This window comes from Microbispora sp. CSR-4, from assembly GCF_008033685.1.
Classification (GTDB): Bacteria; Actinomycetota; Actinomycetes; order Streptosporangiales; family Streptosporangiaceae; genus Microbispora.
In genome coordinates this window covers 1-114,916 of sequence record NZ_VJVX01000003.1, presented here as the reverse complement: position 1 = coordinate 114,916, position 114,916 = coordinate 1, and the positions used below count along the sequence as shown (strand labels likewise).

The following is a 114,916-nucleotide window of genomic DNA, read 5'->3' as shown; positions in this document are numbered from 1 at the left end:
CTCTCGGTGAGCCGCTGGCCGATGTTGTCCCAGTCGTCGTGGAAGGTCAGCCCCTCGGAGCCGGAGGGGACGATGGCGAAGACGTGCTTGTCCGTCCCCTCCAGCACGCCCTCCAGCACGGTGACGTCGGAGACCTTGCTGCCGGTGGAGAAGGTCTTGCGCCCGTCGAAGGTGAGCGTGTCACCCTCGTCGCGTACGACGATGTCGCGGTCACGGGGGTTGACGGCCCCGCCGAAGAACCAGCGGTGGCGGGCGGCCTCGGCCTCGATCCGCTCCCACTGCTCGCGGGTGCCCACCAGGCGGGCCGCCCAGTTCCAGAGGTAGTGGTAGCCGAGAAGCTGGCCGATGGAGCCGTCGGCCGCGGCCACCTCGCGGACGACGCGATAGGCGGTGGGCCAGTCCTGTGCCGCGCCGCCGTGCGCCGTGGGTCCGAGCAGCGTTACCAGGCCGGAGTCCTTGAGCAGCCCGATCTCCGCGTACGGGGTCTTCGCGGCCCTGTCGCGCTCCGCGGCGTCGGCCGCGAGAGCGGCCGCCACTTCTCCGGCGCGCGCGATCCACTCGTCCGGAGTGCGCGGTGCCGGGCCGTCCGTCCAGTCCGTACGACCGGCGTGAGCGATGGTCACGTGTCGTCTCCTCTCGTGTGCGGCGCGTCGCGCCTGCCGTCGCCCACCAGGTTAGGCAACATTCTCTACTTGTTAAGTGGACAAATTGCCGAACGGCCGGTAGGGTCGCCCTTGAACACCGGCGAACCCCTTGGACGAGGTGGACGACGATGCGCATCGAGCAGCTCGAATACATCCGCGCGGTGACCCGTCTCGGCTCGCTGCGCCGGGCGGCCGACCACCTGCACCTGTCCCAGCCGGCGCTGAGCGAGACCGTGCGCAACCTGGAGCGGGAGCTCGGCGTCGACCTCCTCGAGCGGCGCAGGTCCGGCGCCACGATCAGCGACAAGGGCCGCGAGCTGCTGCCGTACATCAACGGCGTGATCGAGGCGGTGGACCGGCTGCGCAGCGCGGCCGACGAGCAGCACCGCATGGCCCGCATGGTCAGGCTGGGCACGGTCAACGCGGCCACGGTCCCGCTGCTGATCCCCGCCGTACGCGCGTTCCGGGAGGCGCATCCGGCGACCCAGGTCGAGGTCGTCGGCGCGCAGCAGGCGGAGATCCACCGGCGCATCCGGGAGGGGAGCTTCGATCTCGGGCTGGTGAACTACCTGACCGGCGACGATCTGCCGCCCGACCTCGCCACGACCGAGTTGCTGCGCGGCCGACCGGTCGTGTGCGTGCGGCCGGACAGCCCGCTGGCCGCGCTGGCCGCGGTCGAGGTCGCCGACCTGCTCCGCGAGCCCCTGATCGTGATGCGCTCCGGCTACGTCATGCACCGCCTGGTGCACCGCCTGCTCGACGGGCGGGCGCCGTCGTTCTCGTATTCGACCGACGGCGCCGAGATGGGCAAGCTCATGGTCGCCGAGGGGCTCGGCGCCACGGTGCTGCCCGAGTTCAGCGTGGCCGGCGACCCCCTCCTGCGCAGCGGCGCGATCACCTACCGGCCGCTGGCGCACCGCGTGGCGGAGGTCCTCCTGGTGATCCAGTCGCAGCGATCCACCTCCGGCCCCCGGGTGGCCCGCGACCTGCACCGGTTCCTCGTGGACCGGGCACGGGAGTGCCGCACCGACGCCCGGGCGCGCGCCACCGGGTGACAGCACACGACGACAGCGACACGACGACAAGCGAGACAACGACAGCGACACAACGGCCGGGGGCAGGGTGACAGGGCGGCCCTATCACTCCCCCGCCGATCGCGTGTGGAACTCCCGGACACGCCCGACGTACGATCCCGATTGTTCAAGTAGGAAATGACTGAAAGGGGTCCTTCGTGTCCGCGAACGTCAGTCCCGAGCCGCTGCGGTTCGCCTACTGGGTGCCCAACGTCAGCGGCGGGCTCGTCACCAGCACGATCGAGCAGCGCACCGACTGGAGCTACGACTACAACCGGAAGCTGGCGGTGCTCGCGGAGAACAACGGCTTCGAGTACGCGCTGTCCCAGGTGCGCTACATGGCCAGCTACGGCGCCGCCTACCAGCAGGAGTCGACGAGCTTCAGCCTGGCGCTGCTGCTCGCCACCCAGCGGCTGAAGGTGATCGCCGCCGTGCACCCGGGCCTGTGGCACCCGGCGGTGCTGGCCAAGCTGCTCAGCACCGCCGACCACCTCTCGGGCGGCCGGGCCGCCGTCAACGTGGTGAGCGGCTGGTTCAAGGGCGAGTTCACCGCTCTGGGCGAGCCGTGGCTGGAACACGACGAGCGCTACCGCCGGGCGGAGGAGTTCATCCGCGTCCTGCGGGCGAGCTGGACCGAGGACAGCGCGCATTTCCAGGGCGACTTCTACCGCCTGCACGGATACGACCTGCAGCCCAAGCCGCTCTCCGGGCCGGACCGCCCGCACCCCGAGATCTTCCAGGGCGGCAACTCCACCGCGGCGCGCGCCATGGCGGGCCGGGTCTCCGACTGGTACTTCAGCAACGGCAAGGACTTCGACGGCGTCACCGAGCAGATCGAGGAGGTCGGCGCGGCCGCGCGGGCCCACGGCCGCCGGGTGCGCTTCGGCCTGAACGGCTTCCTCATCGCCAGGGACACCGAGGCGGAGGCACGCGAGACGCTGCGCGAGATCGTGGCCAAGGCCGACGTCGAGGCGGTCCACGGGTTCCGCGACGCGGTACGCCAGGCCGGCCGGTCCACGCAGGACGGACGGGGCATGTGGGCCGACTCCTCGTTCGAGGACCTGGTGCAGTACAACGACGGCTTCCGCACCCGGCTCATCGGCACGCCGGAGCAGATCGCGCACCGGGCGATCGAGTACAAGAAGCGCGGTGTCGACCTGCTCCTGCTCGGCTTCCTGCACTACCACGAGGAGGTCGAGTATTTCGGCCGCCACGTGCTGCCCATCATCCGCGAGCTGGAAGGCGAGCTCGATGCGAAGGGCGCGTTCCCCGTGGAACCGGCCCGGGCGTGATCCATGACCGATCTCACTCGCACGCCTGCCCAGGCATCGCCGCGCACACCGGGGACCGCTCATGTCGTCACCGGCGACGAGGAGGCCCTCGCGGTCGCCGCCGAGCTCGCCGGGCGGTTCGCGAAGGGCGCCGCCGGACGTGACGCCCGCCGCGAGCTCCCGCACGCCGAGCTGGCCGAGCTGTCGGCCAGCGGCCTGCTCGGCATCACCGTCCCCCGTGAGCACGGCGGCGCCGACGTACGCAGCGCCACGCTGGCGGAGGTCGTCCGCCTGCTCGCCGCCGCCGACCCCAACATCGCCCAGATCCCGCAGAGCCACTTCGTGTACGTCAACGTGCTGCGGCAGCAGGGGTCCGCGGCGCAGCGGGAGTTCTTCTTCGCCGAGGTCCTCGCGGGCAGGCGGTTCGGCAACGCCCAGTCGGAGGCGGGCACCCGGCACGTGCAGGACTACCGCACCCGGCTGCGTCCCGACGAGGAGGGCGGCTACGTCCTCGACGGCGTGAAGCACTACTCGACCGGGGCCCTGTTCGCCGACTGGATCACCGTGCTGGCGAAGGACCCCGCCGACCGGCTCGTCGTCGCGTACGTGCCGGCGGGCGCGCCGGGCCTCACGGTCGTGGACGACTGGGAGGGCATGGGCCAGCGCACCACCGCCAGCGGCACGGTCCGGCTGGAGGGCGTGCGGGTGCCGGCCGACCGCGTGGTCCCCCACCACCTGACCTTCACCGGGCCGCAACTGCACGGCGCCCACGCGCAGCTGCTGCACGCCGCGATCGACGTCGGCATCGCCCGCGCCGCGCTCACCGAGGCCGCCGAGTTCGTCCGCACCCGCAGCAGGCCCTGGTTCGAGAGCGGTCTCGACCACGCCGCCGACGACCCCCTGACGATCCAGCGCTTCGGAGAGCTGGAGGTCTCCGTACGCGCCGCCGAGGCGCTGCTGGGCGAGGCGGGGCGGGCGGTCGACCGGGCGCGCGAACACCTCGACGACGAGACCGCGGCGGCGGCCTCCATCGCCGTCGCCACGGCGAAGGCGTTCGCCGACCCGGCCGCCGTGCAGGTCACCGACGCACTCTTCGAGGTGTCGGGCACCAGGTCGGCGCTCGACTCGCTGAACCTGCACCGGCACTGGCGCAACGCCCGCACCCACACCCTGCACGACCCGGTGCGCTGGAAGATCCAGCACATCGGCCGCTACGCGCTGAACCGCACCCCTCCCCCGCGTCACGGCCTCATCTGATCCCGGAATCCGTCCCATCCCGAACCCGGTCCCCTCTGACGGAGGTTCCGCCATGTCCACCATCGTCGTGCTGTCGGGCAGCCCTTCGGCCGTCTCGCGCACCGCGGCCCTGAGCGCCCACCTCGCCGAGCGGCTGCGCCTCGGCGGCCACGAGGTCCGCACCGTGCACGTACGCGACCTGCCGGCGGAGGCGCTCCTGTCCGCCGACACGGGCCACCCCCGGATCGCCGAGGTCGTCGGCCTCGTCGGCGAGGCGGACGGCGTCCTGGTCGCCTCACCCGTGTACAAGGCCGCCTACAGCGGGCTGCTGAAGACGTTGCTCGACCTGCTGCCGCAGTTCGCGTTCGCGGGCAAGGTCGTGCTGCCGATCGTCACCGGCGGCAGCCCCGCCCACGTGCTGGCCATCGACTACGCGCTGCGCCCGGTCCTGACCTCGCTCGGGGCCGACCACGTCGTGCCGGGATGGTTCGTCCTCGACCGGCACATCACGATCCGCGGCGACGAGGCCGGCCTCGACCCGGATCACGCCGCCCCGCTCTACCGCGTGGTCGACGCCTTCGCGGCGGCCGTGGCCGCACGCCGCCCGCTGCTGGCCGCGTCCTGAGGAGACCATCGATGACACTGACGTTCCACTGGTTCCTGCCCACGTACGGCGACAGCCGCCACCTCGTCGGCGGCGGGCACGGCACGGACATCACCACGGCCGGAGGAGACCGGCCGGCGTCCCTGGCGTACCTGGGGCAGATCGTGCGCGCCGCCGAGCAGCTCGGCTTCGAGGGCGCGCTCACCCCCGCCGGGGCCTGGTGCGAGGACGCCTGGCTGACCACCGCGATGCTGGTCGCGGGCTCCGAGCGGCTGAAGTTCCTGGTCGCCTTCCGTCCGGGGCTGCTGTCGCCGACGCTCGCCGCGCAGATGGCCGCCACGTTCCAGCGCCACTCGGCCGGACGCCTGCTGGTCAACGTCGTCACCGGCGGCGAGGACCACGAGCAGCGCGCCTATGGCGACCACCTCACCAAGGACGAGCGCTACGAGCGCACCGACGAGTTCCTCACGGTCGTACGCGCCCTGTGGCGCGGGGAACGGGTCACCCTGGAGGGCAGGCACATCAGCGTTGTGGACGCCGCGCTGAGCCGGGTGCCGTCCCCGGTGCCCACCGTGTATTTCGGCGGGTCGTCCCCGGCCGCGGGCAAAGTGGCGGCGCGGCACAGCGACGTCTACCTGACCTGGGGCGAACCGCCCGCGCAGGTCGCCGGGAAGCTCGCCTGGATCCGCAGGGAGGCCGCCGCGGCCGGCCGCGAGGTGCGCTTCGGCATCCGGCTGCACGTCATCAGCCGGGACACCTCGGCGCAGGCGTGGGCGGAGGCCGAGCGGCTGCTGTCCGCGCTCGACCCGGCGGTCATCGCGTCGGTGCAGGCCGGTCTCGCGCGCAGCGGATCGGAGGGGCAGCGGCGGATGCGGGCGCTGCACGGGGGCCGCACGGACGCGCTGGAGGTCTCCCCGAACCTGTGGGCGGGTGTGGGGCTCGTCCGCGGCGGCGCGGGCACGGCCCTCGTCGGCAGCCACGTCGAGGTGGCCGAGCGGATCGAGGAGTATCACGCTCTTGGCATCGACGAGTTCGTGCTGTCCGGTCACCCGCACCTGGAGGAGGCCTACTGGTTCGGCGAGGGCGTCCTGCCCCTGCTGCACCGCAGGGGGCTGTGGCGGCACCCGGTGGACGCGCCCGGCGACCAGGTCCCGGCCGCCATCCCCTTCGCCGGCGCCGCGTCCCGGTGACGGGCGACGCGGGCTCCCGGGCACCGCCTGCGCGCCCCGGCACCGCCCGGGAGCGGGCGCCCACGGCGCCGGGCCGAGCGGGCCTCGCTCGGGATCGGCGCGTAACGAGGAAGGCGGACGCGAGGCCGCGAGATCGGCGCCCACGGTGCCGGGCCGAGCGGGCCTCGTTCGGGATCGGCGCGTAACGAGCGGGCAATCGGCCATGCGGGATCGGCGCGCGGCGAGGAAGGCGGACGCGAGGCCGCGAGATCGGCGCGCACCGGCCCGGTGAGCGGCTCCGTGCGGGATCAGCGCGCGCAGCGGGTCTTCGCGTGGGGGCCCTCTCCCTGCTCGCTGACCACCCATCCCTCCACCCACACGCATCCCCGTGCGAGGGAGAGCATGTCGCCGTAGGCGCCCGGCGGGGTGTTGTTCGCCCATCGGGAGCGCACCTGGGCGTTGTCCGCAGGACGATGCGCGGCCAGCCACACGGTGTAGAGACGGGGATTGTCGAAGTACGCCGACGCCCACGCCGTGTCGCACTCGGGACCACGCCGCAGCCGTAGCGTCCCGAACCGGGTGCCGTCGGGCAGGTTCAGCGGAACGGCGTCGAGCGTCTCGATCGTCTCGAGGACGTCCGCGCATCCACGGGCCCGGGGGTCGTCGCCGTCCATGTTCTCGGCCCGGCTCACGTCCCCCGCATGGTCGGTGACGTGCTGGTTGCGCGCGATCCAGCCGGGCGCGAGCCGCACGCCGCCCCCGGCGGCGCCCAGCGCCACCACACCGGCGACCACCAGGACGCCGGCAAGCGCGAGCAGCCGCCCGCGCCGCCGCGCGCATCCTGCGAGGCCACCGCGCCCGGCCTCCGGCCCGGCATCGGGGCCGCCGTCGTGCGCGCTGCCGTGCCCGCCGGCATGACCGTCACCCTGCCCGCCGCCATGACCGGCACCACCGGCACCACCGGCACGAGCGACGCCGCTGACGCCGTCGGCCTCGGGCGGCGAGACGACCTCTACCACGCCGGGAGCCGGGCCATCCCCGGCTGCCGGGGCAGGTGCCGGGCGTTCCGCCCTCCGCCCCGAGATCTCCGCGCCGACCTCGTGCCAGCGCCGCGCCCACGCGTCCTCGTCACCCCCGCAGGCGCGTACGAACGCGAGGGTGACCTCAAGGCTCGGGAAGACCCGGCCGCCCGCGGCCCGCGACAGCACGGTGGGCGAATAGTGCGCCCTCTCCGCGAGGGCCCGGTAGGTGGGCGACCCGGCCTCCTCGCGCAGCCGCCGTAACGCGACGGCGAACGCCTGCACGGGCCCTTCCCCGGGATCGAGATCGCGCTCCGGTCGTCCCATGGTCCCCACCGAGTTCGACGGCCACGTCGCCGCGGGCGACGCCGTCCGGGGCGTACGGGGACGGGGAGGCCCGGGCACCACGCTCGCGTCTGACGGCTCCTGCTCACCGCGGAGAACCGTGAGCGTCAGACACGCCCAGATGCTAAGCGCAGGGACGGGCCGCGGCAAGATTCGCCTGCCGCGGCCCGTACGCCCGCCTGACGATGAAGGCGGGATGTCGCGAGAGGGGGTGCCGTCAGGCGCCCATCGCGTGCACGCCGCCGTCGACGTGGACGATCTCGCCGGTGGTGGCGGGGAACCAGTCGGACATCAGCGCGACGCACGCCTTGGCGGCGGGGGCGGTGTCGGCCAGGTCCCAGCCGAGCGGCGCGCGCTCCGGCCAGGAGTCCTCGAACTCCTTGAACCCGGGGATGCTCTTGGCCGCCATCGTGCGCAGCGGACCGGCGGCGACGAGGTTGACCCGGATGCCGTGCTTGCCCAGGTCACGGGCGAGATAGCGGGAGCACGACTCCAGCCCGGCCTTGGCCACGCCCATCCAGTCGTAGACCGGCCACGCCTTGGTGGCGTCGAAGTCGAGGCCGACGATCGCGCCGCCCTCCTTCATCAGCGGCAGGCACGCGACGGCGAGCGACTTGAACGAGTACGTCGAGACGTGGACCGCCGTGGCGACGTCCTCCCAGGAGGTGTTGAGGAAGTTGCCGCCCAGGCAGGTCTGCGGGGCGAACCCGATCGAGTGGACGACCCCGTCCAGCCCGTCGAGGTGCGCGCCGACGCGGTCGGCGAGCGTGTCGAGGTGCTCGTTGTTCTGGACGTCCAGCTCGATCACCGGCGGCGGCTCGGGCAGCCGCTTGGCGATGCGCTCGACCAGGCTGAGGCGGCCGAAGCCGGTCAGCACGACCTGGGCGCCCTCCTCCTGGGCCAGCTTGGCCACGTTGAAGGCGATCGACGCGTCGGTGAGGACGCCGGTGACCAGCAGTCGCTTCCCGTCCAGCAAACCCATGTCCAGCTCCAGTCAGTCGGGTGTCGGGCTCAGTGGCCCATGCCGAGGCCGCCGTCGACGGGGATGACCGCCCCGGTGATGTAGGAGGCGTCGTCGCTCGCCAGGAACCTGACGACCCGGGCGATCTCCTCGGCCTGCGCCTGCCGCCCGAGCGGGATGCTCTTGCGGATCTGCTCCTGCTGCGCCTCGTCGAGCACCGCGGTCATGTCGGTCTGCACGAACCCGGGCGCGACCACGTTGACCGTGATGCCGCGCGAGCCGAGCTCGCGGGCCAGCGACCGGCCGAAGCCGACCAGGCCGGCCTTGGAGGCGGCGTAGTTGGTCTGGCCGGCCGAGCCGGACAGGCCGACGACGGAGGAGATCAGGATGATGCGCCCGCGCCGCATGCGCAGCATGGGCCGCACGGCGCGCTTGGCGACGCGGTAGGCGCCGGTCAGGTTCGTGTCGATGACGTCGGTGAAGGTCTCCTCCTTCATCATCGGCAGCAGCGTGTCCTTGGTGATCCCCGCGTTGGCGACGACGACCTCGACGGGGCCGTGCTCGGCCTCGGCCTTCTCGAAGGCGGCGTCGACGTCGGCGGAGCTCGTCACATCGCAGCGAACTCCGAACAGCCCCTCCGGGGGCTCGCCGGAACGGTAGGTGACGGCGACGGCGTCTCCCGCGGCGGACAGCTCACGGGCGATCGCGAGGCCGATGCCGCGATTTCCGCCGGTGACGAGAACAGAGCGAACCATGCGACCGACCGTATCGGCTACTTGGGGGTAGTCCACTTGTCCGCAGGGCACAAGATCACAGGGTTAGGATCGTGGACATGCGCCAGATCGACCCCGACTTTCTCGCCCTGCCGCTGCGGCGGCTGGCGGACGCGGCCCTGCAGCGCGCCCGTGACCTGGGAGCCGAGCACGCCTCGTTCCGGCTCGAACGCGTACGCGCCGAGACGCTGCGCCTGTTCGACGCCCGGCTCGAAGGCTCCTCGGACGCCGACGACCTCGGCTTCGCCGTACGGGTGATCAAGGATGGCACATGGGGCTTCGCGTCCGGGATCGAGCTGACCCCGGAGGCGGCGGCCCGGGCCGCCGAGGAGGCCGTGCGGGTGGCGGCGGTCAGCGCGCCCATCAACCGTGAGCCGGTGGAACTCGCCCCCGAGCCGGTGTACGACGACGTGACCTGGGTGTCGTCCTACGAGATCGACCCGTTCGACGTGCCGTTGCCGGACAAGGCGGCGCTGCTGGCCGAGTGGTCGTCCGGCCTGCTCGGCAGGGTCGACCACGTCTCGGCCTCGCTCATGCAGGTCAAGGAGCAGAAGTTCTACGCCGACACGGCCGGCACGGTCACCACGCAGCAGCGCGTGCGGCTGCACCCGGTCCTGACGGCGATGCGGGCCGACGGCGAGCGCTTCGACGACATGCGCACGCTCGCTCCCCCGGCCGGCCGGGGGTACGAATACCTGACCGGCACCGGCTGGGACTTCCCCGCCGAGCTGGCCGAGATCCCCGACCTGCTGGACGAGAAGCTCAAGGCGCCCTCGGTCGAGGCCGGCACGTACGACCTGGTGATCGACCCGTCGAACCTGTGGCTGACCATCCACGAGTCGATCGGCCACGCGACCGAGCTCGACCGGGCGCTCGGCTACGAGGCGGCCTACGCGGGCACCTCCTTCGCCACCTTCGACCAGCTCGGCAGCCTCCACTACGGCTCGCCGGTGATGAACGTCACGGGCGACCGCACGGTCGAGCACGGCCTGGCCACCGTGGGCTGGGACGACGAGGGCGTGGCCGGTCAGTCGTTCGACATCGTCCGCGAGGGCACGCTGGTGGGCTACCAGCTCGACCGGCGGATGGCACTGCTGAAGGGCCTCGGGAGGTCGAACGGCTGCGCGTTCGCCGACTCCCCCGGGCATGTGCCGATCCAGCGGATGGCCAACGTGTCGCTCCAGCCCGCCGCGGACGGCCCGTCCACCGACGAGCTGATCTCCCGGGTCGCGCGCGGGATCTACATCGTCGGCGACAAGAGCTGGTCGATCGACATGCAGCGCTACAATTTTCAATTCACCGGGCAGCGCTTCTACAAGATCGAGAACGGCCGCCTCGCCGGGCAGCTGCGCGACGTGGCCTACCAGGCGACCACGACCGACTTCTGGCGCTCCATGGAGGCAGTCGGCGGCCCGGAGACGTACGTGCTCGGCGGCGCCTTCAACTGCGGCAAGGGCCAGCCTGGCCAGGTCGCGCCGGTCAGCCACGGCGCCCCCGCGGCCCTGTTCCGCGGCGTACGGATCCTCAACACCGTCCAGGAGGGTGGCAGCAAGTGAGCGACCGGGTGACCACACCGCAGGAGACGGTGGAGCGGGCGCTCGCGCTGAGCGAGGCCGACGCCTGCGTCGTCATCGTGGACGAGGGCTCCACCGCCAACCTGCGCTTCGCCGGCAACACGCTGACGACCAACGGGGTCGCGCGCTCGTCCCGGCTCACCGTGATCTCCGTCGTGGGCGCCGGGGTGGGGGTCGTCTCGCGCTCCGCCGTACGGGCCGACCAGCTCGCGGACGTGGTGGCCGCGGCGGACCGCGCCGCGCGGGAGGCCCAGCCGTCCGAGGACGCCCGGCCCCTCGTGGAGGGCGTCGCCGGAGAGGGCTGGGAGCGCCCGGTGGAGCCGACCTCCATCGACGTTTTCGGGGGGTTCGCCCCCGCGCTCGGCGAGGCGTTCGCCGCCGCCGACGCCTCCGGACGCAGGCTGTACGGCTTCGCCGAGCACAGCATGACCTCGACGTTCGTGGGCTCGTCCACCGGCCTGCGGCTGCGTCACGACCAGCCCACCGGGCGGCTCGAACTGAACGCCAAGTCCGCGGACATGACGCGCTCGGCGTGGACGGGCGTGGCCACCCGCGACTTCTCCGACGTGGACGTGGCCGCCCTCGACGAGACGCTCACCCGGCGGCTCGACTGGGCCAAGCGGCGGATCAGTCTGGAGCCGGGCCGCTACGAGACGCTCCTGCCGCCGACGGCGGTCTCCGACCTGATGATCTACCTGTACTGGTCGGCCGGCGCACGCGACGCCGCCGACGGCCGCACGGTGTTCTCCAAGCCCGGCGGCGGCACCCGCGTGGGCGAGCGGCTCTCGACGCTGCCGGTGTCGCTGTACAGCGATCCGGCGCGGGCCGGCGTCGAGTGCGCACCTTTCGTCGTCGCGCACTCCTCAGGCCGGGAGCAGTCGGTGTTCGACAACGGCCTGCCCCTGGGCCGCACGGAGTGGATCAGCGACGGCACGCTGGCCAACCTCGTGCAGACCCGGCACTCCGCCGAGCTGACCGGGCTCGCCGCCACCCCGCAGATCGACAACCTGATCATGACGGGACCGGAGGACGGGCGCTCGCTGGAGCAGATGATCGCCTCGACCGAGCGGGGCCTGCTGCTGACCTGCCTGTGGTACATCCGCGAGGTCGATCCGCAGTCGCTGCTGCTGACCGGCCTGACCAGGGACGGCGTCTACCTGGTCGAGAACGGCGAGGTCGTGGGCGAGGTCAACAACTTCCGCTTCAACGAGTCGCCGGTCGACCTGCTCGGCCGCCTCAGCGAGGTGGGCCCGAGCGAGCAGACGCTGCCGCGCGAGTGGAACGACTGGTTCACCCGCGCCGTCATGCCACCGGTCCGGGTGCCCGACTTCAACATGTCGACGGTCAGCCAGGCCAGCTAGGGCGGCGGCCGGCCGTACCTTTCGAAGGCGCTCGGGCCCTGTACGCTCGCCGAACGACAGGCGGCCCTGCGAGAACGTACGAGAGAGAACCCGCCGAAGTGCCGATCGGCAGGGCCGCGGCAGCGCCCTGCCGACGGTGATCCGCGGCGTCGTCCGAGGCGCACGAGTGGGGGCGGTGGTCGGGCGCGGGGGTGGTGCTCGGGATGGCGGCCGCGGCGGGCGCCCCGTTGCTCGGCCGCCGATGGCGCAGAGGATGGCGCGGGGATCACTCGCCGGAGACGGCCTGTTCCCGCTTGCGGGCTCGGTAGGCGCGCAGGTTCGCGGCGTTGCCGCAGACCCGTACGTCGTGCCAGACGCCGCTGTTGTTGCGTGAACGGTCGTAGAACGCACAATCGCAGCGCTCGTTGCGGCATACCTTCAGCCGCCGCCACTGGTCGGTCTGCTGGGCCTGGAAGCATTCGATCAGCACGAGCGATGCGACCCTCCGCCATCCGGTGCCCGAAGGTTCCGCGACGACGGTGCCGTGCTCGTCGACCTGCATCGAGACGGACAAGGTGGGAAGAGCGGCCAGGACCTGCGCGGACACGGCCTCGGCGCCGTCGCCCTGATCGGAGAGAAGCCTGCGCAGAGCCCATCGCAGATCCCGCAGCGCCTCGCAGTCACGATCGGCTAGGTCCACGGCAGGAGCGGGCCGGCCGGTAGCGGTGCTCCACTGGGCGAGCGCCTCGCTCAACCACGTCCGCGCGGTGGCGGGGTCGTCGAGCCAGTCGGCATGGCGCGGTCTGCCGGCGGGCGAGGTGTTGAGCAGGTCCTGGACGAACGCGAGACCGCCGGGAGCAGGTTCCAAGGCGTAGCGCTCGGTGGCCGGCCACGTCATGGCGTCGTCCTTTCTCCGGGGACCGGACATCCCCTGGCGTCACGTAGCACCGACATGGTGTGTCCGCGGATCTTAACGAACGTGTCCGCACTACCGGCGGGCCCGTCAGGTCCTCCCTTGGTGCTGTGGCATACGACCCCGTGCCACCCTGTCACGGCCTCGCCCTGGCGCGACCTCACCCTGGCGCGACCTCACCCTGGTGCGGCCTCACCCTGGTGCGGCGTCGCCCCGGCACGGCCTCGCCCTGGTGCGGCGCGCTGGGTCACAAAGCGAGCAGGATGCGGCCGAAGGGGCCGCTCTCGGCGAGGAGGCGCTGCGCCTCGGCGGCCTTCTCCAGCGGGAGGACCTGCGCCACCTTCGGGTGGAGCTCGCCCTGCGCGACCAGGTCGAGCAGGGCCGCGTTGGCGGCGTTGACCTGCTCGGGGGTGAACAGGGCGAAGCGGAATCCGTGGATGTGGGCGTTCTTCCAGATCAGGCCGGTCACGTTGATCTCGGCACGCATTCCGGCCGCGTAACCGATGCTGACGAGGGTGCCGCCCACGGCCAACGAGCCGAGTGCCTCCCCGGTGACCGAACCTCCGACGCCGTCCAGCACGACGTCCACGCCCTTGCCGTCGGTCAGCCGCGCGACCCCTTCGCGCAGCGACTCGCGGGTGAGGTCGATGACCTCATCCCCGCGGCCAGTCCCGAGGCGCCGGGGTCTTCGACCCGTCCCACGCCGAAGCCGCCCGGCCGGATCGGCAGCGGCTTGTGCAGGGCGGGTGCGAGTTTTCCCGCACGCACCGTCTCGTCCAGCGGGTTGACCCCGGCCACCGACATCCTGACGAGCACCTGCCCCCCGGCAGGCACCGGCAGGGGCCTTTCCCGGAGCTCCAGTACGTCGTAGCCCCCGAACCGGTCGTACTCAATCGCGCGCATGGCTTGTTCCTCACCTCGGCCCTCCGATCGGCCGGATGACCGACGGCTCATGATACGAAAGAAGCTTAATAAGTTTGTCTATGTCTGTCTATTGGCAGAGTCGAGCCCTGCCATCACGTCGGCGTCGCCGTACGTCCAGGATGGACAGCCCAGCAGGGCTTCGAGTGCGACCGAGATCAACATATGTGACATATTGACGGCTATGTCTCGCCGGGAGCCGGCCGCGAGCCGGGACGCCGCCGCGCCCGGGGCGGGACGCGCCGGACACGGGCCACTTCGACCAGGCTCGCTTCGGCCTTGAGCACGGGGCGTTCGCCGGGCGCACGCCGACCCGGTACGCCGAAATCCGGCGGCGATCGTGGCCGTGGTGTCACACCGGTCGATGCCCGAAGACCCCGAGGCGCTCCCACTTCATCGACGGCGTCGAGGCGGCCGTGGCCGGGTGCAGGAGCTTGCGGGTGACCGCATGGTCGATGTCGCCGCCGGCCACATCGGTGGCCAGTGCTTGCCGCGATCCTGATCGACGATGCGCGCATGGACGCCGCATCCGTCATGTTCGGGTCCGGCAGGCGCCGGCGGCGTCCCACTCCCGGCACGCGAAGGGAACGTCATCGTCCGCGCCGGCAAGGGCGAGACCTCCGGCGAGATCCCGCTCCCGGACGGCACCGCGCGGACCCCTCCCCCTCAGCAGGGGGCCGAGCATGGACGCCGGTCTTGCCCGGCGTCCTCGGGCCCTTATTCGGCGTCCTCCAGGCGGAAGCCGACCTTCATGCCGACCTGGAAATGGGCCACCTCGCCGTCCACGATATGCCCGCGCACTTCGGTCACCTCGAACCAGTCAAGATGCCGAAGCGTCTGGGCGGCCCGCCTGACGCCGTTGCGGATGGCCTGCTCGACGCTCTCGGCCGAGGTGCCCACTATCTCGGTCACCCGATAGGTGCGGTCCGACATCACGTCCTCCTGGCTGTGCGTCTCACATGATCGTATCGCCGTGCGGGCGTCGCCCCCGCCCCCCTCGGGGTCTACCGTGGAAATCGTGAATCCATGGCGCAGGTTGCGAAAAGACCGCCCGGTCGTTCACCAGGTGACGGACGCCCAGCCGTCGCTGACCGACGACGTGCGCAAGCGGGAAATCAGCTACCTCATCAAGATGGGCATCCGCCTCGTGTGCCTCATTCTGGCCGTGGCGGTACCCGCCCCCTGGCCCGTCAAGGCCCTGTTCGTCGCGGGGGCCGTTCTTTTGCCATACCTTGCCGTTATCGGGGCCAATCAGAGAGGTCACGAGCCTCCTCCGCCCCCTGACTTGACCTCGTCTAACCAAAACGAGATACCACGCCATCGACGCGAGATCGGGTCGTGACAAAGTCTTGACGCAACCCATGGGTTGGAGGTGTACAGTTTAGCCAAGCGCTCTGGTCCCCCGTCGGAGCGCTGGTGCCGGCGTTCCGGGCCCCCGTCGGAACGCCGATGAAGCGACGCCGGGTGGTTTGCCCCCGTAACCACCCGGCGTCGCCCTTTTCCGAAGAATTCGTACGGGCCTCACGGACCGGCCGTCGCGGTCGTCCCCGGCGGGGACGGCCCTTCCGCCGAACGGCCCCCGGCGCCCGCCCTTCCCCTCCACGCGGCGCGCCGGGGCCGTGGAAGCCGGCGTCAGGAGCCGGGGGTGTCGGTGGTCTCCTTCCGCTCCGCGTTCGCGTCCGCCCAGTCCTTCGCCATCCGGGACAGCCGCTCCACCACATCCGGCGGCGCGGAGCCCGCCCCCTGCGCCAGCCCCATCAGGTAGGCGGTCAGCGGGGCGGCGGGCCGCGCCACTCCGTGCGCCACATCCCTGGTCAGGTCGAGCACCGCGGTCCGGTCCACCCGCGCGGGATCGATGCCCAGCTCACGGCAGACCAGGGCCGTCCATTCCTCCAGCACGTTCACGCGCACTCCCCTCACCCGCGCTCTCCGGCCCGCTCGCGGGCGGCGCGCAGATCGTCGTCGGTGTCGCAATCGAACCACGGCGGGATCTCCCCGGGCGCCACCGGCGGGCGCACGGGCACCCGCCCCAGCGGGCCGAGCACCCCGCGCAGCGACCGCCCCGCGTACACGCCGAGCGCGTCCCGCAGAGCGGCCGTCCGCCACGCGCCGGTGAGCCACTGCTCACGCCCCTCGTCGTCCACGAGCACCGCGCCCGCGCCGTCGCCGGGCACGGCCGCGAGGAGCGCCCCGACGTGCCCGGCGACGACGAACGGCAGGTCGGCGGCGAGCAGCACGACCAGCGGGGACGTCACCACGGCGAGCCCGGCGCGCAGCGCCGGCACCGGCCCGCCGCCCGGCGGGTCCTCACGGGTGAACAGCACACCCGGCATGTCCCTGGTCGGGCCCACCACGACCACCGCGCGGGCGTCGCGGACCGCCGCGGCCACCCGTTCGACGAGGGGCAGCCCGCCGACGAGCGCGCCCGGCTTGTCCGCCCCGCCGAGCCGCTCGGCCCGGCCGCCCGCCAGGATCACGGCGTCGTACGGCGGCGGGCAGGCGGCCTCGCCGTCGCCGGTTCCGGAACGGGGACGCACGGGTGCTCTCTTGCCGGCCCGTCAGCCGCCGATGGCCGACATCGGGCGGGCCGGCTGGAGGAACGCGGGGTCGTCGATGCCGTGCCCGGCCCGCTTCCCCCGCACCGCCGCGACCCACCGCGCCGCCAGTTCCTCGTCCGTGGCGCCCGAGCGCAGGGCCGTACGCAGGTCTGATTCCTCGGTGGCGAACAGGCAGTTGCGGACCTGGCCGTCGGCGGTGATCCGGACGCGGTCGCAGGCGCCGCAGAACGGCCGGGTGACCGAGCCGATCACGCCCACCCGGTGCGGGCCGCCGTTCACCAGGAACAGCTCGGCGGGCGCGCTGCCCCGCTCGCGCGGGTCGTCTTCGGTGAGGTCGAAGGAGTCCTTCAGCAGCCCGAGGATCTCGTCGGCCGTGATCATGTCGTCGCGGCGCCAGCCGTGCTGGGCGTCGAGCGGCATCTGCTCGATGAAGCGCAGTTCATATCCCTGGTCGATGCAGTAGCGCAGCAGCGGAGCGGCCTCGTGCTCGTTGACGCCGCGCATCAGCACCGCGTTGACCTTGACCGGCGTGAGTCCCGCCGCCGTGGCCGCGGCGAGCCCGTCCAGCACGTCGCGGAGCCGGTCCCGGTGCGCCAGCCGTACGAACACGTCGCGGTCCAGCGTGTCCAGCGAGACGTTGACGCGGTCGAGACCGGCCTGGGCGAGCGGCTCCGCCAGGCGGGCCAGGCCGATGCCGTTGGTCGTCAGCGACACCTGGGGACGCGGGCGCAGCGCGGCGGTCGCGGCCACGATCTCGGGCAGCTCCCGCCGCAGCAGCGGCTCGCCACCGGTGAAGCGGACCTCCCGGATGCCGAGCCGCTCCACGCCGATCGTCACCAGGCGGACGATCTCCTCGCCGGTGAGCAGCTCGGGCTTGGGCAGCCAGTCGAGGCCCTCGGGCGGCATGCAATAGGAGCATCGCAGGTTGCACCGGTCGGTCAGCGACACCCTCAGATCGGTCGCGACCCGGCCGAACGAGTCAACCAGCACGTGAGGACCTCCAACCCCAGAGAGCCTCAAGCCTAAGCCCTGCCGTCATGATGGCGACAACCTCGGCCGCCCCGCCGTGATTCCCCCACTCCGGGACGGAACGGATCCCTCGCGATCAGCGGTCGCGACGGCGCTCGATCCGCTTGCTCCGGGCCACCTCGCGGCGGTGCTCGGCCAGCGCGCGCTCCCGCTCACGCCGGTTCACCCGCGCCGCTCCCTTGGCGTTCTCCATTTCGAGCCGCAGCGCCTCCTGGGCCGCCGTGCCACGCCGCGTGACCCGGGCCGCCGCACGGGCGGCGAGCTTGGCCGCCCGCTTGGGATTGACCCGCCGGTCCCCGCGCTCCTCCACGGGTACGGCGGGGGCCGCCTCGGCGCGTTCGAGCAGGGCGACTCCGTGCCGCATGAGGAACGCGTACAGCTCGGGGTCGGTGGGCTCGGAGCCGAGCACGAACCGGGTCGCGCGAAGCTCGCCACCTTCGACGATCTCCAGGACGCCCACCCAGAACGGGTTCTCGAAGTAGACGGACAGGGACACCACGATGCCTCCACAGGTATGCCGACAGGCGGCTTGGCGAAGCCGCTTTCCGGCACACCGGACATCCTCCGAGGCGCCCCGAGGGGGACACGAGAGGCGGATACAAGACCGCCGGCACCGGTCGGAACCGAGAGCGGCGGGTGCCCGGGCTACCGACCGGGACCGCGTTTTCGTGTGCGAAACCCAGCTTAACGACCATGTCTCCGGCACGGCCATCACCTTTCCGGAGCGGCGGGCGGAACGCGGGGCAGACTGATGGGCATGGAGCCGATCTCTCTCGACGCCCGTGCCGGGGAACTCCTCGATCGCGCCGTCACGGCGTCCAGCGGGCGCGCGGCCGACACCGTTTATGGCGGCCACGAGCACGCGCTGCGCCAGACACTGCTCGCCCTGACGGCCGGGACCGGCCTCGCCGAGCACGAGAGCCCGGGTGAGGCGACCCTTCTGGTGCTGCGTGGTCATGTACGGCTGAGCAGCGGCGACGCCTCCTGGGAAGGACGCTCCGGCGACCTGCTGACCATCCCGGACGCCCGGCACGCGCTCGACGCCGTGGAGGACAGCGCGGTCCTGCTCACCGTCGTCAAACGCCCCTGAGCACGCCCGCGGCGCGCCCCTCACCAGGCTGCGGTCCGGGGCTAGGCGGCCTGGAGGAGGCAGCCGAGGGCGAGCAGCGACACGACCTTCACGACCTCCAGGGCCACGTAGTAGAGGTGCGCTCTCGACCTGTGCCGCGCCGGGTCCTCTCCGGACAGGACGCGGTCGGACCTGCGGTTGAGCGGCGGGCGGACGACGGCGATCTGGATCGCCAGGACGACGGCGGCGACCACCGTGAGCGCGACCACGACGGGGCCCGGCGATCCGGTGGCGACCGCCACGATCACGACGATGGCCAGCATGGCCTCGGCGGCGTTGAGCGCCCGGAACACGAGCCGGCCGATGCCGAGCCCGATCGGGATCGTCACCCCCGGCGCGCGGAACTTCAACGGCGCCTCGATGAAGGAGATCGCCAGCACCATCCCGAGCCAGACGAAGGTGGCCGCACCGCCCACGGCGGCCGAGACGGAGTTCATCGCCGCGCTCCTCTCGCACATGTGAAACCGGCGGGGGGCGGGGCCGGGACCCGGTGAGCCGTCCCACCGGTCATGACGTCCGCCGCCCTCGCCCAGGGTTCCACGCGCGCCCGCCGGTCCCCGATCCAGGGTCACGTGCGGGCGGAGATCACGCACCCCGTCGCTCACCACGACCTCGACGCCCCGTACGCCCAGTGCCTCAGATGCACAGTGCCTCAGATCCCCCGCGCCTCAGATCCCCCGCGCCTCAGATCCCCCGCGCCTCAGATCCCCCGCGCCTCGGGACCTCCGATGCCCTCGGATCCCCAGCGCCTCGGACGCCCAGCGCCATAGACCCCGGCGCCATAGACCCCGGCGCCTCACACTCCCGATGCCTCGGATCCCCATGCCCTCATGCCCCTCGGGCGCCGGCCGGCCGGGCCGGGCGCTCCGTCCGATCACGGCGGTTCGATCACGGGGGGGGCGCGGGCGTCATCTCCAGCCGGTCCGTTGCCGCAGCCAGGCCAGGGCCTGCCGGCCCTGGGCGAGCTGGAACGCGCGGAGCGTGGGCAGGCCCGGCGGCGGGGGAAGGCTTCCCCTCTGCAGGAAGTAGCCGGTCTGGGCGGCGAGAACCGCGGTGACCGCGTCGGGGTCCGCCTTCGCCGCGACCGGGTGGCCGTCGAAGACCTCGGCCGGCGGCGGCCCGCCCTGCATGGCCACGCTCGGGAGCATCCCGAGGAGGTCGAACCACGGGGCCGCCAGGCACGCCCAGGGCCAGTCCACCACGTAGACGCGCCCGTCGGCGGTGAGCAGCAGGTTGTCGGCCCGGAGGTCGGCGTGGGCCATCGTGTCGCCCTCCACCGCCCGGTCCCAGCCCGCCTCCAGCTCCGCCAGCCGGTCCAGACGCCGCCGGGCCCACGCCACGTCGGATCCGTCCTCGCCGGGACGCAGGGAGCCCGGCCCGCCCGAACCCAGGCCGCGCGAGCCCGGGCCACCCGAGCCCGGGCCGTCCGCGCCGAGGCCGTCCGCGCCGAGGCTGCCCGAGCCGGCAGCCAGGCGCCGCCATCCCTGGTATTCCTCCGCGAGCCGCTCGCCGGCCGACGGCACGGCCACGGGCGCGGGGGTGAGCGTCTCGGCCAGATCGGCCACCGCGCCGAGCACGAGGCCGAGCTCCGCCACCGTCCAGGGCTGGGCGGGGGTGCGGCCCTCGACGTCCTCGAACAGCAGGACCACCCAGCCGTCCTCGTCGAAGGAGGCGAGCAGCCGGGGCGCGGGCGCCGTGGCCGGCAGCGCGGCGGCCACCCGGGCCTCCGCTCGGTGGATGCCGGGGCTGATCGGGTTCGGCTCGGGCCCGACCGCCTTGACGAAGGCCCTGCCCCCACCGGCGAGCCGCAGGCGGGCCGCCACGCCCGGGGAGAACCCGCCGGGCTGGGTGACGGCCTCGGCCACGTGATCTCCGAGGTGCCGCTCGACGGCCAGCCGCAGGTGCGAGGGCACCGCGGTCCACGGCAGTCGTACGCCGCCGGCGGGCGGGGGCGGGCCGTCACCGGTACGGCGACGCCGCTGCTCCTCGTCCAGGCCGGCGCGGTCCCGGGAATCGTCGCTCATCCCGGCATGATGGGCGACGGGCGGGTAGGGCGGCAAACGACTTTCGCCTCGATATTCGGTTGGGATTCCCGCCGGTGCCCGGCACAGTGGATCTCGACCCAAGAAGGAGTTCCAACCATGCCGAAGCACATCGCCCCGAAGGTGCTGTCCTGGGCGAGCGAGATCGACGACGGGACGATCGACCAGGCCGCCCGGGCGGCGCGCCTGCCGTTCGTGCCCGGTCATGTCGCGCTCATGCCCGACGCACACGTCGGGATCGGGGCGACGGTCGGCTCCGTCATCCCGACGGAGGGCGCGATCATCCCGTCCGCCGTCGGCGTGGACATCGGCTGCGGCATGGTCGCGACCGAGACCACGCTCACGGCCGCCGACCTGCCCGACTCGCTCGACCCGCTGATGCGGCTGGTGGAGCGGCGCATTCCGGCGGGAGTGGGCAAGGGGCACGACGACCGGGCGGTGGACCGGGCGCTCGGCGACCTCGGCCGGCCGCACACCGGCCTGACGCCCAAGCAGGAGAACACCGTGGCCTGCCAGTTCGGGACCCTCGGCTCGGGCAACCACTTCGTGGAGGTCTGCCTCGACGAGCGCGACCGGGTGTGGACCGTGCTGCACTCCGGCTCGCGCGGGATCGGCAACCAGCTCGCCACCGCGCACATCAACGGCGCGAAGCGGCTCATGCGCAGCCTCGGGATCGGGATGGAGGACTACGACCTCGCCTACTTCACCCAGGGCACCCCGGAGTTCACCGCGTACATCGAGGACATGCTGTGGGCGCAGCGCTACGCGATGGCGTCGCGGGCGCGGATGGACAAGGTGCTGAGCGATGCGCTGTTCCGCGTCGTCGGCTCCGGCGCCCGGGTCCGCACGATCAACTGCCACCACAACTTCACGCAGCTGGAGGTCCATGACGGCAAGGAGCTGTGGATCACCCGCAAGGGCGCGATCAAGGCGGACACCGGGGACGAGGGCGTGATCCCGGGCTCGATGGGCACCCGCTCCTACATCGTGCGCGGGCGGGGCAACCCGCTGTCGTACAACTCCTGCTCGCACGGCGCGGGGCGCAGGATGTCGCGGAGCCGGGCGAAGCGCGAGCTGTCGGCGGCGTCGCTCAAGGAGGCGATGCGCGGGCGGACCTGGAACGCCGACCGTGCCGCCGCGCTGGTCGACGAGCACCCGGAGGCGTACAAGCCGATCGACCAGGTGATGGCGGACCAGAAGGACCTCGTGGAGGTCCGGCACACGCTGCGCCAGGTGTTCAACTACAAGGGATGAACCGCCGGGCGCGGCCGTTTCGCCCCCGCCGTCTCGGGGGGCGCGGCCGCCCCGGCCGGCCGCAGGACGAAGCCGCTCGCCACCCGGGCAGGGATCCGGTAGGGCGAGATGGTGAGGTCCTGCTCCGGCACGGTGTAGTCCAGCTTCGCCAGTCGAGGAGCGAGGGCCTTCAGCAGGCCCACGGCGACCGGCTCTCCCGGGCACCGGTGGCCGGTCACCGGGTCGCCCCCGCCCTGCGGGATCAGGTCGTACGGGCCGATCCCTCGGCCGATGAAGCGCTGCGGGTCGAAGGTATACGGGTGCGGCCAGAGCGCCGGATCGTGGTTCTGGCCCCAGATGTCGAGCAGCACGAGCCAGTCGGCCAGGATCTGCTCGCCCTTCCAGGTGAGGTCCTTGACGGCCGTTCCCGCCACGAACGGCGCGAACGGGTAGAAGCGCCGCACCTCATGGGCGAACGCCTCGGCGTACGTGCCGTCGGTGTCCTCGGTCAGGCGGACCCGGGTGACCTGCCAGTGGTGCAGCGCGTGCGCGGCGAACGTGACGAACCAGCTCACCGCGACCGTGGGACGCACCAGGTTGAGCAGCTCGACCGCGGCGATCCGGGGTGCGAGCCGCTCCCCGTCGGGCTCCAGGTGGCGGGCGACCACGGCGAGCGCCGAGGTGTCCGGCACCCGCAGGGCGCCGCGGCGCACCTCCCCGACCAGTCCCGCCAGCCACGCCTCGCGGCGCTTTCGGGCGGCGCGGGCCCGCCAGTGCCGCGGGCCCGGTGACCCGAAGCCGTCGACCAGCGCGACGAGGTCGCCGGCGAGGGGCCCGGTTTCCTCCTCGGCGAGCGGGATGCCCGCCCACCGGCACGCACCCCGGGTGAGGACGCGGGCGGCCTCGTCGAAGAGCACGACGTCTCCCCTGCCGTGCCACGTCGCCACCGCCGCGTACCACGCCGCGGTGGCCTCGCCCACCAGGGAGGCGACGCTTTCCGGCGTCATCAGGGACATGAACATGCCCTTGCGCGCCCGGTGCGCGGCCTGGTCGAGCGTGTGCACCGCGCCGTGGCCGAACAACGTGCTCTTGATCGGCTCGGGCAGCGCGGGTGCCCGCTGGACGTGGTTGTCGTCGTAGAAGAACCTGACGGCGTCCGGCCCGCGCAGCACGACGGCGTCCCGGCCCATCAGCCGGGTGCGGGCCATCGCTGCCTGGCCCATCTCTGTCTGGGCACTCTCTCCGTGGCCCATCTTTCCCTGGGCGATCACTCCCTGGGCCTCCCGCCAACGGGCCGGCAGCCAGGCGTAGCCCTCGAGCAGCAGGAGCAGCGTGGTGTCGAGCAGCGGCATACGTCCTGACTGCCCCCGCCTGTCCGCCGGAAACGGACACCGCCCGCCCGGCCGGAGCGGACGGGCGGGGCAGGACGGGCGGGGCAGGACGGGCGGGGCAGGACGGGCGGGGCAGGATGGACGGCGGTCAGCCTTGGATACAGGTGCCGCCGTTCAGCCGGAAGCCGGTGGGATCGGGGTTGGCACCGGTGTGGCTGCCGTTGAACCCGATCTGCAGGGACCCGCCGCCCTGGATCACCGAGTTCCACGGCATGGCCACGGCGGTGACGTCCTTTCCGGACTGGGACCAGGTGGCCGACCAGCCGCTGGTGACCTTCTGCCCGGCGTCCGGGAGGACGAAGCGCAGCGTCCAGTTGTCGATCGGCGTCTGGCCCAGGTTGATGATCGTCACGCTTGCCGAGAAGCCGCCGCTCCACGACCACGCCGTGTATTCGATCTTGCAGTTGACCGGCGGCGGCGTGTAGGTGGGATAGCCGCCGGACGCCGTGGCGATCACCACGTCGGACGGCGGGCTGACGTTGCCGGCGGCGTCCTTGGCCGCGACGAAGTAGGAGTACGACTGGCCGGTGACGAGGTTGCCCTCGGTGAAGTACGTGCCGATGGACGTGCCCACCCGCGTCCAGCCGGTGGCGGTGCGCCGGTAGACGTCATAGCCGACGACCCGGACGTCGTCGGTGGACCCCGTCCAGCACAGCGACGTCCCCTTGAAGTCGGGAATGCAGTTGGGCCGCAGTCCGGCAGGCCTGGTCGGCGGCGTGGTGTCGTCAGGGGCGGGGGTCGGCGTCGGTCCCGCGCCGAGCGCCGGGGCGCTGACCAGCGCGCTGGGCGGGCTCACGTTGCCCGCGGCGTCCTTGGCGACGACGTAGAACGTGTAGGTCCGGTCCCCGCCGCCCAGCCCGGTGACGACGGCCGTCGTACGGGAGGTGGAGGCCACCGAGACGAAACCGTCGGCGGTGAGGAGGAACACCTCATATTCGGTGACCCCGGTGGCGTCGGAGGACGCGGTCCAGCACAGGCCGACCGAACCCTGGAAGCTCCCGCTCGGCGGCGGGGGCGGCGGGCACGCCTGGAGATCGCCCGGAGCGGTGGGCGGCGTGACGTCCGCCCCAGGGGCGGGCGACGTGGGCGGCGGGGCCGTGTCGGCCGCGCGGACGGCGCGCATTTCGGCGGCGCCGCCCGCGAGCACGGGCGGAGCGGTGATGTTGGCCGCCAATAGCGCGGCGGCGACGGCGCCCGCCGCAACCCATCCGGCAGGCCATGACAGTCTGGGCACAGCTCCCACCTTCCGGAGACGAAGTCCGCCAACGATGTAGCCCGGATGATCGGTCGGCCGAGGGAACCGGTCAAAGGACCGGCCGCGTCCCCGCCGGTCGTTCCGTAAGGATTGTGAAACTTTCACCTGGGCAGGGCGCCGATACCGTGGCGAGATGAAGATCGTGGTCACCGGCGCGGCCGGTTTCATCGGGAGCGGCGTCGCCGGGTTGCTGCGCGACGCCGGGCATGAGGTGCGAGGATTCGACCTGCGCGGCGGCGAGGACGTCACGGTGGGCGACGTGCGGGATGAGGACGCCGTCGCCCGCGCGGTCGCCGGAGCCGACGCCGTGGTGCACCAGGCGGCCAAGGTCGGCCTGGGCGTCGACGTGTCCGACCTGCCGGCGTACGTGTCGGTCAACGCCCTCGGGACCGCGGTGCTGCTCGCCGCGATGGCGCGGCACGGGGTCTCCCGGCTGGTCCTGGCGTCATCGATGGTCATCTACGGCGAGGGCGTCTACGACTGCGCCGAACACGGCCGGGTGCGGCCCGGCCCCCGGGCCGAGAAGGACCTGGCCGAGGGGCGGTTCGAGCCGGTGTGCCCGCGCTGCGGGCGCCCCCTGTCGCCGGGAACCGTGGACGAGGACGTCGCGCCCGATCCGCGCAACGCGTACGCCACGAGCAAGCTCGCCCAGGAGCACCTCGCGGCCAACTGGGCCCGTGAGACCGGCGGCGTGGCGGTCGCCCTGCGCTACCACAACGTGTACGGCCCGGGGATGCCTCGCGACACCCCCTACTCCGGGGTGGCCGCGATCTTCCGGTCCGCGCTGGAGGCGGGGCGGGCGCCGCTGGTGTTCGAGGACGGCGGCCAGCGCAGGGACTTCGTCCACGTCGGCGACGTCGCGGCGGCCAACCTCGCCGCGCTGGACACGCTGGAGGCCGCCCCGCCCGGCCGGCTCCGCGCGTACAACGTGGCCAGCGGCGAGCCCCACACGATCGGCGACCTGGCCGAGGCGCTCAGCGTGGCCCGGGGCGGACCCGCGCCGGAGGTCACCGGCCGCTACCGGCTGGGCGACGTCCGGCACATCGTGGCCTCCCCGGACCGCGCCGCCGCCGACCTCGGCTTCCGGGCGCGGATCCGCTTCGCCGACGGCATGCGGGAGTTCGCCCACGCCCCTCTCGGGACGGCCGGCTGAGTCACCAGGGAGATTTCACGAAGCCCTGCAGCAGCAGGCCCACCACCGCCTGCACCACGAGCAGGCGGCGGTCGCCCTCCCGGCCGGTTCCGGTGCGTCCGGCCGCCGCGGCGACCCACAGGGCGTACGGCAGCCAGATCCGCTCCACCTCGCCCCTGGTGACGCCGCTGACGTCGAGGGCGAGCACCGCGACCAGGGCCGCCATCGGCAGGATCCGGTCGCGGGCACGTCCCTGGGCCACGAGGCCGGCGGCGGTGGCCGGGCCGGTCACCAGGGCGAGCACGGCCAGGTTGGCGACCAGGAAGTACAGGTAGGGCCGTTCTGCGCCGGGATCGGCCGCCCACTCGGCGTGGGTGGCGAGCACACCGGCCGGCCACCAGAACCCCCCGGCGGCGAACAGCGCGCTCACCGCGGCCATCCCCGCCAGGCAGGCGGCCACGGTCGAACGCGGCACCCCCACCACGAGCGCCGCGACGAGGGGGACGAGCAGGAACGGCACCATGCCGTAGCTGAGGTAGGGCAGCGCGCCCAGCGCCAGCCCCGCGCCGAGGCCGAGCACCACCCGGCCCGCCCGGCTCCGCGCGCCGAGCACCAGCAGCGCCGTCCCCCACGCCCCCACGCCCGCGAAGAACGCGTCCATGGTCGTCGCGATCCACACCGCCGCCGGGCACAGGGCGAGGTGGGGCAGCACGCGCCGGGCCGCGTCCTCCCCCGCGACGCGCCACACGGTCAGGCCGATCGCGACCGTGGCAGAGCACCCCGTCACGACCACGAGGAGGGCGGCCCAGAACGGCCCGGGCAGCCCGATGGCCGCCAGCGCCCACAGCACCAGCACCGGCAGCGGCGGATGACCTCGTACGTGCGTGGGATAGGCAGACAGATCCCGGGTGAACCCGGCGAGCCAGCCGAGGGGATCGTCGCCCACGGCCCCGAGCCCGGCCAGGTACTCCTGCGGGTGGGTGAACGGCCACGCCAGCCCGTCCCCCGACACCGCCAGCAGCACCGTCCACGCGAGCGACGCGGCGAAGGCCGCGGCCGGCGCCGCGCGCATCGGCGGGTTCGCGGTCAGCCGGGGCAGCACGGGGACCGCGACCGCGGCGAAGACCACGGCAGGAAGCAGCGCGGGCGTGGGCAGGCGCGCCAGCGCGTGCAGCGGCGGCAGGTGGTCGATGCGCAGCACCCCGCGGGCGTGCAGCAGCCCGCCCACCGCGAACGCGCCCACCACCAGCGCCGCCCAGACCACCAGCGCCCGCTGCCGGGCCGTGAGCGCCCTCCACCGCGCCGCCGGCGCAGCCCGTCCGCCCGCCGGCGAGCCCTGCCGCTCCGCCGGCGCCCCCTGTCGTGCCGTCACGACCGCCACCGTAGGCGCACCGTGGCCGCCGTCCGGACCCTCTGGGCAGCCCCGTAGTCACTTCGTAAGAACTCGGCGGCCCCCTGGGCTCTAGCTTCTGCGGCATGCAGATCGATGTGGTGCTTCCCTGCCTCGACGAGGCGGCGGCGCTGCCCTGGGTGCTCGGCCGCATGCCGGACGGCTACCGGCCCATCGTGGTGGACAACGGATCCACCGACGGGTCGGCCGAGGTCGCCGCCCGGCACGGCGCGCTCGTGGTGAGCGAGCCCAGGCCGGGCTTCGGCGCCGCCTGCCACGCGGGCCTGGAGGCGGCGACCGCCCCCGTCGTGTGTTTCATGGACGCCGACGCCTCCCTGGATCCCCGGCAGCTTCCGTACGTCGCGGAGGATGTGGTGCGCGGCGACTCCGACCTGGTGCTGGGCCGCCGCAGGCCCGTCACCGCGTCGGCCTGGCCCGCGCACGCCCGGCTGGGCAACCAGGTGCTCGCCTGGCGGCTGCGCCGCCGCACCGGCGCGCCCCTGCACGACCTCGGCCCGATGCGCGCCGCCCGCCGTACGGCGCTGCTGGACCTGGGCCTGCGGGACCGGCGGTTCGGCTACCCGCTGGAGATGGTGCTGCGGGCGAGCGAGGCGGGCTGGCGCATCGGCGAGGTCGACGTCGACTACCTGCCGCGGGTGGGCCACTCGAAGGTGACGGGGACGGTCCGCGGCACCGTGCGTACGGTGCGCGACATGTGGCGGGCGGCGTGACGCCGGCCACGGGCGGGGCCGCGGCGCAGCTCGTCGTGATCGCCAAGTCGCCCGTGCCGGGGGCAGTGAAGACCCGGCTCACGCCGCCGTACACGGCTCAAGAGGCCGCCGCGCTCGCGGAGGCGGCACTGCGCGACACCCTGTCGGCCGTCGCCGCCGCCCCCGCCGCGCGCCGGGTGCTGGCCCTGCTCGGCGAGCCGGGGCCCTGGCTGCCCGCAGGGTGCGACGTGGTCGCGCAGCGGGGCGGCGACCTGGCCGAACGGCTGACCGCCGCCTTCGCCGACGCGTGGACGGCCCTTCCCGTGCCGGTCGTGCTGATCGGCATGGACACGCCGCAGGTCACCCCCGCGCTGCTGAGCGAGGCGGTGCGGCTGCTGGACGGGCACGACGTCGTGGTCGGCCCGGCCTCCGACGGCGGGTTCTGGCTGCTCGGGCAGCGCACGCCCGATCCCGCCCTGCTGGACGGGCTGCCGATGTCCCGGCCCGACACGGGCGCGCTGCTGATGGAGCGGATCCGCGCCGCGGGCGTGCGGACCGCTCTGCTGCCCGAGCTGACCGACGTGGACACCGCCGCGGACGCGCACGCGGTGGCCGCGCGGATCCCCTCCTCGCGGTTCGCGGCGACGCTGGCCGCCCTCGGCGCGGACGTCCCCGCGTGATCGGCCCGCTCTACGCCGAGTCGCTGGACGGCGCGCGAGTCGAGGTCGAGTCGGCCGACGGCGGCACCTGGCCGCTGGAGGCGTGGCGCTGGCTCCACGACGCCGAAGGGGACGAGGCCATGCTCGCCCGCTGCGCCGACCCCACGCTCGACGTGGGCTCGGGACCGGGGCGGCTGACCGTGGCGCTGACGAGGCGCGGCGTGCAGGCGCTCGGCATCGACGTCACCCCCCGGGCCGTACGGCTCACCCGCCTGGCCGGCGGGCGTGCCCTCTGTCGCGACGTGTTCGGCCACGTGCCCGGAGCGGGCCGCTGGGGCACCGTGCTGCTGGCCGACGGCAACATCGGCATCGGCGGCGACCCCGACGCCCTGCTGCGCCGGGCCCGCGAGCTGCTGCGTCCCGGCGGCGAGGTCGTCGCCGAGCTCGACCCGCCCGGCGCCGCGACCCGTACGGAACGGGTGCGGCTGCGGCGGGAGGGCAGGGTCACCGGGTGGTTCGCCTGGGCGCGGGTCAGCGTGTCGGACATCGGGCCGCTCGCCGCACGCACCGGCTTCCGCCCCGTGGAGGTGTGGACCGAGGCCGGCCGCTGGTTCTCGGTCCTGGGCTGAGCTCCGCGCCCCTCCACGGCCGAGGCGGCTACCGGGTGGTGTTCCTGGAGGGCGGCTACGTGGTGCTCGCCCGGCCGTGACCGGCCGCCTCACGCGCGCACGTACGCGTGCGGGGTCGTGCCGAAGGCGTGCTTGAACGACTGGATGAACGCGCTGGGGCCGCTGTAACCGCACGCGGCGGCCGTCGAGGTCACCGACCGGCCGCCGGCCAGCAGGATGAGCGCGTGATGCAGCCGAAGCTGGGTGCGCCACTGCGGGAAGCTCATGCCGGTCTCCGCGCGGAACAGCCTGCTGAGCGTGCGTTCCGACGCGCCCACCACCGCGCCCAGCTCGGCGAGCGTACGGCCGTCCGCCGGATCGGCCTCCAGGATCGCGGCCACGTCGCGCAGCCGGGGATCGGACGGCGTCGGCAGGCACAGCGGCAGCGCCTCGACCTCGCGGAGCTGGTCGAGCAGCACGCGTTCGAGGTTGGCCCGCTGACCCGGCGTCGGCTCGTCGTCGCCGGTCAGGGCGACCACGATCTCCCGCAGCAGAGGCGTGATCGCCATGACCGTGGGCCGGTCCAGCCGCAGCGGGTTGACCGTCGGGCCGAAGAGCAGCGCCCGCATCTCGGTCGGCCCGTACGCCTCGTGCGCGTGCGCCACTCCCGCCGGGATCCACACGCCCCGATGCGGTGGCACCACCCAGTCGCCGATCGGCGTCGAGATCCGCAACACCCCGCGATGCGGATGGATGAGCTGGTGGGAGGCGTGGTCGTGCCAGTCGATGCGCTGACGGTGGGCCAGCGGCACGCGGGACGCGCCGCCGCCGGAGGGATGGCGGGTTGCCGACATGAATCGGCAGAATATCGCTAGTTCGCCGCCAGGGTCGTCCGGGATGCTCGACGGAGCCTCTCAAGGAGACGATCAGTGACACAGACATCCGTTCAGGCGCCGGCGGCGCGGGCGGCGTCCGCGTGGCGGCGCATGTGGCTGTGGGCTACGGCGCACGCCGTCGACGACCTCTACCAGGGACTCGTGCCGGCCTGCGTGCCCTACTTCGTGCTCGACCGGCACTACGGCTACGTGGCGGCCTCCGGGCTGACGATGGCCGCGGCCCTGGGCAGTTCGATTCCGCAGCCGTTCATCGGCCTGGCCGTCGACCGATTCCGCCTGGGCTGGCTCGCCGCCGCCGGTGTCGCGCTGGCCGGGCTCGGCCTCGGCCTGTCCGGGCTGGTGGAGCCCTACCCCGTGGTCTGGGCCCTCGTGCTGCTGTCCGGGCTCGGCGTGGCCATGTTCCACCCGGCGGCGGGCAAGGGGGCCAGAGAGACGGCGGGAGACAGCGCGACGGCGATGAGCGTCTTCGCGGCGGGCGGGAGCGTCGGCTTCTTCCTCGCGCCCGTGCTGGCCACGCCCGTCCTCATCGCGATGGGCGTCGGCGCCACGGTCCTGTTCATCCCACCGGCCCTGCTCGTCGCGTTCGCGCTGCTCCGGAACCGGCCCCCGGCCCGGGCGGGCGCGGCGGGCACGCGCGCGGGCACCGACAGGTGGGCGCCGTTCATGGTCCTCACCGGCATCGAGGTCGTCAGGTCGGTGACGTTCTTCGGCGTGCTCACCTTCATCGAGCTGTTCTGGATCAGGCATCTCGACGCCGGACGCGGCCTCGCGGGCGCGGCCCTGGCCTGCTTCCTGGTCGGCGGGGTCGCGGGCACCCTCCTCGGGGGACGCCTCGCCGACCGGATGGGACTCGTGCGGACCGTGCAGATCGGCGGCCTGCTCGCCATACCCGCGCTCGCCGGGCTGCGCCTGCTGCCGGGGCCCTGCCTGCCGATGCTGTTCGCCGTGCTCGCGGGCATCGCGGTCAACATCCCGTTCGCCGTGCTGGTGAAGCTGGGCCAGGACTACCTGCCCAACCGGCCGGGCACCGCCGCCGGTGTCACGCTCGGGCTCGGCGTGAGCGTCGGCGGGCTCGCCGCGCCGGTGCTCGGCGTCACGGCGGAGGCGTACGGCCCGCAGGGCGTCTTCACCGTCCTCTGTCTGGTGCCGATCGCGGCCGTGGCACTGGGACTGTTCCTCCCCCGCAGGTGATTCCTTCAGGTGTCCCTGCTCTAGTAGGTGTCCCTGCTCTAGGTGTCCCTGCTCGGGGTCGTCGCGGTTACGCCCGCCCGCGATCCCAGGGGGACGCCCGGCCGCCTTGCCTGAGCCTCAGCCTCAGCCTCCGCTGACGACGCCCGGCGTGGCGGCGAGCAGCAGGACGTCGATCCCGGCCGCACCGATCGCGGCGGCGAAGGGCGCCGCGGCCACGCGCCGGGCGAGCAGCAGACCGGCCGCGGCGCACGCGGCCACTCCGGCGAACGCGAGCCATCGGGCCGGGCCTGCCGGTCCCGGAGGCGCGACCACCAGCAGCGCCGACGCGGCCAGCAACGGCAGCGGCAGGACACGCCGCGCTCGGGCGGGGCCGAGACGCTGCGGCCAGCCCCGCACCCCCGTCGCGACGTCCGTCTCGATGTCGGGCAGCACGTTCGCGAGGTGCGCCGCGCAGCCGAGCAGCGCCGCGGCGAGTACGGCCCACCACGCCGGGGATGAGACCGGCGGTGAGACCGGCGGGGCGTGGCCGGGCGTTCCGGTCGTCACGAACACCGGCACCGCGCCGAACCCCGCCGCGTACGGCACCCACGAGGCCGCCGTGCCCTTGAGCCACAGGTTGTAGGCCCAGGCCGCGGCGACGGCGACCAGGTGCGTCACCCCGGCCACCACACCACAGGACAGCGAGAGCGGCACGCAGGCCACCAGTGCGGCGAACGCCGCGACGCGCACCGTGCGCGCGGACACCAGACCCGCCACGATCGGCTTGGACGTCCTGCCTGCCCCGGCGTCCCTGGCGGCGTCCACGGCGTCGTTGCACCAGCCCACGGACAGCTGACCGGTCAGCACGGCGAGAGCGGTCAGCACCGTCCCGGCCGGCCCCCACCCGGCGACCGCCACGAGCGCCGTGACCAGCGTCGTCACCGCCGCTGTCGGACCCGGGTGACACGCCCTGGCCAGCCCGGCCACCATACGCGCCACTGCGGCCACTCCCGCTGACCCGGCCGCGGTAGACGCCACCCCCGCCGCCCTGTTCGTCCTGGCGTCCCTGGTCATCGCGGCAGTTCCGGTCGCCTTGGGATCCCCGGCGGCCCCTTGGCCCTCGGCAGCCGCCTCGCTCCGGATGCCCTCCATGCCCTCGACACCCTCAGCGCCCTCGACGCTTTCGATGCCCGCGACACTCTCGATGCCCGCGACACTCTCGGTGCCCGCCGAGGAGGAGGCCGCGCGACGCGCGTCCTGGACCGGCACGGCGGCGCCCGCGCCGCTGCCGGCCGCCGCGTCCTCGGGCAGTTCCCCTGAACCGGTCACGTTTTGAGCGTAACGGGGCATCTACGACAGATCACGATCCGCACCGAAATGTATGCCGAGGCCCCCAACGGGCAAGAGGGAATTGTCACGGTTTTCGCCTGCACGAGGATGTGAGATGACGCGGATCGCGGCCGTCCACGGTGTCGTTCCCCCGCATCGCCACTCGCAGGCGGAGATCGCGGACGCGCTCGCGCGGGTCTGCCTTCCGCCTGGCGCCGATCGCCGGCTTCTCGACCGGCTGCACGCCGGCGCCCGGGTGGAGCACCGCAACCTGGTGCTGCCGCTCGACCAGTACGGCAAGCTCGACGGCTTCGGCGCGGCCAACGACCTGTTCATCGAGGCCGCGCTCGACCTGGGCGCGCAGGCCATAACGGGGGCGCTGGACGCGGCCGGGCTCACCCCGGCGGACGTCGACATGATCATGTGCACGTCGGTCACCGGCGTCGCCGCGCCGTCGCTGGACGCCAGGCTGGCCAACCGGATCGGGCTCCGCCCGGACGTGAAGCGGGTGCCGGTGTTCGGCCTCGGGTGCGTGGCGGGAGCGGCCGGAATCGCCCGGCTGCACGACTACCTGCGCGGCTGGCCCGGCCACGTGGCCGTGCTGCTCTCGGTCGAGCTGTGCTCCCTCACCTTGCAGCGCGACGACACCTCCACCGCCAACCTCGTGGCAGGCGCCCTGTTCGGAGACGGCGCCGCCGCCGTGGTCGCGTACGGGGACGAGCGCGAGCCGTTACCGGCGGATGCGGCCGGCCCGACGGTGGTGGGCACGCGCAGCCACCTTTATCCCGGCTCGGAACGCGTGATGGGCTGGGACGTCCGCGACACCGGCTTCCGCGTCGTGCTGGACGCCGGGGTGCCCGACGTGGTCCGCACCTATCTGGGCGACGACGTGCACGGGTTCCTCGCCGACCACGGCCTCACCGCGGACGACATCACCGCCTGGGTCTGCCATCCCGGCGGCCCCAAGGTGCTGGAGGCCGTCGCGGAGACGCTCGCGCTCCCGGACGGCGCGCTCGACCTCACCTGGCGTTCGCTGGCCACCAACGGGAACCTGTCGTCGTCCTCGGTGCTGCACGTGCTGCGCGACACCCTCGCGCTGCGGCCCCCGCCGCCGGGCACGCCGGGCATGCTGCTGGCGATGGGCCCGGGGTTCTGCTCCGAACTCGTCCTGCTGCGCTGGTAGGGAGAAGCCGTGTCGTCCTGGCCCGTGTCGTCCTGGCCCGTGTCGCCCTGGTATGTGCTGCTCATCGCGCTCGTCGCGGTTGAGCGCCTCGCCGAGCTGGTCGTCGCCCGCCGCAACGCCCGCTGGAGCCTCGGCCGGGGCGGCGTGGTGTACGGCAGGGGCCACTATCCCTGGATGGTCGCCCTGCACACCGGTCTGCTGGCCGGATGCCTGCTGGAGGTGTGGCTGGCGGACCGGCCGTTCGTCCCCGGTCTGGGCTGGCCGATGTTCGTGCTGGTCCTGGCCGCGCAGGGGCTGCGGTGGTGGTGCGTCACCACGCTCGGCCCCCAGTGGAACACGCAGGTCATCGTCGTGCCCGGTCTGCCGCTCGTACGGCGCGGGCCGTACCGGTTCGGGTGGCTGCGCCACCCCAACTACGTCGCGGTGGCGGTGGAGGGCGCGGCGCTGCCGCTCGTGCACTCCGCCTGGCTGACGGCGCTGGCCTTCACCCTGCTCAACGTGCCGCTCATGGCCGTACGCCTGCGCTGTGAGAACACCGCCCTCGCCACCGCGGCCACCGGCTCGGCCGCACCCGGCGCAGGGGCGGGGACCGCGGCGTGATCGACCTGCTGGTCGCCGGCGGCGGGCCCGCCGGGCTGGCCACGGCCATCCACGCGGCGCTGGCCGGAATGGAGACGGTCGTCGTCGAACCGCGGACCGGCCCGGTCGACAAGGCGTGCGGGGAGGGCCTGATGCCTACCGGCGCCGCCGCGCTGGCGGACCTCGGGGTGGAGATGCCGGACGGCAGGCCGTTCCGCGGCATCCGCTACGTGGACGGGCCCCACCGGGTGCAGGCGGAGTTCCGGGACGGCCACGGGCTGGGCGTGCGCCGCACGGCCCTGCACGCGGCGCTCGCCCTCCGCGCCCGGGACCTCGGCGTCCGCCTCGTGCCGGGCCGGGTGGACGCGGTGCACGCCGCTGATGAGGGCGTACGCGCCCGCGTGACAGGCGGCCCGGACCTGTGCGATCTGGAGCTGTGTGCCCCGGAACTGCGTGCTCCAGAACCGCGTGCTGCAGACTTGGGTGACCCGAAGCCGCGGTGGCCTGAATTGCACGGGTCCGAGCTGCACGGCCCGGAACTGCACCGGCCCGAACTGCGTGGCCGGGGACCATACGGCCCGGAGTCACGCGGCACGTCGGGTCTGGAGTTCCGTGCCGGAGAACCGTCCGGCAGGGAACCGTGTGTTCAGGAACCGCGTACGCGGGAACCGTACGGCCGGGAAGCAGGCGTCCGGGAACTGAGCGCGCGGTGGCTGGTCGCGGCCGACGGGCTGCACTCGCCGATCAGGACGCGGCTCGGGCTCGGCCTGCCGTCCGGCGGCCCCCGCAGATACGGCCTGCGCCGTCACTACCGGGTCGCGCCGTGGACGGACTTCGTGGAGGTGCACTGGGCGCCCGGCGGCGAGGCGTACGTCACCCCGGTGGGCGACGACCTGATCGGCGTGGCCGTGCTCAGCAGCGAACGGCGGACCTACGACGAGCACCTGGCGCGGTTCCCCGGCCTGCTCGCCCGGCTGGACGGCCCTCCCGCCACCCCCGTGCGCGGGGCCGGTCCGCTGCGCCAGCGGGTGCGGCGGCGGGTGGCCGGGCGGGTGCTCCTCGTCGGCGACGCCGCGGGCTACGTCGACGCGCTCACCGGTGAGGGGATCTCGCTCGCGCTGCTGTCGGCCCACGCGCTGGTCTCATGCCTGCGGGCGGGGCGCCCCGAGGAGTACGAGGCCGCCTGGCGGCGCCTGTCGTGGCGTTCCCGTCTGCTGACGGCCGCTCTGGTTGGGGCCAGGCGGCATCCTCCCGCGGCCCGGATGATCGTGCCCGCCGCGCGGCGCCTGCCCGTGGTGTTCGGGGCGGCGGTACGGGCGCTCGCCTGAGCGCCACGCTTTCCACACCTTCCCTCCAAAACGGGCACGGCTCCAGAATTGTTACAGCCGGATTCACAATTCGTGAAGGCCCGTTTTTAGGGCACCACCGGATAGCCCTATACGCGACGGCAATAGAACCTACTTCGACATTGACAAAGTAGCCATATTTCGTGACCGGTATGCAAAGATCTGGTGTATGTACCGAATGGCGAGGCCGATGTTACGGCAAGGATGACTGGAGGGTCGTCACTTGCCCCACGTGCAGAACGTCGTCCTGCTCACCCTGCTGGCTCTGCTCGGTACGCTCCCGATCGCCGCGCTGGTGGTCCTCGCGATGCGCCTGCGCCGGCTGCGCGCCACGCAGGCCGAGGCCGCGCGGCAGGCGGCGGCCGAAGCCCGCGAGCAGTTCGGCCGTGACGTGCACGACCTCGTGAGCAGCCGCCTGTGGCTGGCCACCCTGCGCAGCGAGCTCGCCTATCGCCTCGCGGACGACGACAGCCCCCTGCGACCGGCCCTGGCCGACGTGGTGCAGTCGATCCGCCAGGCGTCCGCCGACATCCGCAACGTGACCCGCTCCTTCCGTGACGTCTCGCTCGCCTCGGAACTGGCCAACGCGCGGGCCGTGCTCAGGGCGTACGGCGCCGGCTGCAGCGTCGAGGCCACCGAGGCGGAGCTGGGCGACGAGATCAGCGCGGTGTTCGCGATCATGGTGCGGGAGGCGGTGACCAACGTCCTGCGTCACAGCAGGGCGACCCTGTGCACGATCGAGATCGTCGTGCGGGGCGGCATGGCGACGCTCACCGTCTCCAACAACGGCGTCGATCCCTCCACGCCGCCCGGCGACGGCAGCGGACTGGACAACCTCCGCACCAGAGCGGCGGAGCTCGACGGCGTCGTGGGAACGGTCCTCGACCCGGACGGCTGGTTCCGCCTCATCGCCGAGATCCCCTGCAGGGGCGGGGACCGCCGCTGACACAGGCCGCGCTCACCGGCCGGGCGGCCCGGATCCGAAAGCACGACGCGCCGGCCTCCCCACGGCGACGCACCGCTCCGCATAGCAGCGCACAGGTCTCCGCATGTCGACGCGCGGGCCCTCCGCATAGCCAGGCGCGCCTCCGTATAAGCACGCGCGGGCCTCCACCCGGCGACGCACGGATCTCGCACAACCACGCGCGGGTCTACGCATAGCAGCGCGCGGGCCTCCGCATGCCGACGCTCGGGCCTGCCTGTCCGAACCCTCCACGTGCAGGCAGCGCGCATGCGCGTCGTGGACTTCTGGGCCCAGGCCCTTTATCCCTTCGCCGACCCGCCGCAGACCTCGGTCAGTGCGTTTGACCAGCCCCTTGACCGAATAGTCCATTAGGCCCCTTGATGACCGCAATGAAAAGCATCACCACCGACCCATGACGGCGTCACGGTTGTTATGTGCAGATTTCACATGGCGCAGTTGACGGGCGTAACTTGGCCCTTCTCTTTATTTCCGGAATTCTTTGACGTGACCGGCCTGAGGGGACATCTGGTGATTAGTAAGTACGAGATTTACTGCCTCGCAGATCCCTTGTTCTACGACACCCTCGACACCAAGCGCGAGGAGCATCCCGACTTCGCCATCGCCGCGCGGCCCGCTCCCGAGGGATGGGCGCACGCCGCGAGCGGGACCTGGCTCCACTACGCGCCGGCCGGCGCCACCCTGCCCACGCAGGGCTGGAAGATCCACATCTCCTCCTCCGTGCCGGAGGCGGAGCGGGTGATCGCGGCGGCCTGGGACTACTGCGTCCCCCGCGGACTGGCTTTCAAGTTCCTGCGCGGCCGGCGCGTGATGGCGATGCAGAACTCCAAGTACGCCTTCCGCGGGTCGAGCGGCAAGCTCGTCACCATCTATCCGGTGGACGAGGCCCAGCTTGAGCTGACGCTCAAGGAGCTCGCCGAGATCCTCGACGGCGTCGAGGGCCCGTACATCCTCAGCGACCTGCGTTACGGCGAAGGACCGCTGTTCGTCCGCTACGGCGGGTTCGCCGAGCGCCACTGCCTCGACGAGAACGGCGAGCGGGTCCTCGCGATCGAGAACGCCGACGGCGACCTCGTCCCCGACGTGCGTGGTCCCGCGTTCGCCCTGCCCTCCTGGGTGACCCTGCCCGTGTTCCTCGAACCCCACCTGGCCGCGCGCAACGCGGTGACGCTCGAAGGCGTGCCGTACGCGGTGGACGGCGTGCTGCACTTCTCCAACGGCGGCGGCGTCTACCTGGGGCACGACAGGCGCACCGGCGAGAAGGTGGTGCTCAAGGAGGCCCGCCCGCACGCCGGGCTGGACGTCGAGGGCCGCGACGCCGTCCCCCGCCTGCGGCACGAGGCCGCGATCATGGAGCGCCTGGCCGGCCTCGACGTCGTCCCGGCGCTGCGCGATTACTTCACCGTCGGCGAGCACCACTTCCTGGTGCAGGAGTACGTCGACGGCACCTCGCTCAGCCAGCTCATCGCCCAGAAGCACCCCCTCACGCGCGCCGACCGCACCCCCGCCATGGACGCGGACTACGCCGGGTGGGCCATCGGGATGCTCGCCAAGGTGCGGGCGGCGGTCTCGGCGCTGCACGAGCGCGGCGTGGTGTTCGGCGACCTGCACCCCTTCAACGTCCTGGTGGACGGCGACCGCGTGGTCCTGATCGACTTCGAGGTCTCCTCCCCCGTCGAGGAGCGCAGGCGACCGACGCTCGCCAATCCCGGCTTCGTGCCGCCGCGCGAGCTGGCCGGCGTCGCAGCCGACGAGTACGCGCTGGCCTGCCTGCACCTGGGCGTGTTCGCCCCGATGACCACCATGCTGCTGCAGCTCCACCGGCCCAAGGCCGCCCAGCTCGGCCGGCTGATCGTCGAGACGTTCCCGGTGCCGCCCGCGCTGATCGAGGGGGCCGTACGGACGATCCTCGGGCAGGATCCGCCCGCGCCGGAGCCGAGCCGGCTCCCCCGGCGGGCCCGGCTCACCCAGGGCTGGCCCGCCCTGCGGGAGGCGCTGGCGAAGGCGATCCTCGCCTCGGCGACGCCGGAACGCGACGACCGCCTGTTCCCCGGCGACATCGTCCAGTTCGAGCCCGGCGGTGGGGTGAGCCTCGCCAACGGCGCGGCGGGCGTCCTGTACGCGCTCGCGGCGACCGGGGCGGGACGCTTCCCCGAGCACGAGGAGTGGCTGCTCAGGCAGGCCGCCGAACCCGGCATCGGGCCCGGCTTCTACAACGGGCTGCACGGGGTGGCGTACGCGCTGGAGGCGCTCGGCCGCCGCGAGGACGCGCTCGACGTGGCGGAACGGTGCGCACGAGAGCCGGGGGAACAACGGCTGGACCTGAGTCTCTACCGCGGCCTGTCCGGCATCGGCCTCACCCTGATGCACCTGCACGACGCGACCGGCGAGCCGGAGTTCCGCGAGCGGGCCGCGCGCGTCGTGGCGCTGGTGGCCGACCGGCTCGGCGGCCCGGACGACGTGCCCGAGATCAGCGGCGGCAAGCACCCGCACGCGGGGCTGATGTACGGCTCGTCGGGGCCTGCCCTGATGTTCCTGCACGCCTACGAGCGCACCGGCGACCCCGGCCTGCTCGACCTCGCGGCCACCGCGCTGCGGCAGGACCTGCGCCGGTGCGTCGGCCGCGAGGACGGCCAGCTTCAGGTGCAGCAGGGCTGGCGGACCAACCCCTACCTCGACGAGGGGTCGGCCGGCATCGGCGTGGTGCTGGACCGCTACCTCGCCCACCGGCACGACGAGACCTTCGCCGAGTCGCTGGCCGCCATCCGGCCGGTCACGACACTGCCCTACTACATCCAGCCGGGGCTGTTCGCGGGCCGGGCCGGCATGATCGCCTGCCTGTCGTCCGGCTCGCGCCCCGACCCCGAGGCCGCCGCGGCGCAGATCGCCCGGCTGGCCTGGCACGAGCTTCCCTACCAGGGCGGGCTGGCCTTCCCCGGAGCCCAGTTGCTCCGGCTGTCCATGGATCTCGCCACCGGGAGCGCCGGCGTGCTGCTCGCGCTCGGCACCGCGCTGCACGACGAGCCGGTCCATCTCCCGTTCCTCGAACCCCCCGGACGGTCCCGGGCGCAGGGGCCCCTGCGCACCGCCGCCGGGTCGAACGTCCCGACCAGCCTCGAAAGGAGGTGAAACGCGCAATGGCGCTCCTCGACCTGCAGACCCTCGAGGCCCCCGGCGGTTACGGCGGTGGCCACGGCGGCGGCGGCAGCAACCTGAGCCTCCTGGCCTGCACCCCGCACGAGAACAGCAGCCTCAGCCTGCTCTGCGGCTGGTAACACGCTGACGACCTTCCGGTGAACACGAACGTCAGCCCCATCCCCGGCTGACGAAACCCATACAAGGAGATGTTCCAGATGGCGCTTCTCGACCTGCAGAACCTCGAGATCCCCGGCGGCCACGGCGGTGGCCACGGCGGCGGCAGCAACCTGAGCCTCCTGGCCTGCACCCCGCACGAGAACAGCAGCCTCAGCCTGCTCTGCGGCTGGTAACACGCTGAGGGAGTCCTGGGCGGTCGTCGCGGCCGCCCAGGCTTCCGCGTTTACGGCCCCGGCCGGTCGGCCGCGGGAGCCCCTCCCGTCCTGTCCGGCCTTTCACCCCTTTGGAGGATCCGGTGAGCTCTCGTCCGGCGGACCTGCTGATCGCGCGGGCCGTACGGCGCGGCGGCCCGTGGCTCGCCGTGCTCGCGGCGACGGCGCTGCTGGGCGCGGCGGCCGACCTGCTGCTCCCGGCGGCGCTCGGCCGCGCCGTCGACGTCGTGGTACGGATCCAGTCGCGAACGGGGGCGGGGCCAGGAGCGGAGACCGGGGCGGGATCGGGAGCGGGGGCCGGCGTGGGGGCGGGAGCGGGGGGTGAGGCCGCGTTCGGGCTCACCGGCCCGCTCGCGACCGCCGTGCTGCTGATCGCGCTGGTCGTCGCGTGCGACGCGCTGGGCGTGCTCGCGGCCGGGGTGAGCGGGGCGCGGGCCGCCCGGTGGCTGCGCTCCCGGGTGGTGGCTCACACCCTGTCCGTCGGCGCCGGCATGACCCGGCACCTCGCGCCGGGCGAGATCGTCACCCGCGCCGGGGTGAACGTGGAGGAGGCCGGGCGGACCCCCGAGGCGGTGGTCACCGCGGCCACGCTCGTCGTTCCCGCGGCCGGCAGCGTCGTCGCCCTCGCGCTGATCGACCCGTGGCTCGCCGTCACGCTGGTGGCCGGCCTGCTCCTGATCGTCGCCGTGCTCCGCGCGTTCATGCGCAGGACCACGGCGGCCTCCGGCGGCTACCAGCAGGCCCAGGGAGAGATCGCGGGCATGCTGGTGGGCGCGCTCGCCGGGGCCCGCACCATCACCGCCGCCGGAACCGAGGACCGGGAGGCGGCGCGTGTGCTCGCCCCGCTCCCCCGCCTGCGCGCCCACGGCCTGGCGCTGTGGCGGCTGCAGGCGCGGGCCGGTGTCCAGGCCGCCGTCGTCGTCCCGCTTCTGGAGATCGCCGTGCTCGCCGCCGGCGGGCTGCGCCTGTCGGCAGGCGGCCTCACCGTCGGGGAACTGCTCGCCGCCGCGCGCTACGTCGTGCTCGGGGCGGGTCTGGGGTCGGCGCTCGGCTACGCGGCACGCATCGCCCGCGCCCGGTCGGCCGCCCAGCGCCTGGAGGAGCTGTTCGCCGTGCCGCCCCCGGCGTACGGGGACCGGCCGCTGCCGCCGGGCCCGGGCACGCTGGAACTGCGTGACGTGACCGTACGGGCCGACGGCACACGGCTGCTGAGCGGTGTCAGCCTGGTCGTGCCGGGCGGCACGTGCACGGCGGTGGTGGGCCGCTCGGGCTCGGGCAAGTCGTCGCTGGCCGCCGTCGCGGGCCGGCTCGTCGATCCCGAACGCGGCGCGGTCCTGCTCGACGGCGTGCCCCTGCGCGAGATCGGCCGCGAGCCGCTGCGCCGCGCCGTCGGATACGCGTTCGAGCGGCCCGCGCTGTTCGGCGAGACGCTGGCCGAGGCCGTCGCCTTCGGCCTCCCCCCGGGGGACGGCACCGCGCACAGTACGGCGCGCAGCAGGGACAAGGCGCGCACCGAGAACGCGACGCGCAGCAGGGACACGGCGCGCACCGAGAACGCGGCGCGGGCGGCCGCCGTCGCCGCCTGCGCCGACGTCTTCATCCGGCGGCTGCCGCACGGGTACGCCACCCCGGTCGCCGAGGCGCCGATGTCCGGGGGCGAGGTCCAGCGGATCGGCCTGGCCCGCGCGTTCGCCCAGGCCGGCCGGCTGCTGATCCTGGACGACGCCATGTCGAGCCTCGACACGGTGACCGAGCGGCAGGTCGGGCGGGCGCTCACCGGGAGCCTGTCCGGCCGCACCCGGCTGGTGGTGGCCCATCGCGTGACGACGGCGGCCCAGGCCGACCAGGTCGTGTGGCTGGAGGACGGACGGGTCCGCGCGACCGGCACGCACGAGCGACTGTGGCACGACCCCGGCTACCGCGCGGTCTTCCGCGCCGAGGACGCCTCGTGAAGCGCCGCGCACCCGGCGGGGCCGACGCGCGGCGTCACGACACCCACGCCCCGGCCCCCGCTGCCCCTGCCGCACGGACCACACCCACCGGACCCACCGGACCTGCCGCACCAGCCACCCACAACGAGGCGGGCGGCGCCCTCGATGGCGCGGAGGCGCGGCGGGTGCTCACGCGGGCGCTGTTGCGCGCGCCCTCCCGGCTGGTGTGGCTGGCCTGCTGGTCGGTGGCGGAGACCCTGCCCGCGCTGACCGGCGGGTATGCGATCGCGCGGGCCGTGGACGACGGCTTCGCCGCGGGGCGGCCCGGCACCGGCCTGATCTGGCTGGGCGTGCTCGCCGCCGCGTGGGGGGTGGCCGCGCTGGCGGCCCGGCAGGTGCTGCTGCTCATCGCGGGGATCGTCGAGCCGTTCCGCGATGACCTGCTGGAACGCGTGGTGACCGGGGCGCTGCGGGCCGGGCGGGGCGGCGACAGCGCGGCCGTCGCCCGGATGAACCACCAGGTCGAGCTGGCCAGGGACGCCTTCGGCGCGATCATCACGGTGGTCAGGACCTTCGTGTTCACGCTGGCCGGGGTGGCGGTGGGGCTGACGACCCTGGCCGCCGAGGTCGTGCCGCTGGTGCTGGCTCCGGTGGCCCTGGGGCTCGGCCTGTTCCTCGTCTCCCTGCCCGCCCTGGCCCGGCGTCAGCGCGAGTTCATCGTCGCCGACGAGCGTACGGCCGCCGCGGTGGCCGCGATGGCGGGCGGCCTGCGGGACGTGACCGCCTGCGGCGGCGAGGCGCGCGTCGCGGCGAGCGTCGGGCGGGAGATCTCCCGGCAGGCGGGGGCCGCACGGGCGCTGGCCCGGGTGACGGCGTCGCGGACGCTGTCGCTGGCGGTGGGCGGGTGGCTGCCGGTGGTGCTCCTGCTGGCGGGCGCGCCCTGGCTGGTGCGCCAGGGGGTGACCGGAGGGGTGATCCTCGGCGCGCTGACCTACGTGATGCAGTCGCTCTCCCCCGCGCTCGGCGGCCTGGTCCAGGGCCTCGGGGTGAGCGGGATCCGCCTGGCCGTCACACTGGAGCGAATCCTGCACGCGCCCGGCCCGCCCGTGCCGCACGGCGACCGGGAGCCCGGCGGGGTCCGGCTGGAGCTGCGCGGCGTGCGCTTCGCCTACGGCGAGCCGGGGCACAAGGCCCCCGAGCCGGTGATCGACGGGCTGGACCTCGACGTGCCCGAGGGCGACCACCTGGCCGTCGTCGGCCCGAGCGGCATCGGCAAGTCCACGCTGGCCGCGCTCGTCGCCGGCCTGCTGACCCCGGACGACGGCGAGGTCCTCGTCGGAGGTGTCCCGGCCACACAGGTCAGTCCGGCCGCCCGCGCGCTGATCCCCCAGGAGGCGTACGTCTTCCCCGGCACCCTGGCGGAGAACCTGACGTACCTCGCGCCGGGCACGCCTCCCGATCGGGTGGACGAGGCGGTGGCGGCGTTCGGGCTGACGGAGCTCGCGCGGCGCACCGGAGGCGGCCCGCTCGACCCGGCCGAGCTGTCCGCGGGCGAACGGCAGCTCGTCGCGCTGGCGAGGACCTACCTGTCCCCCGCCCGTCTGGTCGTGCTCGACGAGGCGACCTGTCATCTCGATCCGGCGGCGGAGGCGCGGGCGGAGGCGGCCTTCGCGGCGCGGCCGGGAACGGTGATCGTCGTGGCGCACCGGATCTCCTCGGCCCTGCGGGCCCGGCGGGTGCTCGTCATGGACGGCACGCGCGTCCGGCTCGGCACGCACGAGGAGATGGTGGCCTCATCCCCGCTGTACGCCGGCCTGGTGGGCCACTGGGAGGGCCCGGGGAGGCTACCGGCGGGGGCGGTAGCGCAGGATGCCGAGATCCCGGCCGGGCGCGGGCCACAGCCAGCCGCACTCGGAGGCGATCTGGATCGCCTCGACGCGTGAGCGGGCGCCGACCTTGGTGATGATGCGGGACAGGTAGTTGCGGACCGTGCCCCGCGACAGCGACAGGCGGTCGGCGATCTCTCCCACGGTGGCGCCGCCGGCCGCGCTCTCCAGGACGTCGAGCTCGCGGGCGGTCAGCGGGTTGCTGTCGGCGTCGAGCGCGGCCACCGCGAGCTCGGGGTCGATGACCCGTTCCCCCTTCGACACGCGGCGGATGCAGTCCACGAGGTGGCCCGGCGAGGCGTCCTTCACGACGAAGCCGCGCACGCCGGCGTCCAGCGCCTTGCGCAGCGCCATGGGCGTCCCGAGCCCGGTGAGGACGACGGTCTTGCAGGAGGGCAACCGGCGGTGCAGTTCGGCCGCCGCGGTGATGCCGTCGACACCGGGCATCCCGATGTCGAGCACCGCGACGTCGGGGCGCCGCAGGCAGCCGAGCCTGACGATGTCCTCGCCCTTGTCCGCCTCGGCCACCACCTCGAGGTCGTCCTCGCTCGACAGCAGAGCGACCAGCGCCTTGCGGATGAGGTGCATGTCCTCGGCGAGCATCAGTCGGATCAAACCAGACCCCCCTACACGCGATGCGAGCGGACGCTCGCCGTTGGTGACCGCGGCGCCCCACTCACTATGAGGGTTCCGCGCGCACGCCGGGACCTCTCTACCCGAACTGTCACCTTTAATCAGGAAGCGCGTCAGAGAACAACCGACGCCCGGCCCCCTTCACGGGGAACCGGGCGTCGCGGTCGGGGTTTCTAGTGGCGCACGACCTTCACGTAGTCGGTCGCCTGGGAACCCTTGAGCCCGTGGCCGCCGTCGAACCGCACCGCCCAGGTGCCGGAGCGGAAGGCCCGGACCTTGGTGGCGAAGTCGCCGTCACCGGCGGTCTTGACGGAGTTGACGTACTGCCACTTGTGGGAGCCGGAGGGCTGGAAGTAGACCTTCACGGTCTGCGAGCCCAGCCAGTGCCAGCTGTTCCAGTAGTTGTTGCTGTCGGAGCAGAAGCGGGCGCCGCCACGGCGGCCGGTGAAGTCGTTCCACCCGTAGTACCAGTCACCCCAGCACTGCGCGACCTGCAGCGTGCCCTTGAGGGTGAGCGAGCGGCCCTTGCGGACCGGCTCGGGCGTGGCGTCGAAGCCGGCGATGCGGGTCGCCTTCGGACCCGTCGGGCGCGGCGCGTGCGACACCTTGCGCTTCACCGTGAAGCTGCGGTCGGTGGTGTACTTCTTGCCGTCGAGGCCGACGGCCACGACGTGCACCTTGTAGGTGCCGGCGCGGTCGTTCCAGTCGAAGCTCCACGTCCGCGAGGTGTGGTCGAGCTTCGGACCGTTGTGACCGCTCTTCTGCTTGCCGAACCAGTGGTTGCCGCCGTGGCCGCCGTGACCGACCCCGGGACCCCACAGGTCGATGTCCACGCTCTGGACGTCCTTGGTCGTGACCCGGGCGGTGACCTGGGCGGACCGGCCCTTGCTCACCACGACCACGTTCGGGCTCACGTCGACCGACAGGATGCGCGGGTCGGGCTTGTACGGCTTGTGGAAGTCGGGCTGGTGGGAGTCCGGCTTGTGCGGCTTGTTGAAGGTGTGCCCAGCGGAGGGGCTCGGCGTGGGCGTCGACGTGGGCGCGACAGTGTCCGCGTACGCGGGCGCAGTCGCGAGCGCCGTGGCGCCCATGGCGACCGCTACCAGGGTGGTAGCAGCTCGTTTCACCATGAGGGTCATTCCTCTCCCCGTTCAGGAACGCACCCCCGGTTTGGGGTACGCCACCTGTCATAGACGTCAAAAGAGAGAGAAAAGTTGCCGCACATCTTCGGAAAAGTGATTACAAAATCATAACGTCCCTTACGTCTTCTTTATACTTTTTGTGATACGTGAGGCTGGTCACGCCTCTCGTTGTGCGCTGGTCTCGGCGGCGTACCGGGGTGTGCCCGCGTACTCGGCACGCCAGGAGCCCTCGCCGTCCGCACGGACCTTCGCGTTGAACCAGCCGTCCTCGCGGGTGACCGCCTCCCCGACGGTCTTCCAGCGGGACGACCCTTCGGGGCGGAACCGGATCGTGACCCGCTGCCCGGCGAAGGGCCGGTAGTCCACCTTCCCGCCGGGGCCCACCCGCAGCAGCGTCCCGGTGACGCGCACGCTGTTCCCCTCACGGGCCACCTTGAGCCCCTCGATCTGGGTCTCCCTGCGCAGGTTGAAGCCCGCGTGGGCCACGGCCCGTTCGCCCCGCGCGTTCACCGCGGTCGCGGTGACCGTCCAAGGGCCGTGCGGATACCACCGCGACAGGGCCTTGTCGGGGAGGAACCGCCAGGTCTCCCACTCCCCGGACGACATCCGCCGGACCGGCCGGCCGTCGCGCGACGCGCCCGTCATCCTGGGCACCACGGCGGACGCCAGCCCGCCCAGGCCCGGCAGGGGCACGCCTGCGGGCACACCGACCGGCACGGCACCGGGCACGGCGCCGCCCGGGGGGACCATCGGGTCCTGGGAGGCGGACGGCACCGGAACGGCGTCGCCTGACGGCGGCGAGGGCGTGACGTCCGGCTCGGGCTCCTCACCCGGCTCGTCGCCATCCGCGGGGGCGCGGCCGGGCTCCAGGACGACGGAGACGCGGTCCGCGCCGCGTGCGACCACGTCGACGACCAGCCGCACCGACCCGCTCGGGCCGACCACGGGGTCGGACGGGCGCACCACGATCGAGCGGATGGCCAGGTCGCCGGAGGCGGGGGCCGGCGCGGCGGCCGCCGCCGTCGTCGCGGGCGAAAGGACCAGCGTCGCGAGCAGAGGGCTCATCATGCCCCGTGACCGTACGCACGCCCGCGGGCCGTCCCGCCCCCGACACACTCCCGGCCCGGTAAAAAATCGGCCCGGTGAAAAACCGGCACGGTGAAAAACCGGCACGGTGAAAAACCGGCACGGTCAGCCTGCCCGGAGACCGGCCCCGGAGACCGGCCCGGAAGATCGGCCCCGAAGACCGGCCCCGAAGACCGGCACGGCCCATCCGGCACGCTGCATCCGGCCCGGCGAGACTCTGGTGCGCCGGCGATCGGCACCGCGACCTCCGCGCCGTACAGGTCCGGCCCGGTGACGATCCCGCACGGCGAGGCCCCGGCGCTGTGCGGGCTCGGCCCCGCATGGCCGCGGTGTCGCGCGGATCCGGCCCGGCGGGAGCCCGCCGCGTGGTCAGCCGGTCGTGTACAGCTCCTCGATCACCTCGGCATACCGGGCGTGGACGACCCGGCGCTTGAGCTTGAGGCTGGGGGTGAGCTCCGCGGTCTCGGCCGTCCACTCGACGGGCAACAGCCGCCACCGCTTGACCTGCTGCACCCGGGCGAGCTTGCGGTTGGCCGCCTCGACCGCCGCCTCGATCTCCTTGAGCACGTCCGGATGCGCGGCCAGGTCGGCCAGGGAGTCGAAGGCGATGCCCCGCGCCCGCGCCCACTCGGGGGCCACCTCGCCGTCCAGGGTGAGGATCGCCACGGGATAGGGCCTGCGGTCGCCGTACGCGAGGGCCTGGCCGATGAGCGGGTGCTCCTTCAGGTGGCCCTCGATGGCGGCCGGGGAGACGTTCTCCCCGCCGGAGGTGATGAACAGCTCCTTCTTCCGGTCGACGATGCGGACGAAGCCGTCCTCGTCGATCGACCCCACGTCGCCGGTGTGCAGCCAGCCGTCGTCGTCGAGGAGCTCGGCGGTCGCCTCCGGCAGGCCGAGGTAGCCCCGGGTGTTGAGCGGGCTGCGGGTGAGGATCTCGCCGTCCTCGGCGATCCGCACCTCCACGCCCGGCTCGGCCCGGCCCACCGTGCCGAGTTTGAAGACCTCGGGCGTGTTGCCGGTGAAGGCTCCGGTCGTCTCGGTCATGCCGTACACGTCGATGACCTTGAGGCCGAGGCCGGCGAAGAACCGCTGCACCTCTTCCGGCATCGGCGCGGCGGCGGTCGCGCACCAGCGGGCCTGGTCGAGCCCGATCAGGCTGCGGACGATCGACAGCAGCGCCGCGTCGGCCTGCTCGTACGCCTCGCGCACCTCGGGCGTGACCGTGTGGCCGTGCTGCTGCCCCTCGACGTACGCGAGCCCGGCGGCCATCGCGGCCCGCACGTTCTCCTGCTGCTCGGGCGGCTGGGTGGCGAGCAGGGCCTGCAGCCGGGCCATCATCTTCTCCCAGACGCGGGGGACGCCGAAGAACAGCACCGGGTGCACCTGGCCGAGCGTGGCGCCGAGGTTGGCCAGGTCCGTGCAGAAGTGGACGTGGTTGACCTTGACCAGCGGCAGATAGAGGCTCAGCACCCGCTCGGCGATGTGGGCGTAGGTGAGGTAGGAGATCTGCGTGCTGCGCATGGGCAGGTCGATCATGCGCTGGGTCGCGACGAGCTCGAACAGCACGTTCGTGTGCGTCAGCGGGACGCCCTTGGGGTTGCCGGTCGTCCCCGAGGTGTAGAGGACGGTCAGCGTGTCCTCCGGGGTCACCGCCTGCCAGCGGGCGTCCACCGCGGCCGGGTCGGCGGCCAGTGCATCGGCGCCGAGCTCCAGGAACGCCTCCCAGCTCAGGAAGCGCTCGTCGCCCTCGGGGGCGGCGCCCTCCAACAGGATGATCTTCGTGAGCGCGGGCAGCTCGCCGAGCACCGGCTCCCAGCGGGCCAGGTCGGCCGGGCCGCCGAGCACCGCGATCCGCGCCCCGACGTCGCGGGCGACGTACGCGACCTGCTCGGGGGCGAAGGTCGCGTAGATCGAGCAGGGGACGCCGCCCGCGTGGACGGCCCCGAGGTCGGCGAGCACGTGCTCGCTGCGGTTGACCAGCATCAGCGCGACGGAGTCGCCCGGCCGCAGGCCCAGCGCGGTGTAGCCGGCGGCGATCCGCAGCACCCTTTCGCGCGCCTCGGCGTAGGTCAGGGTCGTCCAGCCGTCGCCGGTGGGATCGGAGTAGGCGGGCGCGTCCGGATGCTCCTGCGCGGCCCACCTGAGCTGCTCGCATACCGTCCTGCCGGCGATCTCCTGCTCGATCGCGGCCCGCTCCTCAAGTACGCCGGACATCGCGCCTCCCAACGGGTATTCCGCACGCGTGGCATGCATCGCACCACACGGGATCACCGTGGACAAGACCCCGGCGAGGAGTAGAGCGACGGCCTGTGCTATACGCGGCCCTCACAATCGGACAAATAGCACATAAAGGCAGGTAAGGTACACAAGACGGAGTGTGATCGGGGGTTCACATGGCATCCGGTAGATCGGGTCCGCCGACCGTCGAGCGGACGTTCTTCGGCCATCCGCGGGGGCTGGCCACGCTGTTCGGCACCGAGATGTGGGAGCGGTTCAGCTACTACGGCATGCGCGCCATCCTCGTGCTGTTCCTGACCGCGCCCGTCACGCGCGGCGGCATGGGCCTGCCGGAGACGACCGCCGTCGGCATCTACGGCGTCTACATCGCCTCGGTCTACCTCCTCGCCATCGCGGGCGGCTGGCTCGGCGACCGGCTGCTCGGAGCCCGCAGGACCGTGCTGTGCGGCGCCCTGGTCATCATGGGCGGCCACGTCAGCATGGCGATGCCCATGGGCGGCGGGTTCGTCTGGCTCGGCCTCGTGCTGATCGCGCTGGGCAGCGGGCTGCTCAAGCCGAACATGTCGGCGCTGGTGGGCGAGCTCTACCGGCACGAGGACGACGCCCGGCGCGACTCCGGCTACACGATCTTCTACATGGGCATCAACCTGGGCGCCTTCATCGGCATCATGGTCGTGCCCTGGCTGCAGACGGGCGACCGCTGGCACCTCGCCTTCGGCGCGGCCGCCCTCGGCATGGCCTTCGGCCTGGCGCAGTACGTCCGGGGCCGGGCCACGCTCCGCGGCGCCGGCGAGGAGCCGGACCACCGCATGACACCGGACGAGGAGCGCCGCTTCAAGGTCGTGGCCAGCGTCGCGCTCGCCGCCGGCGCGGGCGCGCTGACCCTGTGGGCGCTCAGCGGCACGCTCACCGTGGACCGGTTCGCCGTCGTGCTCACGGTCGTCACGGCGGCCGTGCCGGTCGCGTACTTCGTCTTCCTGTTCTCCTCGCGCGAGGTCACCGCGGAGGAGCGGAAGGGCCTGTTCGCGTACGTGTGGCTGTTCCTGGCCGCCGCGATCTTCTGGCTCGTCTACGACCAGGCCGGCAGCGCCCTGCTGCTGTTCGCCAAGAACGACACCGACCTGGACGTGCTCGGCTTCACGATCCCGCCGGGCTGGGTGGGCAACATCAACTCGCTGGTGATCATCCTCGTCGCCCCCCTCTTCGCGGAGATGTTCCTCAAGGCGGGCACCCGGATCAGCACGCCGCTCAAGTTCGCGGTCGGCCTGGTGCTCGTCGGGGTGAGCTTCGTCGTCATGTCGGTCGCGTCCGGCATCGCCTCCGGCGGGGTGAAGGTCTCGGTCATGTGGCTGCTGTCGGTCTACCTCATCCAGACCGTCGGCGAGCTGTTCCTCAGCCCGGCCGGGCTGTCGGTCACCAACAAGCTCGCCCCCCGGGCGTTCGAGAACCAGCTCATGGGCCTGTGGTTCCTCTCCATGGCCCTCGGCGACTCCGTCGGCGGCCAGGCCTACCGGCTGACCAAGGTCGTGCCGATGCCGATGTACTACCTCACCCTCGCGCTCGCCGCGATCGCGGCGGGGCTCGTCATGCTGCTGTTCGTCCGCAGGCTCCGCATGCTGATGGCCGAGCACCACGTGCCGCCCGTGCCCACACCGAGCTGACGCCCACACCGAGCAAACGCCCACACCGAGCAAACGCCCACACCGAGCAAACGCCCACGCCGAGCTGACGCCCACACCGCCCGTGCCGGGCTGAGGGTCACAGGGCCGGCATGAGCGGCTCGCGCGGGCGATAGCGGGCGGGGTCGCGGGCGATGCGGCGCACCGCCTCCTCCATCACCGCCGGCGGCTGGGTGAACGGCAGCCGCAGGTAGCGCTCCAGCGTCCCGTCCACGCCGAACCACGGCCCCGGAGCCAGCCGTACGCCACGGGCGGCGGCGGCCTCGGCGACCGAGCTCGCCACCGGCCCGTCGAGCCGCACCCACAGCGAGCCGCCGCCGCGCGGCGTGGTGAACGCCCAGCCGGGCAGCTCCTCCCGCAGCACCGCGGCGAGCGCCGCACACGACGCGCCGAGCCCACGGCGGCGCTCGGCGCGCGCCTCCTCGATCCGCTCGAACAGGCACGCGACGACGAGCTGCTCGAAGACCGCGCCCGCGATGTCCACGGCGGCCCGCAGCACGGCCAGGCGGCGGACGGTCGCGGCGCTCGCCCGGATCCAGCCGACCCGCAGGCCGCCCCACCAGAGCTTGGAGGCCGAGCCCACGCTGATCACCCGGCCGTCGGTGTCGAACGCGGCCAGCGGCGCCGCACGCGCCGTCTCGTCCAGCACGATCTCGGCCCAGCTCTCGTCGGCGATCAGCGTCACGCCGTGCCGTCGTGCCGCCTCCACCAGCTCGGCGCGGGCGGCGTCGGCCATCAGGTGGCCGGTCGGGTTCTGGAAGTCGGGGATGACGTAGGCCAGCCGGGCCGCCGTCTGCCGCATCGCACAGGTCACAAGATCGAGGTGCCAGCCGTCCTCCTGCACGCCGACCGGCACCAGGCGGGCTCCCCGCATCCGTGCCGCGTCGATCGCGTGCGGATAGGTCGGCGACTCGACCAGCACCGGGTCGCCCCTCTCGGCGAACGCCGCCATCAGCAGGTGGATGGCCTGCTGGGCCCCGGCCGTGACGAGGATCTGCTCGGGCCGGGTGGGCACGCCACGCTCGCCGTACCTGCGGGCGATCGCCTCGCGGAGCGGCGCGAGCCCGGCCGGGTGGTAGCCCATGCCCAGCGCGTACCGGTGGTAGGCCCGGCCCGCCTCCTCGATGGCCTCGCCGAGCAGGGCGCTCGCCGGGGGCGCGGCCGCGTGCAGCGGCAGCAGCCCGTCGTCGTCGGACGCCAGCCACGGGTTGTCGGTGCCGAGCGCGCCCGCGTCGGGCAGGGTCGCCCGGCTGCCGGATCCCTGCCTGCTCTCCAGATAGCCCTGCTCGCGCAGCCGATCGTACGCCGCGGTCACGGTGGTGCGGCTGACGCCGAGGGCCTCGGCCAGGTGCCGCTCGGCCGGCAGGCGCACCCCAACGGCGAGCCTCCCGTCGAGGACCAGGCCGCGTACGGCGTCCGCGAGCGCCCGGTAGTAGGGCCGGGTCTCCTGCGCGTCTCCCGCGCCCTTCCCCGCCCTCGCTCCCGCGCCCCTTCCCGTGGCTTCTCCTGTGGTGCCGAGCACGAGCCGGGCGAGCTGCAGAGCGCTGAGGTACCGATCCATGCAGGCCAATTTCTCTGATTGGCCCTTTCCTCGCAACCCCACCAGCCTGCACGATAGGCCGACTATGACCGAACTGTCCCTCCCCCGCCCCCGTTCGCTCCCGCTGCGGCTCATCCGCCTCTATGCCGGCCTGGCGCTGTACGGCGCCGGGATCGCCCTGCTCGTCAGGTCCGGCCTGGGCCTCGACCCCTGGGAGGTCTTCCACCAGGGCCTGTCGGTGCGCACCGGGTGGTCGATCGGCCTGTGGATCAACCTGGTGGGCGCGCTGGTGCTGCTGCTGTGGATCCCCCTCAAGCAGCGGCCCGGTCTCGGCACGATCAGCAACGTCCTGGTGGTCGGCACCAGCGCCGACGGGGTGATGGCGTTGGTGCCCGCGCCCGCGGCCTGGCCGGTACAGTGGGCCTTCCTGCTGGGCGGCGTCGTCGCCATCGCCGCCGCCTCCGGGCTCTACATCCACGCGGGCTTCGGCCCGGGGCCGCGCGACGGCCTGATGACGGGCCTCAACCGGCTCGGCCTGTCGATCCGGCTGGCCCGCACGATCGTCGAGATCAGCGTGCTCGCCATCGGCTGGCTGCTCGGCGGCACCGTCGGGGTCGGCACGGTGGTGTTCGCGGTCACGATCGGCCCGGTGACGCAGGTTTTCATGAAGCTGTGGGCCCCCGCCGGGGACACCGCCCGGCCACCTGGCACGAAGCCGTCCTGACGCGGCCAGCGCGGGCCCGTGACGGCCGCGGCTCGCGGATGAGCGGACGGCCCGCGCCCGGTAGCGTGACGGGCATGCGGATCGAGGATTACGCCCTCGTTGGCGACATGCAGTCGGCCGCCCTCGTCGGCCGGGACGGCTCGATCGACTGGCTGTGCCTGCCACGGTTCGACTCCCCCTCCTGTTTCACCCGGCTGCTCGGCGACGAGTCCAACGGCTTCTGGCGGCTGGCCGCCGCGGGACAGGAGCAGGCCACCCGCCGCGCGTACGTCGAGGACACGCTCATCCTGGAGACCGTCTGGGAGACGCCCACGGGCGCGGCCAAGGTGATCGACTTCATGCCGCCCCGGCACGCCAACCCCGATCTCGTACGGATCGTGGAGGGCCTGTCGGGCACCGTGGAGATGACGACCGAGATCCGCATCCGCTTCGACTACGGCCGCATCGTCCCCTGGGTGCGCCGCAGCAACGGGCACCTGCACGCCATCGGCGGCCCCGACTCGGTCTGGATCCACTCCGGAGTCCCGCTGCACGGCGGCGACTACCGGCACCAGGCGAGGTTCACGGTCGCCGCCGGCGAGCGGGTGCCGTTCGTGTTCACCTGGCATCCCTCCCACGAGCCGGAGCCGGAGCGGATCGACCCGATGGAGCAGCTCGCCGAGACCAGGCTCATGTGGCAGGAGTGGGTCTCCCGCTGCGGTTACCAGGGCCCCTGGCGCGACGCCGTGGTCCGCTCGCTGATCACGCTCAAGGCGCTGACCTACAGCCCGACCGGCGGCATCGTCGCCGCCCCGACCACGTCACTGCCGGAGCACCTGGGCGGGGTGCGCAACTGGGACTACCGCTTCTGCTGGCTGCGCGACGCCTCCATGACGCTCGACGCGCTGACCGGCGCCGGATACGTCGAGGAGGCCGCCGCCTGGCGTTCCTGGCTGCTGCGCGCCATCGCCGGCCGTCCCGAGGACGTCCAGGTCCTGTACGGCGTGGCCGGCGAACGCCGCCTGCCGGAGATGACGCTCGACTGGCTGTCCGGCTACGAGAACTCCACGCCCGTGCGGATCGGCAACGGCGCGGCGACCCAGCTCCAGCTCGACATCTACGGGGAGGTCGTCGACGCCCTCTATCAGGCGCGCAAGCAGGGCATGCCGCCGGACAACCACGCGTGGGCCCTGGTCACCAAGGTCATGGAGTTCTTCGAGCACAACTGGGACCAGCCCGACGAGGGACTGTGGGAGGTGCGCGGACCCCGCCGCCACTTCGTCCACTCCAAGGTCATGGCCTGGGTCGCGGCCGACCGCATGGTCCGCGTCATCGAGGAGCTGGGCCGGCGCGGCGACGTGGAGCGCTGGCGCGCCATGCGCGACCGCATCCACGCCGAGGTCTGCGACAAGGGCTACGACCCCGAGCGCAACACCTTCACCCAGTCCTACGGCTCACGCGAGCTCGACGCCGCACTCCTGCAGATCCCCATCGTCGGCTTCCTGCCCCCCGACGACCCCCGCGTCATCGGCACCGTCGAGGCCATCGAACGCGAGCTCATGACCGACGGCTTCGTCCTGCGCTATCCCCTCGCCGAAGACAACCCCGTCGACGGCCTCCCCGGCGGCGAAGGCGCCTTCCTCGCCTGCAGCTTCTGGCTCGCCGAAGCCCGCGCCATGATCGGCCGCCACGACGACGCCGTCGAGCTCTTCCAGCGCCTCATCGCCCTCACCAACGACGTCGGCCTCCTCGCCGAGGAATACGACCCCAAGACCGGCCGCCAGCTCGGCAACTTCCCCCAGGCCTTCAGCCACATCCATCTGATCCGTACGGCGCGGGCGCTGACCCGCTACACCGAGCGGCGGTAGGCGAGGCTCCGGGCGCACTCCCGGAACCCGAGCGACCGATACAGCCGCACGGGCCCCGGATAGGCGTCGTCCCCACGCGGGCTCCCCCCCGCCTGCCGCGCGCCCGCCCGCCGCGCCGCGTCCAGCGCGGCCAGGCAGGCGGCCCGTGCGAGGCCGCGCCGGCGGTGGCCCGGCGCGGTGCCGGCCGGCTCGATGCGGGCGGCCCGGTTGGCCTCGTCCAGCCAGACCAGGCAGAACGCCGCGGCGCTCCCGTCCGGCGCCTCGGCGATCCAGTCCAGGTCCGGCCGATAGGGCCAGGCCCGCCGGACCGCGTGGTAGCTCTCCTCGGTCACCCGCGACGGGTGGAACGCCGCCCGGTGCGCGGCGGCGCGTCGCGGGACGTCGGCGTCGCCCACCGCGCGCAGGCGATATCCGGCGCGGCTACTGCCGTCCGGCGATGCGGGCGAGGAGCCGGGCGAACTCCGGCGGCGGCGCGACGACCAGCCGGGTCTGCCCGTCGTGGCTGATGAGGTCGGCCTGGATGCGGGTCAGCTTGCCCCGGCGCCACCAGTACACGTGGGGGCTCAGCCCGTCGGCCCGGCCGGCGTGCTCGCGGTGGGCGAAGATGCGCAGGCGCTCGATCGCGCGGACGACCCCGATGCCGGCCACGGGATGCACGGCCACCATGCCCCGGTGCGGCAGCACGGCGAGCATGCCGTCCTCGGGCACGTCCATGTACGCCGTCAGGCGGCGCAGGTGGGCCGCCGCGCTGGGCGCGGTCAGCAGCGACACCTCGGTGCCGGCGAGGTCGAGCCGCGACACGGTGGGCCGCTCGTCGGTCAGGGCGTTGCCGACGGCCACGTCGAGCGCCTCGGCCGGCGGGATGGGCCAGCAGAACGCCTCCTCCGGCCGCACCGGACGGGCGCCGATGGTCAGCACCTCGATCAGGTCGGCGCTGAGGTGGCGGCCGATGATCCGGGAGGGGTCGGGGAAGGCCGGGTCGTCGGCGGCGTGGACGCGCGTGCGCAGCAGCGGCCTGATGGGCGTGAGGTTGCAGGCGTCGAACGGCTCGCCCGACACGGCGTGCGCGAGGTGCTCGGAGACCAGCATGGGCCAGTCCTCGCGGGCACGGCGACCGGCCTCGCGGCGCAGGCCGACGAGGTTCACCGTCCGCTCACGCTCGGGCGAGGTCAGCGTCAGCGACGCCCCGTCGGCCGCGAACGTGCAGGTATAGCCCATGGTCTCGGCGACCAGGGCCAGCAGGGAGTCGAGATCGACGTCCTCGACGGCTCTCGGGGCGGGATGGTCCGGCCGTGTCCGGCTGAGCAGTCGCCGCAAGAGTCCCAACGCACCATCCCTTCACCACCGCCCGGATGCCTCCGGGGCGGGTCTCAGGTTGCCGCGTCCGAGTCGCGGAACATGCCCGAGAGAGAATACGATTCGGTCACAATAGCCACATTCGACTCCAACCACACACTCATCTGTGGTGTGCCATGGCCCACAGTCAGTCCCGCGAGCACCGGCACACCAAGCGGGGCCAGGCGTTCGGCCAGCATGGGAAGGGGGTCGCCACACTCCACCCACGATCCCAGCACGATTCCCGCCGCGCCGTCGAGACACCCGGCCTGCAGTAGTTGCGTCACCATGCGGTCGATCCGGTACGGCTCCTCGGTGACGTCCTCCAGCAGCACGACGCGCCCCCGCGCGCGCATCGCGTACGGCGTGCCGCACAGGGCGGCCAGCAGAGCGAGGTTACCTCCCGTGAGCCTGCCCTCGGCCCGGCCCGGCACGATCACCCGGTCGCCCGTGATCGGCGCGGGCGTGCCGCCCTCGAACAGCGCCTCCCGCAAGTAGGCGAGGCTGGCCGGCTCGGGCCCCTCCGGGTCGCCGATCAGCGCGGTCGCCGGCATCGGCCCGAACAGCGTCGCCAGGCCGAGCCGGTCGGCGAAGGCCCGGTGGAGCGCGGTGATGTCGCTCGACCCGAGCAGGATCTTCGGCCCGGCCGCCGCCATCGCGTCCCAGTCGAGCAGCCCGAGCAGCCGGGTGGCGCCGTAGCCGCCCCTGGCGCAGATGACCGCCGCCACCCCGGGATCGCACCACGCGTCCTGGAGGTCGGCCGCCCGCGCGGCGTCCGGCCCGGCCAGGTAGCCCTCCCGCGCGAGGATCGACGCCCCGTGCACGACCCGCAGACCGAGCCCGGTCAGGACGTCGGTGCCGCGTTCGAGCCGTTCGGGATCGACGGGACCCGAGGGCGCGACCAGCGCGACGGTGTCACCGGGCCGCAGCCGCCGCGGCGGTCTCGGGACCGTTATCGAGGCGTCACCGCCCGCCCCGCCCGGGAAGCGCTCGCTCACCCTTCAAAGGGTGTCAGACTTAGCGGTATCTATGCGACCTCCGACGCACATCCTCGTGGTCAACGGTGTCAAGGTCCGCCGTCCGGTGTTCGTTGTCGCGGCTCCGCACTCCGGCGCGGACCTGCTGGGCCGTGCCCTCAAGCGCTCGCCCGGCTTCCACGTGACCATGGGCAGGGGCCCGGTGGCCCGGGTCGTCTACGCCTTCGCCAGGAGGCCGTCGATCGCCCGCAGCGGCGGCGCCCCGCAGGTGCTGCGCGACGTGCTCGCCGAAGCGTGGCAGGTGGTCCCGTCGGCGTGCGCGGAGTGCACGGCCTCCTGCCGGGAGGCGGGCGGCATCGTCGGCGCCGGGCCCTGCGTCGGGCCGGGCTCGCTGTCCCGGTTCGGCGACGCCAGCCCCGACCTGCTCTACAGCGCGCCGGTGCTGCTGCAGGCGTTCCCCGACGCCCGGCTCATCCAGATCATCCGCGACGGCCGTGACGTCGTCGCCGACATGCTCGCCGACCCCGCCTGCATGACCTGGGTCAAGCCCCACATGCTGAGCGAGGACGCCGAGTTTCCCAATCCGTTCCTCGGCGTGCGCTCGGCCGAGCACCGGGGGCGCTGGGCCGCGATGCCACCCGCGGGCAAGTGCGCCCTGCGCTGGCGCAGCGCCGTACGGCTGAGCGCCGCGCTGCGCCACGACCTGCCCGCCGAGCACCTGCTCACCCTGCGGTACGAGGACATGGTGGCCTCGCCGGGAGACGCGATCGAGGCGGTGTCGTCCTTCCTGGAGGCCAAGATCTCCACGATCGCGCTGTACGGCGCGACGATCCCCCGGCCGGGAAGCTGGCGCAGGCGGCTGTCGGCGGACGACGCCGAGCTGGTGGAGAAGGTGGCCAGGGAGGAGCTCGCCCGCCTCGGCTACCGCTGAGCCGGCGAGCGAGCAGCCCGTCGGTGGGCGGCCGGCATGACCGGTCGTCTCCCCGCCGTCATCCCCCAGGCCGCCGTTTTCCGGCTGTCGTCTCCGGGCCGTCATCCCCCAGGCCGCCGTCTCCGGGCCGCCGTCTCCCGATCGCCGTCTCCGGGCCGTCAGCTCCCGGTCGCCGTCTCCGGGCCGTCGCAGGGCCTCAGGATGCGCTCTGGCCGGAGGCGGTGAACTGGGTGCGGTAGAGCTCGGCGTAGGCGCCGCCCCGCTCCAGCAGCTCCTCGTGCCGGCCGCGCTCGACGACCCGGCCGTCCTCGATCACGAGGATCGTGTCGGCCTCGCGGATCGTCGACAGCCGGTGGGCGATCACCAGAGACGTCCTGCCGTGCAGCGCGGTCTTCAGCGCCTGCTGCACCGCCGCCTCGGACTCCGAGTCGAGATGGGCCGTCGCCTCGTCCAGCACCACCACCCGCGGCGCCTTCAGCAGCAGCCGGGCCAGGGCGATGCGCTGCTTCTCCCCGCCCGAGAGCCGGTAGCCGCGGTCGCCGACGACCGTCTCCAGCTCCTCCGGCAGGTTCTTGACCAGGTCGGCGATCTGGGCCGCACGCAGGGCGTCCCAGATCTCCTCGTCGGTCGCCTCCGGCCGGGCGTAGCGGAGGTTGTTGCCGATCGTGTCGTGGAACAGGTGAGCGTCCTGCATGACCACGCCCACCGTGTCCCTGATGCTGTCGAGGGTGGCGTCGCGGACATCCACGCCGTTGATCCGCACGGCCCCCTCGTCCACGTCGTACAGCCGGGACACAAGCGAGGTGATGGTCGTCTTGCCCGCGCCCGAGTGCCCGACGAGGGCCACCAGCTCGCCGGGGTGCGCGGTGAACGACACGCCCTTGAGCACCTCCTGCGAGGGCCCGGTGTCCGGGCGGGCCACCGACTCCAGCGACGCCAGCGAGACATCGGAAGCGGACGGGTAGCGGAAGCGGACATCGTCGAACTCGATCGTGACCGGCCCCTCGGGGATCGGCCGCGCGTCCGGCTTCTCGGCGACCATCGGCTTCAGGTCGAGCACCTCGAAGACACGGTCGAAGCTCACCAGGGCGGTCATCACGTCCACGTGGACGTTCGACAGGCTGGTCAGCGGGCCGTACAGGCGCATGAGCAGGGACGACTGGGCGACCAGGGTGCCGAGCGCGAACGCCCCGCCGATCGCCAGCGCGCCCCCGAGACCATAGACGAGCGCGGTCGCCAGCGCGGCGACCAGGCCGAGCGCGATGCGGAACACCGCGCCGTACATGGCGACGGTAACGCCCACGTCGCGGACCCGGCCCGCGCGCTCGGCGAAGTGGGCCGCCTCGTCGTCCGGCCTGCCGTACAGCTTCGCGACCATGGCCCCGGCCACGTTGAACCGCTCGGTCATCACCGAGCTCATCTCGGCGTCGAGTTGCATCTGCTCGCGGGTCAGCGCGGACATCCGGCGGCCGACCCACTTGGCCGGGAAGATGAAGATCGGCAGCAGGACCAGCGCGACCAGCGTGACCTGCCACGACAGCACGAGCATGGTGCCGAGCACCATGACCAGGCTGATGACGTTCGACACCACCGACGACAGCGTGCTGGTGAGGGCCCGCTGCGCCCCGATGACGTCGGTGTTCAGCCGGGAGACCAGCGCGCCGGTCTGGGCGCGCATGAAGAACGCGACCGGCATGCGCTGCACGTGGTCGAAGACCTCGGTGCGCAGGTTGTAGATCAGGCCCTCGCCGATGCGCGCGGAATACCACCGCTGCACCAGGCCGAGCCCGGCGTCCAGGACCGCGAGCCCCCCGATCGCCACGGCGAGCCACACCACGACGTCGACCCGCTTCGGAGTGATGCCGTGATCGATGATCGCCTTCATCAGCAGCGGGTTGGCGACCACGATGACCGCGTCGACCACGACCAGTGCGAGGAACCCGGCGATCTGGGCGCGGAACGGCCGGGCGTAACCGGCGATGCGCCGGACGGTTCCCGGCGCGATCCGCTCCTTCGTCACGGAGTTATCTCGCCGTAACGAGCGCATAACCTGTAGGCCGTAGCCGCCGTTCATCATCGCCATATGCCGTACATCCTCCCAGCCCTGCAGCGGCGGGAGGATACCCCCGATTCCCCCGTCAGCTCGAAGCGAACAGCACGTACCGGTTCGCCCCGGACACAGACCCTAGTTCGTTTCGAACAGATGCGCGCAGCCCGCTTCGGACCGCATCCTTCGGCCTGCCCCGAGCAGTGCCGCGCGGTCCGCCCCGAGCAGCGGCCTTCGACTCGGCCCGAGCAGCGTCCTTCAGTTCCTTCCGAACAGTGCCCGGATGCGCGCCACCTGCTCGATCCGCTCGGCGGCGGCCTGCTCCTCCAGCGTGCGTCCCGGCGCGGCCTGCAGCAGCCTCTTGGTGGCGGTCGCGGCGGCGCGGTCGGTCGCCAGCAGGGCGGCGGCCAGGTCCTGTACGGCCTGGGCCAGCTCGGACGTGGGCACCGCGATCTCGGCCAGGCCGAGCCGTACGGCCTCGGCGGCCCCCACGGTGCGCGCGGTCAGGCACATCTCGATGGCCCGCGGCACCCCCACGATGTCGGCCAGGGGCTTGGTCCCGGTCAGGTCGGGAACCAGCCCCAGCGCGGGCTCCTTCATGCAGAACTTCACGTCGTCCGTGACGACACGCAGGTCGCACGCGAGTGCGAGCTGGAAACCCGCCCCGATCGCATGCCCCTGCACGGCCGCGATCGACACGATCTCCGGCCTGCGCAGCCACAGAAAACCCTTCTGTGCCTCCGCGATCAGCTGCTCGAACTCGGAGTCGCCGAGCACCGCGGCGCTCGCGAACGATTCCTGCCCGGGAACCCCCTCGGGTGTGAACATGCGCAGGTCGATTCCGGCTGAGAAGGACGGCCCCTCGCCTCTGACCACGACCACTCTCACCTGCTCCGGAAGGGTCTCCCCTATCCGGGCCAGGGCCGACCATGTCGCGAACGTCTGCGCGTTGCGCTTGTCCGGCCGGTCCAAAGTGACGGTCGCGATCTCGCCGTCCACCTCGAAGCGCAGTCCGACCTCGGCCGGCGCGGCCGCCGAGATCGTCGACACATCGGAGCCTTCGCCCGTCCCAAGGGCGTGCTCCAGATTCCCCCCCATTGCCGCTTCCGCCATGCCCTGCTCCTGCGTCCGGTGCGGAGCGACGTCGCCTCGCACGGCCGGTCCGGTGCGGCGCACCGTCCGTGCCGGGCGTCCGCCCTCCTGTTCATCCCGCGGTCGCGCCCGAGCTTACCGAATATCGTTCTGGCGAGTCGGACGCGACCGCTCCTCCAGCAGGAACGAGCGGCTGCGGTCGCGCGTCTTGAGGTGGATCTCTAGCGCTTGGACTTGCCCCGGGTCGCGCCGCCGCGTCCGCGCAGAGTCACCCCGGACTCGCTGAGGATGCGGTGGATGAACCCGTACGACCGGCCGGTGGAAGCAGCCAGAGCGCGGATGCTCTCACCCGCGGAATAGCGCTTCTTAAGATCAGCGGCCAGCTTTTCCCGGTCGGCCCCGGTCACCCGGGTGCCCTTCTTCAGAGTCTCGGCCACGAGTACCTCCTGTAGTGCCAGACTTCCGCAGCGTTACTTCAGCCCATGATCAGTCATTTCGGCGGGATCGGCTACCTACTCCGCGGGAAAAGATCCCTACCCGCTCAAATTAAGATCAGGCAAGCGCCACAAGATCGGAAAATTCGTCGCTCCATGCGTCTTCTACTCCGTCTGGCAACAGAATCACCCTATCCGGCTTCAGCGCCTCGACCGCGCCCTCGTCGTGCGTGACCAGCACAATCGCGCCGGTGTAGGAGCCGAGGGCCGACAGCACCTGGTCGCGGGAGGCCGGATCGAGGTTGTTGGTGGGCTCGTCGAGCAGCAGCACGTTGGCGCTCGACAGCACCAGCGTCGCAAGGGCGAGACGGGTCTTCTCGCCGCCCGACAGGACCCCGGCGGGCTTGTCCACGTCGTCGCCGGTGAACAGGAACGACCCCAGCACCTTGCGCAGGTCGACGTCGGCCAGGTCGGGCCCCGCCGACCGCATGTTCTCCAGGACCGTGCGCTCGGGATCGAGCGTCTCGTGCTCCTGAGCGTAGTAGCCGAGCTTGAGCCCGTGGCCCGGCACGACCTCGCCGGTGTCGGGCTTCTCGATGCCTGCGAACAGCCGCAGCAGGGTGGTCTTGCCCGCGCCGTTCAGGCCCAGGATGACGATCCGCGAGCCCCGGTCGACCGCGGCGTCGACGTCGGTGAACACCTCCAGCGAGCCGTACGACTTGGACAGGCCGCGGGCCGTCAGGGGGGTCTTCCCGCAGGGCGCGGGGTCGGGGAAGCGGAGCTTGGCTACGCGGTCGGAGCGCCGCTCGCCCTCGACGCCGGACAGCAGCCGCCTGGCGCGCCGCTCCATGTCCTGGGCCGCCTTGGCCTTGGTGGCCTTCGCCCGCATGCGGTCGGCCTGGGAAAGCAGCGCGGACGCCTGCCGCTCGGCATTGGCCCGCTCGCGCTTTCGCCGTTTCTCGTCGGTCTCCCGCTGGGCGAGATAGGCCTTCCAGCCGACGTTGTAGGTGTCGATCACGCAGCGGTTCGCGTCGAGATGGAGCACCCGATTTACCGTCGCATCAAGAAGGTTTACGTCATGGCTGATGATCACCAAGCCGCCCTGGTGCGAGCGCAAAAAATCACGAAGCCAGCCGATCGAGTCCGCATCGAGGTGGTTTGTCGGCTCGTCAAGCAGGAGAGTCTCCGCTCCGGAGAACAGAATCCGGGCCAGCTCCACCCGCCGTCGCTGACCACCGGACAGGGTCTCCAGCGGCTGGCCGAGGACACGGTCGGGCAGCCCGAGGCTCGACGCGATCGAGGCCGCCTCGGACTCCGCCGCGTAGCCGCCGAGGACGTGCAGGCGGTCCTCCAGGCGGCCGTAGGCGCGCACCGCGCGGTCGCGCACGCGCTGGTCGTCGGCCGCCATCCCGGCCTCGGCCTCGCGCAGCTCGCGGAGCACGTCGTCGAGGCCGCGGGCCGACAGGATCCGGTCGCGCGCCAGCACGCTCAGGTCGCCGGTGCGGGGGTCCTGCGGCAGATAGCCGACGCTGCCGGAGATCGTGACCGTGCCCGCGGCGGGCAGCCCCTCCCCCGCCAGGACCTTGGTGAGCGTGGTCTTGCCGGCGCCGTTGCGGCCGACCAGGCCGATCTTGTCGCCCGGGTTCACCCGGAACGAGGCGCCCTCGATGAGCAGGCGCGAGCCGGCGCGAAGTTCGATATCGGTTGCGATGATCATGATTAAGGGGACACTCCCGTAGGTGATGAGGTCGGGGATCGGCACCGGGAGCGATCAATCGGGAGTGCGCATGGGCTCAAGTGTAGTGCCGCCCCGTCCACCATCGCCTGCGCCGAAACCCCGCCCGCGCCCCTTCGTCGCGCGGCCGGTCAGGGGTCGAGCAGGCGGATCCGTACGGCGCGGAACAGCGCGGGGGCACCCTCCAGAACCGGCATCCGGGGGTCGGGCACGGTGAGGAAGGGGCCGGACTCCAGGGCGAACAGCGGTGCGAGACGGCGGTCGCGCCTGATCTCGTCGATCGAGCGCCGGTCTCCGCCGAGCACGACTGCCTCCAGGTCGTCGAGCCTCGGCAGCAGCACCCGGGCGGCCACGTCGGCGGCGGCCCGCAGCGCTTCGGACGACTGCTTGTCCCTGCGCCGGGCGAAGCGCTGCTGCGACCACCCGCCCGCCGCGCTGCGCCCGTGGACCTGACGCGAGCCGACCTTGCCCGTGACGAGGCGGGCGCCGATGAAGACGCCTGCGGCGTGCCCGCCGAGCCGGGCCAGCAGCACGCCGACGGTCCGTTCCCGGCACACGTGGGACACCAGCGCCGCCGCGGCCGGGGGAAGCCGGAACCCGTCGTCGCCCCCGCCCTCGCGTCCGTGCCCGCCGTCGCCCCCACGGTCGCCATCGCCTGCGTCGCCGTCGCCCCCGTCGCCGTCGCCCCCGTCGCCGTCCTCCTCGGGCCCGCCGTCGCTCTGGCCCCCGCGGTCGCTGCTGCCCGCGCCGTGGCGGTCGCCCACGCGAGAGGGGCGCAGCGGCGGGAACGGCACCTGACACTCGGCGACCGCGCCGTCGGCGGCGTCGATGCGGACCACGTCAGGCAGGACGACGGCCTCGATCGGGCCGTGCCGCTCGGCGAAGCGCGCGATCCATCCGGCGAGCCGCTCGGGGGCGACCGAGATCCATCTGCCGCCTCCCGTGGCGGGCCCTGCCGTCATGGCTGATCAGCCTAGCCGTGCACCCTGTGTAGGGTTCCGCCCAACTGACGGGGAAATGTCGGTGAACTTCGTCCCGCAATCGGCATCGCCGGGCGATTTCTGTCCCACAATTCAATCGTGTCGCTCCCCGTCTCATCGGCGGCGCCGCTCGCCGCGACCCCGCAACGTGTCCCGGCGCCCGGCGCGGCCCCGGCGACCCCGTTCCCTCCCGGCGACGGACGGGAACGTTCCCCGGCGGACACCGTGATGGACGCCTCTACGGCCACTGGTTGGGAGCCCGGCCCGGCGAACATCGTGCGCGGCCACGACCCGGCGAACATCGTGCGCGAGCCCAGCCCGGCCGGCACTGTGCGGGAGTACGGCCCGGCGAACATGGGGCTGGAGCACGGCCCGGCCGACATCGTGTGGGAACACGACCCGGCGACCAGGGGGCGCAGGTACACCCCAGCCCCCGCCGAGCCGTACGACCAGCGCGCGTACGCGCCCTCCGCTTCCGGCGTCCCCGGCCCTGCCGCCCCGTTCTTCCTTCCCGTGGTCGATCTCGACACCGGTGGCGCCGTCGCCGTCGAGGTGGTCACCGAGGACGCGTCCGCCGCAGGCCCGGGCATGGGGACCACGGTGAACGGCCTGCTGGCCGCCGCCCGCGAGGAGGCCCTGCTGCCGCTGGTCCTGCCGATCTCCGCCGCCGCCGTGGCCGGTGGTTCGGCCGGCCACGCGCCGCTGCACGAGGCGATGCGCGTGTCCAACCGGCGTCCCCGCGAGGTCATCCTCGTGATCGAGGGCGACACCGCATATGTGCAGCGCACCGCCCTGCTGTCCGGGATCGACGGACTGCGCGCGGTGGGCTACCTCATCGCGTTCGGCGGGATCGGCACCGCCCCGCTGCCGCTCGACCTGCTCGCCGACGCCTCGCCGTACATGATCGCGCTGTCTCCCGGCGTGGTGGCACGCGGGCCGCGCGATCCCCGGCACGGCGCGCTCGCGGAGTCGCTGGTCCGGCTCGCGCGCGGCGTCGGCGCGCACGTGCTCGCCCCGGGCCTGCGGGACGAGACGCAACTGGCGGCGGTGCGCGGCTGGGGGATCCGGCTCGCGCAGGGTCCCCTGCTCGCGCCGTCCGGCTGGCGGCCCTCCCACGGGTTCAACCGCGTCCACGTGCCGCTGCCGGTGCCGGAGGCGGCCCCCGCCACCGCGTCGCTCGGCCCTCGGGTGCAGGAGCTCCTGCTTCCCGCGGTGACACTGCCGGCCGAGTCGACGGCCGAGGAGGTGGTCGCCGTGCTGAGCGCCGAGCCCTCGATCACCAGCGTGATCCTGGTGGACGAATACGAGCGCCCGCTGGGCAGCATCGACCGCAGCCGCTTCCTGCTCTTCATGGCCGGGGCGTACGGCCACGCGCTGCACGCGAAGAAGCCGGCCGGCCGCCTGGCGGACGCGGCCAAGATCGTGGCGAAGACGACCCCGGTGATCGCGGCCATGCAGGTGGCTGGCCGGGACAACGCCCGCGTGTACGACGACCTGGTGGTGGTCGACGAGGTCGGCAGGTGCCTGGGCGTGGTGCGGGTCGGCGACCTGCTGCGGCACGCCGCCGACCTCCAGGAACAGCAGGCCCGCTGAGCCCGCACGCGATCGGCCGCACGAGCACCGTCGAGGGCGCGTCCGGCCCTTTCCGCCGGCCCCCTACGGCGGCGTGACCGCGTGCGCCGGGCCCGGCCGAAAGCGCCGTGTCACCGCTCGCACCGGCCCGAGCCGCGGGGTGCGGCCCGCCGTGGTCAGAGCCAGCCCTGCGCCTGGGCCTTCTGGACGGCCTCGATCCGGTTGCGCGCGCCGGTCTTCTGGATGGCCGCCGACAGGTAGTTGCGCACCGTGCCCTCCGACAGGTGCAGCCGCAGCGCGATGTCGTTGATCGTCGAGCCGTCCGCGGCGGCGGACAGCACGTCGCGCTCGCGCGGCGACAGGGGGTTCGGCCCGGCGCTGAGCGCGGCGGCGGCCAGCCCCGGATCGATCACGCGCTCGCCCCGCAGCACCCGCCTGATCGCGGCGGCCAGTTCGCTCGCGGGGCTGTCCTTCACCAGGAAGGCCACCGCCCCGGCCTCCATCGCGCGGCGCAGGTAGCCGGGCCTGCCGAAAGTCGTGAGGATCACCACCCGGCATCCGGGGACCCGGCGGCGCAGCTGCTCGGCGGCGGAGATCCCGTCCCTGCCGGGCATCTCGATGTCGAGCAGCGCGATGTCCGGCCTGGTCGCCTCGGCGACGGCGATCACCTCCTCGCCGTCCGCAGCCTCTCCGACCACCTCGATGTCGGGCTCCAGGCCGAGCAAGGAGGCGAGCGCTCCCCGCACCATGCTCTGGTCCTCCGCCAGCACGACCCTGATCACTGGCCCAACCTATCCGCGATCATCTCCGGCGTGCGGTCCAGGGGCGGCGGAACCGCGATCCGCACCCTGAACTCCCGCTTGCCGCCTTCGACCTCCAGGCTCCCGCCCGCCGCGCGCACCCGCTCGCCGAGCCCCGTGAGGCCGTTGCCCGGTTCGTACGCGCCGCCGCCGTTGTCGGCGATCTCCAGCACCGCGCCCTCCACGTCGTACGACACGTCGATCTCGCAGCGGGTGGCCCGGGAATGCCGTACGACGTTGGTGGTGGCCTCGCGTACGGCCCAGGCGAACAGGCCGTCGAGGTCTTCGGGCAGCGGGGTGCCGCGGGTGCGCACCGTGAGGGCGACGCCGGTGACGCCCAGCGAGGACCTGGCGCCGTCGATCTCCTCCGACAGGCGGCGCCGGCGATATCCGCTGACGGCCTCGCGCACCTGGGCCAGCGCCTGCCGCGCCACCGACTCGATGTCCGCCACCTCCCCGGGGGCCTTCGGCGAGCCCTGCTCACCCAGGCGGCGGGCCAGCTCGCTCTTGAGGACGATGAGCGAGAGGCTGTGTCCCAGCAGGTCGTGCAGGTCGCGGGCGATCCGCAGCCGCTCCTCCGTGGCGGCCAGCCTGGCGACCTCGCTCTGCGCCTGTCGGAGCTGGACGACGAGGACGCGGGTGTTGCGGACGCTCACGAACAGCACGCCGAGCGTGATGATCTGCAGCACGAGCGCCCACACCGTGCCGTCGTCGGCACCGATGATCTTGCCCTCCACGACGACGAGCCCGGCCATGGCCGCGATCCCCAGCAGGGCGCGAGTGGGCGGCAGGCCCATCGCGAAGACGACCACCATGTAGATCGGCAGGGTCAGCCAGGAAGGGCTCCGGAAGATCAACGGGAAGACGACCGCCATCACCGTCGCGACGCCGAGCATGGGAAACATCCACCGGGGTTGATGGTCGAAATCGCGCGGTCCCAGCACGACCGACAGGTAGACGGCCACGAAGACCGCGAGCGCGCCCATCCACCAGACCGCCCGCGCGCCGCTCACCGTGCCGTCGGCCACCTCGGACACCGGGTAGAAGAGGTAGATCAGACCGAGCGACATGCCCATCAGTCGCCGCAGGCGGGAGGGACGCTCGTCGATCCCGCCGAAGGTGAACACGTTGGCCAGCCGGCTCATCCGCTGTCCCTCCGAACCATGGTGGAGTCGGGCGCGCACTTCCCCGCCGTTCCTGCCAGGCGCGCACCGTTCCTGTCAGGCGCACTTTCCTGCCAGGCGCGCGCCGTGGCGCTGCTTCGATCAAGCGCGCGCCGTGGCGCTGCTTCGATCAGACGCGCACCGTGGCACTGCTTTTCAGGCGCGCACCGTGGCACTGCTTTCAGGCGCGCACCGTGGCACGACGGTAGGCGAATATCGCCAGCGCCACCAAGGCCACCCCCCAGGCGAGGATGCCGGCCGCGTCGGCCGCGTGCGGGGCCTCGCCCGCCGCGATCTGCCATCCGATGCTCGCGTAGTCGTACGACGGGGTCACGTGGGCGATGCTCTTCATGACCGCGGGCATCAGGCTCTCGGGGAACCAGAGCCCGCCGAGCAGGGCGAGGGCGAACATGCCGATCATCGCGACGGGCTGCGCGGTGTCGGGGGGCAGCAGGGATCCGATCGTCAGGCCCAGCGCCGCGAACGGGATCGTGCCGATCCACATCGCCAGGATCAGCCCGACCCACTGCCCCGGCGGCAGCGAGACGTCCTGGGTGAGCACCGCGGCCAGGCCGACCAGCAGCAGCGCCGGCAGCACGAGCAGCATCGAGGAGATCAGCTTCGTCAGGATGATCGCCCGGCCCGGCAGCGGAGTGATCTGGAGCTGCCGCAGCCAGCCGCTGTGCCGCTCCTGCGACCAGGGCACGGCCGTCGACATGATGGCCGAGGCCAGCGCGCCGTACGCGGCCATCGAGATCATCAGCAGGACGCTGCCGCGCAGTCCGGTCGACTGATCGGTCTCCGCTCCCCAGAGGTTGGAATAGAGGAGGTAGAACCCGACGGGGAAGGCGACCACGAAGATGATGTAGCGCTTGTTGCGCATCATCCGCAGCATCTCGACCTTGATGTAGTGCCGCATGATCAGGCCTCCTTGGTGAGGGCGAGGAAGGCGTCCTCCAGGTCGGCCCCGTGGAGCTGGAGGTCGCGGATGTCGAGGGTGGTCTTGCGATAGAGGGCGTCGACGGTGGCGTCGAGATCGGTGGTCCGCAGCGTGACCCGGCCGCTCTGGAGCTCCACGCCGGTCGTCCCGGGCAGGGCTTCGAGCCCGGCCACCGGCTGGTCGCCCAGCAGGAAGCTCACCGCCTGACCGGCGACCCCGGCCTTGATCTCGGCGGCGCTGCCGTCGGCGACGACCCGGCCGCGGGCGATCACGACGACCCGGTCGGCGTTCTCGTCGGCCTCTTCCAGGTAGTGGGTGGCGAACAGGATCGTCCGGCCCCCGGCGGCGTACGCCCGCATGTTGTCCCAGAACGTGCGGCGCGACTCGACGTCCATGGCCGCAGTGGGCTCGTCCAGCAGCAGCAGCCTCGGGCCGCCCGCGATGGCCAGCGCGAACCGCACCCGCTGGGTCTGGCCGCCGGACAGCCGGTCGGCCCGCCGCCGGGCGAGCTCGGTGAGGTCGGCGAGCCGGAGGATCTCCTCCAGCGGCAGCGGACGGGGGTAGAGCCGCCGGACGAAGTCCACGGTCTCGGCCACGGTCAGCTCGGGGATCAGCGTGCCCTCCTGGAGCATCGCGCCGATCTCCCCGTCGGCGACCGCCGTCTCCGGCGGCACGCCGAAGACCCGGATCTCGCCGGAGCTGGGCCGCAACAGGCCCAGCAGCATGTTGATCGAGGTGGACTTCCCGGCCCCGTTCGGCCCGAGGAGGGCGACCGTGGCTCCGGCCGGGATCTCCAGGTCGAGGCCGTCGACCGCGAGCACGTCCCCGTATCTCTTGGTGACGTCGGTGAAGGCGATTGCGTTCATGCCTTCACGGTAGGGATCAGGCGGGTGCGATCATCAGTGCCGCGTCTCCGGCCTTCGCGATGACATTTGTCACCCGCCTCCCTCCCCCGCACGAAAGGGGAGGGAGGAGAACACAGGGGGGCGTCAGGCCACTCGTCTCAGGTCCATCTGGAAGTTCTGCCGCCAGGTGGCGCCGCCGTCGAGGGTGTACTCACCGACCTCGTGCCAGGTCCTGCCGGTGAAGCGCAGGGTGTAGCGGATGGTGGGCCCACCGGTCTGGAGGCTCCACTGGAAGAAGCGGTCGCCGACCACGGGCACGGACTCGGTGATGTGTCCCTGGGAGAACGCCTCCCACCGATACTGCCCGGTCTCGTCGCTGTAGCTGACGACCGCGAGCGCGGTGTCCACGATCCTGCGCGGGTCGGCCTTGTCCCGCCCCTGGCCCTCCACCGTGAGCACCTGGCCGCCCGCCTTGTAGGCCACCTTCTCCGTCTGGAGGAACTCCTGTCGTCCGGAGGCGGTGTCGACCCATCCCGAGCCGGCCCAGTGCCCGACCATGAAGTCGAGCCTGCGGATCGCGTCGAGTTGCGTCGCGGGGACGTCCGACGTCCCCGCGCTGGTCGCCGAGCGCTCCGCCGCGACGGCGGGTGCGCCCGCCGCGAGGGTGAGCGCGCAGATCAACGGCACCAGCAGACGTGATAATCGCATCATGACGTGATCTTGACACAGGGCGCGCCACGGCGACAGCGCCTCGGAACCGCCTGGATCGGAGGCGGCAGGGTTCAGAGGCGGCAGGGTTCAGAGGCGGCAGGCGAAGATCGCGGTGACCAGGATCGCCTTGGCTCCGATGTCCCAGAGCTGGTCCATCACCTGCTGGTGGCCCTTGCGCGGGACCATCGCCCGTACGGCCACCCAGCCCTCGCGGTGGAGCGGGGAGACGGTCGGCCCCTCCATGCCCGGGGTGATCGCGATGGCCTCGTCGATGCGCTCGGCCCGGATGTCGTAGTCGATCATCACGAAGTCGCGGGCCACGATCACGCCCTGCAAGCGCCGGATGAGCTGCTGGAAGCCGTTGGACTCGGGGGCCCCGGCCCGCTTGATCAAGATGGCCTCGGAGTGCGCGATCGGCTCGCCGAACACCTCGAGGCCGACGTTGCGCAGCGTCGTGCCGGTCTCCACCACGTCGGCGACCGCGTCGGCGACGCCGAGCCTGATCGCCGTCTCGACCGCGCCGTCGAGCTTGATGACCCGGGCGTCCACGCCCTGGTCGGCGAGGTGTTTGCCGAGCAGTCCGGCGTACGAGGTGGCGATGCGCAGACCGGACAGGTCGGCCACGCCGGAGTAGGCGCCCGGCGTGGCGGCGAAGCGGAACGTCGACCCGCCGAACCCGAGCGGCATGACCTCCTCGGCGGGGGCGCCGGAGTCGAACAGCATGTCGCGCCCGGTGATGCCGGCGTCGAGGGGGCCCTCGCCGACGTAGACGGCGATGTCGCGCGGACGGAGGAAGAACAGCTCGCAGGAGTTCTCGGAGTCGACGACCACGAGCTCCTTGCTGTCCCTGCGCTGGCGGTAGCCGGCCTCCTTCAGCATGGTCTGGGCGGCCTCGGAGAGCGCGCCCTTGTTCGGTACGGCGATGCGCAGCATGAGTGGGAGATCCTTTCGAGCGGAAACAAGGTCGATGGTCTGATCCGGGGCCGCCGTGGCGGCTACAGATGCTTGTAGACCTCGTCGAGCCCGATTCCGCGCGCCAGCATCAGGACCTGCACGTGGTAGAGCAGCTGTGAGATCTCCTCGGCCGCCCGGTCCGCCGACTCGTGCTCGGCCGCCATCCAGCTCTCCGCGGCCTCTTCGACGACCTTCTTGCCGATGGCATGGACGCCGGCGTCCAGGGCGGCCACGGTGCCCGACCCCGCGGGCCGGGTGCGCGCCTTCTCTGCCAGCTCGGCGTACAGCTCTTCGAAGGTCTTCATGGTCTCTCTCGCGTCGTGGGCGTGCGCCTTCAGGGTATCGGCCCCAGGGTAGTCGCGGGGGCGGGGCCGCCGCGCCCCGCGTCCACCCTGCGAGATCGATCCTGTCGCCCGGACGGCTACGGCATCGGGCTCAGCCGAGGATCTTCCTGGCCAGCCTGAGCTGGTCGAGCGCCTGCTGCGACTCGCCGCCCTCGTGGCCGTTGAACGGCCAGACCGTGATGTCCTTGGGCCCGGCGTAGTGGTTGTAGGCCGCGAACACCGTCGACGCCGGGGTGACGCCGTCGCGCAGGGCGACGGAGAACCGGGCGGGCGTGGTGGCCCGCGCGGCGAAGTGCAGGCCGTCGAAGTAGTCGAGGGTCGCGAAGATGTCCTCGACCCGCGTCCGGTGGATCCCGCAGAACCGGCCCAGCTCGGCGTACGGCTCCTCGTCGGTGATCTCGACGGCGCGCCGGATGTCGCACATGAACGGCACGTTGACGAACGCGTAGGCGAGGCCGGGCACGAGCGCGGCGGCGGCCAGCGCCATGCCGCCGCCCTGGCTGCCGCCGGTCACCACGACCCGCCCGGCGTCCACCAGGGGGTGCGACCTGGCCGCCTCGACCGCGCGTACGACGTCGGTGTAGAGCCGCCGGTAGTAGTAGTCGTCGCGGTCGAACACGCCCTGGGTGAGCTTGCCGGGGATCTGCGCCCCGTTGCCGCCCACCGGGTCGGGCGTGTCGCCCGAGCGCCAGGTGCCGCCCTGGCCGCGCGTGTCCATCACGAAGGTCGCGTATCCGGCGGCCGGCCACAGCAGCCAGTCGTGCGGCCGGCCGCGGCCGCCGCCGTACCCGATGTACTCCACCACGCACGGCAGCGGGCCCGACGCGCCCGCGGGAGCGATGAACCATCCCTTGATCGGGTGCCCGCCGAATCCCGCGAACGTCACGTCGGCCACGTCGAGCAGCGCGAGGTCGGCCTCGTACGGCTCGAAGACGGCGTTCAGGTCGTGCGCGCGGGCCTCGGCCAGCGTGCGGTCCCAGAAGGCGTCGAAATCGGCGGGCTCCCGGCGCTCGGGCAGGTAGGCGCGCAACTGGTCAAGAGGCATGTCGACGAACATGGGGGCTCCCGTGGGGTGGTGGGCCTGGCTCGTGTACGCCGCAAGGTTACACAAGTGCACCGTTTCAGACTTCTGACCCGGTTAAGGGTCGTTCGCCGGAATCCATGTAACCCCTGTCAACCGTCTGAGCTGCGGATTCATGATTCGTACGGTGCGATGTCCGAATCGTCGGGATGAAACACCCTCTTGAAACTAATCCGGTTTAGTGCTGGACTCTGCACGAATTCGAAGCGTGGGCGGTGCGCCGCACAGGCACGGCCTCGCGGCGGGCCGCCTCTCGGGGGGGCACGACATGTCAGTCGATCACTTTCCGTAGAGATCGGAGACGTCCATGCGACGAACGACGGCGGCCACCTGCGCCGCCCTGATCACCGCCCTCGGCGCGGGCTGCGCGACCAGCGGCACCTCGGAGACCGAGCAGGCCGACGCGAACACCCCCGCCGCCATCACGTGGTGGTCCACCGGCGGCGACGACGAGAGCGCGGCCTTCCAGAAGGCGGCCGACCTGTACACGAAGTCGCACCCCGATGTAACGATCAAGGTGCAGACGCTGGCCTGGGACGACGCGTACGCCAAGCTGCTGGCGGCCTCGACCAGCCGCAGTGGGCCCGACATCATCTCCGGCGGCATGACCTGGACCATCCAGTTCGGCCTGCGCGGCGGGATGGTCGACCTGCGCAAGTACGGCATCGAACAGCTCCAGGCCCAGGCGCAGCCCGCCCAGTGGAAGTCGGCCGTCTCCCCCGACGGCACCATCTATGGCATCCCGCTCGACATGTCCACCGTGGCGCTCTACTACCGGACCGACCTGTTCGAGAAGGCCGGGATCAAGGAGCCGCCCAAGACCTGGGAGGAGCTCACCGCCGACATCGAGAAACTCAAGAAGTCCGGGGTGAAGACGCCGTTCAGCATCGACTGGGGCAACCTCGACTGGATCGGCTACTTCAACTTCCTCTACCAGGCGGGCGGCGCCTTCTACACGCCGGACTGCAAGCCGTCGCTCGACACCCCGCAGGCCGAGCAGGCGCTGTCGTACTGGATCGACCTGCACCGCAAGTACGGCGCGCCGACCGACACGGTGACGACCTCGGACGCGCTCGACCAGGGCATCGCGATGGTCTACGGCGGCAACTGGAACGCCCTCGGCATCGACACCAGCAAGCCCGCGATGAAGGGCAAATGGGCGATCGCCCCGCTGCCGGCCGGCCCGGCGGCGCCCACGACCTTCATCGGCGGCCGGGCGGTCGGGGTCACGTCGTACAGTACGCACATCCAGCAGGCGGCGGACTTCGTCAAGTTCCTCTACACCGACGAGGCCGTCGACGCGGTGACGGCGGAGTCGAAGGCCCGCAACGTCTCCTACATCCCGCCCCGCCCCGACAAGATCGCCGAATCGCCGTTCACGCCCGAGCACGCGGCGGTGTTCGCGGAGATCATCAAGACCGGCGCGGCCGCGCCCGGATGTCCCGGCTGGGACGAGAGCGCGTCCGACGTCGCCAAGCAGCTCCAGGCCGCGATCCTCGGCAAGGCCGACGTGAAGACGGCGCTGGCCGAGGCCGCCAAGGTCATGGAGCGCAACGCCGGATAGCCGCGACGGCCGTGGTCCGCCGGTGACGCCTGACCCCTCACCGGCCGCGGCCTCCGTCCTCCGCACCCGCCCGGGCCGGTGCCGCCCGACCCCGCACCGGCCCGGGTCCGCCCACGGTTTCCCCCCGGATGGAGAAACGACATGGCAACCCACGCCGCCGCGCCCCCGCAACGGTGGCGCCGCTACGGCACCTCCTATCTGATGCTGCTGCCGTTCCTCGGCCTGTTCGCCGGCTTCCTGGTCTGGCCGCTGGCCAACTCGCTCTACCTCAGCCTCACGACGTTCGACGGGGTGAACGCCCCGCGGTTCGAGGGGCTGGAGAACTTCCGGCGCCTGCTGTTCGACGACGACCGGTTCCGGCACGCCCTCGGCAACACCTTCATCTACGTCGTGGCGTCCGTCGGGATCGGCACGCTGCTGTCGCTCGGCCTCGCACTGGCCTTCAGCGGGTCGAGCTGGCCGCACCGCATCATGCGGACGATCTTCTTCCTGCCCTCGGTGACGTCGTCGATCGCGCTCATGCTGCTCTGGAAGTGGATCTTCAACCCGGGTGACTTCGGCCTGGCCAACACCGTCGTCACCTGGTTCGGCGGCAGGGCCGTCGAATGGCTCGCCACCCCCGGGCTCACGATCCCCATCCTCGTGCTCATGTCGGTGTGGGGCGGGATGGGCTACGGCATGGTCCTGTACGTCGCCGGGCTCAACACGATCCCGCAGGAGTACTACGAGGCGGCCCGCATCGACGGCGCCGGCGCCTGGCAGCAGTTCCGCCGGGTGACGCTGCCGCTGCTGCGCCCGGTCACCACGTATGTGGTCGTGACCGGGCTCATCGGGGCCTTCCAGGTCTTTGAAGCCGTCTACATCGTGTTCCGGGGCACCAACAACATCGGCGGCGTGCTCGACTCGGGCCTGATGATCGTGCCCTACCTCTACGACCAGGGCTTCACGCACTTCAAGCTCGGCTACGCCTCGGCCATCGCCTGGGTGCTCTTCCTGATCATCTTCGCCCTCAGCATGGTCAACCTCCGCATCGGCCGCGCCCTCAAGGAGCTGTGATGGCCGTCGCCCCCACGACCACGCCGATCGTCGCCGGCCCGGCCGCCGCACCCCGGCGGGCGCCCGCCGGGAGGTCGCGCACCACCTGGCGCGGCCACCTGCTGCGCCTGCCGTTCTACCTGCTGTCGCTCACCATGATCGCGCCGTTCTACTGGATGCTGATCACGGTGTTCAAGCCGGTGACCGAGATCGACAAACAGCCGCCGTCGTTCGTGCCCGAGCACCCCACGCTGAACAACTTCTACGACCCCGGCTACTCCCCCACCCAGGTCAACCCGGGCCACCTGCAGGGCATCTTCCAGCGGTTCCAGGTGGACTTCGGATTCGGCCGCTTCATGTTCAACAGCCTGGTGATCACTGTCACGATCACCGTCGTGTCGCTGCTGATCGCCTCGCTGGCGGCGTACGTGATCACCAAGCACCGGGTGCCGGGACGGCGGCTGATCTTCCTGCTGATCGTCGCCTCGATGATGGTGCCCTGGCAGACCACCCTGGTGCCCAACTACGTCATCATGCGCAACCTGGGCTGGCTGGACACCTACCAGGGCTACATCATCCCGGCGCTGGCCAAGGCGTTCGTGCTGTTCTTCCTGGTGCAGTTCCTCCACTCGATCCCGGACGAGCTCATCCAGGCCGCCCGGGTCGACGGCGCCGGGGAGTGGCGCATCTGGTGGCAGGTCGTGCTGCCGCTGCTGCGCCCGGCCCTCGCCGCGATGTCGATCTTCATCGTGCTCGCGGAGTGGAACAACTTCCTCTGGCCGCTGATCATCGTGCAGAGCGACGAGATGGCCAACATCCCGGTCGCGCTCGCCCGCTTGAACTCCTATTTCACCGGCGCGCAGAACCAGGGAGCGATCATGGCGGGCGGCCTGCTCGCCTCCCTGCCGTCGATCGCCTTCTTCCTCGCCTTCCAGCGTTACTTCACCCGCGGGATCGTGCTGAGCGGCCTGAAGGGCTGAACGGCTCACGCACCCGGGGAGGCGTGTCCCCCGCCACGGCGTGGGCGACCTCCTCCGGGTGCGTCAGCCGGGGGTGATGCCCCGCGTCCGGGATCACCGTCACCTCGGCCCGCGGGAGCCGCTCGGCCAGCGCCCGGGCGGAGACCCGGCCGAGATACCAGCGGGCCAGGAGCCGGGGTACGGACGCCGAGCGCGCCTGGAGGAAGAACGGGGCCACCAGCGTGAGCCGTTCCACCGCGTCCGGATGGGCGGCCGCGGCCTCCACCGCCGCCGCGGCACCGATCGAGTGACCGACGAGGTGACGCGCGCCGGTCTTGGTGACGAGAGCGGCGAGCCAGGACGGCCAGTCGTCGCGGTCTCCCTCGCTCATCCCCAGGCACGGCAGGTCGGCCGCGCGGGCTTCGCCCAGAGCCGTGACGACCGGCGCCCAGGTGTCGGCGTTGACCGGCAGGCCCGCAGCACCACCGTGGGCGCGCCCGGCTCGCCGAGCTCGAACGTCCGCGCGTTCCCCGGCACCACGGGGAGACCTCCCCACCAGAGGTCGCGCAGGGTCGACGCGAGCCCGAGATACTGGCCGGCCTCGCCCGTGACGCTGTCGCCGATCACGCTGGCCGGATTGACGACCGACCAGGGAACGCCCAGCCGCTCCGCCTCGAACCGGAAGACGGCGTCCGCCTTCACCTTGGACGCCTCGTACGCGCCCAGGGCCCGGTAGGTCTCCCGCCGCCGCTCCTCGCTCCAGGGACGGGGGTCCTGCCCGCCCACGCGATAGCCGGAGACGTGGACGAGGCGGCGCAGCCGCGGCAGCCGAGCCGCGAAGGCGACGACCGAGCGGACGCTGTCGACGTCGGCACGGCGGGCCTCGTCCGCCTGCATGCCGAACCGGTAGGCGCCGGCGCAGTTGTAGACCTCGGTGACGTCGTCAAGCTCCCCTGCCGGCAGCAACGGCTGGGTGAGATCGACCCGGAGGTCGGCCGGGGCCTCGTCATGCCCGTGCTCGGCCGGCCAGCGGGCGAGCCGCCCGAAGGACGCGCGGCGCCGGTTCGCCGTGCTCACACGGACTCCGGCATGACCGAGCGCGAGGACCAGGTGGCGTCCGACGAAGCCGGTCGCTTTCAGGACCAGCGCGTGCCGGTCCCCGGGCGACGGCACCTCAGCACGCCCTGCCCGGGCCGCCTCGCCGTCCGAGGCTGCACGGTCTGTCGGGGCCGCGCGATCTTCCGGCGATAGGCGGTCGTCCGGCGATAGGCGGTCGTCCGGGGATGGGCGGTCGTCGTGGAAGGCCCGCCGTGGGCCGGTCTCGGCTCCGCCGGTTCCGATCATGGGAGAAGACTAGACCGGTCTACATAGTTTGTGTCAACACCGCCCCCATACGCCACCGGGCCGCCCATAGGGACGGCCCGGTGGAGGTGCGGTGTTCAGTTCAGCATCGTGATGAGGTCAGCATCGTGATGAGGTCAGCATCGTGATGAGGGTTCAGCGGCCGGTGAAGCGGCCACCGCGGCCCCGGCGTCCGCCACGGCCGGCGTCGCCGCCATAGCCCCCGCGTCCGCCCTGGCCGCCGCCGTAACCGCCGTAGCCTCCGCGTCCACCCTGACCGCTCTGGCCGCCCTGGCCGCCGTAACCCCCTTGGCCGCCCTGACCGCCGTACGCGCCCTGACCGCTGTAGCCGGACTGGGCGTGCCCGGACTGGGCGTGCCCGGACTGGCCGCCGTGTCCACCCGTACGGCCACGGTGGTGGCCGCCGCGCGACTCGCTGCGGCCGTCGGCCCAGCCATCGCCGGTGCGGGGACCGCGAGACCGCTCGCCCTGGTCGGACCGCCTGCGCCGCCCGTCCCCGTCACCCGGGCGGTCGGCGCCGCGAAAACGGTCGCCGCCGTGCCGCCGCCGGCCGGGCCCCCGGTCGTCCCGCGCGGGCCGCAGCGGCCTGCGCACGTCGGGCTCCCACACCGGAACGGCCTCGCCGCTCGGCCGCCGGGCCCCGGCGATCTCGGCCAGGATCGGGTCACCCGGCGTCACGCGGTGACGGGACGGGGTCACCCCCGCCTTGCGGGTCATCGACTCGGCGGCGCGGCGCTCGCTCGGCAGGACCAGCGTCAGCACCACGCCGCGCTCGCCCGCGCGGGCCGTACGGCCGCCGCGGTGCAGGTAGCTCTTGTGATCGGCCGGCGGGTCGACGTGCAGCACGAGGCTCACGTCGTCCACGTGGATGCCGCGGGCGGCGACGTCGGTGCACACGAGCACCCCGATCGTGCCCTCGCGGAACCCGTCGAGGATGCGGGTGCGCTGGTTCTGCCGCTTGCCGCCGTGCAGGCCGCCCGCGCGGACGCCCGACCGGGCGAGCTGCTTCACGACGCGGTCCACGCCGTGCTGGGTGCGGACGAACAGGATCGTACGGCCGTCCCGGTTGGCGATCTCCGCCGTCACGTCCACCTTGTCATCACGGTGCACCTGGAGCAGGTGGTGCTCCATCGTCTCCACCGAGGAGGTGGCCGGGTCGAGGGAGTGGACCACGGGGTCGGTCAGGAAGCGCGTGACCAGCGTGTCCACGTCGCCGTCGAGCGTCGCGGAGAACAGCAGGCGCTGCCCGTCGGCCGGCGTGCGCGCGAGCAGCGCGCTGACCACGGGCAGGAACCCGAGGTCGCACATGTGGTCGGCCTCGTCGAGCACGGTGACCTGGACGTCGTCCAGCGTGCACTCGCCCTGCTCGATGAGGTCGGTGAGACGGCCGGGCGTGGCGACGACGACGTCGACCCCACGGCGCAGATCGTCGATCTGGCGGCCCATGGACATGCCGCCGACGACCGTGCGGGTGCGCAGCGACAGCCCGCGGCCGAGCGGTTCGAGGGTGTCGGCCACCTGCAGGGCCAGTTCGCGGGTGGGCACCAGGACGAGGGCCCGGGGGTGGCCGGGGCGGGCCTTCTCCCCCGCGATCCTGGCCAGGGTCGGCAGGCCGAAGGCGAGCGTCTTGCCGGAGCCGGTCTGGCCCCGGCCGAGGACGTCGTAGCCGGCGAGGATGTCGGGAATGGCCGCCCGCTGGATCGGGAACGGCTCGGTGATGCCCTGCCGGGCCAGCCCCGCCACGAGCGGCTTGGGCAGACCCAGCAGTGCGAACTCGGCGCGGGTCTCGGTGCCCTCACCGAGGTCAAGCATGGTCACGAAATCGTGCCTTTCGTAGAAAGAACGTGCCGGAACACGTGGGCGCGTCACTTCTGCGAAAGGACGAGCCGGTACACGTACGGCAAGCGAGCCGTACCAATCGGGGCGCCGGAGGCCGGAAGATGTCGTGGCCCGCGCCCGGGTGATGCCGTGAGCGCGTCCCGCAGAAGTGGAGACCGCCGGGTGGCGGCATCCCACGGACGCCCGACACTCACGTCGCACAAAGCAAAGCGAATAACAACTCTACGGCATTCCCGCGCCGCGGCGGCGATTCCGCGGCCGGACGAAGGCCGGGGCGCGCCGCGTCATGGACGCAGTGTCGACGCAGTGTCAGGGCCAACAGCGTCACGGGCACCGTGTCGAGGCGCCCTGTCAGGACGCCGTGTCGCAGGCGCCGTGTCGCAGGCGCCGCGGCATGGGCCGCACCGCGCCTCACCGCGAGCGCCGCGTTATGGGCACAGCGTCACAGGCACAGCGTCACAGGCACCGCATCCCACCGCACCGCCGCGTCACTTCGCGGGCACCGCACCGCGCCGCGCCGGACCGCACAGCGCGGGACCGTGAGCGTCGCATCGCCGGCGCCGCGCCGCGCCGGACCGCACAGGGCCGCACAGCGCGGGACCGTGAGCGTCGCATCGCCGGCACCGCACCGCACCCCACCGCCGCGTCACATCGCCGGCACCGCTTCGCGAGCGCCGGGTCTGAACCCGTGGGAGCCGACCGGCGGAACGCCTGTGTCCGGGGCGCGCGGCCCCGGACACACGGGGGACAGGACCGGATCAGGTCCGGGCCGGTCAGACGTTGAAACCGAGCATGCGAAGCTGGTCGCGGCCCTCGTCGGTGATCTTGTCGGGGCCCCACGGCGGCAGCCAGACCCAGTTGATGACCACGTTGGAGACCAGGTCGGCGAGCGCCGAGTTGGCCTGGTCCTCGATCACGTCGGTCAGCGGGCAGGCGGCGCTGGTCAGCGTCATGTCGATGGTGGCGATGGGACGCTCGCCCTCGCCGGCCGGGTCGAGATTGACGCCGTAGACGAGGCCGAGGTCCACCACGTTGATCCCCAGTTCGGGGTCCACCACGTCCTTCAGCGCCTCGAGCACGTCGTCGAGGGAGGTCTCCCCGTCGTAGTCGCCGGTCGGCGTCTCGGTCACGGTGCCCGTCGGGGTCTCGGTCGGCTTGCTCACGTCGTCTCCTCACCTCGCGGCGCCCGCGGCGCGGCGCCGTACTTCCCAACGCGGCCGGGGCGGCCGGTCATCCCTGGCTCCTCATCAGCGCGTCCTTGTAGGCCATCCAGGCCAGCAGCGCGCACTTGACGCGGGCGGGGAACTTCGCCACACCGGCGAACGCCACCGCGTCGCCCAGCACGTCCTCGTCGGGCTCCACCTGGCCCCTGCCCTGCATGAGCCGGGTGAACTCCTCGACCACCGACAGCGACTCCTCCACCGTGGAGCCGGTCGCGAGCTCGTGCAGCACCGAGGCCGCGGCCTGGCTGATGGAGCAGCCCTGGCCGTCATAGGACACGTCGAGCACCTTGCCGCCGTCGGCCACCTTCACCCGCAGCGTCACCTCGTCGCCGCAGGTCGGGTTGACGTGGTGCACCTCCGCGTCGTACGGGTCGCGCAGGCCCCGCCCCTGGGGATGCTTGTAGTGCTCCAGGATCAGCTCCTGGTACATGGATTCACCGATCATGGCTCAGCCGAACACCTTCTGCACGTGGTGGAGGCCGCGGACCAGTGCGTCGATCTCGGCCGTCGTGTTGTACAGGTAGAAAGACGCCCGCGTGGTCGCCGGAATTCCGAACCTGAGATGCAACGGCCGGGCGCAGTGGTGGCCTACCCGCACCGCGATCCCGTACACGTCGTCGAGGATCTGCCCCACGTCGTGCGGGTGGATGCCCTCCAGGGTGAACGAGATCGTGCCGCCGCGCGCGATGGGCGTGCGCGGGCCGATGATCCTCAGCCCCGGAACCTCCGGCAGCGCCTCCAGCGCGTACGCGACCAGGGCCTTCTCGTGCGCCTTGATCTCGTCCATGCCGACCGCGGTCAGGTAGTCGACCGCGGCGCCGAGGCCGATCGCCTCGACGATGGGCGGCGTCCCGGCCTCGAACTTGTGCGGCACCGGCGCGTACGTCGAGTGGTCCATCCAGACCGCCTCGATCATCTCGCCACCGCCGAGGAACGGCGGCATGGCGTCGAGCAGCTCGCGCCGGCCCCACAGCACGCCGATGCCGGACGGCCCGACCATCTTGTGGCCGGTGAACGCGACGAAGTCGACGCCGAGCTCGGTCACGTCCACGGGCTGGTGGGGCACCGACTGCGACGCGTCGAGCATCATCAGCGCGCCGACCTCGCGCGCGCGGGCCAGGATCGGCGAGACCGAGTTGACCGTGCCGAGCACGTTCGACTGGTGCGTGATCGAGACGATCTTCGTGCGCTCGGTGACCAGCTCGTCCAGGCCCTCGATGTCGAGGCGGCCCTCGTCGGTCACCGGGAACCAGCGCAGCGTCGCGCCGGTCCGCTGCGCGAGCAGCTGCCACGGCACGATGTTGGAGTGGTGCTCCATCTCCGAGATGACGATCTCGTCGCCGGGGCCGATCCGGAACCGCTCGTCCTCGCCGACGGGGTTGCCGAAGGCGTACGCCACGAGGTTGAGGGCCTCGGAGGCGTTCTTGGTGAAGACGATCTCGTCACGCGACGGGGCCTTGACGAACGCGGCGATCTTGTCACGCGCGGCCTCGTACGCCTCGGTCGACTCGCTGCCCAGCACGTGCAGCGCCCGGCCGACGTTGCCGTAGTGCCAGGTCAGGTGGTCGCGCATGGTCTCGACCACCTGAGTCGGCTTCTGCGAGGAGTTGCCGGAGTCGAGGTAGACCAGCGACCTGCCTCCGGGAAGTTCGCGGCCGAGGACCGGGAAGTCCTTCCTGATCCTCTCCACGTCGAAGCCGGGCGCACTCATCAGGCGGACGCCTTCGAGGTCGTGTCAGCCTTTCGCGCGTCCCGCACGTATGCCTCGTAGCCCTCGTTCTCCAGCTTGTCGGCGAGCTCGGGTCCGCCCTCCTCCACCACGCGCCCGCCGGCGAAGACGTGGACGAAGTCCGGCTTCACGTAGCGCAGGATGCGGGTGTAGTGGGTGATCAGCAGCACGCCGGTGTCGCCGGAGCCACGGCTGTGCTCCCCTGGGGACGACCCCAGACCCCGGAAACGGTTGATGCCCTCGGACACGACGCGCAGGGCGTCGACGTCGAGGCCGGAGTCGGTCTCGTCGAGCACCGCGATCTTCGGCTTGAGCAGCTCGAGCTGGAGGATCTCGTGGCGCTTCTTCTCGCCGCCGGAGAAGCCCTCGTTGGTGTTGCGCTGGGCGAAGGCCGGGTCGATGGACAGCGCGTCCATGCCCGCCTTCAGCTCCTTGGCGAACTCGCGCAGCTTGGGCGCCTCGCCGCGGACCGCGGTGATCGCCGAGCGCAGGAAGTTCGACACGCTGACGCCGGGCACCTCGACGGGGTACTGCATGGCGAGGAACAGGCCGGCGCGGGCGCGCTCGTCCACCGACATCGCCAGCAGGTCCTCGCCGTCGAGCAGCACGGAACCGGAGGTGACGGTGTACTTGGGGTGCCCCGCGATGGCGTACGCCAGCGTGGACTTGCCCGAGCCGTTCGGGCCCATGATGGCGTGCGTCTCGCCGCTGCGGACCGTCAGGTCGACGCCGCGCAGGATCTCCTTGTCGCCCACGGCGACGTGCAGGTCACGAATCTCAAGGGTGGACACTTGTATTTACTCCTTCGAGAGCGAGACGTACACGTCGTCGCCTTCGATCTTGACTCGGTAGACGTTGACGGGCCTGGTCGCCGGCGGCCCGGTGGGCTTGCCGGTGCGCAGGTCGAAGCAGGAGCCGTGCAGCCAGCACTCCAGCGTGTGGTCGTAGACCTCGCCCTCGCTGAGGCGGACCTCGGCGTGGGAGCACACGTCGTGCAGGGCGAAGACCTCGCCGCCGGTGCGCACCAGCGCGACCGGCGTCTCCCCGACCTCCAGGCCGAGGACGCCGCCGTCCGGGATGTCTCCGACCTGGCAGACCTTCTCCCAGTGGGCGGTGTCGGCGCTCATCGGGCCAGCTCCGCCTCGACCGCCGACAGGACGCGCTCGCGGATCTCCGGCACCTCGATCTTCTCCAGCAGCTGGGCGAAGAAGCCGTGGATGACCAGGCGGCGGGCCTCGTCGAACGGGATGCCGCGGGCCTGCAGGTAGAAGATGTGCTCGTCGTCGAGGCGGCCGGAGGCGGACGCGTGGCCCGCTCCCGCGACCTCGCCGGTGAGGATCTCCAGGTTCGGCACCGAGTCGGCGCGGGCGCCGTCGGTGAGGATGAGGTTGCGGTTCAGCTCGTAGGTGTCGGTGCCCTCGGCCTCGGCCCTGATGATCACGTCGCCGATCCAGACCGCGTGGGCGTCCTCACCCTGCAGCGCGCCCTTGTAGGTCACGTTGCTGCGGCAGTTGGGCACGCTGTGGTCCACCAGCAGGCGGTGCTCCAGGTGCTGGCCCGCGTCCACGAAGTAGAGGCCGGTCAGGTCGGCGTCGCCGCCCGGGGCGGTGTACGACACCGAGGGCGACAGCCGTACGAGGTCGCCGCCGAGGGTGACCACGAACGAGCGGAACGTCGCGTCCTTGCCGAGCCTGGCGTGGTGGTGGGAGACGTGCACGGCGTCGTCGTCCCAGTCCTGCAGGCTGACGACCTTGAGCGTCGCGCCCTCGGCCACGTCGAACTCGACGTTGTCGGCGTAGACGGCGCTGCCGCGGTGGTCGAGCACCAGCACGGCCTCGGCCAGCGGCTCCACCGACACGAGGATGTGCCCGTACGCCGCGGCGCCCGCCCCGGACCCCCGCAGGGTGATCACGGTGGGCGCGGAGGCGGCCGTCATCTTCGGCACCGTGACGACGGTGGCCTTCTCGAACGACGAGTAGGCCTGCGCGCTGACCCGGTCGGACGGCGTGTACGCCTTGCCGAGCCGGGCGTCGTCGCGGCCCACGGTCTCGACGCGCACCTCGGGCGCGGCCTCGACGTCCACCACGACGCCGCCGGTGACGGCGGCCGTGCCGTTGTGCAGCCCCTTCAGCCGCGACAGCGGCGTGAAGCGCCACTCCTCCTCGCGGCCCGTCGGCACCGGGAAGTCGGCCACGTCGTACGACGACTTCTCGTGCAGCGTCGACAGCGGCTTGGTCTCCAGGCCCATCAGCCGACCGCTCCTTCCATCTGCAGCTCGATCAGGCGGTTGAGCTCAAGGGCGTACTCCATGGGCAGCTCACGGGCGATCGGCTCGACGAAGCCGCGCACGATCATCGCCATCGCCTCGTCCTCGCCGAGACCGCGGCTCATCAGGTAGAAGAGCTGGTCCTCCGACACCTTGGAGACCGTGGCCTCGTGGCCCATCGACACGTCGTCCTCGCGGACGTCCACGTACGGGTAGGTGTCGGACCGGCTGATCTGGTCGACCAGCAGCGCGTCGCACTTGACGGTCGAGGCCGAGCCGGCCGCGCCCTCCTCGATCTGCACCAGGCCCCGGTAGGAGGTGCGGCCACCGCCGCGCGCCACCGACTTGGAGATGATCGTCGAGGACGTCTTGGGCGCGAGGTGCACCATCTTGGCGCCCGCGTCCTGGTGCTGGCCCTCGCCGGCGAAGGCGACCGACAGCGTCTCGCCCTTGGCGTGCTCGCCCATCAGGTAGACGGCCGGGTACTTCATCGTGACCTTGGAGCCGATGTTGCCGTCGATCCACTCCATGGTCGCGCCCTCGTACGCCACGGCGCGCTTGGTGACCAGGTTGTAGACGTTGTTCGACCAGTTCTGGATGGTCGTGTAGCGACAGCGGGCGCCCTTCTTCACGACGATCTCGACGACCGCCGAGTGGAGCGAGTCGGACGAGTAGATCGGCGCGGTGCAACCCTCGACGTAGTGGACGTAGGAGTTCTCGTCCACGACGATCAGGGTCCGCTCGAACTGGCCCATGTTCTCGGTGTTGATCCGGAAGTAGGCCTGCAGCGGGATCTCCACGCTCACGTTCGGCGGCACGTAGATGAACGAGCCGCCCGACCACACGGCGGTGTTGAGCGCGGCGAACTTGTTGTCGCCCACCGGGATCACCGTGCCGAAGTACTCCTTGAAGAGCTCCTCGTGCTCGCGCAGGCCGGTGTCGGTGTCGACGAAGATGACGCCCTTCTCCTCGAGGTCCTCACGGATCTTGTGATAGACGACCTCGGACTCGTACTGGGCGGCGACACCGGCGATGAGGCGCTGCTTCTCCGCCTCCGGGATGCCGAGCTTGTCGTAGGTGTTCTTGATGTCCGGGGGCAGCTCGTCCCAGGACGCGGCCTGCTTCTCCGTCGAGCGGACGAAGTACTTGATGTTGTCGAAGTCGATGCCCGTGAGGTCGGAGCCCCAGGTCGGCAGCGGCTTCTTCTCGAACAGCCGAAGGCCCTTGAGGCGCAGGTCGAGCATCCACTCCGGCTCGTTCTTGAGCGCGGAGATGTTGCGGACGACCTCTTCGGACAGCCCACGGCGGGCCGTGGCCCCCGCCACGTCCGTGTCGGCCCAGCCGAACTTGTAATTCCCGAGGCCTTCCAGCTCCGGGCGGTCGGTGACAGTCACCTTCCGGACTCCTTGCTCGTCGATGTGCTCGATAGATGTGCGGCCGGCAGCTCGGCGGCCGATAAACCGGCGGTCGGCGAATCGGCCGCCGCCGGATCGGAACGCGCGTGCCGTGCGGCCAGCGCGTGTGAACTCACGTGGGTGGTGCAGACCCCGTCGCCGTTGGCGATCGTGGCCAGGCGCTGCACCGGCGTGCCCAGCAGCCGGGCGAACGCCTCGGTCTCCGCCTCGCACAGCTGCGGGAACTGCGCCGCGACGTGCGCCACCGGGCAGTGGTGCTGGCACAGTTGCTCGCCGCCCTTGCCCGTCGCGGACGCCGACGCCGCGTAGCCCTCGGCCGACAGCGCCTCGGCCAGCACGCGGACCCGCTGCTCGGCCGGGACCTCGCGCATCAGCGCCTCAAGCCGGCCGACCAGCCCGGACACCTGCGCCCGCGCGAACTCCGACACCGCCTCGCCGCCGAGCCGCTCGGCCAGGAAGCGCAGCGCGCTGCCGGCGAGGTCGTCGTAGGCGTGGACGAAGGCGCTGCGGCCCGCGTCGGTGATCGCGAACATCTTCGCCGGCCTGCCGCGCCCCCGCTGGCCGCGCGGGCGTGCCGTACGAGGCTCTATCATGCCCTCGGCCAGCAGCGCGTCGAGATGGCGGCGCACCGCGGCCGGAGTAAGCCCGAGCCGCTCGCCGAGCGCCGCCGCCGTCACCGGGCCGTGCTCCAGGATGAGCCGCGCCACCCGGGCACGGGTGCCGCGCTCGGCGGTGATGTCCATGTGCACGGGGGACGCCGGAACAGGCCGCGTCACCACGGCCTTCTCGGCGTTCTGCTTCCCCTGCACGTTTTTCACAACATCAGTGTGCCGTAATTCCTTCCCCGGCGACAAACCCAAGGAGAGGTCGCCGGGGATGCAATTTCTCACGCAGGTAAGCCTTACCTAACCTGCGACGACGTGAGTTTTCCACATCCTTTACCCGCCCGGGCTGGAATGGCGGCACTCGCCGACGAGAGCGCGCTCCCCGCTCCCTAGACTCGATGCCGTCGACGACCGACCAGGGCCGCCCGCATCCGGCCGGCCCGGCGGTCGGTCCTGCGAGGGGAGGCCGGTGGGAGTGCCGGGGGTTGACAGCACGTTCGAGAGCACGGCCGGCCGCACGGGCGGCGCCGCGCCGGCGGTGGAGATCGACGGGCTGGTCAAGCGCTACGGAAGCACCACGGCCGTCGACGGGCTGACCCTCACCTGCGCGCGGGGCGCCGTCACGGCGATCCTCGGGCCGAACGGCGCGGGCAAGACCTCGACGATCGAGATCTGCGAGGGCTTCCGGCGGCCGGACGGTGGGACCGTGCGCGTGCTCGGCCTGGACCCGGCCGACGCCGCGCTGAAGCCGCGCCTGGGGATCATGCCGCAGAGCGGAGGGGTGCCTCCCGCCGCCCGCGCGGGCGAGTGGCTGCGCGTGGTCTCCCGGTTCTACGCCCACCCGCTCGACCCCGGCTCCCTGCTCGATCTGCTCGGCCTGGCCGACCACGCGCGTACGCCGTACCGGCGGCTGTCGGGCGGCCAGCAGCAGCGCCTGTCGCTTGCCGCCGCGGTGATCGGGCGGCCGGAGCTGGTCTTCCTCGACGAACCGACCGCCGGTCTCGACCCACAGGCCCGGCACGCCTGCTGGGACCTGGTCGCCGCGCTGCGCGCCTCCGGGGTGTCGGTGGTGCTGACGACCCACCAGATGGACGAGGCCGAGAAACTCTCCGACCACATCGTGGTCATCGACCACGGCCGGGTGGTGGCCGCGGGCACCCCCGAGTCGCTGACCGGCGCCGAGCGGCAGCTCAGGTTCCGCGCCCGCCCCGGGCTCGACCTGGAGGAGCTGCTGGCCGCGCTGCCGCCGGGCAGCGCCGCCAAGGAGTCGCCCTCGGGGCACTACATCATCGAGGGGCAGGTCGGCCCGCAACTGCTCGCCACCGTCACGGCCTGGTGCGCCACCGAGGGCGTCACCACAGAGGACCTGCGCATCGAGCGGCGCACGCTGGAGGACGTCTTCCTCGAACTGACCGGCAGGGAGCTGCGGTGAGCACGATCGCCACGCTGGACCTCACGCCGCGGCCCGGGGCCGCGCCGCTGCACCGGATGGTCCTCGCCCAGGCGGGCGCGGAGATCCGGGCCATGCTGCGCAACGGCGAGCAGCTCCTGCTCACGATGATCATCCCGATCCTGCTGCTCGTCGGGTTCTCCACGGCCCCGCTGGTGGACGTCGGCGACGGCGCCCGCATCGACTTCGTCGCCCCCGGCATCCTCGCGCTCGCGGTCATGTCGACCGCGTTCACCGGGCAGGCCATCGCCACCGGCTTCGAACGCAGGTACGGCGTGCTGAAGCGCCTCGGTGCGACCCCGCTGTCCAGGGCCGGGCTGCTGCTGGCCAAGACCGTCGCGGTCGTCGCCGTCGAGGTGCTGCAGGTCGTGGTGATCGCCGCGGTTGCGCTGGCGCTCGGCTGGTCCCCGCACGGCGACCCGCTGTGGGCCGTGCCGCTCCTCCTGCTGGGCACGGCGGCCTTCAGCGGCCTCGGCCTGCTCATGGCCGGCACGCTGCGGGCGGAGGCCACCCTGGCCGGGGCCAACCTCGTCTACCTGGTGCTGCTCGGGCTCGGCGGCGTGCTGTTCCCGCTGGACCGGTTCCCTGCGGGGGTGCAGCACGTGCTGGGGCTGCTGCCGATCAGCGCGCTCACCTCCGGCCTGCGCACCGTCCTGAGCGCCGGCGGCGGCTTCCCCGGCGGCGCGCTCCTCGTGCTGCTGTGCTGGACGGTGGCCGCGCTCGCCCTCGCCGCCCGCACCTTCCGCTGGGAATGACACGGGCACCGGCAATGACACGGGTCGCTGGTGGAGTGACACCGGACTGCTTGAGTGACACCGGTCGCGTGGCGTGACGACGCCGGGGCCCTCACCTGCGACCTGACAGCCTGCGCATATGATTGCGGGCGTTTGTTGTGATCAATGCCTTTATGTGGGGTTGCCGGCATGACCGCTGAGTCCCTTCCGGGAGCCGAGCCGTATCGCATGAGGCCGTCGCCGATCAGGGCGCTGCGGGCCGCCTCGGACGCGATACCGCCGTCGGGACTGGTGCTGCTGGGCATCCTGTCGGTCCAGGTGGGCGCCGGGCTGGCCAAGAACCTCTTCGCGGAGCTGTCCCCTTCGGCCGTGGTCTTCCTGCGCATCGCCACCAGCGCCGTCATGCTGCTGGCCGTCGCCCGGCCCAAGGTGCGCGGGCTGTCGCGGCGCGACCTCGCCGTCGGCGTCGCGTTCGGGCTCAGCCTCGGCCTGATGAACCTGTCGTTCTACGAGGCACTCGCCCGGATGCCGATCGGGATCGCGGTGGCCATCGAGTTCATCGGCCCGCTCACCCTGGCCGTGGTGTCCTCCCGCCGCCGGCTCGACCTGCTGTGGGTGGGACTGGCCGCCGCGGGCGTGATCCTGCTCGCCCCCTGGGGGGACGCGGGCACCGCGAGCTGGGTGGGGATCGGCTTCGCCGCGCTGGCGGGCACGTGCTGGGCCGCCTACATCGTGCTCTCCGCGGCCACCGGCGCCCGCTTCCCCGGCGCGAGCGGGCTGTCGTTCGCCATGATCGTGTCCACGATCGTCGTCGCGCCCATCGGGATCGGCTCAGGCGGGAGCGAGCTGCTGCGGCCCGAGCTTCTGCTGCTCGGCGCGGGGGTGGGCCTGCTCTCCTCGTTCATCCCCTACTCGCTGGAGCTGGAGGCCCTGCGCCGGATGCCCAAGCGGGTCTTCGGCATCCTGATGAGCCTGGAGCCCGCCGCAGCCGCGCTCGTCGGCCTGCTCGTCCTGCACGAGGTGCTCCAGGTGCGCGAGTGGGCGGCCATCGGCTGCGTGGTCATCGCCTCCATCGGCGCCACCCGCGCCGGGGACGGCTGAGCCGCACCGTTCAGGCCGTCGTACCGTTCAGACCGTCGTACCGTTCAGGCCGGGGGCGGGTCGGCCGACCAGATCGCGCGCACGTGCTGCAGGTGGTGGTTCATCAGGCGCTCGGCAGCCTCGGCGTCACCGCGTACGACGGCGTCGAGAAGGTCGAGGTGCTCGCGCGCCGAGGACGCCAGCATCCGCGCGTCGGGCAGCCCGCGCAGCCCGTAGAGCCGGGCCCGGGCACGCAGGTCCCTGACCGTCTCGACCAGCCGGGCGTTGCCCGACAGGGCCAGCAGCGACAGGTGGAACCGCTGGTCGGCGGCCACATAGGCGAGCAGGTCGCCCCTTCCGGCGGCCGAGACGATCTCCTCGGCGATCGGGCGCAGCGTCTCGGCCCGCTCGCCCAGGGACTCCCCGGCGAGCCGGGCCACCGTGGGCACCTCGATCAGCCGCCTGATCTCGATGATCTCGTCGAGGTCGCGCTCGGACACCTCGGCGACCCGGAAGCCCTTGTTGCGCAGGGCCTCGAACAGACCCTCCTTGGCGAGGTCGAGCATCGCCTCCCGCACCGGCGTGGCCGAGACACCGAACCTGGCCGCCAGCGCGGGGGCCGAGTAGACGACACCGGGCCGCATCTCCCCCGCCACCAGCGCGTCCCGCAGCGCCTGCGCCACCTGCTCGCGCAGGTTCTGCCGTGTTCCGGCGCCCGGCGCGCCGAGGTCGTCACGCTCGCGACTCGCCGGTCCGTTCCACACCCCGCCCATCGACCGGCCACCGCCCTCCTCGGTCGCGTACGGCCGATCGTACCGGCCCCTGCCGGGGGAAACGATCACGGGCCGACCGGGAGGACCGGGGACGGCGCGGCCCCAGGCGGACCCGCCGGACGGCGCGCGGGCCGGAGAAGGGACCACCGACAGGGCCGCCTACGATGAATTCCGTGAATCCCACGACTGACCGGATCCGCGGCTCGCTGCTCGCCCTTTATCGCTCGGTGCGGTTTCCCACGAACGAGTCGATGCGGCGGTGGGCCCTGGCGGCGATCGTGGTCAACGTCGGCATCACCGTCACCGGCGCCGCCGTCCGCGTCACCGGCTCCGGCCTCGGCTGCCCGACCTGGCCGCGCTGCACGCCGGACAGCTTCGTGCCGGCGAAGATCGACTCGCACGCGCCGATCAACATGGCGATCGAGTTCGGCAACCGCCTGCTGTCGTTCCTCGTGCTCGCGGTCGCGGCCGCGTGTGTGATCGCCGCCTGGCAGCTGTCGAGGGGGGAACACGGCCGTCCGGTCCTGCTGCGGCTCGCGCTGGTGCAGCCGGCCGGCGTCCTCGTCCAGGCCCTGTGGGGCGGGCTCGTGGTCCACACGATGCTCAACCCGGTGACCGTCAGCGTCCACTTCCTGCTGTCCATCGGCATGATCGCCGCCGCCGTCGTGCTGTTCGCGCGGGCGGGCGAGGGCGACGCCCCGGCCAAGCGGGTGGTCCACAGGGACATCCGCACGCTCTCGTACGCGCTGAGCGCGGCCGCCTTCGTGCTGCTGCTGGCCGGAGTGGTGGTGACCGGCACCGGGCCGCACTCCGGAGACGAGGCGGCCTCCCGCTTCGGCTTCGACATCCAGGACGTGGTGCGGCTGCACACCGACATCGCCTACGTCGTCGTCGGGCTGACGTTCGCCCTGCTGTTCGCCCTGCACGTCTCCGGCTCCCCCGCCCGCGCCCGGCGCGCCGCGCTCGTGCTGCTCGGCGTGGAGCTGTCCCAGGGCGTGATCGGGTATGTGCAGTATTTCCTCGCCGTCCCCGCGGCCCTGGTGCTCCTGCACGTGCTGGGCGCCACGCTCGTGTGGGTCTGCACGCTGCGCGTCGTTTTCCTCATGCGGACCCGGGGTCCCGCCCCCGCACCCGCCCACCGGCAGCCGGAGCTCCACACCGCGGGAGTCTGAGGGATGCGCGTCCCGCGCCCCTGGACCTGGTCGCGTACGGCACAGCGCCGGGGCTTCCAGGCCCTGGCGGCCCTGAGCGTGCTGCCGCTGCTGCCGATGACCTGGGCCTGGCTGGCGAGCTCCGCCCACCGGGTGACGGCGGAGCCGGGCGCAGGCTGGGTCGCCGAGGTGCCCGCGATGCCGGCCGCGCTCGTGCTGGGCGCGGGCGTCGTGAACGGCAAACCCAGCCCGATGCTGGCCGCCCGGCTCGGCATCGCGGCCGAGCTGTACCGCACCGGCAAGGTGCGGGCCCTGCTGCTGTCCGGCGACAACAGCCGCAAGGACTACGACGAGCCCTCGGTCATGCATGACTACCTGATCGCGCACGGCGTCCCGGCCCAGAAGATCGTGCTCGACTACGCCGGGTTCGACACGTGGGACTCCTGCGTACGGGCCAAGGAGATCTTCGACGCCTCCCGCCTCGTCGTGGTGACCCAGGAGTTCCACCTTCCCCGGGCCGTCGCGCTGTGCCGCGCGGCGGGAATCGACGCGTTCGGCGTCGGCGACGACTCCAGCCGCGACTGGCCGGTGGAGACGGTGGCCTACGCCGTCAGGGAGTTCCCCGCATCCGCCAAGGCCCTGCTGGACAGCCTGGTCCTGCACTCCTCACCGCAGTTCCTCGGCCGCCGCGAGACCGCGCTCGACCGCGCGCTGGCGAGCTGAGCGCACCCCGCCCGGCGCGCGCAGAGTGGCGGACGGTTCACACAGCCGCCAGATCGGGCGGTACGGCGATCGGCACGAGGAACAGCGAGGCGGCGGCATGCAAAAGGTTGGGACCGGCGGCGCGGCAGGCGGCATGACGAGCGGGGCGGCGGGCGGGGCGCCGCGGCGAAACTTTCATCGGGCGAGCCACGCTGAGCTGGGCGGACAGGACGAGTGAAGGCGTGTCCCCTGGCCGGTGACGGCTCGGCGCGTTAGGGTCCGGCCACGTGGGAGCGCTCCCACCATCCCCCGAGGGAGGTGAGGCCACACCCACAGTGGCTATCGCACCGCGGGTACGAGCGGATCCTCCTCCGCCCACCCATCGCGCAACGCCCGGGAAGCCGCCGTGACGGCTTCCCGGGCGCCTCCCGCTGACTCACTCCGGCGCCGGGCCGTCGAGCCGGGCGCGATCAGGCCCCGCTCAGCCGCAGCTGATGTCGCTGATCGCCGGCGTGGCCGACCCGCTGCCGAGGAACCCGGCCGTGGCCGATGCACCCGGGGCCAGCGAGTTGTTCCACTCCGGAGCGTGGATCATCGCGAACGGCCCGCTCTGCATGGACGTGCCGTTCCACGCCTGGGTGATCGTCGCGCCGTTCGACATCTGCCACTGCATGTACCAGCCGTTGAGCGGTGCCGTGCCGGTGTTCGTGATCGTGGCCTCGCCCTGGAAGCCGCCAGGCCAGGTGTTGGTCAGCTTCACCGTGGCCGTGCAGGCCGGGTTCCCGGCCGTCGGGGAGGTCGAGGGCGACGGGCTCGGCGACGGGTTCCCGGTGGGCGAGGCGCTCGGCGAGGCGCTCGGCGAGGGGCTCGGCGAGGCGCCGTCGCGGAGGAAGTTCACATCCGAGCAGCCGTAGAAGGTCTCCTGGCTGTCCGAGCGATACCAGACCGCGTAGATGATGTGCCGGCCGCTCTTGTCGGGCAGCCTGCCGGAGAAGCGGTAGGCGCCGTTGCTGACCTCGGGCTCGGGGTCGACCGTGAGGAACGGCTGCTCCTCCATGTCGTCCCAGGTGAGCGGCTTGGTCGGGTCCCAGCCGTCCTTGGTGACGTAGAGCTTGAAGCCGCCGGGGTGCGGCACCCACGCGCCGTAGACGAAGTCGTACATGCTGTTCGCCTTCAGCGTGGTGGTCGGCCAGTCGGTCCTGGGCGCGTCGTGGGGGGAGTACTTGCTGAAACCGCCGCTGCACAGCTGGCCGTCGGGGATGAAGCCCCGGGTGCGGCCGCCGCCGTCGGAGCGGAGCACGCCATACCAGTCGTAGAGGGGCTGGGTGCCGCCGGCCGCCACGGCGTCCGCGCAGGCGGGGGTCTTGGGGATGATCTGGCCGCCGGTGAGGCCGTCGGTGTAACACGCGTACGTGCGGCTCGCGGGGGCCTGGAGGGCGCCGTGCGCCTCGGCCGCGGTCTGCGTCAGGACCGCGACGAGGCCGGCGAGCACGGCCGCCACCGCGGCGAGCACGGCGATTTTGCGTCCGGACCTCAGGGACAGCGATCTCCGACGCGGGGATTGCGCTGTGGTGCTCATGGTTGGGGGTTCTCCTCATGATGGGCGGGCACGCCTTCCGGGGAAGGTCGCGCCGTCAGGGGGCTGTCGTACGAGAAGAACGCATGCGGCATCGCCGCACGCCCTCCTGGAGCCCACCCATCAAGTGGCCACCGCGCACAGCGATTGAAACACGCGCGGGCCGTCCGGGCCAAGCCGCGCCCGATCTTGCCCGGCCCCGCCCGGCCCCGCCCGGGCGCGGAGTCAGCGCCGGGGGTCGCCGGGCGCAGGGCCCGGGCCACCCTCTTGCGGCCACTGCGGCGGGCCCTGTGGTGGCGGCCCCTGTGGGGGACGCTGTGGGGGACGCTGTGGCGGACGCTGTGGCGGGCCGTACGGAGGCCCCTGTTGCGGACCCGGCGGCGGGCCTTGCGGGCCCGGCGGCTGACCGGGGGCGCCCGGGGGCCCGTATCCGGGAGGCGGCCCACCCGGCGGAGGCCCGTACCCCTGCCCGCCCGGTTGCTGCCCGCCCGGCTGAGGACCGCCCGGCTGGGGACCGCCCGGCTGAGGACCGCCCGGTTGCGGCCCCGGCCCGTACCAGGGCGGCACGGCCTGGCCGCCACCGGGCCACCGGTTCGCGGTCGGGGCGCCCGGAGCGTACCCCGGCGGGGGCACGCCCCGCGCGGCGTTCGCCTGGTGGCGCTCCGGCAGCGGGAACGACAGCCGGGCGTACGCCATGAGATCCGCGAGCGACCGCTGCTGGGCGCGGAAGGTCTCCTCGTCAACCCCGCCCCGAGCCGCGCGGGCGTGCAGCAGCCCGAGCTCGGTGGAGGCGATCTGATAGTCGATCATCGCCCGTGCCCCGGCCCTGCCGCCGTGGGCCTTGGCCCACGCCCGGGCCTGCCGCCGCCGGCGCAGGGACGACAGCATGAAGATGTCGGCCTGGTTGATCAGCCCGTTGCGCTCGTACGGCGGCAGGTAGTGCTGGATCAGGCCGACGATCCGCCGTCTGTCCCGGAAGATCACGATGAGCTCGACGACGAGCAGGATCATCAGCAGCAGATAGGCGATGGCGAGCCCGCCGAGACCGGCGAAGGAGGCGAAGCCGTTCCAGAGGCCGTGCAGCAGCATGGCCCCGATCCACCCGATGACGATGACGACGATCCCCACCGCGCCCCCGCGCTGCGCGGCGTACGCCACTGCGATGCCGATCAGGGAGGTGAACAGCGGATGGGCGAACGGCGACAGCACGGCCCGCAGCACGAGCGTGGCGGCCAGCCCCTGCGCGCCGTTCTCCTCCAGCGCGGCCAGGTAGTAGCTGACGTTCTCCGACATGGCGAAGCCGAGCCCGACCATGCTGGCGTAGATGATCCCGTCGGTGGGCCCGTCCAGCTCCTGCCGCCGGAACCACAGCAGCCCGAGCAGGACCAGCCCCTTGGCCGTCTCCTCCACGGGCGGGGCGCCGAACGTGGCGACGAGGTTGCGGGCGCTGGTCGTGTCCCCGAGCTGGTGGGCCACGTAGACGAGGTTGAGCGAGTTGAGCACGCCGGCGAGCAGCACGGCGATGCCGGCGCCCCAGGCGAACGCGAAGATCAGGTTGTTGCGCGGTTCCGGTTCCATGCGGTCGAGCGCGAGCACGCCCGCGAGCAGCAGCGGCACGGGGGCCACGGCGAGCCCGAGCGCGATGAAGAACTGGACCGGCTCACCGTTGATGATGTCGAAGGAGAACGACACGAGAGCGCAGATTCCGGCGACGACCAGACCCACGATGAGGCCGATGGACGGACGCTCCCTGAGAACGGCGCGGGGGTCGAGGCCTGCCACTGTGTGACTGTAACCGACCAAACCCGCCGAGGTCCTCCTCGGGCCTCAAAAGATCCCCATGCAATCCGTGCCGGGGCGGGTATCGGGCAGGCGCGCCGCCGTCCCGAGCACGCGCCGGTTCCGGGCAGAATGGGCGATCATGGATGTCGCACCACCAGACGGGCTCGGACGACGCGGTTTCCTCCGCATCGCGTGCGCCGCCGCCGTCGGCTCGGTCGCCGCATGCGCGCCCGGGCCCCGGGAAGGCTCCGCGCCCGCCTCCCCGTCGCCCTCCTCAGGGTCCCCGTCGCCGTCCAGGAAACCGGTGGCGGAACGGCTGCTGCCCGGCGACCCGGACTGGCGGGTGCGCAGGCGCGGCCCCGACGAGGCGATCGAGGGCTACGGCGACCGCGCGAGCGTGCTGCCCGGGGAGTCGTTCGGCCTGCACGTCTCCACGACCGAGGGCCGCTATCGGGTGACGGCCTACCGGATGGGCTGGTACGGCGGCACGCTCGCCCGCCGGGTGTGGCGTTCCGGCTGGCTGAAGGGGCGCGACCAGGGCCGCGGACGGCTCGTCGGCGACACCCGCACCGTACGGGCCGGGTGGCGGCGCTCCCTGACCGTGTCCACCGAGGGCTGGCCCGAGGGGGCCTACCTGCTGCGCCTGGACACCGAGCACGGCCACCAGCGGTACGTGCCGCTGGTCGTGCGCTCGGCCTCCGGGGCCGGCCGTACGGTCCTGGTGCACGCCACCCCCACCTGGCAGGCGTACAACCGGTGGGGCGGCTACAGCCTCTACTACGGCGAAGACGGCCGCTACGACAGCCGCTCGCTCGCGGTCAGCTTCGACCGGCCCTACGACACCACCGGCATGGAGAAGTTCCTCATCCACGAGCGGCCGGTGGTGGCGCTGGCCGAACGGCTCGGCCTGCCCCTGGCGTACACGACCGGCGGCGACCTGGAGGCCGGCGACGACGTGCTCACCGGCGCGGCCGCGGTGATCTTCCTCGGGCACGACGAATACTGGACGCCCGGGGTGCGCCGCACGGTGACCAAGGCCCGCGACGCGGGCGTCAACCTGGCCTTCCTGGGCGCCAACACCTGCTACCGCCGCGTCCGGCTGGAGGACCACGGCAGGACGGTCGTCTGCTACAAGACCGCGGTGGACCGCGACCCGCTGGTCCGCACCCGCCCGGCGCTGGCGACGACCGACTTCCGGGCGGCGCCGAAGGCCGATCCCGAGTCGTCGCTCATCGGGGTCTACTACGACGGCTATCCGGTGGACGCGCCGTTCGTGGTGCACGAGCCCCGCCACTGGATCTTCGCGGGCACCGGTGTGCGCCGCGGCGACGCGTTCCCGCACCTCGTGGGCGTGGAGTACGACCGGGTGAACACGGACGTGCCGACGCCGAGGCCGCTGCAGATCCTCGCCCACTCGCCGGTGACCTGCGTGGGGCGGCCCAGTTTCTCCGACGCCGCCTACTACACGGCCGAGAGCGGGGCCGGGGTGTTCGCCTCGGGCACCATGCGGTGGGCCGAGACGCTCATGGCGCGCACCCGCGACCTGCCGGGGGCGCACGGGATCGACGCGCGCACACGGGCCTTCGTCACCGCCACGACGACCAACCTGCTGAAGGGCTTCGCCGAGGGACCCGCCGCCGAGAACCTGCCCACCCCCGACGACAACGTACGCAAGACCTACCGCGCCTGACGCTGCGGCCCCCTCACGAACGGACCTCTTCCCCGCCCGCCCTGCGAACGGCATCGCGGGGAGGCGTCCGCGGGCCCCACCCGTTGACGAGTAGATCGATTGGTCGATATAAACCGTAGACCGAACGTTCTATTCACTGCGAAGGAGCCGAAGTGCCGCAACGGACCACGGCCGAGGTCATCGGCCGTTTCAACCGCGCATTCGTCCACCACGCCCCCGAGGCCCGGGCCTGACGATGCGCAGCTACCACCTCGACAGCGGCGTCGGGCTCGCGGGCCTGACGATCAGAGACCACCCCGACCCGGTCCCCGGCGCCGGTCAGGTCGTCGTCGCCGTACGCGCGGCGTCACTGAGCTTCCGCGAACTGATGATCGCCCGCGGCGAGTACGTCCTGCCGGTGAAGCCGGACGTGGTCCCGGTGTCCGACGGGGCCGGCGACATCGTGTCGGTCGGGCCCGGGGTCGACTCCCGCCGGATCGGCGAACGGGTCACCGCCACCCTCTTCCCGAGCTGGCAGGACGGCCCTTTCGGCGTCGAGCACCTGCCGCAGCGCGGGGGCTCACTGGACGGCATGCTCACCGAACGCGCCGTGATCGACGCGGACGCGTTGGTGCCGGTCCCCCGCCATCTGTCCTACGAGGAGGCGGCGACGCTCCCCTGCGCCGCGGTCACCGCCTGGAACGCCGTGACCGGCGCGGACGGCCTGCGTCCGGGCCAGACCATGGTGACGCAGGGATCGGGCGGGGTGTCGCTGTTCGCCCTGCAGTTCGCCAAGACGCTCGGCGCCCGGGTGATCGCCACAACGAGCAGCCCCGAGAAGGCGCTCCGCCTGCGCGGCCTGGGCGCGGACGAGGTCATCGACTACCGGGCCGTCCCCGACTGGCCCGCGAGGGTCCGCGAGCTCACCGGCGGACGGGGCGCCGACCGCGTCATCGACGTCGCCGGCCTGCTGGAACAGTCCCTCAAGGCGGTCGCGATGGCCGGGCATGTCGCCTGCGTGGGCTTCGTCTCCGCCACCTCGCCCCCGCTCGATGCGCGCACGCTCTTCGCCTCCGGCGCGACCGTGCGCGCCGTCGCGGTCGGCAGCCGCGCCCAGTTCCTCGCCATGAACCGAGCCGTCGAGGTCAACGCCCTTCACCCGGTCATCGACCGCGTGTTCCCCTTCGACCAGGCCCACGACGCCTACCGCCATTACGCCTCGGGCAAGGCGTTCGGCAAGGTCGTCATCACCGTCTGACCCGGCGCGGACGTCCCGGGCGACGTCGCGGCGCCGCCACACCCACTCCCCTGGCCCGTACGGCGGACGGCCCGGGGGGCGTACGCGCCGCGGCGTAGCCGCACGTGACGTTCCCCGGGGGACGCCCGCGACACCCTCCGCGCACCAGCGTTGGACCTCTCTTCGCAGACGACGAGAGGTGCGAGATGGAGACGTTGCGACGTCTGGCCGGTCTGCCCGCGGGGCGGGTCGGCAAGTGGGCGGTGATCGCCGTCTGGCTGGCGGTGATCGTCCCCCTCGGCGTGCTGGCCGCGGGGATCGGGCAGGCGCAGGACAACGACGAGACCAGCTGGATGCCGTCGGGGGCCCCGTCGACCCGGGCCGTGGAACTGACCCGGCGGGAGTTCCCCGCGGCCCGCGACAGCGCCCTGGTGCTCGTCTACGCGCGGCAGGGCGGCCTGGGCGCGGCCGACCGCGCGGCGGTGCTCGATGACAGAAACCGGCTCCGGGCCCTCGGGGACGTGACCGGGCCGGCGCCCTCGGCGGACGGCGCGGCGCTCACACTGACGGTTCCGGTGCCGGGCGACGCCATGGAGAGCGGCGAGGCGACGCGGATCGTGGCCCGGGCACGGGAGATCATGCGGGCCGGGCTGCCCGCCGGGCTCACCGCCGCCGCCACCGGGCCCGCCGCCTCCCGCGCGGACGCGGCGGACGCCAACGGCCGGGTCGACGGAACGCTCACCCTGGTCACCGTGGCGGTGGTCGCGCTGCTCCTGCTCGTCACCTACCGCAGCCCGGTGCTGCCGCTCGTCCCTCTCGCCTGCGTCGCGGCGGGCGTGGTGGCCGCGCAGGCCGGGGCCGTCCTGGTCGCCGAAGCGGGCGTCGTGGTCAACGGCTCGGGCGCGGCGCTGATGATCGTCCTGGTGTTCGGGCTCGGCACCGACTACGCGCTCCTGCTGATCTCCCGATACCGGGAGGAGCTGGCGGAGCACTCCGACCGGCACCAGGCGATGGCTCTGGCGCTGCGACGCACGGCGCCGTCCGTGGCGGCCTCCGCCGCGACCATGGCCCTCGCCGCGCTGGCCCTGTTCGCGGCGGACATGAACTCCACCAAAGGGCTCGGCCCGCTCGCGGCGATCGCCGTCGTGGCCGCGCTGCTGGCCATGACCACCCTGCTGCCCGCGCTCCTCACGGCCCTGGGCCGGGGCGTGTTCTGGCCCGCCGTCCCCCGTCGTGCGGCCCCTGGCGCCCGTACGGCGCACATCTGGCGGTGGACGGGGCGGCTCGTCTCCGGGCGGCCGCGCCGTGCCTGGGCGGTGGCCGGGCTCACCCTCGCGGCGCTGGCCTGCGGCACGGCCTTCCTGCGGGTGGGCGTCCTCGACGGCGGCGACAACTTCACCCGCGTTCCGGAGTCGGCGGCCGGGCAGGAGGTCGTGCGGGCTCACTACCCCGGCGGCGCCACCGCGCCCGTCCTCGTCTACGTTCCCGCGCGGGCCGCCGCGACGGCCGCCGGGCTGGCCCGTACGGCGCCCGGCCTCGCCGCGTCCGGCCCGGCGGAGACGTCCGCTTCCGGCCGCTGGACGCGGATCACCGCCGTGCTCGCCGACCCTCCGTCGAGCGACCCGGCCCGGCGGTCGGTCGAGGGCCTGCGCGCGCGGCTCGCCCGGGCCGTGCCCGACGCACTGGTGGGGGGACAGACGGCGGCGCTGCTCGACCGGGACGCCGCGATGGACCGCGACCTGGCGGTGATCGTGCCGCTCGTGACCGGCGTCGTCACCCTCGTCCTCGGCGTCCTGCTCCGCGCGGCCGTCGCGCCCCTGCTGCTGCTCGGCTGCGCCCTGCTCTCGTCCGGCGCCGCTCTCGGCCTGTCCGCGCTGCTGTTCCACGCTCTCGGGTTCGCCCGCACCGACCAGACCGTGCTCACGCTCGGGTTCCTCTTCCTGGTGGCGCTGGGCGTGGACTACACGATCTTCCTCATGGCCCGGGCCAGGCAGGAGGTCCGCGAGCGCGGGCACCGGGACGGCGTCGTCACGGCCCTCGTCGCGACGGGGGGCGTCATCACCGGCGCCGGCGTCGTGCTCGCCGCGACGTTCCTGGTGCTCACCATCACCCCGGTGGTCCTCAACATCCAGCTCGGTCTGCTGGTCGCGCTCGGCGTGCTCGTGGACGCGTTCGTGGTGCGCACGGTCCTGGTCCCCGCCCTGGCGCTCGACATCGGCCCGGCGACCTGGTGGCCCGCCCGTCCCGCGCCCGCGCCGCGCCCGCGTCACCCCTCGGGGATCGGCAGCCCGCCCTGGTAGGCGAACACGACGAGCTGGGCGCGGTCCCGTGCGCCCAGCTTCGTCATGGCCCGGCCCACGTGGGTGCGTACGGTGGCGGCGCTGACCACCAGCCGGCCCGCGATCTCGTCGTTGGACAGGCCGGCGGCGACCCACCCCACCACCTCGCGTTCGCGCTCGGTGAGCGCCGACAGCCGCACTCTGGCCTCGCCGGGCGGGCCCGGCCGGCCGGCGAACCGCGCGATCACCCGGCGGGTGACCGCGGGCGACAGCAGCGACTCTCCCGCGGCCACCACCCGCACCGCCCGCAGCATCTCGTCCGGCTCCGCGCTCTTGAGCAGAAAGCCCGACGCGCCTGCCCGGAGCGCGTCGAACACGTGGTCGTCCAGGTCGAACGAGGTCAGCATGACCACCCGGGTCGCGGGTGCCTCGGCGACGATCCGCCGGAGCGCCTCGATCCCGTCGAGCACCGGCATCCGGATGTCCATCAGGACCACGTCGGGGCGCCACCGGCGGACGGCGGCCACGGCGGCGGCCCCGTCCACAGCCTCGGCGACCAGGTCGATGTCCGGCTCGTCCTCCACCAGCATGCGCACGCCCATCCGCACCAGCGCCTGGTCGTCCGCGACGGCCAGTCGTATGGGCGCCTCCGGGGGCGTCATATCCGGTCCCCTGCGGGCCGGGGATCGCGCGGCAGGACCGCCAGGACCCGGAAGCCGCCCCCGGGGCCCGGGCCGGCCTCCAGGGTGCCGCCCACCGACGCCGCGCGCTCCCGCATGCCGGGCAGGCCGTGCCCGCTCCCCTGACGGTCGCCGTCATGCCCCAGGCCGCCGGTGCCGTCGTCGGTCACCGTCACCGACACCGTCTCCGGTCCGTACGCCACCCTCACCTCCGCCCGGGAGGCGCCGGCGTGCCGCACCACATTGGTCAGCGACTCCTGCACGATCCGATATCCGGCCAGGTCCACCGCCGCGGGCACCCGGCTCCGCGTCCCCTCGACGACCAGGTCCACCGCCAGGCCGCCCCGCCGCACCGCCTCGACGATCTCCGGCACCCGGTCCAGCCCCGGCACCGGGGCCAGCCCCGTCCCCGGCAGCGTCCCCGGCGGTGACCGCAGCGCGACCCGCAGCTCCTCCAGAGCCTGGGCGCTCAGCTCCCGCATGGCCTGCAGCGACTGCTCGGCCCGCTCGGGGCGCCGGTGCAGCACGTGCAGGGCCACCCCCGCCTGCATGTTGATCACGGCGAGACTGTGGCCCACGATGTCGTGCACCTCCCGCGCCATCCGCAGCCGCTCCTCCTGGACGTGGCCGAGGCGCTCCGCCTCGGCGGCGCGCGTCCTGACCCGGCGGTAGGCGCGCACGGCCACCCCCGCCGTCCACGGCGCGACGAGCCACAGCGCGGCCAGCGCGGGCACGCCCATCTCCGGCGCGTCCGGCGCGCCCGTCCAGGACGAGAACGACAGGTAGGCGGCGGTCACCGCCGCCAGCGCCACCCCGGACACCCGTTCCGGCCGCCAGGCGGCGGCGGAGTACACGGCCACCGACGTCAGTTCGAGCACCGGGGCGTACGGGTGACCGCGGGCCAGGAAGGCGATCGTGGCGGCGAAGGTCACCACGAGGGCGGCGAGCGGCCAGGCCCGCCGCGCCACGAGCCCGGCCGCCGCCACCCCGACCAGCGCGCACCCCGCCGCGTCGAGCCGCAGGCCGCGCTCGCTCAGCGCGGACGCCGTACCGAGCGCGGCGAGCACACCGAGGACGGCCGCGAACAGGACGTCGAGCGGCGCCACCCGCCACGGACCTCCGCCGGGCCGCGCGCCGCCCGAAACCAGTGCGGCGCGCCACGCCGCCATCCGTTCCATGACTCCGAACGTACGTAAGGACACGCCCGGCGGCATCAGCGCTGTGACGTATTCCGGTCGCACACCCGGCGTAGGCGGGCCGGGCGGGAACGGCTCAGGCGATCAGGGAGTCGATCGCGACGGCGAGGAACAGCAGCGCCAGGTAGATGTTCGACCAGTGGAAGAACCGCATCGGGCGCAGGTCGACGCCGGTCTTGCCGGCGTTCACGCGGCCGAGGAGGCGGTAGACCTCCACCAGGCAGACCGCGCCGAGCACGGCCGCGGCGGCCGGATAGAGCAGGGACGTGCCGGCGATCGGCCACAGCAGCAGCGAGCACAGCACGGTGGCCCAGGTGTAGGCGACGACCTGCCGGACGACCCGGCGCTCGGTGGCGACCACCGGCAGCATGGGCACCTCGGCCGCGGCGTAGTCCTCGCGGTAGCGCATGGCGAGCGTCCAGGTGTGCGGCGGCGTCCAGAAGAACACCACGCCGAACAGCACGACCGGGGCCCACGACAGCGTGCCGGTGATGCCGGCCCAGCCGATCAGCACCGGCATGCAGCCGGCGATGCCGCCCCACACGATGTTCTGCGACGTACGCCGCTTGAGCACCAGCGAGTAGACGAAGACGTAGAACAGGATCGCGCCCAGCGACAGCATCGCGGCCAGCCCGTTGACCGTGAGGGCGAGCCCGAGCGTGGAAAGAGTGCCGAGAATCACACCGAAGACCAGCGCGCCCGCCGGCGACACGTCGTGCTTGGCGAGCGGACGCCTGCGGGTGCGCCGCATCGTCCGGTCGATGTCCCGGTCGATGTAGCAGTTCAGGACGTTCGCGCTGCCCGCCGACAGGGTGCCGAACACCATGGTGGCGGTGGCGGTCCACAGGTCGGGCAGGCCATGCGCCGCGAGGAACATGACCGGCAGGGTCGTGATCAGCAGCAGCTCGATGATCCGGGGTTTGGTGAGCGCCACGTAGGCCTTCACGAGCGCCCCGATGGAGCGGGGAGCCGTGGCCGTCGCGGTGGACCCCAGCGGGGTCACCGTCTGCTTGTTCGTCAGGACCGTCAAGGCGCTTCCAACACGTGCGGGGTCAACGCGTAACCTCTGATTAGGGCGGATCTCCGGGCAGCCTGTCTCCGGGCGGCAGCCGGCACTTGGTCAATCACTGTAGTCGCCACCGCAGGTGGTCCCCGAACCGGGGCCGAAGCCGCAGGTGTCGCCACCGAGGTGGCTACCAAACGGTATTACGAGGAACCCGTTAGGGTCCCCTGTGGGCGGGAAATGCCAGAACCGGCGCGAATACAAAGAGGGGATCGAGCAGTTGAGCAGCGCAAGCCTTGAGTGGAGTGATCTTGACCGGCAGGCGGTCGACGTCGTGCGAGCCCTGGCGATGGACGCCGTGGAGAAGGCGGGATCGGGTCACCCCGGCACCGCGATGAGCCTCGCCCCCGCTGCCTATCTTCTTTTCCAGCGGGTCCTGCGTCATGACCCCTCGGATCCCAAGTGGGTCGGACGAGACAGGTTCGTCCTTTCCTGCGGGCATTCGAGCCTGACGCTCTACATTCAGCTCTACCTGTCCGGCTACGGCCTGACCCTGGACGACCTCAAGGCGCTCCGGCAGTGGGGCAGCCTCACCCCGGGCCACCCCGAGTACGGCCACACGGCCGGCGTGGAGACCACGACCGGTCCGCTCGGCCAGGGCATCGGCAACGCGGTCGGCATGGCCATGGCGGCCCGCCGCGAGCGCGGCCTGTTCGACCCGGACGCCGCGCCCGGCACCTCGCCGTTCGACCACATGATCTGGTGCTTCGCCTCCGAGGGCGACCTCGAGGAGGGCATCAGCCACGAGGTCAGCGCCCTCGCGGGTCACCAGAAGCTCGGCAACCTGGCCGTGGTCTTCGACTCCAACCACATCTCCATCGAGGACGACACCCAGATCGCCCTGTCCGAGGACATCGCCAAGCGCTACGAGGCGTACGGCTGGCACGTCCTGGAGGTCGACTGGACCAAGACGGGCGAGTACGTCGAGGACGTCCAGGAGCTGTACGCCGCGCTCGAGGCGGCCCGTGCCGAGACCGACCGGCCGACGTTCATCAAGCTCCGCACGATCATCGGCTGGCCGGCGCCGAACAAGCAGAACACCGGCAAGATCCACGGCTCGGCCCTGGGCGCCGACGAGGTCGCCGCGACCAAGCGCGTCCTCGGCATGGACCCCGAAAAGAGCTTCGACGTTCCCGACGAGGTGCTCGGCCACGCTCGTGAGGTCGTCCAGCGCGGCCGGGCCCTGCGCGCCGAGTGGGACAAGGGCTACCAGAGCTGGCGCGAGGCCAACCCCGAGCGGGCGGAGCTGTTCGACCGGATCTCCAAGCGCGAGCTGCCGGAGGGCTGGGACAAGGCGCTGCCGTCGTTCGAGATCGGCTCGCAGGTCGCCACGCGCAAGGCGTCCGGCGAGGTGCTGAACGCGCTCGCACCGGTGCTGCCGGAGCTGTGGGGCGGCTCGGCCGACCTCGCCGAGTCCAACAACACCACGATGAAGGGCGAGCCGTCCTTCATCCCGGACGAGTACCAGACCAAGGAGTTCCCCGGGAACCGGTACGGCCGCACGCTGCACTTCGGCATCCGCGAGCACGGCATGGGCGCGATCCTGAACGGCATCGCGCTGCACAACGGCACCCGCCCCTACGGCGGCACCTTCCTGGTGTTCAGCGACTACATGCGCCCGTCGGTGCGGCTCGCCGCGCTGATGAAGCTGCCGGTGACCTACGTCTGGACGCACGACTCGATCGGTCTCGGCGAGGACGGCCCGACCCACCAGCCGATCGAGCACCTGTGGGCGCTGCGCGCGATCCCCGGCCTCGACGTCGTCCGCCCGGCCGACGCCAACGAGACGGCGGCCGCGTGGAAGGCCGTCCTCGAGCACAACGACCGCCCGGCGGGCCTCGCCCTGACCCGGCAGAACGTCCCCACCCTCGACGGCACGGACCCGGACGCCGTCGCGCGGGGCGGCTACGTCCTGCAGGACGCCTCCAACGGCCAGCCGGAGGTCGTGATCATCGGCACCGGCAGCGAGGTCCAGCTCGCCGTCGAGGCCCGCACGATCCTGGAGTCCCAGGGCATTCCGACCCGCGTGGTCTCGATGCCGTGCGTGGAGTGGTTCCGGGAGCAGGACTCCGCCTACAAGCAGACCGTGCTGCCGCCCGCCGTCAAGGCCCGGGTCGCGGTCGAGGCGGGAATCTCCTTGGGCTGGCGCGAGTTCGTGGGAGATGCGGGCGAGGTCCTGGGGCTCGAGCACTTCGGCGCGTCCGCGCCGTACAAGACGATTTACGAGCAGTTCGGCCTCACCGCCGACCGGGTCGTCGCCGCCGCCAAGGCCAGCCTGGCCAAGACGGGCGCCGACAAGGGCGAGACGACCGGAAACTGAGGGACAAAGGATGAATGAGAATCTGAAGCGGCTGACGGACGCCGGAGTCTCCATCTGGCTCGACGACATCAGCCGGGAGCGGCTGCGCTCCGGCAACCTCGCCGCCCTGATCCGCGACAAGAACGTGACGGGGGTCACCTCCAACCCCACGATCTTCGCCTCCGCGCTGAGCAAGGGCGACGCCTACGACGCGCAGCTGCGCGACCTCGCCACCCGCGGCGTGACGGTCGAGGAGGCCGTGCGGGCGATCACCACGTTCGACATCCGCTGGGCGGCCGACGTGCTGCGGCCGGTCTTCGACGCCACCCGCGGCGTCGACGGGCGCGTGTCGATCGAGGTGGACCCGCGCCTGGCCCGCAAGACCGAGGCGACGATCGCCGAGGCACGCGCGCTGTGGTGGCTGGTCGACCGGCCCAACGTGCACATCAAGATCCCGGCGACCGTCGAGGGCCTGCCGGCGATCACCCAGGCCATCTCCGAGGGCATCAGCGTCAACGTCACGCTGATCTTCTCGCTGGAGCGCTACCGCCAGGTGATGGACGCCTGGCTGAGCGGGCTGGAGAAGGCGAAGGCCAACGGCCTCAACCTCGCCACGATCGAGTCGGTCGCGTCGTTCTTCGTCAGCCGCGTCGACACCGAGATCGACAAGCGCCTCGACAAGATCGGCACGCCGGAGGCCGCCGGGCTGAAGGGCAAGGCCGGCGTGGCCAACGCCCGCCTGGCGTACGCCGCGTACGAGGAGATCATGAACTCGCCGCGCTGGCAGGCGCTGCGCGCGGCCGGCGCGCACCCGCAGCGCCCGCTGTGGGCCTCCACCGGCGTGAAGAACCCCGACTACCCCGACACCCTGTACGTGGAGCAGCTCGTCACGGCCGGGGTCGTCAACACCATGCCGGAGAAGACCCTGGACGCCGCGGCCGACCACGGCCGGATCTCGGGCGACACGATCCGCCCCTTCTACCAGCAGGCGTGGGACGTCATGGCCTCGCTCAAGCAGGCCGGCATCGACTACGACGACGTCGTCCGCGTGCTGGAGGAGGAGGGCGTCGAGAAGTTCGAGACGTCCTGGAACGAGCTGCTCGAAACCGTCGACGGCGAGCTGCGGAAGGCCTGAGCTACAGATGACAATCGAGGTGACCCTCGGCGACGAGGCGGACGCCGTCCAAGCGGTCAAGGGCAAGCTCGTGGCCGAGGGCGTGCCCGCGGCCCTCTCCGCCGGCGACTCCACCCTCTGGGGCCCGCAGGCGCAGCCCGAGGCCGCCATCCGGCTGGGCTGGCTCGACCTGCCCGAGACCAGCCGGGAGCTGCTGCCGGAGATCGCCGAGCTGGTGGAGCGGGCCCGCTCCCAGGGCCTTGACCACGTGGTGCTCGCCGGCATGGGCGGCTCCTCCCTCGCCCCCGAGGTGATCTGCGCCACCGAGGACGTGCCGCTGACCGTCCTCGACACGACCGACCCGCACCAGGTGCGGCGCGCGCTCGCCGACCGGCTCGACCGCACGATCGTGGTGGTGGCGAGCAAGAGCGGCGGCACGATCGAGACCGACAGCCACCGGCGCATCTACGAGCAGGCGTTCCGCGACGCGGGGATCGACCCGGCCGAGCGGATCGTGGTCGTCACCGACCCCGGCTCCCCGCTGGAGCGCACGGCCATCGAGGCCGGATATCCGGTCGTGCTCGCCGACCCGAACGTGGGCGGCCGCTACAGCGCGCTCACCGCGTTCGGCCTGGTCCCGAGCGCCCTGGCGGGCGCCGACGTGGCCAAGCTGCTCGACGACGCCGCCGCGGTGAGGCCGCTGCTGGCCCAGGACGAGGGCAACCCGGGCCTGGACCTCGGCGCGCTGCTCGGCGCGAACGCGCTGCAGGGCCGCGACAAGCTGATCCTGCGCGACGCGCCGTCCGACATCACCGGCCTGCCCGACTGGATCGAGCAGCTCATCGCCGAGTCGACCGGCAAGGAGGGCAAGGGCATCCTGCCCGTCGTCGGCGCCGAGGCCGCCGAGGCGGACGACCAGTTCCTCGTCACCATCGGGCCCGACAGCGGCACGACCGTCGACGGCCCGCTGGGCGCGCAGTTCCTCGTCTGGGAGTACGCCACGGCGATCGCGGGCCGGGTGCTCGGGATCAACCCGTTCGACCAGCCGAACGTCGCCGAGTCGAAGGAGAACACCACCCGGATCCTGCAGGAGGCAGGGGACGGCCCGCTGCCGACCGGCACCCCGGTGCTCACCGACGGCCCGGTCGAGGTGTACGGCGACCTGCCGGGCGACCTGAAGAACCTGGCCGACGTCCTCACCTGGCTGCTGCGCGCGATCCCCGAGCGCGGCTACCTGGCGATCATGGCGTACCTCGACCGCGAGGCCGCGTTCGACGCGGCGGTCGTCGGCGAGGCGTCCTTCGAGGAGATGACCGACACCTGGGCGAGCGCCGACGTCGCGACGCTGCGGGCGCTGCTCGACTACCGCACCGACCACGCGGTCACGTTCGGCTGGGGCCCGCGCTTCCTGCACTCCACCGGGCAGTACCACAAGGGCGGTCCGGCGTCGGGCGTGTTCCTGCAGATCACCGGTGCGGTGACCGACGACATCGAGGTCCCCGGCAAGCCCTACACGCTGGGCAGGCTGCAGCTCGCCCAGGCGCTGGGCGACCTGGGCGCCCTGACGTCCCGGGGCAGGCCGGCCGTGCGCCTGCACCTCACCGACCGCGTCGCCGGGGTCAGGCACCTGCTCTCCGTGGCCGAGGAGCTCTGACCATGCGATGCGTTACAGGCGAAGGGCCCGTCCGCAGGGAGGACACATGACGGAGCAACAGGAGCCGCAGGCCCCCGCCGACGACGCCCGTCAGGCGCCGGAGGCGCCCAGCGGTGCAGTACCAGAGGCAGTGCGGCAGGCGGCGGACGATCTGACGAGCGCTGAGCGTGCGGTTCTGGCCGCCGCTCAGGCCGCCACGACCGGGACCACCGAGCTGACCGCGGCCGCCAACCCGCTGCGCGACCCGCGCGACCGGCGCCTGCCCAGGGTGGCCGGGCCGTGCGTGCTCGTGCTGTTCGGGGTCACCGGCGACCTCGCCAAGCGCAAGCTGCTGCCGGCGATCTACGACCTGGGGAACCGGGGGCTGCTGCCCCCGGGCTTCTCCCTGGTCGGTTTCGCCCGCCGCGACTGGGCGCACGAGGACTTCGCCCAGGTCACGTACGAGGCGGTCAAGGAGCACGCGCGGACGCCGTTCCGCGAGGAGGTCTGGAAGCAGCTCAGCGAGGGCATCCACTTCTGCCCCGGTGAGTTCGGCGACGAGGGCGCCTTCGACGTCCTCGCCATGATGCTGAAGGAGATCGACGAGACCCGGGGCACCGGCGGCAACTACGCCTTCTACCTCTCGGTCCCGCCGAAGTTCTTCCCGCTCGTGATCGAGCAGCTCAAGCGGACGAACCTGGCCAGGGGCCCCGAGGGCTCCTGGCGCCGGGTCGTCATCGAGAAGCCGTTCGGGCACGACCTGAAGAGCGCCCAGGAGCTCAACGCGATCACCAGCGCGGTGTTCCCCGAGAGCTCGGTCTTCCGGATCGACCACTACCTCGGCAAGGAGACCGTCCAGAACATCCTGGCGCTCCGCTTCGCCAACACGCTGTACGAGCCGATCTGGAACCGCGGCTACGTCGACCACGTGCAGATCACGATGGCCGAGGACATCGGCATCGGCGGCCGGGCCGGCTACTACGACGGCATCGGCGCGGCCCGTGACGTGATCCAGAACCACCTGCTCCAGCTCCTCGCGCTGGTCGCGATGGAGGACCCCACGTCCTTCGACGCCGACGCGCTGCGCCGGGAGAAGGAGAAGGTGCTGCGGGCCGTCAAGCTGCCCGCCGACCTGGCCACCGGCACCGCCCGCGGCCAGTACGTCCGGGGCTGGCAGGGCGGCGAGCCCGTCGTCGGCTACCTGGAGGAGCAGGGCATCTCCCCCGACTCCACCACCGAGACGTACGCCGCGGTGAAGCTGGAGGTGGCCAACCGCCGGTGGGCCGGGGTGCCGTTCTACCTGCGTACGGGCAAGCGGCTCAGCCGCCGCATGACCGAGGTGGCCGTCGTCTTCCAGAAGGCGCCGCACCTGCCGTTCAGCAAGGACGACACCGAGATCCTCGGGCACAACGCGCTGGTCATCCGTGTCCAGCCGGACGAGGGCATCACCGTGCGCTTCGGCTCCAAGGTGCCGGGCACGGCCATGGAGGTCAGGGACGTCAACATGGACTTCGCCTACGGCGAGTCGTTCATGGAGTCCTCCCCCGAAGCGTACGAGCGGCTGCTGCTCGACGTGCTCATCGGCGACCCGCCGCTGTTCCCGCACCAGCGGGAGGTGGAGCTGTCCTGGCAGATCCTGGACCCGATCGAGGAGTTCTGGGCCACCCAGGGCAGGCCCGAGGGGTACGCGTCCGGCTCCTGGGGTCCCGCCTCGGCCGACGCGATGCTGGCCAGGGACGGACGCGCCTGGAGGCGGCTGTGAGCGCTGTCAGCGCGCCGTGTCCGGGGTGGAGTGAGCGGAGAGCGGTGTGACGACCTTCAACCTGACCGAGACGACCGCGTCGAAGATCTCTTCGACGCTGACCCGCCTGCGGCACCAGATGGGCGCGCCCGCCGTCGGCATGGTGCTCACCCTCGTCGTGGTGGTGGACGAGGCGGGGCAGTACGACGCCCTGCGCGCGGCCACCGAGGCGGCGCGCGAGCACCCCTCGCGCATCCTGATGGTGATCAACCGCGACCCGGCCGAGCCCAACCGGCTGGACGCGGAGATCCGCGTGGGCGAGTCGGCGCCGGGCGAGGTCGTGCTGCTGCGCCTGTACGGCGAGCTGACCGAGCACGCCGACTCGGTGATCACGCCGCTGCTGCTCACCGACACGCCGGTGGTGGTGTGGTGGCCGGGCGACTGCCCGGAGATCCCCGCCAAGGACCCGGTCGGGCATCTCGGCAGCCGCCGGATCCTGGACGCCAGGTCGGCCCCGGACGCGGTCGCCGCGATCTCCTCGCGGGCCGCCAGCTACGTCCCCGGCGACACCGACCTGGCCTGGACCCGGCTCACGCCGTGGCGCAGCCTGCTGGCCGCCGCCTTCGACCAGCCCGTCGGGAAGGTCACCGGTGGTGTGGTGGAGGCCGCGCCGGGCAACCCCAGTGCGCCGCTGCTGGCCGCCTGGCTGTGCGACCGCCTGGAGGCGCCGATCGAGGTCGCCGAGTCCGGCGGCCCCGGCCTGACGGGCGTACGGCTGTCGATCGCGAGCGGCGGCGAGCTGACGGTGAGCAGGACCGATGCCAGGCTCGCCACTCTGTCACGGCCCGGCCACCCCGACCGGCGGGTCGCCCTGGCCCGCAGGCCGGCCTCGGAACTGCTCGCCGAGGAGCTGCGCCGGCTCGACCCCGACGAGATCTACGCCGCCGCGATCCGCCGGCTTGCGGAGATGAAGGGGCAGGGACGGTCGTGACCGGCGTTCCCACCGTCATCGTCCACCGTGACGCCGAACTGCTGGCCCAGGCCGTGGCCGCCCGTCTCATCACGCGGCTGGTGGACACGCAGGCGGCCCGCGGTTCGGCGCACCTGGTGCTGACCGGCGGAACCGTGGGCATCGCGACGCTGGCCGCCCTCGCGGGCACAGCGGCGCGCGACGCCATCGACTGGCGGGCACTGGACATCTGGTGGGGCGACGAGCGGTTCCTGCCGACCGGTCACCCCGAGCGCAACGAGACCGGGGCGCGTCAGGCCCTGCTCGACCACGTCGACGTCGACCCGGCCCGGGTGCACCCGATGCCCGGCCCCGACTCGGGGATGACCGCCGAGGAGGCCGCCGACGCGTACGCGGTCGAGCTGGCCAAGGCGGCCAGGCCGGAGGACCACGGGCCGGTGCCCTCGTTCGACGTGCTGCTGCTCGGCATGGGGCCCGACGGCCACGTGGCCTCGCTGTTCCCCGGCCAGCCGGCCGTCTACGAGGAGGAGCGGCCGGTCGTGGCCGTGCACGGCTCGCCCAAGCCGCCGCCCACCCGGGTGTCGCTGACGTTCCCCGCCCTGCGGGCCGCCAGGGAGATCTGGGTCGTCGCGGCGGGCGAGGAAAAGGCCCAGGCGGTCAGGATGGCGCTGTCCGACGCCGGACCGTTCCAGGTGCCGGCCGCCGGCGCGCGCGGGCGGCAGCGCACGCTGTTCCTGCTCGACCGTGCCGCCGCGCACAAGATCCCGCCATCGCTGGGGCGGATCGCCTCCCCCTGAGCTCACGGCAGGACGGCCGGGCGCGGGCATGATGCCCGCGCCCGGCCGTTTCCATCTCCCGGCTGCACCGTCTCTCTTGCCGTAGCCATCTCCCGGTCGTTCCGTCTCCCCGGCCACGGCCATCTCCCCGCCGCGCCGTCTCTCCTGCCATAGCCATCCCGCTCGTTCCATCTCCCGGCCGCTCCGTCTCTCTTGCCGTTGCCGTCTCCCGGTCGTTCCATCTCCCCGTCCATTGCCATCTCCCCGCCGCGCCGTCTCCCCGGCCACGGCCATCTCCCGGTCGTTCGGTCTCCCGAGCCGCGCCGCCGCCCTCAAACCCCGATCATGTGGTACGAGCCGTAGCCGGCGTGGGCCGGAGCCACGGGCCCTATTCCATGCCGCATCTAGCAATTGCGCCAGGGCGAGACACGCGCCGGCTCTCTGCCTCGGCCGGTGGTCCGCGGCCGGTGGTCCGCGGCCGGTGGCCCGCACCTGGTGGCCCGCACCTGGTGGCCTGCGGCTGGTGCCCCATCCTCATCCCCTGATCTCTCCATGCTTCTCTCCCTGTGTCTCCCGCGCGCTCTGCTCCCAGCCCTCATCACGCCCGGGATCTCCCCTGCTTCTCCCTGCGCATCCCCCTGCTTCTCCCTGCGCATCCCCCTGCTTCTCCCTGCGCCTCCGGCCTGCTCTGCTCCTGTCCCCATCGCGGTCGGGCTCTCCCCTGCCCGCTTGCGCCGCAAGCCTGTAACCCCAACTGGTAGGCGTCGCCCGGTTGCTAAGAGTGACACGACCAGGAGATAATTCAAACAGTATTTCGAATCAAGCTAGGAGAGTGCGATGGATCTGTCCGACATCGATCCTGAGCACCTTCATCGTTCGAACAACGTCGATAGCGACTGGAGCGACGGCTGGTGGGATCGCCTGATCGCCAATTCCCCACTGTGGTCGTCCGACGGTTCGTCCGCCCGCGCGCCCTTCCCGATCATCAACTTTGGGCCCCGGCAGCCCGCCGACGCGCCCCGCGCCGCAAGCGCGGACGCCCCGGGCATGGACGTCCCAGGCACCGATACCGACAGCGCAGATAACGACGGCGCGAACGCCGCGAGCGGGGCTGCCACCGGTGCGAATGCCGCTGGCATGAGCGGTGCTGACACGGACGGCGCTGACGCGAACGCCGAGCGTGGAGCTGCCGACGACGGCGCAGATACCACTGGCCCGGACGCTGCTGGCGCGACGGGCCCGGGTGCGGGTGCTTCCGGCGGTGTGGGTGGGCGTGATCGTGGTCGTGACCGTGGTCGGGGTCGTGTGCGGTCGTCGTGGGTGGTGGTGGGGTCGGTTCGTGAGGTGGCCCAAGAGCTGGCGCTGACCCCGCTTCCCGATGACGTGGACATGTGCCTGGCCGAGGCGGAGGAGTTGCTGTTCGCCCGCGACCGGATCACCAGCGCCCTGGCCGACCGGGTGGGGCAGGTGCATCGTGCGGGGCAGGCCAGACAGCATGGGCATGCCTCCACCCGGTGCTGGCTGCGCACGAGTGGGGGGATGACGGTGGGGGGTGCGGGCCGCCTGCTCACGTTGGGGGCGGAACTGCCGCGCCTCCCTACCGTGCGGGAGAAGTTCGCCACGGGTGAGTTGGCGGCGGGGGTGGTGGAGGCCATCTGCGCCGCTGTGGCCGGGCTATCGGATGAGCAGGCCGGCCTGGCGGAGCCGATCCTGGTGGACCTGGCGGGCAAGGCCGGGGCGGCGGAGGTCGCCAAGGCCGGCCGCCATCTGCGGGCGGTGCTGGACCCTGATGGGGATGAGCGGGATGAGCGGGCCGATTACGGGCGGCGGTTCCTTCGGGTCCGCCCGGGCAAGGGCGGCGGCGTGGAAGGGGAGTTCTACCTGCCGCGTGAGGCCGGCGCCCGGTTGATGGCGTTGTTGCAGGCGTATGCCAAGCTGAGGGCGCAGGGGGATGACCGCCCGCTGACGGTACGTCAGGCCGACGCGCTGATCGCCCTGCTGGAGCAGAAGATCGTCACCGAGCTCCTCGTCGTGGTCAGCGCCGAATCCCTCCCCACCGACCCCGAAACCACCGACCCCGAAACCACCGACCCCACCGACCCCACCGACGACAACCCATACCCCGCCGACCCGGCCACCCAAGACCCCGCCGACCCGGCTACCGACGACACCGACCCGGCCACCCAAGACCCCGCTGACCCGGCCACCGACGACCCCGCCGACCATGTCGAGGACGCGCGGGACGCCGAGGACTTCGAGGAAGGCCGGGAGCACACGGGCGACTTTGCTCCCGGCGAGTCCGACGACCTCGACGCGGCCGAGGCCGAGGCAGGTGCCGGTGCGGGGAGCAATGCCGATGCCGACGGAGCCGCTGAC

Annotated in this window: 104 protein-coding genes (1 of these 104 cut by a window edge); 47 read left to right on the top strand and 57 right to left on the bottom strand. The window is 72.6% G+C overall.

Annotated elements, in window-relative coordinates; genetic code table 11:
* On the bottom strand, positions 1–623 hold the 5' portion of the coding sequence (locus tag FLV34_RS05180) for an acyl-CoA dehydrogenase family protein (protein WP_221889907.1). Its footprint begins 601 nt before the window's first position; the window shows 623 of its 1,224 coding nt (coding positions 1–623); it begins with the start codon at positions 621–623; its stop codon lies off the left edge, out of view.
* Between the two features lie 149 nt (positions 624–772).
* Here FLV34_RS05180 and FLV34_RS05175 point away from each other — a divergent pair, with 149 nt between their 5' ends.
* From FLV34_RS05175 to FLV34_RS05155, 5 genes are all read left to right on the top strand, one after another.
* Positions 773–1,699, top strand: a complete 927-nt coding sequence (locus FLV34_RS05175; RefSeq protein WP_142647412.1) for a LysR family transcriptional regulator — start codon at positions 773–775, stop codon at positions 1,697–1,699.
* Between the two features lie 176 nt (positions 1,700–1,875).
* Complete coding sequence (gene sfnG, locus FLV34_RS05170; RefSeq protein WP_142647413.1) at positions 1,876–3,009, top strand: dimethylsulfone monooxygenase SfnG; 1,134 nt, start codon at positions 1,876–1,878, stop codon at positions 3,007–3,009.
* A gap of 3 nt (positions 3,010–3,012) precedes the next feature.
* The gene (locus FLV34_RS05165; protein WP_142647414.1) at positions 3,013–4,245 is read left to right on the top strand and encodes an SfnB family sulfur acquisition oxidoreductase; all 1,233 of its coding nucleotides are present in this window, start codon (positions 3,013–3,015) and stop codon (positions 4,243–4,245) included.
* 52 nt (positions 4,246–4,297) lie between these two features.
* Complete coding sequence (gene ssuE, locus FLV34_RS05160) at positions 4,298–4,849, top strand: NADPH-dependent FMN reductase (protein ID WP_142647415.1); 552 nt, start codon at positions 4,298–4,300, stop codon at positions 4,847–4,849.
* Positions 4,850–4,860: 11 nt separating this feature from the next.
* On the top strand, positions 4,861–6,018 hold the full coding sequence (locus FLV34_RS05155; RefSeq protein ID WP_142647416.1) for an LLM class flavin-dependent oxidoreductase: 1,158 nt from the start codon (positions 4,861–4,863) through the stop codon (positions 6,016–6,018).
* Between the two features lie 287 nt (positions 6,019–6,305).
* On the opposite strand, the gene FLV34_RS41315 is transcribed toward FLV34_RS05155, so the two are convergent.
* The 3 genes from FLV34_RS41315 to fabG all read right to left on the bottom strand — a co-directional run bounded on the left by FLV34_RS41315 (position 6,306) and on the right by fabG (position 9,077).
* Positions 6,306–7,343, bottom strand: a complete 1,038-nt coding sequence (locus FLV34_RS41315; protein WP_205830162.1) for a helix-turn-helix domain-containing protein — start codon at positions 7,341–7,343, stop codon at positions 6,306–6,308.
* 235 nt (positions 7,344–7,578) lie between these two features.
* Entirely contained in the window at positions 7,579–8,343 is a 765-nt protein-coding gene (gene fabI / locus FLV34_RS05145; RefSeq protein ID WP_142647417.1) for an enoyl-ACP reductase FabI, read from the bottom strand.
* Between the two features lie 29 nt (positions 8,344–8,372).
* Positions 8,373–9,077, bottom strand: coding sequence for a 3-oxoacyl-[acyl-carrier-protein] reductase (gene fabG / locus FLV34_RS05140; protein ID WP_142647418.1), 705 nt, complete (start codon positions 9,075–9,077; stop codon positions 8,373–8,375).
* Positions 9,078–9,154: 77 nt separating this feature from the next.
* Between fabG and FLV34_RS05135 the strand changes: the two genes are divergently transcribed.
* A complete protein-coding gene (locus tag FLV34_RS05135; RefSeq protein ID WP_147942492.1) occupies positions 9,155–10,651 on the top strand; it encodes a TldD/PmbA family protein in 1,497 nt (498 codons plus the stop codon).
* On the top strand, positions 10,648–12,030 hold the full coding sequence (locus tag FLV34_RS05130) for a metallopeptidase TldD-related protein (protein ID WP_142647420.1): 1,383 nt from the start codon (positions 10,648–10,650) through the stop codon (positions 12,028–12,030). Before FLV34_RS05135 ends, FLV34_RS05130 begins: the two co-directional genes overlap by 4 nt.
* Before the next feature lie 265 nt (positions 12,031–12,295).
* Here FLV34_RS05130 and FLV34_RS05125 read toward each other — a convergent pair whose 3' ends face one another.
* The 4 genes from FLV34_RS05125 to FLV34_RS05105 form a co-directional block, all read right to left on the bottom strand.
* Positions 12,296–12,907 carry a CGNR zinc finger domain-containing protein gene (locus FLV34_RS05125; protein ID WP_147942491.1) on the bottom strand — a complete coding sequence of 204 codons (612 nt, stop codon included), beginning with the start codon at positions 12,905–12,907 and terminating at the stop codon, positions 12,296–12,298.
* 262 nt (positions 12,908–13,169) lie between these two features.
* Entirely contained in the window at positions 13,170–13,529 is a 360-nt protein-coding gene (locus FLV34_RS41310; protein WP_261985670.1) for a zinc-binding dehydrogenase, read from the bottom strand.
* Entirely contained in the window at positions 13,526–13,825 is a 300-nt protein-coding gene (locus FLV34_RS41305; RefSeq protein WP_205830163.1) for an alcohol dehydrogenase catalytic domain-containing protein, read from the bottom strand. The genes FLV34_RS41310 and FLV34_RS41305 overlap by 4 nt, the downstream gene beginning before the upstream one ends.
* A gap of 735 nt (positions 13,826–14,560) precedes the next feature.
* The gene (locus FLV34_RS05105; protein WP_142618849.1) at positions 14,561–14,776 is read right to left on the bottom strand and encodes a dodecin; all 216 of its coding nucleotides are present in this window, start codon (positions 14,774–14,776) and stop codon (positions 14,561–14,563) included.
* Between the two features lie 85 nt (positions 14,777–14,861).
* Here FLV34_RS05105 and FLV34_RS05100 point away from each other — a divergent pair, with 85 nt between their 5' ends.
* The gene (locus tag FLV34_RS05100) at positions 14,862–15,185 is read left to right on the top strand and encodes a DUF3099 domain-containing protein (protein WP_244312568.1); all 324 of its coding nucleotides are present in this window, start codon (positions 14,862–14,864) and stop codon (positions 15,183–15,185) included.
* 290 nt (positions 15,186–15,475) lie between these two features.
* Here FLV34_RS05100 and FLV34_RS05095 read toward each other — a convergent pair whose 3' ends face one another.
* From FLV34_RS05095 to FLV34_RS05080, 4 genes are all read right to left on the bottom strand, one after another.
* Complete coding sequence (locus FLV34_RS05095) at positions 15,476–15,748, bottom strand: DUF6457 domain-containing protein (protein WP_147942490.1); 273 nt, start codon at positions 15,746–15,748, stop codon at positions 15,476–15,478.
* 11 nt (positions 15,749–15,759) lie between these two features.
* On the bottom strand, positions 15,760–16,380 hold the full coding sequence (locus FLV34_RS05090; protein ID WP_147942489.1) for a molybdenum cofactor guanylyltransferase: 621 nt from the start codon (positions 16,378–16,380) through the stop codon (positions 15,760–15,762).
* 21 nt (positions 16,381–16,401) lie between these two features.
* A complete protein-coding gene (gene moaA, locus FLV34_RS05085) occupies positions 16,402–17,391 on the bottom strand; it encodes a GTP 3',8-cyclase MoaA (RefSeq protein WP_147942488.1) in 990 nt (329 codons plus the stop codon).
* Positions 17,392–17,506: 115 nt separating this feature from the next.
* A complete protein-coding gene (locus FLV34_RS05080) occupies positions 17,507–17,929 on the bottom strand; it encodes a YjdF family protein (protein ID WP_168065886.1) in 423 nt (140 codons plus the stop codon).
* 258 nt (positions 17,930–18,187) lie between these two features.
* Here FLV34_RS05080 and FLV34_RS05075 point away from each other — a divergent pair, with 258 nt between their 5' ends.
* Positions 18,188–18,520, top strand: coding sequence for a cupin domain-containing protein (locus FLV34_RS05075; protein WP_147942487.1), 333 nt, complete (start codon positions 18,188–18,190; stop codon positions 18,518–18,520).
* 41 nt (positions 18,521–18,561) lie between these two features.
* On the opposite strand, the gene FLV34_RS05070 is transcribed toward FLV34_RS05075, so the two are convergent.
* Both FLV34_RS05070 and FLV34_RS05065 read right to left on the bottom strand, forming a co-directional pair.
* Positions 18,562–18,996, bottom strand: coding sequence for a hypothetical protein (locus tag FLV34_RS05070; protein WP_147942486.1), 435 nt, complete (start codon positions 18,994–18,996; stop codon positions 18,562–18,564).
* Positions 18,997–19,467: 471 nt separating this feature from the next.
* Complete coding sequence (locus tag FLV34_RS05065) at positions 19,468–20,583, bottom strand: phosphotransferase (RefSeq protein ID WP_222709417.1); 1,116 nt, start codon at positions 20,581–20,583, stop codon at positions 19,468–19,470.
* 117 nt (positions 20,584–20,700) lie between these two features.
* On the opposite strand from FLV34_RS05065, the gene FLV34_RS05060 reads away from it, so the two are divergent.
* Entirely contained in the window at positions 20,701–21,855 is a 1,155-nt protein-coding gene (locus FLV34_RS05060; RefSeq protein WP_147942485.1) for an RtcB family protein, read from the top strand.
* On the opposite strand, the gene FLV34_RS05055 is transcribed toward FLV34_RS05060, so the two are convergent.
* Together FLV34_RS05055 and FLV34_RS05050 are read right to left on the bottom strand one after the other, a co-directional pair.
* On the bottom strand, positions 21,843–23,186 hold the full coding sequence (locus tag FLV34_RS05055; RefSeq protein ID WP_142647429.1) for a cytochrome P450: 1,344 nt from the start codon (positions 23,184–23,186) through the stop codon (positions 21,843–21,845). The two genes, FLV34_RS05060 and FLV34_RS05055, sit on opposite strands and share 13 nt — an antisense overlap.
* 127 nt (positions 23,187–23,313) lie before the next feature.
* Positions 23,314–24,459 carry a cellulose binding domain-containing protein gene (locus tag FLV34_RS05050; RefSeq protein WP_187280543.1) on the bottom strand — a complete coding sequence of 382 codons (1,146 nt, stop codon included), beginning with the start codon at positions 24,457–24,459 and terminating at the stop codon, positions 23,314–23,316.
* Positions 24,460–24,613: 154 nt separating this feature from the next.
* On the opposite strand from FLV34_RS05050, the gene FLV34_RS05045 reads away from it, so the two are divergent.
* Positions 24,614–25,633, top strand: a complete 1,020-nt coding sequence (locus FLV34_RS05045; RefSeq protein WP_142647432.1) for an NAD(P)-dependent oxidoreductase — start codon at positions 24,614–24,616, stop codon at positions 25,631–25,633.
* Between the two features lies 1 nt (position 25,634).
* Here FLV34_RS05045 and FLV34_RS05040 read toward each other — a convergent pair whose 3' ends face one another.
* Positions 25,635–26,984: a hypothetical protein gene (locus FLV34_RS05040; protein WP_147942483.1), complete on the bottom strand. Its 1,350-nt coding sequence runs from the start codon at positions 26,982–26,984 to the stop codon at positions 25,635–25,637.
* A gap of 104 nt (positions 26,985–27,088) precedes the next feature.
* Here FLV34_RS05040 and FLV34_RS05035 point away from each other — a divergent pair, with 104 nt between their 5' ends.
* The 3 genes from FLV34_RS05035 to FLV34_RS05025 are packed head-to-tail and all read left to right on the top strand — an operon-like array spanning position 27,089 to position 29,000.
* A complete protein-coding gene (locus tag FLV34_RS05035) occupies positions 27,089–27,733 on the top strand; it encodes a glycosyltransferase family 2 protein (RefSeq protein ID WP_185948966.1) in 645 nt (214 codons plus the stop codon).
* Positions 27,730–28,392 carry a TIGR04282 family arsenosugar biosynthesis glycosyltransferase gene (locus tag FLV34_RS05030; protein ID WP_147942482.1) on the top strand — a complete coding sequence of 221 codons (663 nt, stop codon included), beginning with the start codon at positions 27,730–27,732 and terminating at the stop codon, positions 28,390–28,392. The genes FLV34_RS05035 and FLV34_RS05030 overlap by 4 nt, the downstream gene beginning before the upstream one ends.
* Positions 28,389–29,000, top strand: coding sequence for a methyltransferase domain-containing protein (locus FLV34_RS05025; protein ID WP_221889909.1), 612 nt, complete (start codon positions 28,389–28,391; stop codon positions 28,998–29,000). The genes FLV34_RS05030 and FLV34_RS05025 overlap by 4 nt, the downstream gene beginning before the upstream one ends.
* Before the next feature lie 89 nt (positions 29,001–29,089).
* Here FLV34_RS05025 and FLV34_RS05020 read toward each other — a convergent pair whose 3' ends face one another.
* Positions 29,090–29,833, bottom strand: coding sequence for a helix-turn-helix domain-containing protein (locus tag FLV34_RS05020; protein WP_147942481.1), 744 nt, complete (start codon positions 29,831–29,833; stop codon positions 29,090–29,092).
* Positions 29,834–29,908: 75 nt separating this feature from the next.
* Here FLV34_RS05020 and FLV34_RS05015 point away from each other — a divergent pair, with 75 nt between their 5' ends.
* On the top strand, positions 29,909–31,066 hold the full coding sequence (locus FLV34_RS05015; RefSeq protein ID WP_261985663.1) for an MFS transporter: 1,158 nt from the start codon (positions 29,909–29,911) through the stop codon (positions 31,064–31,066).
* A gap of 123 nt (positions 31,067–31,189) precedes the next feature.
* Here FLV34_RS05015 and FLV34_RS05010 read toward each other — a convergent pair whose 3' ends face one another.
* Positions 31,190–32,374 (bottom strand): UbiA family prenyltransferase, encoded by a 1,185-nt coding sequence (locus FLV34_RS05010; RefSeq protein WP_261985662.1) that lies wholly within the window; start codon positions 32,372–32,374, stop codon positions 31,190–31,192.
* 115 nt (positions 32,375–32,489) lie between these two features.
* On the opposite strand from FLV34_RS05010, the gene FLV34_RS05005 reads away from it, so the two are divergent.
* The 9 genes from FLV34_RS05005 to FLV34_RS04965 all read left to right on the top strand — a co-directional run bounded on the left by FLV34_RS05005 (position 32,490) and on the right by FLV34_RS04965 (position 43,865).
* Entirely contained in the window at positions 32,490–33,557 is a 1,068-nt protein-coding gene (locus tag FLV34_RS05005; RefSeq protein ID WP_142647435.1) for a type III polyketide synthase, read from the top strand.
* Between the two features lie 9 nt (positions 33,558–33,566).
* Positions 33,567–34,157, top strand: a complete 591-nt coding sequence (locus FLV34_RS05000; protein WP_260617233.1) for an isoprenylcysteine carboxyl methyltransferase family protein — start codon at positions 33,567–33,569, stop codon at positions 34,155–34,157.
* Positions 34,154–35,464, top strand: coding sequence for an NAD(P)/FAD-dependent oxidoreductase (locus FLV34_RS04995; protein ID WP_261985661.1), 1,311 nt, complete (start codon positions 34,154–34,156; stop codon positions 35,462–35,464). The genes FLV34_RS05000 and FLV34_RS04995 overlap by 4 nt, the downstream gene beginning before the upstream one ends.
* A 250-nt stretch (positions 35,465–35,714) precedes the next feature.
* Positions 35,715–36,428 (top strand): sensor histidine kinase, encoded by a 714-nt coding sequence (locus FLV34_RS04990; protein WP_260617243.1) that lies wholly within the window; start codon positions 35,715–35,717, stop codon positions 36,426–36,428.
* Between the two features lie 546 nt (positions 36,429–36,974).
* Positions 36,975–39,593: a class III lanthionine synthetase LanKC gene (gene lanKC, locus FLV34_RS04985; RefSeq protein WP_147942480.1), complete on the top strand. Its 2,619-nt coding sequence runs from the start codon at positions 36,975–36,977 to the stop codon at positions 39,591–39,593.
* Positions 39,590–39,739 (top strand): SapB/AmfS family lanthipeptide, encoded by a 150-nt coding sequence (locus tag FLV34_RS04980; protein ID WP_142647438.1) that lies wholly within the window; start codon positions 39,590–39,592, stop codon positions 39,737–39,739. Before lanKC ends, FLV34_RS04980 begins: the two co-directional genes overlap by 4 nt.
* Before the next feature lie 69 nt (positions 39,740–39,808).
* Positions 39,809–39,952 carry a SapB/AmfS family lanthipeptide gene (locus tag FLV34_RS04975; RefSeq protein WP_261985660.1) on the top strand — a complete coding sequence of 48 codons (144 nt, stop codon included), beginning with the start codon at positions 39,809–39,811 and terminating at the stop codon, positions 39,950–39,952.
* Positions 39,953–40,074: 122 nt separating this feature from the next.
* The gene (locus FLV34_RS04970) at positions 40,075–41,943 is read left to right on the top strand and encodes an ABC transporter ATP-binding protein (RefSeq protein ID WP_147942479.1); all 1,869 of its coding nucleotides are present in this window, start codon (positions 40,075–40,077) and stop codon (positions 41,941–41,943) included.
* Entirely contained in the window at positions 41,940–43,865 is a 1,926-nt protein-coding gene (locus FLV34_RS04965) for an ABC transporter ATP-binding protein (protein ID WP_261985659.1), read from the top strand. Before FLV34_RS04970 ends, FLV34_RS04965 begins: the two co-directional genes overlap by 4 nt.
* Here the strand turns inward: FLV34_RS04965 and FLV34_RS04960 are convergent.
* The 4 genes from FLV34_RS04960 to FLV34_RS04945 all read right to left on the bottom strand — a co-directional run bounded on the left by FLV34_RS04960 (position 43,767) and on the right by FLV34_RS04945 (position 48,883).
* Positions 43,767–44,423 (bottom strand): DNA-binding response regulator, encoded by a 657-nt coding sequence (locus FLV34_RS04960; protein WP_142647440.1) that lies wholly within the window; start codon positions 44,421–44,423, stop codon positions 43,767–43,769. The genes FLV34_RS04965 and FLV34_RS04960 overlap by 99 nt on opposite strands.
* 191 nt (positions 44,424–44,614) lie before the next feature.
* Positions 44,615–45,571: a hypothetical protein gene (locus tag FLV34_RS04955; RefSeq protein WP_142647441.1), complete on the bottom strand. Its 957-nt coding sequence runs from the start codon at positions 45,569–45,571 to the stop codon at positions 44,615–44,617.
* Between the two features lie 168 nt (positions 45,572–45,739).
* On the bottom strand, positions 45,740–46,651 hold the full coding sequence (locus FLV34_RS04950; protein ID WP_147942478.1) for a hypothetical protein: 912 nt from the start codon (positions 46,649–46,651) through the stop codon (positions 45,740–45,742).
* A 387-nt stretch (positions 46,652–47,038) separates the two neighbouring features.
* A complete protein-coding gene (locus tag FLV34_RS04945; RefSeq protein ID WP_142647443.1) occupies positions 47,039–48,883 on the bottom strand; it encodes a long-chain fatty acid--CoA ligase in 1,845 nt (614 codons plus the stop codon).
* Between the two features lie 179 nt (positions 48,884–49,062).
* Here FLV34_RS04945 and FLV34_RS04940 point away from each other — a divergent pair, with 179 nt between their 5' ends.
* Positions 49,063–50,568 (top strand): peptide MFS transporter, encoded by a 1,506-nt coding sequence (locus tag FLV34_RS04940; RefSeq protein WP_147942477.1) that lies wholly within the window; start codon positions 49,063–49,065, stop codon positions 50,566–50,568.
* 97 nt (positions 50,569–50,665) lie between these two features.
* Here the strand turns inward: FLV34_RS04940 and FLV34_RS04935 are convergent, their stop codons facing one another.
* On the bottom strand, positions 50,666–52,147 hold the full coding sequence (locus FLV34_RS04935; protein ID WP_147942476.1) for a PLP-dependent aminotransferase family protein: 1,482 nt from the start codon (positions 52,145–52,147) through the stop codon (positions 50,666–50,668).
* 64 nt (positions 52,148–52,211) lie between these two features.
* Between FLV34_RS04935 and FLV34_RS04930 the strand changes: the two genes are divergently transcribed.
* Both FLV34_RS04930 and FLV34_RS04925 read left to right on the top strand, forming a co-directional pair.
* Entirely contained in the window at positions 52,212–52,850 is a 639-nt protein-coding gene (locus tag FLV34_RS04930) for a YitT family protein (RefSeq protein WP_142647446.1), read from the top strand.
* 74 nt (positions 52,851–52,924) lie between these two features.
* On the top strand, positions 52,925–54,697 hold the full coding sequence (locus tag FLV34_RS04925; protein WP_142647447.1) for a glycoside hydrolase family 15 protein: 1,773 nt from the start codon (positions 52,925–52,927) through the stop codon (positions 54,695–54,697).
* Here FLV34_RS04925 and FLV34_RS04920 read toward each other — a convergent pair.
* From FLV34_RS04920 to FLV34_RS04910, 3 genes are read right to left on the bottom strand one after another with little or no spacing between them, the layout of a single operon-like run.
* Entirely contained in the window at positions 54,679–55,092 is a 414-nt protein-coding gene (locus FLV34_RS04920; RefSeq protein ID WP_147942475.1) for a GNAT family N-acetyltransferase, read from the bottom strand. The two genes, FLV34_RS04925 and FLV34_RS04920, sit on opposite strands and share 19 nt — an antisense overlap.
* Before the next feature lie 25 nt (positions 55,093–55,117).
* Positions 55,118–56,023 carry a hypothetical protein gene (locus FLV34_RS04915; RefSeq protein WP_240971354.1) on the bottom strand — a complete coding sequence of 302 codons (906 nt, stop codon included), beginning with the start codon at positions 56,021–56,023 and terminating at the stop codon, positions 55,118–55,120.
* A 44-nt stretch (positions 56,024–56,067) separates the two neighbouring features.
* The gene (locus tag FLV34_RS04910) at positions 56,068–57,030 is read right to left on the bottom strand and encodes an LD-carboxypeptidase (RefSeq protein ID WP_142647449.1); all 963 of its coding nucleotides are present in this window, start codon (positions 57,028–57,030) and stop codon (positions 56,068–56,070) included.
* Between the two features lie 31 nt (positions 57,031–57,061).
* Here FLV34_RS04910 and FLV34_RS04905 point away from each other — a divergent pair, with 31 nt between their 5' ends.
* On the top strand, positions 57,062–57,940 hold the full coding sequence (locus FLV34_RS04905; protein ID WP_142647450.1) for a sulfotransferase: 879 nt from the start codon (positions 57,062–57,064) through the stop codon (positions 57,938–57,940).
* Positions 57,941–58,136: 196 nt separating this feature from the next.
* Here FLV34_RS04905 and FLV34_RS04900 read toward each other — a convergent pair whose 3' ends face one another.
* The 5 genes from FLV34_RS04900 to FLV34_RS40200 all read right to left on the bottom strand — a co-directional run bounded on the left by FLV34_RS04900 (position 58,137) and on the right by FLV34_RS40200 (position 64,210).
* On the bottom strand, positions 58,137–60,023 hold the full coding sequence (locus FLV34_RS04900) for an ABC transporter ATP-binding protein (protein ID WP_142647451.1): 1,887 nt from the start codon (positions 60,021–60,023) through the stop codon (positions 58,137–58,139).
* 222 nt (positions 60,024–60,245) lie between these two features.
* Positions 60,246–61,100, bottom strand: coding sequence for an enoyl-CoA hydratase/isomerase family protein (locus FLV34_RS04895; RefSeq protein WP_142647452.1), 855 nt, complete (start codon positions 61,098–61,100; stop codon positions 60,246–60,248).
* Between the two features lie 200 nt (positions 61,101–61,300).
* A complete protein-coding gene (locus FLV34_RS04890) occupies positions 61,301–61,516 on the bottom strand; it encodes a helix-turn-helix domain-containing protein (protein ID WP_030507271.1) in 216 nt (71 codons plus the stop codon).
* A gap of 115 nt (positions 61,517–61,631) precedes the next feature.
* Positions 61,632–63,230: an ABC-F family ATP-binding cassette domain-containing protein gene (locus FLV34_RS04885; RefSeq protein ID WP_142647510.1), complete on the bottom strand. Its 1,599-nt coding sequence runs from the start codon at positions 63,228–63,230 to the stop codon at positions 61,632–61,634.
* Between the two features lie 149 nt (positions 63,231–63,379).
* Positions 63,380–64,210: an acVLRF1 family peptidyl-tRNA hydrolase gene (locus tag FLV34_RS40200; RefSeq protein WP_168065892.1), complete on the bottom strand. Its 831-nt coding sequence runs from the start codon at positions 64,208–64,210 to the stop codon at positions 63,380–63,382.
* A gap of 117 nt (positions 64,211–64,327) precedes the next feature.
* On the opposite strand from FLV34_RS40200, the gene FLV34_RS04870 reads away from it, so the two are divergent.
* Positions 64,328–65,821 (top strand): EAL domain-containing protein, encoded by a 1,494-nt coding sequence (locus FLV34_RS04870; protein WP_261985658.1) that lies wholly within the window; start codon positions 64,328–64,330, stop codon positions 65,819–65,821.
* Positions 65,822–65,976: 155 nt separating this feature from the next.
* Here FLV34_RS04870 and FLV34_RS04865 read toward each other — a convergent pair whose 3' ends face one another.
* The 8 genes from FLV34_RS04865 to FLV34_RS04830 form a co-directional block, all read right to left on the bottom strand.
* Complete coding sequence (locus FLV34_RS04865; RefSeq protein WP_142647453.1) at positions 65,977–66,582, bottom strand: response regulator transcription factor; 606 nt, start codon at positions 66,580–66,582, stop codon at positions 65,977–65,979.
* Positions 66,579–67,745 (bottom strand): sensor histidine kinase, encoded by a 1,167-nt coding sequence (locus FLV34_RS04860; RefSeq protein ID WP_142647454.1) that lies wholly within the window; start codon positions 67,743–67,745, stop codon positions 66,579–66,581. Before FLV34_RS04860 ends, FLV34_RS04865 begins: the two co-directional genes overlap by 4 nt.
* A 199-nt stretch (positions 67,746–67,944) precedes the next feature.
* The gene (locus FLV34_RS04855) at positions 67,945–68,682 is read right to left on the bottom strand and encodes an ABC transporter permease (RefSeq protein WP_142647455.1); all 738 of its coding nucleotides are present in this window, start codon (positions 68,680–68,682) and stop codon (positions 67,945–67,947) included.
* Between the two features lie 2 nt (positions 68,683–68,684).
* Positions 68,685–69,569, bottom strand: coding sequence for an ABC transporter ATP-binding protein (locus FLV34_RS04850; protein WP_142647456.1), 885 nt, complete (start codon positions 69,567–69,569; stop codon positions 68,685–68,687).
* Positions 69,570–69,692: 123 nt separating this feature from the next.
* Complete coding sequence (locus tag FLV34_RS04845; RefSeq protein ID WP_142647457.1) at positions 69,693–70,259, bottom strand: hypothetical protein; 567 nt, start codon at positions 70,257–70,259, stop codon at positions 69,693–69,695.
* Positions 70,260–70,346: 87 nt separating this feature from the next.
* Entirely contained in the window at positions 70,347–71,192 is an 846-nt protein-coding gene (hisG, locus tag FLV34_RS04840) for an ATP phosphoribosyltransferase (RefSeq protein ID WP_147942474.1), read from the bottom strand.
* A gap of 62 nt (positions 71,193–71,254) precedes the next feature.
* Positions 71,255–71,518, bottom strand: coding sequence for a phosphoribosyl-ATP diphosphatase (locus FLV34_RS04835; RefSeq protein WP_030507281.1), 264 nt, complete (start codon positions 71,516–71,518; stop codon positions 71,255–71,257).
* Positions 71,519–71,648: 130 nt separating this feature from the next.
* A complete protein-coding gene (locus tag FLV34_RS04830) occupies positions 71,649–72,614 on the bottom strand; it encodes an acetylxylan esterase (protein WP_142647459.1) in 966 nt (321 codons plus the stop codon).
* Between the two features lie 331 nt (positions 72,615–72,945).
* Here FLV34_RS04830 and FLV34_RS04825 point away from each other — a divergent pair, with 331 nt between their 5' ends.
* The 3 genes from FLV34_RS04825 (at position 72,946) to FLV34_RS04815 (ending at position 76,217) form a co-directional block, all read left to right on the top strand.
* Positions 72,946–74,202 (top strand): extracellular solute-binding protein, encoded by a 1,257-nt coding sequence (locus tag FLV34_RS04825; RefSeq protein WP_147942473.1) that lies wholly within the window; start codon positions 72,946–72,948, stop codon positions 74,200–74,202.
* A gap of 141 nt (positions 74,203–74,343) precedes the next feature.
* A complete protein-coding gene (locus tag FLV34_RS04820; RefSeq protein ID WP_147942472.1) occupies positions 74,344–75,258 on the top strand; it encodes a carbohydrate ABC transporter permease in 915 nt (304 codons plus the stop codon).
* Positions 75,258–76,217, top strand: coding sequence for a carbohydrate ABC transporter permease (locus FLV34_RS04815; RefSeq protein ID WP_142647462.1), 960 nt, complete (start codon positions 75,258–75,260; stop codon positions 76,215–76,217). The genes FLV34_RS04820 and FLV34_RS04815 overlap by 1 nt, the downstream gene beginning before the upstream one ends.
* Here the strand turns inward: FLV34_RS04815 and FLV34_RS41300 are convergent.
* The 11 genes from FLV34_RS41300 to FLV34_RS04765 form a co-directional block, all read right to left on the bottom strand.
* A complete protein-coding gene (locus FLV34_RS41300; protein WP_222709424.1) occupies positions 76,180–76,587 on the bottom strand; it encodes an alpha/beta hydrolase in 408 nt (135 codons plus the stop codon). The genes FLV34_RS04815 and FLV34_RS41300 overlap by 38 nt on opposite strands.
* On the bottom strand, positions 76,584–77,369 hold the full coding sequence (locus FLV34_RS41295; protein WP_222709415.1) for an SDR family oxidoreductase: 786 nt from the start codon (positions 77,367–77,369) through the stop codon (positions 76,584–76,586). The genes FLV34_RS41300 and FLV34_RS41295 overlap by 4 nt, the downstream gene beginning before the upstream one ends.
* 324 nt (positions 77,370–77,693) lie before the next feature.
* Entirely contained in the window at positions 77,694–79,370 is a 1,677-nt protein-coding gene (locus tag FLV34_RS04805; protein WP_147942542.1) for a DEAD/DEAH box helicase, read from the bottom strand.
* Positions 79,371–80,170: 800 nt separating this feature from the next.
* Positions 80,171–80,527, bottom strand: coding sequence for a metal-sulfur cluster assembly factor (locus FLV34_RS04800; RefSeq protein WP_221889912.1), 357 nt, complete (start codon positions 80,525–80,527; stop codon positions 80,171–80,173).
* A 100-nt stretch (positions 80,528–80,627) separates the two neighbouring features.
* Positions 80,628–81,065 (bottom strand): Fe-S cluster assembly sulfur transfer protein SufU, encoded by a 438-nt coding sequence (sufU, locus tag FLV34_RS04795; protein WP_139573119.1) that lies wholly within the window; start codon positions 81,063–81,065, stop codon positions 80,628–80,630.
* A gap of 3 nt (positions 81,066–81,068) precedes the next feature.
* Positions 81,069–82,331, bottom strand: coding sequence for a cysteine desulfurase (locus tag FLV34_RS04790; protein ID WP_142647464.1), 1,263 nt, complete (start codon positions 82,329–82,331; stop codon positions 81,069–81,071).
* Positions 82,331–83,140, bottom strand: coding sequence for a Fe-S cluster assembly ATPase SufC (sufC, locus tag FLV34_RS04785; RefSeq protein WP_142647465.1), 810 nt, complete (start codon positions 83,138–83,140; stop codon positions 82,331–82,333). The genes FLV34_RS04790 and sufC overlap by 1 nt, the downstream gene beginning before the upstream one ends.
* A gap of 6 nt (positions 83,141–83,146) precedes the next feature.
* Complete coding sequence (locus FLV34_RS04780; protein WP_142647466.1) at positions 83,147–83,476, bottom strand: non-heme iron oxygenase ferredoxin subunit; 330 nt, start codon at positions 83,474–83,476, stop codon at positions 83,147–83,149.
* Positions 83,473–84,597, bottom strand: coding sequence for a Fe-S cluster assembly protein SufD (sufD, locus tag FLV34_RS04775; RefSeq protein ID WP_142647467.1), 1,125 nt, complete (start codon positions 84,595–84,597; stop codon positions 83,473–83,475). The genes FLV34_RS04780 and sufD overlap by 4 nt, the downstream gene beginning before the upstream one ends.
* Complete coding sequence (sufB, locus tag FLV34_RS04770; protein WP_312845737.1) at positions 84,597–86,033, bottom strand: Fe-S cluster assembly protein SufB; 1,437 nt, start codon at positions 86,031–86,033, stop codon at positions 84,597–84,599. Before sufB ends, sufD begins: the two co-directional genes overlap by 1 nt.
* Positions 86,006–86,773 (bottom strand): metalloregulator ArsR/SmtB family transcription factor, encoded by a 768-nt coding sequence (locus tag FLV34_RS04765; protein ID WP_142647513.1) that lies wholly within the window; start codon positions 86,771–86,773, stop codon positions 86,006–86,008. The genes sufB and FLV34_RS04765 overlap by 28 nt, the downstream gene beginning before the upstream one ends.
* A 337-nt stretch (positions 86,774–87,110) precedes the next feature.
* On the opposite strand from FLV34_RS04765, the gene FLV34_RS04760 reads away from it, so the two are divergent.
* The 3 genes from FLV34_RS04760 to FLV34_RS04750 all read left to right on the top strand — a co-directional run bounded on the left by FLV34_RS04760 (position 87,111) and on the right by FLV34_RS04750 (position 89,920).
* Positions 87,111–88,067, top strand: a complete 957-nt coding sequence (locus FLV34_RS04760) for an ABC transporter ATP-binding protein (RefSeq protein WP_147942471.1) — start codon at positions 87,111–87,113, stop codon at positions 88,065–88,067.
* A 56-nt stretch (positions 88,068–88,123) separates the two neighbouring features.
* Positions 88,124–88,840 (top strand): ABC transporter permease, encoded by a 717-nt coding sequence (locus tag FLV34_RS04755; RefSeq protein ID WP_147942541.1) that lies wholly within the window; start codon positions 88,124–88,126, stop codon positions 88,838–88,840.
* Positions 88,841–89,008: 168 nt separating this feature from the next.
* Positions 89,009–89,920, top strand: coding sequence for a DMT family transporter (locus tag FLV34_RS04750; RefSeq protein ID WP_142647470.1), 912 nt, complete (start codon positions 89,009–89,011; stop codon positions 89,918–89,920).
* A 44-nt stretch (positions 89,921–89,964) separates the two neighbouring features.
* Here the strand turns inward: FLV34_RS04750 and FLV34_RS04745 are convergent, their stop codons facing one another.
* The gene (locus tag FLV34_RS04745) at positions 89,965–90,741 is read right to left on the bottom strand and encodes a GntR family transcriptional regulator (RefSeq protein ID WP_260617241.1); all 777 of its coding nucleotides are present in this window, start codon (positions 90,739–90,741) and stop codon (positions 89,965–89,967) included.
* A 95-nt stretch (positions 90,742–90,836) separates the two neighbouring features.
* On the opposite strand from FLV34_RS04745, the gene FLV34_RS04740 reads away from it, so the two are divergent.
* Entirely contained in the window at positions 90,837–91,844 is a 1,008-nt protein-coding gene (locus FLV34_RS04740; protein WP_142647471.1) for a heme A synthase, read from the top strand.
* A gap of 3 nt (positions 91,845–91,847) precedes the next feature.
* A complete protein-coding gene (locus FLV34_RS04735) occupies positions 91,848–92,546 on the top strand; it encodes a vancomycin high temperature exclusion protein (RefSeq protein WP_147942470.1) in 699 nt (232 codons plus the stop codon).
* 460 nt (positions 92,547–93,006) lie between these two features.
* On the opposite strand, the gene FLV34_RS04730 is transcribed toward FLV34_RS04735, so the two are convergent.
* Both FLV34_RS04730 and FLV34_RS43205 read right to left on the bottom strand, forming a co-directional pair.
* Entirely contained in the window at positions 93,007–94,104 is a 1,098-nt protein-coding gene (locus tag FLV34_RS04730; protein WP_147942469.1) for a lytic polysaccharide monooxygenase, read from the bottom strand.
* A gap of 222 nt (positions 94,105–94,326) precedes the next feature.
* Entirely contained in the window at positions 94,327–95,883 is a 1,557-nt protein-coding gene (locus FLV34_RS43205) for a PrsW family intramembrane metalloprotease (protein ID WP_147942468.1), read from the bottom strand.
* Positions 95,884–96,187: 304 nt separating this feature from the next.
* Between FLV34_RS43205 and FLV34_RS04720 the strand changes: the two genes are divergently transcribed.
* The 3 genes from FLV34_RS04720 (at position 96,188) to FLV34_RS04710 (ending at position 101,089) form a co-directional block, all read left to right on the top strand.
* Entirely contained in the window at positions 96,188–97,573 is a 1,386-nt protein-coding gene (locus tag FLV34_RS04720) for a N,N-dimethylformamidase beta subunit family domain-containing protein (RefSeq protein ID WP_222709414.1), read from the top strand.
* A 235-nt stretch (positions 97,574–97,808) separates the two neighbouring features.
* Complete coding sequence (locus FLV34_RS04715) at positions 97,809–98,810, top strand: NAD(P)-dependent alcohol dehydrogenase (RefSeq protein ID WP_147942467.1); 1,002 nt, start codon at positions 97,809–97,811, stop codon at positions 98,808–98,810.
* Between the two features lie 185 nt (positions 98,811–98,995).
* The gene (locus tag FLV34_RS04710; RefSeq protein WP_147942466.1) at positions 98,996–101,089 is read left to right on the top strand and encodes an MMPL family transporter; all 2,094 of its coding nucleotides are present in this window, start codon (positions 98,996–98,998) and stop codon (positions 101,087–101,089) included.
* On the opposite strand, the gene FLV34_RS04705 is transcribed toward FLV34_RS04710, so the two are convergent.
* The 3 genes from FLV34_RS04705 to FLV34_RS04695 form a co-directional block, all read right to left on the bottom strand.
* Positions 101,056–101,730, bottom strand: coding sequence for a response regulator transcription factor (locus tag FLV34_RS04705; RefSeq protein ID WP_147942465.1), 675 nt, complete (start codon positions 101,728–101,730; stop codon positions 101,056–101,058). The genes FLV34_RS04710 and FLV34_RS04705 overlap by 34 nt on opposite strands.
* A complete protein-coding gene (locus FLV34_RS04700) occupies positions 101,727–102,926 on the bottom strand; it encodes a sensor histidine kinase (RefSeq protein ID WP_187280541.1) in 1,200 nt (399 codons plus the stop codon). Before FLV34_RS04700 ends, FLV34_RS04705 begins: the two co-directional genes overlap by 4 nt.
* Positions 102,927–103,020: 94 nt before the next feature.
* Positions 103,021–103,965 (bottom strand): heme o synthase, encoded by a 945-nt coding sequence (locus tag FLV34_RS04695; RefSeq protein WP_142647517.1) that lies wholly within the window; start codon positions 103,963–103,965, stop codon positions 103,021–103,023.
* A gap of 253 nt (positions 103,966–104,218) precedes the next feature.
* Here FLV34_RS04695 and tkt point away from each other — a divergent pair, with 253 nt between their 5' ends.
* The 7 genes from tkt to FLV34_RS04660 all read left to right on the top strand — a co-directional run.
* Positions 104,219–106,327 (top strand): transketolase, encoded by a 2,109-nt coding sequence (gene tkt, locus FLV34_RS04690; RefSeq protein ID WP_147942539.1) that lies wholly within the window; start codon positions 104,219–104,221, stop codon positions 106,325–106,327.
* A 10-nt stretch (positions 106,328–106,337) separates the two neighbouring features.
* Positions 106,338–107,441 carry a transaldolase gene (gene tal, locus FLV34_RS04685; protein ID WP_142647479.1) on the top strand — a complete coding sequence of 368 codons (1,104 nt, stop codon included), beginning with the start codon at positions 106,338–106,340 and terminating at the stop codon, positions 107,439–107,441.
* A gap of 7 nt (positions 107,442–107,448) precedes the next feature.
* Positions 107,449–109,074: a glucose-6-phosphate isomerase gene (locus tag FLV34_RS04680; protein WP_147942463.1), complete on the top strand. Its 1,626-nt coding sequence runs from the start codon at positions 107,449–107,451 to the stop codon at positions 109,072–109,074.
* 46 nt (positions 109,075–109,120) lie between these two features.
* Positions 109,121–110,815 (top strand): glucose-6-phosphate dehydrogenase, encoded by a 1,695-nt coding sequence (gene zwf / locus FLV34_RS04675; protein ID WP_205830170.1) that lies wholly within the window; start codon positions 109,121–109,123, stop codon positions 110,813–110,815.
* 46 nt (positions 110,816–110,861) lie between these two features.
* The gene (locus FLV34_RS04670; RefSeq protein WP_260617242.1) at positions 110,862–111,785 is read left to right on the top strand and encodes a glucose-6-phosphate dehydrogenase assembly protein OpcA; all 924 of its coding nucleotides are present in this window, start codon (positions 110,862–110,864) and stop codon (positions 111,783–111,785) included.
* Complete coding sequence (gene pgl, locus FLV34_RS04665; protein ID WP_142647481.1) at positions 111,782–112,561, top strand: 6-phosphogluconolactonase; 780 nt, start codon at positions 111,782–111,784, stop codon at positions 112,559–112,561. The genes FLV34_RS04670 and pgl overlap by 4 nt, the downstream gene beginning before the upstream one ends.
* An 816-nt stretch (positions 112,562–113,377) precedes the next feature.
* Positions 113,378–114,916, top strand: a 1,539-nt coding sequence (locus FLV34_RS04660; RefSeq protein ID WP_147942462.1) for a DUF222 domain-containing protein, incomplete at its 3' end; no start/stop codon positions are given.

Bases quoted from the DNA above. Each gene is read 5' to 3' on its own strand.
- FLV34_RS05175 (WP_142647412.1), top strand. From the start codon at position 773: ATGCGCATCGAGCAGCTCGAATACATCCGCGCGGTGACCCGTCTCGGC.
- FLV34_RS05165 (WP_142647414.1), top strand. From the start codon at position 3,013: ATGACCGATCTCACTCGCACGCCTGCCCAGGCATCGCCGCGCACACCG.
- ssuE (WP_142647415.1), top strand. From the start codon at position 4,298: ATGTCCACCATCGTCGTGCTGTCGGGCAGCCCTTCGGCCGTCTCGCGC.
- FLV34_RS05155 (WP_142647416.1), top strand. From the start codon at position 4,861: ATGACACTGACGTTCCACTGGTTCCTGCCCACGTACGGCGACAGCCGC.
- FLV34_RS41315 (WP_205830162.1), bottom strand. From the start codon at position 7,343: ATGGGACGACCGGAGCGCGATCTCGATCCCGGGGAAGGGCCCGTGCAG.
- fabI (WP_142647417.1), bottom strand. From the start codon at position 8,343: ATGGGTTTGCTGGACGGGAAGCGACTGCTGGTCACCGGCGTCCTCACC.
- fabG (WP_142647418.1), bottom strand. From the start codon at position 9,077: ATGGTTCGCTCTGTTCTCGTCACCGGCGGAAATCGCGGCATCGGCCTC.
- FLV34_RS05135 (WP_147942492.1), top strand. From the start codon at position 9,155: ATGCGCCAGATCGACCCCGACTTTCTCGCCCTGCCGCTGCGGCGGCTG.
- FLV34_RS05125 (WP_147942491.1), bottom strand. From the start codon at position 12,907: ATGACGTGGCCGGCCACCGAGCGCTACGCCTTGGAACCTGCTCCCGGC.
- FLV34_RS41305 (WP_205830163.1), bottom strand. From the start codon at position 13,825: ATGCGCGCGATTGAGTACGACCGGTTCGGGGGCTACGACGTACTGGAG.
- FLV34_RS05105 (WP_142618849.1), bottom strand. From the start codon at position 14,776: ATGTCGGACCGCACCTATCGGGTGACCGAGATAGTGGGCACCTCGGCC.
- FLV34_RS05075 (WP_147942487.1), top strand. From the start codon at position 18,188: ATGGAGCCGATCTCTCTCGACGCCCGTGCCGGGGAACTCCTCGATCGC.
- FLV34_RS05070 (WP_147942486.1), bottom strand. From the start codon at position 18,996: ATGAACTCCGTCTCGGCCGCCGTGGGCGGTGCGGCCACCTTCGTCTGG.
- FLV34_RS05065 (WP_222709417.1), bottom strand. From the start codon at position 20,583: ATGAGCGACGATTCCCGGGACCGCGCCGGCCTGGACGAGGAGCAGCGG.
- FLV34_RS05060 (WP_147942485.1), top strand. From the start codon at position 20,701: ATGCCGAAGCACATCGCCCCGAAGGTGCTGTCCTGGGCGAGCGAGATC.
- FLV34_RS05055 (WP_142647429.1), bottom strand. From the start codon at position 23,186: ATGCCGCTGCTCGACACCACGCTGCTCCTGCTGCTCGAGGGCTACGCC.
- FLV34_RS05045 (WP_142647432.1), top strand. From the start codon at position 24,614: ATGAAGATCGTGGTCACCGGCGCGGCCGGTTTCATCGGGAGCGGCGTC.
- FLV34_RS05035 (WP_185948966.1), top strand. From the start codon at position 27,089: ATGCAGATCGATGTGGTGCTTCCCTGCCTCGACGAGGCGGCGGCGCTG.
- FLV34_RS05020 (WP_147942481.1), bottom strand. From the start codon at position 29,833: ATGTCGGCAACCCGCCATCCCTCCGGCGGCGGCGCGTCCCGCGTGCCG.
- FLV34_RS05005 (WP_142647435.1), top strand. From the start codon at position 32,490: ATGACGCGGATCGCGGCCGTCCACGGTGTCGTTCCCCCGCATCGCCAC.
- FLV34_RS04975 (WP_261985660.1), top strand. From the start codon at position 39,809: ATGTTCCAGATGGCGCTTCTCGACCTGCAGAACCTCGAGATCCCCGGC.
- FLV34_RS04955 (WP_142647441.1), bottom strand. From the start codon at position 45,571: ATGGTGAAACGAGCTGCTACCACCCTGGTAGCGGTCGCCATGGGCGCC.
- FLV34_RS04950 (WP_147942478.1), bottom strand. From the start codon at position 46,651: ATGATGAGCCCTCTGCTCGCGACGCTGGTCCTTTCGCCCGCGACGACG.
- FLV34_RS04945 (WP_142647443.1), bottom strand. From the start codon at position 48,883: ATGTCCGGCGTACTTGAGGAGCGGGCCGCGATCGAGCAGGAGATCGCC.
- FLV34_RS04940 (WP_147942477.1), top strand. From the start codon at position 49,063: ATGGCATCCGGTAGATCGGGTCCGCCGACCGTCGAGCGGACGTTCTTC.
- FLV34_RS04935 (WP_147942476.1), bottom strand. From the start codon at position 52,147: ATGGATCGGTACCTCAGCGCTCTGCAGCTCGCCCGGCTCGTGCTCGGC.
- FLV34_RS04930 (WP_142647446.1), top strand. From the start codon at position 52,212: ATGACCGAACTGTCCCTCCCCCGCCCCCGTTCGCTCCCGCTGCGGCTC.
- FLV34_RS04925 (WP_142647447.1), top strand. From the start codon at position 52,925: ATGCGGATCGAGGATTACGCCCTCGTTGGCGACATGCAGTCGGCCGCC.
- FLV34_RS04905 (WP_142647450.1), top strand. From the start codon at position 57,062: ATGCGACCTCCGACGCACATCCTCGTGGTCAACGGTGTCAAGGTCCGC.
- FLV34_RS04900 (WP_142647451.1), bottom strand. From the start codon at position 60,023: ATGGCGATGATGAACGGCGGCTACGGCCTACAGGTTATGCGCTCGTTA.
- FLV34_RS04895 (WP_142647452.1), bottom strand. From the start codon at position 61,100: ATGGCGGAAGCGGCAATGGGGGGGAATCTGGAGCACGCCCTTGGGACG.
- FLV34_RS04885 (WP_142647510.1), bottom strand. From the start codon at position 63,230: ATGATCATCGCAACCGATATCGAACTTCGCGCCGGCTCGCGCCTGCTC.
- FLV34_RS40200 (WP_168065892.1), bottom strand. From the start codon at position 64,210: ATGACGGCAGGGCCCGCCACGGGAGGCGGCAGATGGATCTCGGTCGCC.
- FLV34_RS04860 (WP_142647454.1), bottom strand. From the start codon at position 67,745: ATGAGCCGGCTGGCCAACGTGTTCACCTTCGGCGGGATCGACGAGCGT.
- FLV34_RS04855 (WP_142647455.1), bottom strand. From the start codon at position 68,682: ATGCGGCACTACATCAAGGTCGAGATGCTGCGGATGATGCGCAACAAG.
- FLV34_RS04850 (WP_142647456.1), bottom strand. From the start codon at position 69,569: ATGAACGCAATCGCCTTCACCGACGTCACCAAGAGATACGGGGACGTG.
- FLV34_RS04845 (WP_142647457.1), bottom strand. From the start codon at position 70,259: ATGATGCGATTATCACGTCTGCTGGTGCCGTTGATCTGCGCGCTCACC.
- hisG (WP_147942474.1), bottom strand. From the start codon at position 71,192: ATGCTGCGCATCGCCGTACCGAACAAGGGCGCGCTCTCCGAGGCCGCC.
- FLV34_RS04835 (WP_030507281.1), bottom strand. From the start codon at position 71,518: ATGAAGACCTTCGAAGAGCTGTACGCCGAGCTGGCAGAGAAGGCGCGC.
- FLV34_RS04830 (WP_142647459.1), bottom strand. From the start codon at position 72,614: ATGTTCGTCGACATGCCTCTTGACCAGTTGCGCGCCTACCTGCCCGAG.
- FLV34_RS04825 (WP_147942473.1), top strand. From the start codon at position 72,946: ATGCGACGAACGACGGCGGCCACCTGCGCCGCCCTGATCACCGCCCTC.
- FLV34_RS04820 (WP_147942472.1), top strand. From the start codon at position 74,344: ATGGCAACCCACGCCGCCGCGCCCCCGCAACGGTGGCGCCGCTACGGC.
- FLV34_RS04815 (WP_142647462.1), top strand. From the start codon at position 75,258: ATGGCCGTCGCCCCCACGACCACGCCGATCGTCGCCGGCCCGGCCGCC.
- FLV34_RS41300 (WP_222709424.1), bottom strand. From the start codon at position 76,587: ATGAGCGAGGGAGACCGCGACGACTGGCCGTCCTGGCTCGCCGCTCTC.
- FLV34_RS04805 (WP_147942542.1), bottom strand. From the start codon at position 79,370: ATGCTTGACCTCGGTGAGGGCACCGAGACCCGCGCCGAGTTCGCACTG.
- sufU (WP_139573119.1), bottom strand. From the start codon at position 81,065: ATGATCGGTGAATCCATGTACCAGGAGCTGATCCTGGAGCACTACAAG.
- FLV34_RS04790 (WP_142647464.1), bottom strand. From the start codon at position 82,331: ATGAGTGCGCCCGGCTTCGACGTGGAGAGGATCAGGAAGGACTTCCCG.
- FLV34_RS04780 (WP_142647466.1), bottom strand. From the start codon at position 83,476: ATGAGCGCCGACACCGCCCACTGGGAGAAGGTCTGCCAGGTCGGAGAC.
- sufD (WP_142647467.1), bottom strand. From the start codon at position 84,597: ATGGGCCTGGAGACCAAGCCGCTGTCGACGCTGCACGAGAAGTCGTCG.
- FLV34_RS04765 (WP_142647513.1), bottom strand. From the start codon at position 86,773: ATGGACATCACCGCCGAGCGCGGCACCCGTGCCCGGGTGGCGCGGCTC.
- FLV34_RS04755 (WP_147942541.1), top strand. From the start codon at position 88,124: ATGGTCCTCGCCCAGGCGGGCGCGGAGATCCGGGCCATGCTGCGCAAC.
- FLV34_RS04750 (WP_142647470.1), top strand. From the start codon at position 89,009: ATGACCGCTGAGTCCCTTCCGGGAGCCGAGCCGTATCGCATGAGGCCG.
- FLV34_RS04740 (WP_142647471.1), top strand. From the start codon at position 90,837: ATGAATTCCGTGAATCCCACGACTGACCGGATCCGCGGCTCGCTGCTC.
- FLV34_RS04735 (WP_147942470.1), top strand. From the start codon at position 91,848: ATGCGCGTCCCGCGCCCCTGGACCTGGTCGCGTACGGCACAGCGCCGG.
- FLV34_RS04730 (WP_147942469.1), bottom strand. From the start codon at position 94,104: ATGAGCACCACAGCGCAATCCCCGCGTCGGAGATCGCTGTCCCTGAGG.
- FLV34_RS04715 (WP_147942467.1), top strand. From the start codon at position 97,809: ATGCGCAGCTACCACCTCGACAGCGGCGTCGGGCTCGCGGGCCTGACG.
- FLV34_RS04710 (WP_147942466.1), top strand. From the start codon at position 98,996: ATGGAGACGTTGCGACGTCTGGCCGGTCTGCCCGCGGGGCGGGTCGGC.
- FLV34_RS04705 (WP_147942465.1), bottom strand. From the start codon at position 101,730: ATGACGCCCCCGGAGGCGCCCATACGACTGGCCGTCGCGGACGACCAG.
- FLV34_RS04700 (WP_187280541.1), bottom strand. From the start codon at position 102,926: ATGGAACGGATGGCGGCGTGGCGCGCCGCACTGGTTTCGGGCGGCGCG.
- tal (WP_142647479.1), top strand. From the start codon at position 106,338: ATGAATGAGAATCTGAAGCGGCTGACGGACGCCGGAGTCTCCATCTGG.
- FLV34_RS04680 (WP_147942463.1), top strand. From the start codon at position 107,449: ATGACAATCGAGGTGACCCTCGGCGACGAGGCGGACGCCGTCCAAGCG.
- zwf (WP_205830170.1), top strand. From the start codon at position 109,121: ATGACGGAGCAACAGGAGCCGCAGGCCCCCGCCGACGACGCCCGTCAG.